The organism is Rathayibacter sp. AY1B6 (genome assembly GCF_002932755.1).
Classification (GTDB): domain Bacteria; phylum Actinomycetota; class Actinomycetes; order Actinomycetales; family Microbacteriaceae; genus Rathayibacter.
On record NZ_PSWL01000007.1, the window covers coordinates 1 to 112216 of the forward strand.

The following is a 112216-nucleotide window of genomic DNA, read 5'->3' on the forward strand; positions in this document are numbered from 1 at the left end:
ATCTGCGCATTCCACCGCTACACCAGGAATTCCATTCTCCCCTACCGCACTCTAGTCTGCCCGTACCCACTGCAGGCCCGAGGTTGAGCCTCGGGTTTTCACAGCAGACGCGACAAACCGCCTACGAGCTCTTTACGCCCAATAATTCCGGACAACGCTTGCACCCTACGTATTACCGCGGCTGCTGGCACGTAGTTAGCCGGTGCTTTTTCTGCAGGTACCGTCAAGCCGAAGCCCTTCTTCCCTACTAAAAGAGGTTTACAACCCGAAGGCCGTCATCCCCCACGCGGCGTTGCTGCATCAGGCTTTCGCCCATTGTGCAATATTCCCCACTGCTGCCTCCCGTAGGAGTCTGGGCCGTGTCTCAGTCCCAGTGTGGCCGGTCACCCTCTCAGGCCGGCTACCCGTCGTCGCCTTGGTGAGCCATTACCTCACCAACTAGCTGATAGGCCGCGAGTCCATCCTTGACCGAAAAACTTTCCACCCGCACCCGATGCCGGGGCAGGTCGTATCCGGTATTAGACGCCGTTTCCAGCGCTTATCCCAGAGTCAAGGGCAGGTTACTCACGTGTTACTCACCCGTTCGCCACTAATCCACCCAGCAAGCTGGGCTTCATCGTTCGACTTGCATGTGTTAAGCACGCCGCCAGCGTTCGTCCTGAGCCAGGATCAAACTCTCCGTAAAAAAATTACGACCTCCCACCCCGAAGAACAGGAGAGTCAAGTTTGACCTCTAGCAAATAAGACATCTCTCCGACCCGAAAGCCGGAAGCTGACATCAATTTCCAAAGGAATCCCAACCCGATCCGAAGATCAAGGCCGGGGTATAAAATTGGCATTGAACATAGTGCACGCTGTTGAGTTCTCAAGAATCGGACACATCCCGCCTCCACACCAGAACGGTGCTTCACAACGAAAGTGATCGAAGTTTGCTGTACGAGGGCCAGAGCACCCGATTTGTCTTGCTTGCCGAGACCGGTTAGGCTTGTCGGAACCGAAGTCCTGATCGCCTCCGTGGCAACTTGACTAACTTAGCACATCCGCAGGCCGTGTCAAGTCCGGCTTCTTCGTGGTGTTCGCGGCGTGATCGAGGATCGAACCGCTGCACCGACTCGGCCGTGAGGCCTTGCGACGAAGCCGGGACCGTGTCCCGTGGAGGCTTTGCATCTTACGCTCGCGATCCCGCAGTCTTCAAGAGACGAATCTCTAACAGGCCTGGGAGCGAGGGGATGGTCCCCGCTTGAGGTGGGCCAGCTGGTCTCGACGCTCTGCGCCTGACTCCCGCTTGCCGCTCCTTTGGGGTGACGAGGAGTTACATTACGTCGGGCCTCGGCCGAGCGGCAAATCGCCTGCGTCCCGGGCGTGTCGCGATCCGAGGTCCCCGCGGCGGGGGGCACCGGACGCCGGGTACCGGACACCGGCCACCGGACACCGGACACCGGCTACCGGCTACCGGCTACCGGCTACCGGCTACCGGCTACCGGCTACCGGCTACCGGCTACCGGCTACCGGCTACCGGCTACCGGCTACCGGCTACCGGACACTCAGTACCGAGCGCCTGCCACCGCCCGCACCGTCGCCGCCCGGCTCCGCCCGAGGAGAGCGGGCGCGCGATCAGCGGACGAAGGCCCCGGCGAAGCTCTTCTTGCCGCGGCGGAGCACGGCGATCCCGTCGATCAAGGGGAGCTCGCCGAGGGTGACGGTCTCGGACGGGAGGACGGTGTTGTTCACCGAGAGCCCGCCCTGGGCGAGCGCTCGCCGCGCCTCCCCCGTGCCGGCGACGAGTCCGGTCTCGACGAACGCCTGCAGCGCCGGCGTCTCCGGGGTCGCCTCCATCGAGGGCACCGCCTCCAGCGCGCCGCGGAGGATGACCGGGTCGATCCCCTCGAGCGAGCCCTTGCCGAAGAGCGCGGCGGACGCGTCGATCACCGAGCGCGTCGCCTCCGCTCCATGCACCAGCGACGTGACCTCCCAGGCGAGCGCGCGCTGCGCCTCCCGGCGGAACGGCTCGTCGGCGGCGGCCTTCTCGAGCCGCTCGATCTCCGTGCGCGGCAGGAAGGTGAAGATCCGCAGGCGGTCGGCGACGTCGCGGTCGTCCGTGTTGACCCAGAACTGGTAGAACGCGTAAGGGCTGGTGAGCTCGGGGTCGAGCCAGACGGCGTTGCCCTCGCTCTTGCCGAACTTGGTGCCGTCGGAGTTCATCACCAGGGGCGTGCCGATCGCGTGGACCGACACTCCCTCCGTGCGGTGGATCAGGTCGGTTCCGCTCGTCAGATTGCCCCACTGGTCGCTGCCGCCGGTCTGCAGGACGCACCCGTACTGCCGGTAGAGCTCCAGGTAGTCGAGTCCCTGCAGGATCTGGTAGCTGAACTCGGTGTAGCTGATCCCCGCGTCGGAGTTGAGGCGGGCGCTGACCGCGTCCTTCTTGAGCATCGTCCCCACGCGGAAGTGCTTCCCGATCTCTCGCAGGAAGTCGATCGCCGACAGGGGAGCGGTCCAGTCGAGGTTGTTGACCAGGCGCAGCCCGTTGTCGCCGCCCGCGGGGACGAACCGGGACACCTGCGCCTGGAGGCGCTCGACCCACGCGGTCACCGTCTCGCGCGAGTTCAGCGTCCGTTCGGCCGTCGGACGCGGATCCCCGATCAGCCCGGTCGAGCCGCCGACGAGCCCGAGCGGCCGGTGCCCGGCCAGCTGGAGCCGGCGCATGACGATCAGCTGCACCAGGTTCCCGAGGTGGAGGCTGGGCGCGGTCGGGTCGAAGCCGCAGTAGTAGGTGATCGGCTCCCCCGACAGCAGCTCTCGCAGCGCTCCCGCGTCGGTCGACACGTGCACCGAGCCTCGCCAGACCAGCTCGTCCCACACGGAGTCGAAGGCGGGGTCGAGCCGCGGGCTCATCGCGGACCCGGGGAGGTGCTGGTCGATCACCCGACCAGGCTACCGCGGCGCCGACCGGCCGGTCTTCACCAGTCAAGCATGCAGGCTTGATCCTGGGCTATCAAGCGCCGATACTTGATCAAGGAGGTCGAATGTTCGTCATCACCGCGGATCAGCGCGACAGCAGGCACGACCACGACCGCGTGGACCAGACGATCGCGAGCCTGGTCGACGACGGTCCGACGACGTTCGTCCTGCCCCCGGAGCGGACGGCCGGCGACGAGTTCCAGTGCGTGCTGGACCGGGCCGACGCCGTCGTCGCGCTCGTGCTCGAGCTGCACCGGACCGGCCACTGGAGCATCGGTCTCGGGATCGGCCCCGTCGACCGGCCGCTCCCCGCGACCACGAGAGCGGCTACCGGGGAGGCGTACTTCGCGGCGCGCCGGGCGGTCGAGGCGGCGAAGGGCCGGCCGACGCGCTTCTGTGTCGATCCGGACGCACCGGGATCGGCGGCCCCTGCACCGGCGGACGTCCAGGCGCTGATCGATCCGCTCCTCCTGCTGCGCGACGCGCGCTCCGAAGCCGGCTGGCAGATCGTCGACCTGCTCGAGAGCGGCCTCTCCCAGAAGGACGCGGCCGAGCACCTCGCCGTCAGCCCTCAGGCGGTCAGCCTCCGGGTCCGCGCGGCGAGCGCCCGAGTCGACGCTCCCGCCCGCGACGCGCTCGCACGCCTGCTGACAGTGGTCGACCGTACGCTCGACCCCACCGACGAGAGGACACCCCGATGACGGCACCCCCCGGATCCCCCGCCCTGCTCCTCGCCTCCGCGGTGCAGTCCGCCTCGTGGACGGCCGTGGTGCTCGTGCTGCTCGCCGGCCTCGCCGGTGCGGTGCTCGCCGTGCGCCTGCACCGTCCGCAGCTCGCCTGGATCTCCCTGGCGGCGACCGCCGCCGCCTTCCTCCTCACGGCGGTCGCCGGACCGTCCGCGCCCCCCATCCACTCCGTCCTGGTGGCCGTGCTGGCCTTCGCGCTGGCGGTCGTGGGCGGCGGGCCGGTCGTGCTGCTCACCCTCCGGCTCGCGACGGCCGACTCCCGCAGCGGCAGCCACGGCGGCATCATGGTCGCCGGCACCTCCCGCCCCGCCACCGGAGGAGCGCCCTCGGCGATCGGCCAGCCGATCGAGGTGCTGCGCGGCGGGACGACGATCGGGGTCCTCGAGCGGATCGCGACGGCCGGCGCACTGATGAGCGGTCTCCCCGAGGGGATCGCGGTCGTCGTAGCGATCAAGGGCGTCGGCCGCTTCAGCGAGCTCGCCTCCCCGGAGGCGCGCGAGCGGTTCATCATCGGAACGCTGGCGAGCCTCGCCTGGTCGGCGGCTCTCGGCGTGCTCGCCCGGCTCTACCTCGCGGGCTGAGCTCCGGGCCGCCGCCGGGGCACGGCTCTCCGGTAGGGCGAGACGGTGGGGTCGCCCGGGATGCTGAAGCGCCACGGGAAATCGTCCCCGCCACCCGGGCCCGAGACTCCGGTCCGCGGGCCCACCGCCACGGAGGACGGCCGCTCCCCCGGCAGCAGCTCGAACGACTCCTCGAGCGGGTCGCCCGACTCGGTGAGACGGACTCCGAGGGCCTTGGCCAGCCGTGCAGGTCCGCGGGCCAGGTCCCGGTGGCGCACGGGTCCGCGCCGGAGCATCGCGAGCTCCTCCCCCACGACGACCTCGCCGGCGCGCAGCAGCACGGCGGACGCCGTGCCCGCCGGCGAGCAGACGATGTTCACGCAGGTGTGCATCCCGTACGTGAAGTACGCGTACACGGACCCGGGCGGTCCGAACATGGGAGCCGTCCGGGGCGTCGGTCCGCGGTGCGCGTGCGAGCCCGGATCCTCACCCATGCCGAGGTACGCCTCGACCTCGGTCAGCCGGACGCCGACCACTCCCTCCGCCGTGCGGTGCAGGAGGACGCGGCCGAGCAGCTCCGGTGCCACCTCGAGGGCCGAGCGCGAGAGATCGGGGAGGTCCGCGCTCAGAAGAAGCTCTGGCCCGACACGAGGGTGATCACGATCACCGCGACGATGACGACTGCGGCGACGATCACGAGCGTCCGCTGCTGCCAGGGGCGCAGCGGCGGACGGCCGTCGTCGCCCGGGTCTCCTCGAAGGGTCACGGGCGCTCCCCCCGGAGGGAGCCGCGCACGACCCGGACGCGCTCGGTCAGCCGGGCGAGCTGCTCCGCGACGCGGTCGGGAGCAGTGCCGCCGACGCCGTCTCGGCTCGCCACCGATCCCTCGATGCTGAGGACCGAGCGGACGTCGGGCGTGAGGAGCGGCGACACCGAGGCGAGCGCGGCGTCGTCGAGATCCTCGAGCCCCCTCCCCTGCGACTCCGCCAGCTTGACCAGCTCGCCGGTGATCTCGTGGGCGTCCCGGAAGGGCACGTGCTTCTTCACGAGCCACTCGGCCACGTCGGTCGCGAGCGAGAAGCCCTGGGGCGCGAGCTCCGCCATCCGGTCGGTGTGGAAGGTGAGGGTCGCGATCATGCCGCTGAACGCGGGCAGCAGGACCTCGAGGGTCGTCACCGAGTCGAAGACCGGCTCCTTGTCCTCCTGCAGGTCGCGGTTGTAGGCCAGCGGGAGCGCCTTGAGGGTCGCGAGCAGCCCGGTGAGGTTGCCGATCAGCCGGCCGGACTTCCCCCGGGCGAGCTCGGCGATGTCCGGGTTCTTCTTCTGCGGCATGATCGAGGACCCGGTCGAGTAGCCGTCGTCGAGCGTGACGAAGGCGAACTCCCGCGTGTTCCAGAGGACGACCTCCTCCGCGATGCGCGAGACGTCGATCCCGATCATGGCGCTGACGAAGGCGAACTCGGCGACGAGGTCGCGGCTGGCCGTCCCGTCGATCGAGTTCGGCACGCTCGATGCGAAGCCGAGATCGCGGGCGACCGCCTCGGCGTCCAGGCCGAGGGTCGAGCCGGCGAGGGCGCCCGAGCCGTAGGGCGAGACGTCCGCCCGGACGGCCCAGTCCCGCAGGCGCTCCAGATCGCGCAGCAGCGCCCAGCCGTGGGCGAGCAGGTGGTGCGCGAGGAGCACGGGCTGAGCGTGCTGGAGATGAGTGCGCCCGGGCATGATCGCCGACGGGTGCGCCGACGCCTGCGCGGCGAGGGCGTCGATGAGCTGCACCACCAGCTCCGAGACGAGCGCCGCGTGGTCGCGGAGGTACATCCGGACGAAGGTCGCGATCTGGTCGTTGCGCGAGCGCCCTGCCCGGAGCTTGCCGCCGAGCTCGGGACCGGCCTCGAGCATCAGGCCGCGCTCGAGGGCGCCGTGCACGTCCTCGTCGGACTCGTCGGCGGCGAAGCTCCCGTCGGCGACGGCCGCCTCGAGCCGGTCGAGGGCCGCGAGCATCGCGGTGAGCTCGGCGTCGTCGAGGTAGCCCGCTCCCGCGAGCGCCCGAGCGTGCGCGCGGGAGCCGGCGAGGTCGTAGGGGGCGAGCTGCCAGTCGAAGTGGGTCGACTTCGAGAGCGCGGCGAGCTCGGGCGAGGGACCGCCGGCGAAGCGGCCGCCCCACAGGGCTCCGGCCTCGCCCGCGCGGGCGGAGGGTCGTTCCGTCATGGTTCTCCTCGGGTTCGGCTGTCGAGTCTACTGAGCAGCGTCGGCGGTGCCGGCGCGCTCGAGGAGCCACACGAGCAGGGCCTTCTGCGCGTGCAGGCGGTTCTCCGCCTCGTCCCAGATCACGCTCTGCGGGCCGTCGATCACGTCGGCGGTCACCTCGTAGCCGCGGTCCGCGGGCAGGCAGTGCAGGAACAGCGCGTCGGGAGCGGCGGCGGCCATCGTGGCCGCGTCGACCCGGTAGGCGCCGAAGGTCGCGACGCGCGCCGCCTTCTCGTCCTCCTTGCCCATCGACACCCACGTGTCCGTGATCACGATGTCGGAGCCGGCCGCGCCCTCGTCGGGGTCGGTCGTGGTGATCGCCGATCCGCCGGTGGTCGCGGCGATGCGCTGCGCATCGGCCAGGACCGTCGCGTCCGGCGAGTACGACTCCGGGGAGACGATGCGGACGTGCATGCCGGCCGTGGCTCCCGCCAGGAGGTACGAGTGCGCCATGTTGCTCGCTCCGTCGCCGAAGAACGTGAGCGTGAGGCCGGCCAGGTGGCCGCGGTGCTCGCGGATGGTCAGCAGGTCGGCGAGGAGCTGGCACGGGTGGAACTCGTCCGAGAGCGCGTTGACGACCGGCACGCGCGTGCCGCGCGCCATCTCCTCCAGGCCGGACTGCGCGTAGGTGCGCCACACGATCGCGGCGACCTGGCGCTCGAGGACCCGTGCCGTGTCGGAGGCGGTCTCCTTGCCGCCGAGCTGGCTGCTCGCGGTGGAGATGATCAGGGGGCTGCCGCCGAGATCGGCGATGCCGACCGCGAAGGAGACGCGGGTGCGCGTGGAGGACTTGTCGAAGATCACGGCGACGGTCTGCGGCCCGGCGAGGGGCTTCCGGGAGAAGCGGTCGCGCTTGAGCTCGAGGGCGAGGTCGAGGATCTCGGCCTGCTCGGCGGGAGTGATGTCGTCGTCGCGGAGGAAGTGGCGGGTCACGGTGCTGGTCGCTTTCGGTGGAGGTACGGGGTCAGAGGGTCTGCAGTGCGCGGCCGAAGCGCTCGGCGAACTCGGCGACGTCGGCGGAGGTCACCACGAGCGGAGGCGCGAGCCGGATGCTCGAGTCGTTCGCCGCGTTCACGATCAGGCCGGCGTCGAGGCAGGCGGCGGCGAGCTCGGCGGCGACCGGCCTGGTCAGGGCGACGCCCAGGAGGAGGCCCGCGCCGCGGAGCCCTCCGATCAGGGGCGAGTCGAGAGCGGTCAGCGCGTCGACGATCTGCGCCCCGCGCTCTCGCGCGTTGCCGAGAAGGTCGGCGCGCTCGATCTCGGCGAGCACGGCTCCGGCCACGGCGGTCGCGAGCGGATTGCCGCCGAAGGTGCTGCCGTGGTGGCCCTTCTGCAGGAGGTCGGACGCCTCGCCGAAGGTCACCAGCGCTCCGACGGGGAAGCCTCCGCCGAGCCCCTTGGCCAGGGTGACGGCATCGGGCAGGATCCCCGCCTCCTGGTACGCGAACCAGCGTCCGGTCCGCCCCACCCCGGTCTGGATCTCGTCGACGATGAGCAGCGCGCCGTGCTCGCGGGTGAGCTCCCGCGCGCGCTCGAGGTAGCCGGCGGGCAGCGGGATGACGCCCGCCTCCCCCTGGATGGGCTCGACGACGACCGCGGCGACGGACTCGTCGAGAGCCGCCTCGAGGGCCTCGATGCTCGCCTCGAGGTGCTCGACCCCTCCCGGCATCGGCTCGAAAGGCGCGCGCATCGCGGCCTTGCCGGTCAGCGCGAGCGCGCCCATCGTCCGCCCGTGGAACGCGTTCTGCAGCGCCAGGATGCGGTGCCGCCCGCCGACCGCGTTCAGCCGTGCCAGCTTGAAGGCCGCCTCGTTGGCCTCGGTGCCCGAGTTGGCGAAGTAGACGCGGCCCGTGTCCCCGGCCCCGGTGAGGCGGCGCAGGGTCTCGGCCAGCTCGATCTGCGGGGCGGTCGCGAAGTAGTTGGAGACGTGGGCGAGCGCACCGGCCTGGCGCGTCACGGCCTCGACGAACACAGGATGCGCATGGCCGAGGGAGTTGACCGCGATGCCGCCGAGGAAGTCGAGGTACTCCCGCCCGTCGACGTCCCAGACCCGGCAGCCCTCGCCGCGCTCGAGCACGGCGAGCGGCGGCGCGAAGGTCTGCATCATCGCGGCGGAGTAGCGGTCGCGCGCCGAGCCGGTGCGGGACGCGGTCGTGGGGGTGGACATGGTGGCCTTTCGATCGGAGCGGTCCGGCCACGAGGGCCGACGGTGCGCGCGTCCCGGACGGGACGGGCGCTCGGAGCCGGGGCCGCTGAGGATCAGCGGCCCGACATTCGCTCCCGGTCGCGGGGGTCGAGCGAGGCGACGACCTCGGTGCCGATGCCCTCCGAGGTGAACACCTCGAGCAGGATCGAGTGCGGGATGCGGCCGTCGATGATGGCGGCCTTGGGCACTCCCCCGCGCACGGCGTCGAGGCAGGCGGTCATCTTGGGGATCATGCCCGATTCGAGCGAGGGCAGCAGAGCCGCCAGTTCGTCCGAGCGGAGGTGCGACACGAGCGACTCGCGGTCGGGCCAGTCGGAGTAGAGGCCGGCCACGTCGGTGAGGATGACGAGCTTCTCGGCGCCGAGCGCGACCGCCAGCGCGGCGGCGGCGGCGTCGGCGTTGACGTTCAGCGACTGCGTGGGGTCGTCGGAGTCGGGAGCGATCGAGGACACGACCGGGATCCGGCCGGCCTCGAGCTGGGCGAGGACGGCGGCGGGGTCCACGGCGATCACGTCTCCGACGAGTCCGAGATCGTGCTCCTCGCCGTCGATCACGACGCCGCGGCGGCGGCCGACGAAGAGGCCCGCGTCCTCACCGGAGATCCCGGCGGCGAGGGGGCCGTGCTCGTTGATCCGGCGGACGATGTCGCGGCTGATGCTGCCGGTGAGCACCATCCGCACGACCTCCATCGCCTCGGGGCTCGTGACCCGGTAGCCGCCCCGGAACTCGCTCTCGATCCCGAGCCGGTCGAGCATCCGCGAGATCTGAGGCCCGCCGCCGTGGACGACCACGGGGCGGATCCCGGCGTAGCGCAGGTAGACCATGTCCTGGGCGAAGGAGCGCTGCAGCTCCTCCGACACCATGGCGTTGCCGCCGAACTTGATCACCATCGTGCGCCCGTGGAAGCTCTGCAGCCAGGGCAGCGACTCGATGAGCGTCGCGGCCTTCCCGGGCGCGGCGTCGCGCTCGGCGCGGCTCTCGGCCGAGAGGGTGGTGTCGTCGCTCATGGCCGCCTCAGCTCGAGTACGCGGAGTTCTCGTGCACGTAGTCGTGCGTGAGGTCGTTGGTCCAGATCGTGGCCGTCGCGTCGCCGGCGTGCAGATCGATGTCGACCGCGACATCGCGAGGGGCGAGGTCGACGAGGTCGCGGCTCGCGTGCGGCTCGCCCGCGAGGCAGACCTGCACCCCGTTCATCGCGACGTCGATGCCGTACGGGTCGAACTGCGCGTCGGTGGTGCCCACGGCGGCGAGGACGCGGCCCCAGTTCGGGTCGTTGCCGAAGATCGCGGCCTTGAAGAGGTTGCTCCGGGACACGGCGCGGGCGACGACGACGGCCTCGTCCTCGGTCGCAGCGTTCAGCACGCGGATCGCGACGTCGTGGGCGGCACCCTCCGCGTCGGCCTGCAGCTGCAGGGTGAGGTCGCGGCAGACCGCCGTCAGGGCCCGGGCGAACTCGTCGGCCTCGGCCTCGACGCCGCTGGCGCCGCTCGCGAGCAGCGCCACGGTGTCGTTCGTCGACATGCAGCCGTCCGAGTCGAGGCGGTCGAAGGTGACCCGGGTCGCAGCGCGCAGGGCGGTGTCGAGAGCGGCGGAGTCGAGGGCCGCGTCGGTCGTGATCACGACCAGCATCGTCGCCAGGCCCGGTGCGAGCATCCCGGCGCCCTTGGCCATGCCGCCGATGCTCCAGCCCTGCTCGGAGCGCACGACCGCCTGCTTCGGGACCGTGTCGGTGGTCATGATCGCGCGGGCGGCCGACTCGCCCGCCTCGGGTCCGTCGGCCAGCTCGGCGGAGGCGCCGGTCACTCCGGTGGCGAGCTTCGCGAGGTCGAGCTGGTCGCCGATCAGCCCGGTGGAGCACACCAGCACGTCTCCGGCGGACACCTCGAGGCTCTCGCCCACGAGCTCCGCGGTGCGGTGGGTGACCTGGAAGCCCTGAGCGCCGGTGTAGCAGTTGGCACCGCCGGAGTTGAGGACGATCGCCGAGACGACGCCGTCGCGCATGACCTGCTCGCTCCAGAGGACGGGATTCGCCTTGCAGCGGTTGCTCGTGAAGACGGCGGCGGCGCTCTGCAGGGGGCCGAGGTTCTGCACGAGCGCGACGTCGCGCGCTCCGGTCGACTTCAGCCCGGCGACGACTCCTGCCGCCCGGAACCCTGCTGCTGCGGTGACGCTCACGGCGCGACTCCGTTCACGCTCAGGCCGAGGGACTCCGGGAGCCCCAGGGCGATGTTGGTGGACTGGAGGGCCGCGCCCGCGGTGCCCTTGACCAGGTTGTCGATGGCCGAGACGACCACGACGCGGCGGGCGCGCTCGTCCACGGCGAGGCCGATCAGTGCGGTGTTCGCCCCCACCACGTCCGCGGTGCGGGGGAAGGATCCCTCCGGGAGCAGCTGCACGAAGGTCTCGTCGCCGTAGGCGGTCTCCCAGGCGGCGCGCACGTCCTGCGCGGAGACGCCGGGGGCGAGGCGCGCGGTCGAGGTCGCCAGGATGCCCCGGGACATCGGCACGAGGACGGGGGTGAACGAGATCGAGACGGGTCCGGCTCCGGCGAGCAGGAGGTTCTGGCGGATCTCGGGATTGTGGCGGTGCGCTCCGCCGAGGCCGTAGGCGTGCGCGGAGCCGAGGAGCTCGCTGGCGAGCAGATCGGTCCGCAGGCTCTTGCCCGCACCCGAGGGGCCGACGGCGAGGACCGAGACGAGGTCCGACGGTTCGATCACTCCGGCATGCAGGCCGGGGGCCAGGCCGAGCGTGATCGCCGTGACGTTGCAGCCGGGGACGGCGATGCGCCGCACTCCGGCGAGCGCCTCGCGCTGCTTGCGTCCCCCGCCGCCGATCAGCAGCTCCGGGAGCCCGTAGGGCCAGGCCCCGGCGAAGTCGCCCCCGTAGTAGTCGGCCCAGTCCTGCGGATCGGTCAAGCGGTGGTCGGCGCCGCAGTCGACGACGAGCACGTCCTCGGGGAGGGTCGCCGTGATCTCGCCCGACTTCCCGTGCGGGAGGGCGAGGAAGACGACGTCGTGCCCGGCGAGGTTCCCGGTCGTCGTATCGACGAGGACGAGGTCGCGGAGCGAGCGCAGGTGCGGGTGCACGGCGATGAGAGGCTGTCCGGCGTTCGCGTGCGCCGTGACCGTGCGCACCTCGAACTCGGGGTGGTCGGCGAGCAGTCGCAGCAGCTCGCCGCCCGCGTAGCCGCTCGCACCGGCCACCGCCACGGAGAAAGTCATGCCCGAGAGCCTAGCCGGTGCGGGTGCGGGGCCCCGCCCGGCCGAACCGGTCGGGACCCCGAGCTCACTCGCGGAGACGGGCGCCGAAGCGCTCCGCCGCCACGGCCACGCCGTTCTCCTTCGCCGCCGTCGCCTCGGCCGCGGTGAGCGTGCGGTCCGGCGCGCGGAAGCGCAGCGCGAACGTCAGCGACTTCGTCCCCTCGGCGAGGCCGGTACCGCGGTAGTCGTCGACCAGGCGGATCGCCTCGAGCAGCTCACCCGCCCCCTCGGCGACGGCGGCGCGCACGTCGGCGGCCGCCGTGCCGACCGGCACGACGAGCGAGAGGTCCTGGGTCGCGGCGGGCAGCGCGCCCACCGGGCGGGCCACGACGACCCTCCCTGCCCGCGCGATCAGCGGTTCGAGGTCGAGCTCGACCACGGCGACGCGGCGCGGGAGGTCGAGCTCCTCGGCGAGCGCCGGGAGCAGCTCCCCCGCGTGGCCGATGACCGCGCCGTCGAGCACCACCTCGGCAGTGCGGCCCGGGTGCAGCGCGGCGTGAGCCCCCTGGCGCAGCTCCAGCTCGGTGCCGGTCGCCGCGGAGACCTCGCGGACCACGTCGAGGGCGTCGCGCCAGTCGACGTCGCGCCCGGCGACACCGGGCTGGCGCACGACGGCGGCACCCGTGAGCAGCGCCGCGAGGTGCCGGGGCTGCGGCGGGATGCCGGCGTTCAGCTCGGCCTCCACCTCCGCGGACGGACGCGCCCCGCCCGCGGGGAGCGCCCCCGAGCCGAACGGGCGGCCGGCGGCCGGGAGGAAGACGGAGCCGAGCTCGTAGACCGCGAGATCCGTCAGCCCGCGCGAGCGGTTGCGGGCCGCGACCTGCACGAGACCCGGCAGCAGCGAGATCCGCAGCTGGCCCGCGGTCGCGTCGAGCGGGTTCGCGAGCGTGATCTGCTCCTGCGGCGTCCCGTCGACCGAGCCGAGCCGGTCGTTGATCGAGCGGGAGAGGAACGGGTACGAGAGCACCTCGGTCAGACCCGCGGCGGCGAGCGCCTGGGCCAGGGTGCGGCGCATCCTCTGGCCCGGGGTCAGCCCGCGGCCGGGAGGTGCGACGGGCAGGATCGCCGGGATGCGGTCGTACCCGGTGATGCGGGCGACCTCCTCCGCGAGCGAGGCGCGGTCGACGAGGTCGGGCCGCCAGCTCGGCGGAGTCACCAGCAGGCCCGCTCCGCCGGCCTCGACGGAGGCTCCGATCTCGACGAGCGCGCCCCGGATCTCCTCCGGGGTGTACTCCACGCCGATGAGGCCTGCGACGTAGCCGTCCGGCAGCTCGACCGGCTCCGCCGTGCGCGGGTCGGCGAGGACCGAGCCGAGCTCGTCCGCCGTCCCGCCGGCGAGCTCCACCAGCAGCTGCACCGCGCGGGCCGCGGCGACCGAGGCCACCTCGGGGTCGACGCCGCGCTCGAACCGCCGCGACGCCTCGCTCGGCAGCTTGTGCCGGCGGGCCGTCCGGGCGATCGAGACCGGGTCGAAGTTGGCCGCCTCGAGCAGGACGTCGGAGGTGGCGTCCGAGATCTCGGTGCGCGCGCCCCCCATCACTCCGGCGAGGCCGATCGCCCCGCCGTCGTCGGCGATGACGAGGTCCTCCGCGTGGAGGCGCCGGGTCTGGCCGTCGAGCGTCTCGAGCGTCTCCCCCGGTGCGGCGCGGCGCACCACGATGCCGCCCTGCAGGGTCGCCAGGTCGTAGCCGTGCAGCGGCTGGCCGAGCTCGAACATCACGTAGTTGGTGATGTCCACGACGAGCGAGATCGAGCGGACACCGGCCAGGCGCAGTCGCGCGAGCATCCACGGCGGCGTCGGGCGCGAGACGTCGACGCCCCGGACGACGCGCGTGACGAACACGGAGGCGCCGACACGGCCGCGGATCGGCGCCTCGTCGGCCACGGACATGGGGAAGACGGGCGCCGTCTCCGTGCGCTCGTGCGGAGGGAGCGCCTGAGCGGGGTCGCGGAAGGCGGCTCCGGTGGCGTGGGCGTACTCGCGGGCGATGCCGCGGATCGAGAACGCGTAGCCGCGGTCGGGCGTCACGTTGACCTCGACCGCGGCGTCGTCGAGACCGAGGAGCGCGACGGCGTCCGTGCCCGGCTCCGGGTCGAGCCCGAGCGAGGCGAGCCGGAGGATGCCGTCGTGGTCGTCCCCGAGGCCGAGCTCGCGGCTCGAGGCGATCATCCCGTCGGACACGTGCCCGTAGGTCTTCCGCGCGGAGATCGGGAACGGCCCGGGCAGGACCGCGCCCGGCAGGGACACGACGACCTTGTCGCCGGCCGCGAAGTTGTGGGCTCCGCAGACGATGCCGCGGACGTCCTCTCCGCCGTCGGCGGCCCGCCCGCCCTCCGGGGCCACGCGGACGTGGCACCAGTTGATGGTCTTGCCGTTCTTCTGCGGCTCCGGAGCGAGGTCGAGCACCTCGCCGACGACGACGGGACCGGTCACCTCGAAGCGGTGGACGTCCTCCTCTTCCAGGCCGACCGACACCAGGGCCGCGTGCACGGACTCCGTCGTGACGTCCTGCTCGAGGTCGACGTACTCCCCCAGCCAGCTCAGCGGGATGCGCATCAGATCACCATCCCGTACTGCTCGCTGAAGCGGACGTCGCCCTCGACCATGTCGCGCATGTCCTTCACGTCGTTGCGGAACATCAGGGTCCGCTCGATCCCCATGCCGAAGGCGAACCCGGAGTACTCCTCCGGGTCGATGCCGGCCGCGCGCAGCACGTTCGGATTGACCATGCCGCAGCCGCCCCACTCGATCCAGCGGGCACCGCCGACGAAGGTCGGGTGCCAGACGTCCAGTTCGGCGCTGGGCTCGGTGAAGGGGAAGTAGTTCGGGCGCAGGCGGATGCGCGCGTCGTCGCCGAACAGGATCCGCGCGACGTGCTCGAGGGTGCCCCGCAGGTGCGCCATGGTCAGGCCGCGGTCGACGGCGAGGCCCTCGAACTGCGTGAACACGGGCGTGTGCGTCGCGTCGAGCTCGTCGGTGCGGTACACCCGGCCCGGAGCGATCACGTAGAGCGGCAGCGGGCGCTCGAGCATCGAGCGGATCTGCACCGGCGAGGTGTGCGTGCGCAGCACCAGATGCGAGTCGACGGGATCGACGAAGAAGGTGTCCTGCATGGCGCGGGCCGGGTGGTCCTCGTCGAAGTTCAGGGCGTCGAAGTTGAACCACTCGTTCTCGAGCTCCGGCCCCTCCGCGATCTCCCACCCCATCCCGACGAACACGTCGGCGATCGACTCCTGGAGCAGCGAGAGAGGGTGACGGGCGCCGCGGCGCACGAAGCTGGCGCCAGCGGTGACGTCCACGCGCTCGGCCTCGAGCGCGGCCGCGTCCTCGGCCTCGACGAGCTCGGCCTCGCGGGCGGCGTAGGCGTCGCCCACCTGCTTGCGGGCACCGCCGACGAGCTTGCCGGACGCCGCCTTGTGCTCGGGCGGGACGGAGCGCATCTGCGCGTTGAGGCGGGCGAGGGCGGACCCCTCGCCGAGGTGGGCGGCTCGGGCGGACTTCAGAGCGGCGGAGTCGCCCGCCGCGCCGATGGCGGCGAGGGCGTCGGCGACCGCCGCGGAGACGGCCTCATCGGTGATCGGGTTGCTGTCTGACACGATCCCCCAGTGTAGGCGAGGGCCTCCGCCCCCTCCCGCCGGCCGCGCGCGTGCTCGTCGCGCTCGCCCACGGCCGGGCTCCCGTCTGCGCCGACGGCTCTCGAAGCCCCGCCGCCCGGCGCTGCTCGATCAGCAGGGGCGGGGGTCTCGATGCGCCGCCGTCGGCGGCTGCTCCACCAGCATGAGGAGGGGCGACCGCCGCGCCCCAGGAACGGATCGATCGCGAGTGCCGTCATCGCTCCACGCCTCCGCCTCGACGAGACCAAAGCGGAGCACCTCCGCCACATGCGCTGAGCGATCGCAGGAACCCCGAGGCGAACAGGAGAACCGCGTGTCAGCGATTCTCCGTAGCCGGACGCAGGACGCTCTGCGGAACCCGACCCCGTCGGGAAGCCGACCGCGGTGAGGATCGCGCTCGGGCGATCCTCACCGTTCAATCCTGCACAGCGATCAGCTGCGTGTCCGTCTGCGCGCGGGCCGCGGGGTGGCCGCCGATGGTGCGGCCTCCGCGCCCGCCGCTCTTCGTGCGGATCTCGATCCACTTCGCCAGCCCCGAGAGGAGGAGGCAGATGCCGATGTAGATCGCCCCGATGACGATCGCGGCCGGGATGATCGGGCTGTCCAGGCTCGACTGGTTGCCCAGGTAGCGCGCGTAGTACAGCAGCTCGTTGTAGGTGATGATCGAGCCGAGCGCCGTGTCCTTGAGGGCGACGACGAGCTGGGCGATGATCACGGGCAGCATCGAGCGGATCGCCTGGGGGAACAGGATGAGCCGCATGACGCCGGACTTGCGCAGGCCGATCGCGTAGCCCGCCTCCTTCTGTCCTCGCGGGAGGGCCTCGATGCCGGCGCGGAAGATCTCGGAGAAGACGGAGCCGTTGTAGAGGGTCAGGGCGATGACCACGGCGAGGTAGGGGCTGAGCTTGAGGCCCGCGAACGGCAGGCCGTAGTACATCAGCATCATCAGGATCAGGACGGGGATCGCCCGGAACAGCTCGATGAAGAGCGTGACGGGGACGGTGATCCAGCGGCGGTCCGAGAGCCGGCCGATGGCCAGGAGGAGGCCGAGGACGAGGCTGGCGACGCCCGCCGTGGCGAAGGCCGCGAGCGTGCGGCCGAGGGCGGCGCCGATGCTCTGCCAGACCAGCGGGTAGCCGAACGCGCGCCACTTGGAGGCGTCGAACTGGCCCGACTCCGCGAAGCGCCAGACCACGAAGCCGAGGAACACCGCGATCAGCAGGACGACGACGACGCCGATGACGCGGTTGCGCACGATGGCCCGGGGGCCGGGGTTGTCGAAGAGGACGGAGCTCATCGGGCGACCCTCCACTTCTTCTCGAGCTGACGTTGGACGAGCGAGAGCAGGGTGACCAGGACCACGAAGACCAGGGCCACCCAGAGGACGACGATGAGGCTGTTCTCGCCGCGCTCGTTGAGCACGCGGACGATGGTGCCCGCCTCGGCGACCGAGAAGCCGGCGGCGACGGTGGTGTTCTTGAGCAGCGCGATCAGGACGCTCATGAGCGGCGGGATCACGGAGCGGAAGGCCTGGGGCAGGACGACCTGCGTCATGGTCAGGCCGAAGTCCAGGCCGATCGCGCGGGCCGCCTCGGCCTGGCCGATCGGCACGGTGTTGATGCCCGAGCGCAGCACCTCCGCGACGTAGGTCGCGGTGTAGAGGCTGAGGGCGCAGATCGCGAGGTTCGTGTATTCCACCTGCGGCAGATCGAGCTTGGGGTAGCCGAAGGCGAAGAAGAACATCACCAGCGTGAGCGGGGTGTTCCGGATGGTGTTCACGTACACCGTGCCGACCGCGCGGGCGATCGGGACGGGCGAGACGCGCATCGCGCCGACGACCGTTCCGATCAGCAGGGCGAACACGAGCGAGACGCTGAAGAGGATCAGGGTGTTGCCGAAGGCCGGGACGTAGACGTCGAGGTTGTTCAACAGGACATCCATGCGGCTGGCCCTTCTGTCGGAGCGGTGGGGGTGGGCGAGGAGGGGGTGGCCCCCGGGCGGCGCTGAGGCCGCCCGGGGCGCCTCCTAGTAGTCGTTCACCGCCGGCTGGGTGACGGTCGTGCCGGACTGGCCGAGCGTCTCGTCGTAGATGGCGCTCCAGGTCTCGCCGCCGTCGGTCAGCATGCCGTTGACGAAGTGGCGCAGGGCGTCGTCGTCCTTGGGCAGGCCGATGCCGTACAGCTCGGTGCTGAAGGGCTCGCCGACGACCTTGAGCTCGTCGGGCTTCTGCGCGGCGTAGCCGATCAGGATCGCGCCATCAGTGGTGACGGCGTCGACGGTGCCGTCGGAGAGGGCGTCCACGCACTGCGAGTACGTGTCGAACTCCTCGGTCTTCACCTCGGGGTAGTTGGTGCGGATGTTCTGGATCGGGGTGGAGCCGGTGGCCGAGCAGACGGTGGTGTCGGCGGTGAGGTCGTCCGGTCCGGTGATCGTGTCGTTGTCGGCGGCGACGAGCAGCTGCTGGCCGGTCTCGAAGTAGGGTCCGGCGAAGCCGACCTGCTCCTTGCGCTTGTCCGTGATCGAGTAGGTGCCGACGTAGTAGTCGATGTCGCCGTTCACGATCGACGCCTCGCGGTTGGCCGAGGGGATCGCCTTGAACTCGATGGCGTCTGCCGCGAAGCCGAGTGAGGCGGCGGTCCACTTCGCGATCTCGATGTCGAATCCGGAGCGCTCGCCGGTCGCCGCGTCGAGGTAGCCCAGCCCGGGCTGGTCCTCCTTGACGCCGATGACGACCTTGCCGTCCGCGGTCATCGCGTCGAAGGTCGGGCTGCCCTCGAGGGTGACGTCGGAGGCGACCTCGTACGCGGAGGTCCCTCCCTCGGAGCCTCCTCCGGCGCCGCCGCCGGCGGTTCCGGAGTCGCCGGAGCAGCCGGCGAGGGCGAGGGTCGCTGCTGCGAGTCCCGCGGTCATGAACATGAGCCTGATGCGCATGATCGTCCTTCCTGGGGTTCGGCCCGCCGGAGCGGGCGATGTCGGGTCGGATCCCGGATCACGGGTCCGACCTGCCTGGTGGCTGCTGATCGCGCTTCTAGTGCGTGATGAGCTTGGAGAGGAAGTCCTTGGCCCGGTCGGTGCGGGGCGCGGTGAAGAACGACTCCGGGTCGGTGTCCTCGAGGATCTCGCCGTCGGCCATGAACACGACGCGATCGGCGGCCTTCCGCGCGAAGCCCATCTCATGGGTGACGACGATCATCGTCATCCCCTCCTTGGCGAGCCCGACCATCACGTCGAGGACCTCGTTGATCATCTCGGGGTCCAGCGCCGAGGTGGGCTCGTCGAAGAGCATCACCTTGGGCTTCATCGCCAGCGCCCGCGCGATCGCGACGCGCTGCTGCTGCCCGCCCGAGAGCTGGGCCGGGGTCTTGGCGGCCTGGTGGCCGACGCCGACCCGGTCGAGCAGCGCCGTGGCCTGGGCCTCCGCGTCCTTGCGGGAGAGCCCGCGGACCTTGATCGGGCCGAGGGTGACGTTCTCGAGGATCGTCTTGTGCGCGAAGAGGTTGAACGACTGGAAGACCATCCCGACGTCGGCGCGGAGCGCGGCGAGGCCCTTGCCCTCCTCCGGGAGCTTCTGCCCGTCGATGGTGATGGTGCCGCCCGAGATCGTCTCGAGGCGGTTGACGGTGCGGCAGAGCGTCGACTTGCCGGATCCGGAAGGGCCGAGAACCACGACGACCTCGCCCCGGTGCACCGTCAGATCGATGTCCTTCAGTGCCTGGAAGTCGCCGTAGTGCTTCTGCACTCCGGAGAGGACGACGAGGGGTTCACCGGCGGGAGCGGCGGCGCGCTCGTCTTGCGGGGCTGTGACCATGCCGTCAGAGAATCACACGGGGATGGGCCGGTCAAATCATGAGGGAATTCTTAACCGAAGGGTAACAACGCGCCCTGTTCTCCAGCTTGGCGGCTCCCCCGCGCCGATTCCTCTCAGGAACGCAGCGCGAACGCGCTCTCGTAGAGGCAGACGGACGCCGCGGTCGCGAGGTTGAGCGACTCCGCCGCCCCGTAGATGGGCACCGCGACCACGCCGTCGACGAGGGCGAGCGACTCGTCCTCGAGGCCGCGCGCCTCGTTCCCGAAGACCCAGACGGTCGGCTGGGCGAGGTCCCCGCGTGCGCGGACCTCGAGCAGATCCTCCCCCTTCACGTCGGCCGCGACGGAGCGCAGGCCCACCCCGCGGAGCCGGCCCAGCACGTCCGCGAGGTCGGCGCCGACCGCGACCGGGAGGTGGAAGAGCGAGCCGGTCGTGGAGCGCACGACCTTGGGGTTGTAGAGGTCGACCGAGCGGCCGGAGAGCACGACCGCGTCGGCACCGGCGGCGTCGGCGGCACGGATGATCGTGCCGAGGTTGCCCGGATCGCGGACCTCCTCGAGCACTGCCACGAGGCGCGGCTCGGAGGCGACGACGTCCTTGAGCGAGGTGGGGAACTGGCGGCAGACCGCGACGAAGCCCTGCGGGGTGACGGTGTCGGCCATCGCGTCGAGGACGTCCTCGGTCACGTACTCGATCTCGACCTCCGCCTCGGCGGCGGCGGCGACGATCTCGGGGTGCCGCTCCAGAGCGGTCGGAGTCGCGAACGACTCGACGATCAGCTCCGGGCGGTACTGCAGCGCCTCGGACAGGGCCTGCGGGCCCTCGAGGAGGAAGAGCCCCGTCTCGAGCCGGGCCGGGCGGCGGGTGAGCTTCGCCACGGAGCGGACACGGGGAGAGCGGGGGTTGTCGAGCATGCGGCGAGCCTATCGGCGCGGTGATCGCCGCCCCCGCAGACACGGCGCGGGACGGCCCCGCGAACGACGGAGGGGGCCGCGACCTCTCGGTCGCGACCCCCTCCGGGAAGCCGTGCTGACTACGCTGCGGCCTTGGGCGCCGAGGTGTCGGCGGGCAGCGCGCTCTTCGCGGTCGCGACGAGCGAGGCGAACGTGGCCGGCTCGGTGATCGCGAGGTCCGCGAGGATGCGGCGGTCGACCTGGACGCCGGCCAGGGCGAGGCCCTGGATGAAGCGGTTGTAGGTCAGGCCGTTCGCGCGGGACGCGGCGTTGATGCGCTGGATCCAGAGACGACGGAACTCGCCCTTCTTGGCGCGGCGGTCGCGGTACGAGTAGACGAGGGAGTGGGTGACCTGCTCCTTCGCCTTGCGGTAGAGGCGCGACCGCTGGCCGCGGTAGCCCGAGGCGCGCTCGAGGATGACCCGACGCTTCTTGTGGGCGTTGACGGCCCTCTTCACTCTTGCCATTGCTGTTTCTTCCTATCGATCCGTGTCGGCTGAGTAGCGACCACGCGGCGCAGCGGGCTGCGCCGGCGGTGGGCTACAGACCGAGAAGCTTCTTGGCGACCTTGGCGTCCTGCGGGGCGAGGACCTGGTCCTGGTTGAGGCGGCGCGTGCGCACGCTGGACTTGGACTCCAGGTTGTGACGCATACCGGCCTGCTGCTTCATGAGCTTGCCGGAGCCGGTCACCTTGAAGCGCTTCTTGGCACCCGAGTGGGTCTTCATCTTGGGCATGTTCTCTCCTTGTGAACGTCACTCCGCACTCGGCGGGGCGAAACCGGTGCCCCGCGAGCGGGGCGTCCACCGGCCCCGAGGCCGGGGCGGCGAAGTACTAGACGGACTCGGCCTCGGCCGTGTCCTCGGGGGTGTTGGCCTCGCGACGAGCGGCGCGGACCGCATTGGCCTCGGCCTTCGCCTCGGACTTGTTCTTCAGCGGGCCGATGACCATCACCATGTTGCGACCGTCGATGGTCGGGGTGGACTCGACCTGGCCGAACTCGGCGACGTCCTCCGCGAAGCGCTGGAGCAGACGGACGCCCATCTCGGGGCGCGACTGCTCGCGACCGCGGAAGAGGATCATCGCCTTGACCTTGTCGCCGGCCTTCAGGAAGCCCTCGGCGCGCTTGCGCTTGGTCTCGTAGTCGTGCTTGTCGATCTTCAGGCGGAAACGGACCTCCTTGAGGATCGTGTTCGCCTGGTTGCGACGGGCTTCCTTGAGCTTCTGAGCCTGCTCGTACTTGAACTTCCCGTAGTCCATGATCTTGGCCACGGGCGGCTTGGAGTTGGGGGCGACCTCGACCAGGTCCAGGTCTGCGTCCTGCGCGAGTCGCAGGGCGACCTCGATCTTGACGACGCCGACCTGTTCTCCTGCGGGACCCACGAGGCGGACCTCGGGGACGCGGATACGGTCGTTGGTACGGGGATCGCTGATTGCGTTTCTCCTCTGATCTCGGTGAGTGCAGCTGCGCTGCCGGAGTCTTCTCCAGCGCACCCGAGAGAGGTGATCGTCCCGTCCACGTCGTGCCTGCAGCACGGCGCTCGCACCCTGTGACGCGGTTCCCGAGGCGGACCTCGAGAGCCGCAGCCCTGCCTCCGGTGGTCTGACGACCCTCGGGGGCGGAGTGCTTCTGACCCGGTAACCTTGTGAAGCGGTCAAGCGCGGGTGGGAGAATCTCCACTTTCGAACCGAGGACATGCCTCGGAGCCCGGACAACCATAGCAGACCGGCGGCCCGCCCGACAGAGCGGATCCGGCCGCCCCTCGCTCCGGCGGCCGCGCCCCTCCACCACGGACGACGAACGAAGGACCCATGGCCCAGTACGACGACGACTACACGCGACGATTCGGCGAGGACGGCGGAGCCTCCGACGTGGAGGCGGCCCGCGACATCGCGGAGGTCCCGGCGGTGGAGATCATCACCACCGCGGCCGTGCACCTGATGAGCGCGGCCGCCGTCAAGTGCGGGCTCGCCGACGAGCCCGGAGCGCAGGTCGACCTCGACGAGGCCCGCAAGCTCATCAACGCGCTCGCGGGCCTGGTCACGGCCGGCGCGCCCGACATCAGCGACATGCACGCCCGGAGCCTGCGCGACGGCCTCCGCACCCTCCAGCTCGCGTTCCGCGAGGCCTCCCCCATCGCCGACCCGATCGGCAAGGGCCCGGGCGAGAAGTGGACCGGCCCGGTCACCTGACCGGGAGTCAGCGGGCGGCGGCGAGCTGCAGCGTCATCGAGTCGACACGCTGCGCGACGGTCTCGTCGGCCGCCCACCGTGCCCCCAGTCGCGCGACCAGGGCTCCGAGCGCGTCCTGATCGAGCCCCGGGCGCAGGCTCAGCACCACCACGAGCTCGGGTCCCGCGAGGCGCTGCTCCGGGTCCCCTGCGCGCACCTCGAGCGAGGCGACCGCCCGCTCCCCCTCCGCAGCTGCGCGCAGAGCCCGGAGCACCTCCGCATCGGCGTGAGCGGGCCGCCAGTCGCCGCCCTCCGCGATCGCCCAGAGGGCCGGGCGCCGGACCGCGAACTCCCGCTCGGACGCGGGGTCGAGGACCATCACCTCGGTGCCCTCCGCGACGGCCGCCAGGGCCGCGCGGCGCCCGTCGACCGGGACGGGACGGGCCGCGGGGTCCCACCGGCGCATGCTCTCGACGCCGCTGAAGACGGGGAGCACCGTGCGGCCGTCGGGTCCGGCGACCGTCACGATCGCGAGCTCCTGCGTCTTGTCCGCCCGGAGTCCCCCGACGCCCTCGGCCTCCTCGCCGAGGCGGGCGACCAGGGGGATGAGCAGGCGGGACGTGCGGAGCGCGTCGACCACGGCCTCCGGGCCGCGCGCAGCACGGGCGAAGGACTCGAGCGCGGCGACCAGCGCCTCCGGAGCGCTCCCGTCGTCCTCGGGCGCGGCGCTCGGCTCGAAGTGCCGACCCGCCCAGGGGGTGCCGGCCGAGTCGGTCAGATGCGCCGGGAGCGGGCGGGGCTCACTCGGATGCGACATCCAGGGCCTCCGCGAGCGTGAACGCGCCCGCGTACAGCGCCTTGCCGACGATCGCGCCCTCGAGGCCCTGCGGCACGAGGTCGCGCAGAGCGGCGATGTCGTCGAGGTTCGAGATGCCGCCCGAGGCGATCACGGGCCGGTGGGTGCGGGCCATGACCTGCTCGAGGAGCTCGAGGTTCGGGCCCTTGAGCGTGCCGTCCTTGGTGACGTCGGTGACGACGTAGCGGGTGCAGCCGGCCTCCTCCAGGCGGTCGAGGACCTGCCAGAGGTCACCGCCCTCCTTGGTCCAGCCGCGCGCGGCGAGCGTGGTGCCCCGGACGTCGAGCCCGACGGCGATCTGGTCGCCGTACTGCGCGATGACGCTCGCGGCCCACTCGGGGTTCTCGAGCGCCGCGGTTCCGAGATTGATGCGCTTCGCGCCGGCGCTCAGCGCCGACTCGAGGCTCCGGTCGTCGCGGATCCCGCCGGAGAGCTCGACGTTGACGCCCTTCACCTGGCGGATGACCTTCTTCATGATGCCGTGGTTGTCGCCGCGGCCGAAGGCGGCGTCGAGGTCGACGAGATGGATCCACTCCGCGCCCTGGTCGGCCCAGTCGCCCGCGGCGTCGATGGGGTCGCCGTAGTTGGTCTCGGTCCCGGCCTCGCCCTGCGTGAGCCGCACGGCCTTGCCGCCCGCCACGTCGATCGCGGGCAGGAGGACCAGGCCCGGGGCCTTGGTGAACTCGCTCATCGTCATCCTCAGTCTCGGAGCCGGTGCCGGCCCCTGGAGGCGCCGACCACCGGCCGATCCTAGTTCGTGCGGAGGGTGCCCAGCCAATTGGCGAGGAGCCGGAGCCCGGCGGCGCCCGACTTCTCGGGGTGGAACTGGGTGGCCGAGAGCGGCCCGTTCTCGACCGCGGCGATGAAGGGGCCGCCGTGGTCGGCCCAGGTGACGGCGGGACGCGGGAACGGCGGCATCACGTCGAGCGACCACTCGCGGGCGCCGTAGGAGTGCACGAAGTAGAAGCGCTCCTCGGCGATGCCGTCGAACAGCACCGAGCCCTCGGGGGCGGAGACGGTGTTCCAGCCCATGTGCGGGACGACGTCGGCCGGGAGGAGGTCGACCGTCCCGGGCCACTCCCCGAGGCCCTCGCTCTCGACCCCCCGCTCGACGCCGCGTTCGAAGAGCACCTGCATCCCGACGCAGATGCCCAGGACGGGGCGCCCGCCGGCGAGGCGCTTCTCGATGATCTCGCCGCCGCGGGCGCGGGTCAGCGCCGACATCACGGCGTCGAACGCGCCGACGCCGGGGACGAGGAGGCCGTCCGCCTCCAGAGCCCGCTGCCGGTCCCCCGTCAGCTCGACGTCGGCACCGGCGAGCTCGAGCGCCTTGACGGCGGAGTGCACGTTCCCCGAGCCGTAGTCGTAGACCACGACGGAGGGACGTGCCGAGCTCACAGCGCGCCCTTCGTCGACGGCACGCCGGAGACCAGCGGGTCGAGGGCCTTCGCCTGGCGGAAGGCGCGCGCGAACGCCTTGAACTCCGCCTCGGCGATGTGGTGCGGGTCCCTGCCGCCGAGCACCGTGATGTGCACGGTGAGGCCGGCGTTGAAGGCGATCGCCTCGAAGACGTGGCGCACCATCGATCCGGTGAAGTGGCCGCCGATCAGGTGCAGCGCGAAGCCCTCCGGCTCGCCGGTGTGCACGAGGTAGGGGCGCCCCGAGATGTCGACGACCGCCTGCACGAGCGCCTCGTCGAGGGGCACGAGAGCGTCGCCGAAGCGGGAGATCCCGGCCTTGTCGCCGAGCGCCTGCCGGATGGCCGTGCCGAGCACGATGCCGATGTCCTCCGCCGTGTGGTGGATGTCGATCTCGATGTCGCCGCGGGCACGGACGCGCAGGTCCGTGAGCGAGTGCTTCGCGAACGCCGTCAGCAGGTGGTCGAAGAAGGGCACGCCGGTCTCGAGGTCGGCGACGCCCGTGCCGTCGAGGTCGAGGGAGAGCTCGATGCTCGACTCGCTGGTGGCACGGCTGAGGGAGGCGGTGCGCCCGGGTGCGGCGCTCGGGGAGGTCATGCCTCCCAGTCTATTCGCGCCGCGTCACCGCCCCCGGGCGGAGCTCACTCGCGCGAGAGCGCCACCGCGGGGTCGGCTGACGGGGCGGGGAGGGAGGCGAGCGCCTCGAGGAACGCGGTCGTCTCCTCCTCCGTGCCGGCGCTGACGCGGAGGTGGTTCGGGATGCCGACGTCGCGGATGAGGACGCCGCGGGCGAGCAGGCCCTCGAACACGGCGGCCGGATCCGCGACGCCGCCGAAGAGGACGAAGTTGCTGCCGGTCGCGTACGGACGGTAGCCGAGGGCGCGCAGGCCGTCGATCATCCGGTCGCGCTGCACGATGATCTCGCCGACCATCGCGAGCATCTCGTCGGCGTGAGCGAGAGCGGCGGTCGCGGCGGCCTGGGTGAGGGCCGACAGGTGGTACGGGAGGCGGACGAGGCGGAGCGCGTCGATCACCGCGGGGTCGGCGGCGAGGTAGCCCAGACGGACGCCGGCGAAGGCGAAGGCCTTGCTCATGGTGCGGGACACGAGCAGGCGCGGTCGGCCGGGGAGGAGGCTCAGCGCGGTCGGTGCGCCCCTGCCGGCGAACTCGGCGTACGCCTCGTCGACCACGACGACGCCGTCGGTCGCGTCGTAGACCGCCTCGATCACGGCGAGGTCGAGCGGCGTCCCGGTCGGGTTGTTCGGAGCGCAGAGGAAGACGATGTCGGGCCGGGCCCGGCGCACCTGCTCGGCGGCGTACTCGGCTCCGACCTCGAACTCCGCCTCGCGCGGAGCGGGGATCCACTCCGTTCCGCTCCCCGACGCGAGGATCGAGTACATCGAGTAGGTGGGCGCGAAGCCCAGAAGCGAGCGCCCGGGACCGCCGAACGCCTGCAGGACGTGCTGGAGCACCTCGTTCGATCCGTTCGCAGCCCACACTCCGTCCGCGGTGAGCCCGTGACCGAGGTAGCCCGCGAGGGAGTCACGCAGCTCCCGGAACTCGCGGTCGGGGTACCGGTTGACGGTCCGCAGCGCCTCGGAGACCCGCTCGACGATGTCGGCGATCACGTCGTCCGGAACGGGATGGGTGTTCTCGTTGACGTTGAGGGCCACAGGCACGATCGCCTGGGGCGCGCCGTACGGGTGCTTGCCCCGGAGGTCGTCGCGGAGGGGCAGATCGTCGAGAGTCGTCACCAGGGAATGGTAGCGAAGCGCCCGACCGGGCCGCCCGGCTCAGCGAGCGGTGTCGTACTCGGCCGGGACGGCGAGGCGCTGCCCGGGCTCGACGCCCGCGCTCGAGAGCTGGTTGAGGGAGAGGATGTCATCGACCACGTCGCGCGGGTCCGCCTGCGGGGCGAGCTCCTCGGCGAGCGACCAGAGCGACTCGCCCGCGTGGACGGTGACGTACTGGAACTCGACAGCCGCGGCATCGCTCGACGCGACCGCGCCGCCGCCGTTGAGCCCGAAGGCGAAGGCGCCCGCCACGATCGGCAGGGCACCCAGTGCGGCGACCACGACGCGGCCGCGACGGGTGAGGCGCAGGCGGGTGCGGACGACCCGCGGTCCGGAGGACGCGTTCATCGGCTCAGGAGCGGACGGCAGGGCCTCGACGGGCCGAGCCGCGGACGAGTGCTGCAGCGGGCGGGAGGTGAGCTGTGCGGTCATGGGATCGCTCCTTTCGACAGGGATTCGGGGAGGCCCTCGGCCGGGAGGGCCACCCCGAACGCCTGTACCGAACATATCTTCGAACGACGGGACGGTCAAGAGACCCACCCGGCCGATCCGCGCGCGGACTCGCGCGCGACACACTCGAACGAATGTTCCGAGTCGGGAGTTCCGGCGGATACAGTTTCGAGAGCCTGGTCGTAGTACAGCAGCGACCACCGACATTCCTTGTCGGGTCGCGACCGGGCGGGCGCGCACGCGGCGTGCGCACCGGGAAGAGGGAGCATCGTGAGCGACGCGCAGACGGCCGGGACGCCGGCCGCCAAGACGAAGGCGGCCGCCGGACGGCGCCGGAAGAGCCTGAGCGCCAAGCAGCTCGCGATCCTCGACGCGATCCAGCGCTCGGTGTCGAGCCGCGGCTACCCGCCGAGCATGCGCGAGATCGGCGACGCGGTCGGCCTCGCCTCGCTGTCGAGCGTCACCCACCAGCTCAACCAGCTCGAGCTCAGCGGCTACCTGCGCCGCGACCCCAACCGGCCCCGCGCCCTCGAGATCCTCATCGACGTCCCCAGCTCGACGGAGGACGACGGGTCGTTCGAGTCGACCGCGACGGTCGGCGACGCGGCGATGGTCCCCCTCGTCGGCCGGATCGCGGCGGGCGTGCCGATCATGGCCGACCAGCAGATCGACGAGGTGTTCCCGCTTCCCCGCCAGCTCGTCGGCAAGGGCGAGCTCTTCATGCTCAAGGTCGTCGGCGAGTCGATGATCGACGCCGCGATCTGCGACGGGGACTGGGTCGTGGTCCGCTCGCAGCGCACCGCCGAGAACGGCGAGATCGTGGCGGCCATGCTCGACGGCGAGGCCACCGTCAAGGTGCTGCGCCAGCGCGACGGCCACACCTGGCTGCTCCCCCGCAACTCCAACTTCGAGCCGATCCTCGGCGACGAGGCCGAGGTGCTCGGGAAGATCGTGGCGGTCCTCCGCTCGGTCTGACCCCGCGCAGCCAGGAGGGGCCCGACCGGCTGCATACCGGTCGGGCCCCTCCTGCGTTCGGCTGGCACCGGCTGATCGGGCCGCGTGCCCGCCGTCGCGGTCGCGGGAAGGCTGTGGAGGTCCGCCGCCGTTCCGTCTGCGTGTCCTCGGACCGCCGCCGCGGGTCGATGGCGCGGGACGCCGCACCTCCCCTCGGACGCACGGAGCGCCCGCCTCCCTGACGGGGAGACGGGCGCTCGGGTGGTGGCGATCAGGCCTGGACGGCCGCCCGTGGAACTGCGAACTCGGTGAGCGAGCCCGCCAGATCGGCGTGCACGAGGGCGACCACGTGGGTGCCGCCCTCGACGTACTGGGTCGACAGGATCCGGCCGCTGCGGTGCAGGTGAGAGATCACGTCGCCGCGGTCGTACGGCACGAGCAGGTCGATCTCGACGTCGGGCTCGGGCAGGATCTCGGCGATCCGCGCCTCCAGCTCGTCGATGCCCTCGCCGCTGCGCGCCGACACGAAGACCGCGTCCGGAGCGAGACCGCGCAGCACCAGCCGCGTGCCCTCGTCCACGAGATCGGCCTTGTTGAAGGCGATGATCTCGGGGATGCTCCGGGCGCCCACCTCGCCGATCACGTCGCGCACGGTGGCGATCTGCCCGGCGGGATCGGGGTGGGAGGCGTCCACGACGTGGACGATCACGTCGGAGTCCGCCACCTCCTCGAGCGTCGACCGGAAGGCCTCGACGAGCTGGTGCGGAAGCGCTCGCACGAAGCCGACGGTGTCGGCGAGCGTGTAGAGGCGCCCGTCCTTCGTCTGGGCCTTGCGGACAGTGGCGTCGAGGGTCGCGAAGAGCGAGTTCTCGACGAGGACGCCCGCGTGGGTCATCCGGTTCAGCAGGCTCGACTTGCCGGCGTTCGTGTAGCCCGCGATCGCCACCGAGGGAACGGAGTTGCGCTTGCGGTTCGCGCGCTTGGCCTCGCGAGCGGGCTTCATCGCCGTGATCTGCTTCCGCAGGCGTGCCATGCGGGTGTGGATGCGGCGGCGGTCGAGCTCGATCTTCGTCTCACCCGGACCGCGCGAGCCCATTCCGGCCCCCGCGCCCACCTGGCCTCCGGCCTGGCGGGACATCGACTCGCCCCAGCCGCGCAGTCGCGGGAGCAGGTACTCGAGCTGCGCGAGCTCGACCTGCGCCTTGCCCTCGCGGCTCTTCGCGTGCTGGCTGAAGATGTCGAGGATCACCGCGGTGCGGTCGATCACCTTGACCTTCACCACGTCCTCCAGCGCGCGGCGCTGGCTCGGAGCGAGCTCGGTGTCGGCGACGACCGTGTCGGCGCCGAGGGCCGCGACGAGCCCCGCGAGCTCCTGGGCCTTGCCCTTGCCGAGATAGGTGCTCGGGTCGGGATGCGGGCGGCGCTGGAGCAGGCCGTCGAGGACCGTCGCTCCCGCCGTCTCTGCGAGCGCGGCGAGCTCGTGCAGCGAGTTCTCCGCGTCCTCCAGCGAGTTCTGCGAGTACACGCCGATGAGCACGACGTTCTCCAGGCGCAACTGGCGGTACTCGACCTCCGTGACATCCTCGAGCTCGGTCGAGAGGCCGGCGACGCGTCGCAGCGCCTGCCGGTCGTCGCGGTCGAACTGCTCGCCGTCGCTGTTCTCGCCCTCGTGGCCGGCGCTCTGCAGCGCCTGGGCTCCACCCGCGACGAAGCGCGAGTACCCTGCCGAGCGCGACTGCGCGTTCGCCAGGACCCTCGAGACGACGTCCACGGCCTCGGTCGTGTCGGTCTCGTTCAGGTCTTCCGTCATCCGGATAACACTAACTCCTCAGGTGTTGATAGGTTCACTTCTCATGGCCGCCGAGCACTACTTCTCGAGTACTCCCGACGGCGACCTCCGGCCCCGCAGGATCCCGGTCCGCCTGGCCGGCCGCGACCTCGAGGTCACGACGGCAGGAGGGGTGTTCAGCCCCGGTCACGTCGATCTCGGCACGCGCGTCCTGCTGGACGCAGTGCCCGACGCCCCCGCTGACGGGGACCTGCTGGACCTCGGCTGCGGCTGGGGTCCGGTCGCCCTCGCGCTCGCCCTCGCCTCCCCCGACGCCCGGGTGTGGGCGGTCGACGTCAACCAGCGGGCGCTCGAGCTGGTCCGTCGCAACTGCGAGGAACTCGGCGTCCTCAATGTCAACGCCGTGCTGCCCGAGGATGTTCCCGACGACGTGCGCTTCCGCACCGTGTGGTCGAACCCGCCGATCCGCATCGGAAAGGAGGAGCTGCACCTCCTGCTCGAGCGCTGGCTGCCACGCCTCGAGGAGGGCGCGGACGCCTGGCTCGTCGTGCAGCGCAACCTCGGCTCCGACTCGCTGCAGTCCTGGCTCGCCACCGCGTTCGCCGGACGGCTCGACGTGCAGCGCGTCTCCTCGGCGAAGGGCTTCCGCGTGCTGCGGACGACCCGTCTGGGCTGACCCGGCCCTCAGTCGATCCGGATCGTCCCCGTGAAGACGAGGTCGGCCGGACCGGAGAGCCCGACGTGCTCGCCCTCCTCCGCCGCGAACATCGTCACGCCGAGCGTGCCGCCGGGGACCTCGACGCGCCAGGCCTGGGGAGCGCGGGCTCCCGCCCAGTAGCGCACGGCAAGCGCCGCCGCCGCGGCACCCGTGCCGCAGCTCAGGGTCTCGCCGCTGCCGCGCTCGTGCACCCGCATCCGGATCCGCCCGATGCCGTCGTGGACCAGAGGCTCGCCGGGGACGACGAACTCGACGTTCGCGCCGTCCTCGGGCTCCGGGTCGAGCTGCGGGATGTAGGAGAGGTCGGCGGAGTCGAGCTCCTCGTCGTTGCTGAGGGCGACGACCACGTGCGGATTGCCGAGGTCGATCCCGATGCCGGGGCGCGCGACCTTCAGCTCCTTCGCCCGCACCAGGGGCTCGCCGCCCGCCAGCTCCCAGCGGCCGAGGTCGACCTGGAATCCGGCTCCGCTGCGGGTCACGTCGCGGACGCCGGCGCGGGTGCCGATCGGCAGGGTGTCGCCGGGCTCGAGCGTCGCCAGGCCGCCCGCGAGCAGGAACGCGGCGTAGACGCGGATGCCGTTGCCGCACATCTCGGCGAGGGAGCCGTCGGCGTTGCGGTAGTCCATGAACCATTCCGCCTCGCTCTCCTCGGCCAGGGCCGCCGACCCCTCCGGGATCGCCCGGGAGCGGACGGCTCGGATCACGCCGTCGGCGCCGACGCCGAAGTGGCGGTCGCAGATCATCGCGATCTGCGCGGGCGAGAGGTCGACCTCACCGTCCGGGTCGCTGAAGAGCACGAAGTCGTTGCCGGTGCCCTGGCCCTTGGTGAAGTGCAGCTCGATCGTCATGGCGCACAGCCTAGCGAGGAGCGGGTGCGGCGGCCTGGGCGACGGCGTGCGCCCGCGACGCCAGGTCCGGCGCGTCGTACGGGAGCCGGTGGGCGCCGGCGTAGCGCCGGAACCAGCTGTTCTGCCGGCGGGCGTAGCGGCGCGTGAGGGCCTGCGTGGCCGCGATCGCCTCCTCCTCACGGAGGACGCCGGCACGCTGGGCGAGCGCCTGGGCGTACCCGATGGCGCGGCCGGCGGTGACGCCGCGCTCCAGGCCGAGAGGGACGAGCCGCTCGACCTCGTCGAGCATGCCGGCCGCCCACATCCTCTCCACCCGTCGGTCGAGGCGCTGCACCAGCTCCTCCCGCGGAGCCTCGAGGAACAGGATCGAGGCGGGACGCCACGGAACCGGCTCGTCGGACATCAGCGCGCTGTGCGTACTCCCGCCGGTCAGCTCCGCGATCTCGAGCGCGCGGACGATGCGCCGGGCGTTGTGCGGACCGATGCGCGCGGCCACTCCGGCGTCGATCCGGCGCAGCCGCTCGACGAGGACGCCCAGGCCCTCGCGCTCGGCGGTCTCCTCGAGGCGGCGCCGAACCTCCGGGTCCGTTCCCGCGAAGGAGAACTCGAAGACGACGCTGGAGACGTACAGGCCGGAGCCCCCGACCAGGATCGGCGTCGCTCCGCGCGCCAGCACGCTCTCGATCACCCGCCGCGCCTCGCTCTGGTATCGGGCGACCGACGCCTCCTCCGTCACGTCGAGGACGTCGAGCAGATGGTGCGGGACGCCCCGCCGCTCATCGACGGGGAGCTTCGCGGTGCCGATGTCCATCCCGCGGTAGAGCTGCATCGCGTCGGCGTTCACGATCTCGGCGGCGCCGCCGTCCTGCCGGATCGCCCCGGCGAGATCGAGCGAGAGGTCGGACTTGCCCGTGCCGGTCGCGCCGACGACCGCGATCAGCTCCGGCGCAGGATCGGGGGCTCCGGCCTCAGCGCTCGCCATCGAGGGCGTCGTAGATCGGCGTCGTCAGCGTGCCGGCGTCGCGCACGCGCAGAGACGGCAGCCCCAGGGAGACCCGGGGCGCACCGCTCGCACCCGGGGCGGCCGGAACCCCGCAGGACTCGGTCTGCGCCCGGTCCCAGGCGTCGCCCGCGCGGGTGCGGCGGATGCGGAGCGGCGCGCCGTCGGAGGAGTCCGCCAGGAGGTAGAAGGGCGCGGCGCGGGTGACCCGGACCGAGACCACGTCTCCGGGACGCGGCTGCTCGGAGCCCTCGGGCACGTCGAAGTGCACCAGGCGGCTGTCCTCGGCGCGTCCGCTCAGGCGGTGGGTCTCCGAGTCGCGGCGCCCCTCGCCGGTCGCGACCAGGACCTCGACCTCGCGGCCGACGACCGTGCGGTTCTCCTGCTCGCTGATCGCGTCCTGCAGGGCGACGAGCCGCTCGTAGCGCTCCTGGACGATCGCCTTGGGGATCTGGTCGGCCAGCGTCGCGGCCGGCGTGCCGGGCCGGATGGAGTACTGGAAGGTGAAGGCGGAGGCGAAGCGGGCCGCCTCGACCACCCGCAGGGTCTCCTGGAAGTCGGCCTCGGTCTCGCCGGGGAAGCCCACGATGATGTCGGTGCTGATGGCCGCGTGCGGGATGCGGTCGCGCACCCGGTCGAGGATGCCGAGGAACCTCTCGGAGCGGTACGAGCGGCGCATCGCTTTGAGGATGCGGTCGGAGCCGGACTGGAGCGGCATGTGCAGCTGCGGCATCACCGCCGGGGTCTCGGCCATGGCGTCGATCACGTCGTCGGTGAACGCGGCGGGATGGGGGCTCGTGAAGCGGATCCGCTCGAGTCCTCCGATGGTGCCCGCGGCGCGGAGCAGCTTCGAGAACGCCTGACGGTCGCCGAACTCGACGCCGTAGGAGTTCACGTTCTGACCGAGCAGCGTGACCTCGATGGCGCCGTCGTCGACGAGTGCCTGGATCTCGGCGAGCACGTCGCCGGGACGCCGGTCCTTCTCCTTGCCCCGCAGCGAGGGCACGATGCAGAAGGTGCAGGTGTTGTTGCAGCCGACCGAGATCGAGACCCAGCCGCTGTAGGTCGAGTCCCTCTTGGTGGGGAGCGTGGAGGGGAAGACGTCGAGCGACTCGAGGATCTCGAGCTGCGCCTCGTCGTTGTGGCGGGCCCGCTCGAGCAGGCTCGGGAGTGCGCCCATGTTGTGCGTGCCGAAGACGACGTCGACCCACGGGGCGCGGTCGAGGATGACGTTCTTGTCCTTCTGCGCGAGGCAGCCGCCGACCGCGATCTGCATCCCCTCGTGACGGCGCTTCACCGACGCGAGGTGGCCGAGGTTGCCGTAGAGCTTGTTGTCGGCGTTCTCGCGCACCGCGCAGGTGTTGATCACGACGACGTCGGCCTCGGCTCCGTCGGCGGACACGTAGCCCGCCGCCTCGAGCGAGCCGCTCAACCGCTCCGAGTCGTGCACGTTCATCTGGCACCCGAACGTGCGGACCTCGTAGGTCCTCGGCCGGGTCTCGACGACGGGCGACGGGGCGGTACCGAGCGTGCTCATGGTGTGGCATTCTACGCTCCGGTCGGACCGCTCCCGGCCCGCCGCGTCAGCGGAAGCGGACGCTGGACCCCGGCTTGCGGATCGTCTCGCGGACGACGCGCTGCACGAGCCCGCCGGCGTAGCCGCGCCGCGCGAGGAACCCCGTGAGGCGGCGCTCGGCGACCTCGTCGGACAGCGAGCGCAGGCTCGGCAGCCGCTTGCGCGCGAGCTCGAGAGCCGTGCGGTACTCGTCGTCGCCGTCCAGCTCGTCGAGCGCGGACGCGATCGCCTCGGGGTCGATCTTCCGCGCGCGCAGCTCCTGCTGGATCGAGGAGCGGCCGAGCTTCTTGCGGTCGCGCAGCGAGACGACCAGCTGCTCCGCCATGCGGAGGTCGTCGAGGTAGCCGAAGCGCGTGAAGCGCTCGAGGATCTCGAGCGCGTCCTTCTCGGCCACGCCCTCCGTGTAGAGGCGCGCCTCGACCTCGGCGACGGACAGGCTCTTGCGCGAGAGTCCGCGCACGATCCGATCCGCGACCTGCTCAGGGTCGATCTCCTCGGGGACCTCGATCGGCTCGCCGTCCTCCGTGTCGTCCGCGTCCTCGACGAACGCTGGTGCACGTCGGGCGACGTGGGCCGACAGCTCGGCGATCCGCTCGGAGGAGTGCGACGCACGTTCGTCAGGAGCAGTGGATTCCGACCCGGCGACCGCGGCCTTCCGGCCGGCAGGCCTCGGGGCCTCGGCGACCTGCGACGAGGCCTCGGGCGGTCGCCCCGCGGACTCGGGACCATCTGAGTCCGGAGCAGCCGGAGCCCAGCCCTCGTCGCCCGCCTCACCCCGGTCGACCCAGGGCAGGAAGGCCACGGGGCGGCCCTTCGCCCCCTCCGCGGCCTTCTCCGCCACGGGCTAGGCGCCCTTGCGCACGGGCTGCTTGGTCTCGATCGCGACCGGAGCGGCCTCGACGGCCGCGTTCGGGTCGACGATCACGCCGAGCTTGACCAGGATGCGCTTCTCGATCTCGGCGGCCACATCGGGGTTGTCGATGAGGAACTGGCGCGCCTTCTCCTTGCCCTGGCCGAGCTGGTCGCCGTCGTAGGTGTACCAGGCGCCCGACTTGCGGACGATCTCGTGCTCGACGCCGAAGTCGATCAGGCTGCCCTCGCGGGAGATCCCGACTCCGTAGAGGATGTCGAACTCGGCCTGCTTGAAGGGCGGGGCCATCTTGTTCTTCACGACCTTGACGCGGGTGCGGTTGCCGACCGCGTCGGTGCCGTCCTTCAGCGTCTCGATGCGGCGGATGTCGAGGCGGACCGACGCGTAGAACTTGAGCGCCTTGCCGCCCGCGGTGGTCTCGGGGCTTCCGAAGAAGACGCCGATCTTCTCGCGCAGCTGGTTGATGAAGATCATCGTGGTGTTGGTGGTGTTCAGTCCGCCGGTCAGCTTGCGCAGCGCCTGGGACATGAGGCGGGCCTGCAGGCCGACGTGGGAGTCGCCCATCTCGCCCTCGATCTCGGCTCGCGGCACGAGGGCCGCGACGGAGTCGATCACGATGAGGTCGATCGAGCCCGATCGCACGAGCATGTCGGCGATCTCGAGCGCCTGCTCTCCGGTGTCGGGCTGCGACACGAGGAGGGAGTCGATGTCGACGCCGAGCTTCTTGGCGTACTCGGGGTCGAGCGCGTGCTCCGCGTCGATGAAGGCGGCGATGCCGCCGTTCCGCTGGGCGTTCGCGATCGCGTGGAGCGTGAGAGTCGTCTTTCCGGAGGACTCGGGGCCGTAGATCTCGACGATGCGGCCGCGGGGAAGCCCGCCGATCCCGAGCGCGACGTCGAGCGCGATCGAACCGGTCTGGATCACCTCGACGGGGGCGCGGTCGTCGCTGCCGAGGCGCATGACGGCGCCCTTGCCGAACTGGCGGTCGATCTGGGCGAGTGCGGTCTCGAGGGACTTCTCGCGGTCGGAGGAACTGGGCATGGCCGTCTCGCTCTCGTGTTCGTGGTGGTGTCGCCTACAGGCTGTCGCGACATGCCGGTGGCTGTCGGAGTGACAGTGCCGGCCGGCTGCGACAAGGCGGTGAAGCAGGTCCGTTCAGGTGTCTCCGACGGTACGCCCGACCACCGACATCGGGGCCGAGCGAGAGCGACTCCGTGGAGACGGGGCCGTTCCTGCTTCTGTGGAGGAGCCTAGACCCGTTCGAACACGGATTCGAGCACGAGCCGTCGGCGTGTCGAACACGGCTTCGGCGGCGGGCACGTCAGCGGTGGCGTCTCCGCGGATCCACGCCGTGCCACCGCGCCTCGGGGACGTCGTTGGCGCGGCAGAGTGCGAGCCAGACCTCGCGCGGCTCCGCTCCGTCCGCGAGGGCGCGCTCGGCGGTACGGCCACCGAGCTCGGTCAGCACGAGGTCGGAGACCAGGACACGGGCGTAGGCGCCGCCGAACTCGTCGTCGACCAGCTGCCGGAACTCGCTCAAGCGCATGCGTCCACGGTAGCCGCTGCCCGGGAGCGGCACTCCCCCGGGAACGCCGAAGGGCGCCCGGCCGGAGCCTGGGCGCCCTTCGCGTGGAACGGGGTGCGGTGAGTGGAGGAGGACGGGAGCCGACTACTGCGTGACGAGGTCCGCGTCGAAGCCGGCGACCATGTCGGCCGGGATGGTGTCGGGGATGGTGTCGATGCCCTCGATGACGGCGAGACGATCGCCGACCTCGCGCATGATCACCGAGATGGGGGTGTCGAGGGCGTCGGCGACAGAGGCGAGGATCTCCGAGGAGGCCTCCTTCTGACCGCGTTCGACCTCGCTCAGGTAGCCGAGCGCAACGCTCGCCTTGCTCGCCACCTGACGGAGCGTACGACCTTTCTGCAGGCGAAAGTCCCTGAGGACATCGCCGATCTCCTGACGAACTAGAACCACTGGACCCTCCTTCTCCACGTCAACCGCATGTCGTGCACCTGCACCGCGAGCACGGGCGCCGGAGTACTCCGGAGCGGGTGATCGGGGGGCTGGGACGAGAGAACCGGATAGCTGTTCACTACCCGGTTCGTATGGAGTCGACTCTAATACCGGATGACTGGACTTTGCGTGTGAGCGACACCAGATGTAACCGGGCCGCAATGCGGCGCATTCCGATTCCCGGAAGGCTCCGGCTGGGTATCCGCCTCATGCCCCGCGGGCGAGCAGCTCCGCGCCGAGGGCGAGGGCCGCGTCGACCGAGGCGGCGCGGATCGCGGCGCGGTCGCCGTCGAACCGGTGCTCGCGGACGAGCTCGTCCTCGCCGAGGACGGCCGCCACGAAGACGGTGCCGACAGCGGCATCACCCTGCGGATCCGGACCGGCGACTCCCGTGGTCGCCAGGCCGAGCGTCGGCCGCCCGTCGGCTGCGAGCCGCGAGGACGCTCCGCGCGCCATCTGCACGGCGACTCCGGGATCGACGGGCCCCCGCTCGTCGAGGACCCGCGCATCGACCCCGAGGAGCCGGTCCTTGAGGTCGGTGGCGTAGCTCACCACTCCCCCGCGGTACACGGCGGAGGCGCCGGGCACCTCCACCAGGGCCGAGCTGAGCGCACCGCCGGTGAGGGACTCCGCGACGGCGAGGTCGACGCCCCGCCGCCGGAGCTCGGCGATCAGATGCGCAGCCGTCACCGCGTCGACCGGGCGGCCCGGCTCTGGCGGGCGGCGTCGGCGAGGTAGTCGATCCCGGTGGCGACGGTGAGGACCACGGCCGCGGTCATCGTGATGCCGTTGAGCCAGTGGACCCACTCGCCGAGGACGGCCCAGAGCGGCAGCAGAGCGAGGGAGATCGCGATCGACTGCACGATCGTCTTGAGCTTGCCGCCCCGCGACGCCGGGATCACCCGGTCCGAGAGCACGGCCATCCGGAACACCGTGATGCCGATCTCGCGCACCAGGATGACGATCGTCACCCACCACGGCAGTTCCGCGAGGATCGAGAGCCCGACCAGCGCCGCCCCGGTGAGTACCTTGTCGGCGATCGGGTCGAGGAGCTTGCCGAGATCGGTCACGAGGCCCCGGCTGCGGGCGATGTGCCCGTCGATCCCGTCCGTGGCGATGGCGACGATGAACAGCAGCGCCGCCGCGATCCGGATCCCGCCGTCCTGCCCCCCGTCGGCCAGCAGGAGCCAGAAGAAGACGGGCGCCAGCAGGATCCGGACGACCGTGATCGCGTTCGGCAGGTTCCAGTTGCCCGGCGCGGCCGGAGCCGGTGCGGTGGGGTCGGTCATCGTGCTCCGCCGTTCGTCGCAGTGCGGGCGACCGGGACGGTCACTCGCGTCCCGTCAGAGTCCAGGCGTCCTCGCCGGACCCCTCGTCGTCGTCGTGGTAGTCCGTGGCGGCGGGCCCCGTCGGCTCGGCCAGCGGATCCGCGTAGGGGTCCGGGGCGACCGAGGACGGCGCTGCAGGCCCGTCGCCCGGGTCCTCGCCGCGCATCCGCGCGAGGACGCCCGGCAGCTGCTCGGCGGTGACCAGCACGTCGCGGGCCTTCGACCCCTCGGAGGGACCGACGACCTCGCGCGACTCGAGCAGGTCCATCAGGCGGCCCGCCTTGGCGAAGCCGACGCGGAGCTTGCGCTGCAGCATCGAGGTCGAGCCGAACTGCGTGCTGACGACGAGCTCCGCCGCAGCGACCAGCAGCTCGAGGTCGTCCCCGATGTCGGAGTCGATCTCCTTGCGCTGCGCCTGGACGGTGATGTCCTGGCGGTACTCGGGCTGCGCCTGGCGGGTGACGTGCTCGACGACCTTCGCGATCTCGTCCTCGCGGACCCAGGCGCCCTGGACGCGCATCGGCTTGTTGGTGCCCATGGGGAGGAAGAGGCCGTCGCCCTGCCCGATGAGCTTGTCGGCTCCCGGCTGGTCGAGGATGACCCGCGAGTCGGTCACGCTGGTCACCGCGAAGGCGAGGCGGCTGGGCACGTTCGCCTTGATGAGGCCGGTCACCACGTCGACGCTCGGCCGCTGCGTGGCGAGCACGAGGTGGATGCCCGAGGCGCGCGCGAGCTGCGTGATCCGCACGATCGAGTCCTCGACGTCGCGCGGGGCGACCATCATGAGGTCGGCGAGCTCGTCGACCACCACGAGGAGGTAGGGGTACGGCTTGAGGACGCGGCTGCTGCCGGCGGGGAGCTTGATCTCGTCGGCGCGGACGGCCGCGTTGAAGTCGTCGATGTGGCGGAACCCGAACGACGCGAGGTCGTCGTAGCGCATGTCCATCTCCTTCACGACCCACTGCAGCGCCTCGGCGGCCTTCTTGGGGTTCGTGATGATCGGAGTGATCAGGTGCGGCACTCCGCCGTAGATGGTGAGCTCCACGCGCTTGGGGTCGATCAGGACCATCCGCACGTCCTGCGGGCGCGCGCGCATGAGCAGGCTCGTGATCATCGAGTTGACGAAGCTGGACTTGCCGGAGCCGGTGGAGCCGGCGACCAGGAGGTGCGGCATCTTGGCGAGGTTCGCCACGACGTAGCCGCCCTCGACGTCCTTGCCGACGCCGATGGTCATCGGGTGCGTGGACGTCGTCGACGCCGGCGAGCGGAGGACGTCGCCCAGCGAGACGATCTCGCGGTCGGTGTTGGGGATCTCGACGCCGATCGCGCTCTTGCCCGGGATCGGGGAGAGGATCCGGACCTCGTTGCTGGCGACCGCGTAGGAGAGGTTCTTGCTGAGCGCGGTGACGCGCTCGACCTTGACTCCCGGGCCGAGCTCGATCTCGTAGCGGGTGACGGTCGGGCCGCGGGAGAAGCCGGTGACGGTCGCGTCCACGTTGAACTGCTGCAGCACCTCGGTGATGGCGCGGACCATCTCGTCGTTGGCCGCCGAGCGCGCCTTGGAGGGCGTGCCCGTCGAGAGGGCGGCCGCCGAGGGGAGGCGGTACGGCGCGTCGTCCTCGAACGAGGAGTCGAAGCCGGCGGTCGGGTCCTCCTCGGCGAGAGGAGCGATCGGGCCGGTCTCGATGACGGGCGGGATCGGGACGGCGGGCGCCACGTCGAGGCGGTCGAGACGGATGACCTCGGTCGCGTCGTCGTCGACCACTCCGGTCGCGCCGCGGGACGCGCCCGTCTGCTCGAAGCGGGCGAGCGCCGCCTCGGCGGTCTCGGCCTCGGCCAGCACCTCGGTGGCGTAGGAGCGGGTCGGCGGGTGGGCCTCGTCGTCGCGCTCCTCGAGCGCGGAGTCGAAGCCCTTCGCGCGGCCGCGGGCGGGCGCGGTGCCCTCGATGACCTCGGTGAAGGAGTCGATCGGGAGCTCGGTCTGCACGGTCGGCTCGTCCTCGCGCCCGGACTCGGTGCGCCGCCACCAGGGCAGCTCTCCGCCGTCCTGCTGCGCGTCCTCCTGCTCGGCCTCCGCTTTCGCCGCGGCCTTGGCGGCGGCCCGCTCGGCCTTCAGGCGGGCGCGCTCCTCGTCGTCGAGCACGGGGGCGCCGAAGAGGTAGCCGTAGAGCTCCCGCGAGCGCGCGCCGATGCGGTTCGGCGGGGTCTTGGTGATGATGAACAGCGACAGCAGGATCACGAGCGACAGCAGCACGGTCGCGCCCGGGACGGTGGCGATCGCCGCGAGCGGGGCGCCCACGAGCCAGCCGAGCACGCCTCCCGCTGCCGCCATGGTCTCGATGCCCTGCCCCGGCTGCGGCAGGCCGAGGTGCGCGTGGCAGATGCCGGCGGAGGCGACGAGCAGCGTGATGACGCCCACGCCGATCCGCCCGTTGTCGTCGACGGACCGGGGGTGCCGGAAGAGCCAGAGGGAGAAGAGGAGCAGGACGACCGGCAGCACGTAGGCGACCCGGCCGAAGAAGCCGCCGAAGCTCCACGCGTCGAGAACCAGAGCGACCGGGTCGGTCGCGAGGAACCACTCGACGACCGCACCCGCGACGGCCAGCAGCAGCAGGAGGAAGGGGACGCCGTCGCGGCGCTCCTCCTTCGCCAGGCGCTCGGGACCGAGGGCGCGCGCCGCGCCGCCTGCGAGGTGGGCCAGCGCCATCCAGAGCCGCACGGCGGGGTTGGTGCGCGGGGCGGACTCGAAGGCCACCGTCTTCGTCTCGGCGGCCGCCTTGCCCGAGCCCCGGCCGGATCGCGGCGCGCCGGAGCGCGGAGTCGCGCTGCCGCGCCCGCGCGAGGTCGTCTTGGTACTGGTCGCCATGAGGCCACCGTACCCGCCGCCCCCGTCAGGGCCGGTGACCCGCGCCGGGACGGCCGACGCCGATCAGCCGCCGGCCCGGGAGGGTCAGGCCTCGATGACGAGCGGCACGATCATGGGCCGGCGGCGGTAGGAGGTGTTGACCCAGCGGCCGACGACACGACGGACGGCCTGCGAGAGCGCGTGCTGATCGCTCGCCCCGTTGCGCACCGCCTCCTCGAGCGCGGCGGCGATCCGCGGCTTGACCTCGTCGAAGACGCTGTCGTCCTCCGCGAAGCCCTTCGCGTGGATCTCGGGGCCGACGACGATCCGCCCCGTGCCCGCCTCGACCACCACGATGATCGAGATGAAGCCCTCCTCGCCGAGGATCCGCCGGTCCTTGAGGTCGGCGTCGGTGATCTCGCCCACCGACGATCCGTCGACGTAGACGAACCCCAGGTCGAGCCGTCCGACGACGGTCGCCCGCCCGTCGAGCAGGTCGATCACGGTGCCGTCCTCGGCGATGATCGTGTTCTCCTCCGCGATCCCGGTCTCGCGCGCGAGCTGCGCGTTCGCGACCAGGTGCCGGTACTCGCCGTGCACCGGCATCACGTTCAGCGGCTTGAGGATGTTGTAGCAGTAGAGGAGCTCGCCGGCCGCGGCGTGCCCGGACACGTGCACCTTCGCGTTGCCCTTGTGCACGACGGTCGCTCCGAGCCGGGTGAGCCCGTTGATGACCCGGTACACCGCGTTCTCGTTGCCGGGGATGAGGCTGGACGCGAGGATCACGGTGTCGCCCTCCCCCGGCTCGATCTGGTGGTCGAGGTTGGCCATCCGGCTGAGGACGGCCATCGGCTCGCCCTGCGACCCCGTGGACATATAGACGATCCTGTCCTCGGGGACGTCGCCCGACTTCTTCATGTCGACCAGGACGCCCGGGGGGACGTGGAGGTAGCCGAGGTCCGCCGCGATGCGCATGTTGCGGACCATGGAGCGGCCGAGCAGCGCCACGCGGCGGCCGGTGGCGTGGGCCGCGTCGAGCACCTGCTGCACCCGGTGGACGTGGCTCGAGAAGCTCGCGACGATGACGCGGCGGGTCGCCCTGGCCATGACGCTCTCGATGACCGGGCCGATGTCGCGCTCGCTCGGCGTGAAGCCGGGGACGTCGGCGTTGGTGGAGTCGACCATGAACAGGTCGACGCCCTCCTCACCGAGGCGGGCGAAGGCGCGCAGGTCGGTGATCCGGCCGTCGAGCGGCAGCTGGTCCATCTTGAAGTCGCCGGTGTGCAGCACCGAGCCCGCGTCGGTGACGATCGACACGGCCAGCGCGTCCGGGATCGAGTGGTTCACGGCGACGAATTCGAGCTCGAAGGGCCCGAGGTTCTCGACGTCCCCCTCCTTCACCGTGAGCGTGTAGGGCGTGATCCGGTGCTCCTTGAGCTTCGCCTCGACGAGGGCGAGCGTGAGGGTGGAGCCGATCAGCGGGATGTCGCGCTTCAGCCGGAGCAGGTAGGGGACGGCGCCGATGTGGTCCTCGTGACCGTGGGTGAGCACCACTCCGACGATGTCGTCGAGCCGGTCCCGGATGGGCGTGAAGTCCGGGAGGATCAGGTCGACGCCCGGCTGGTCCTCCTCCGGGAAGAGCACGCCGCAGTCGACGATCAGGAGCCTGCCGTCGATCTCGAAGACGGTCATGTTGCGGCCGATCTCGCCGAGACCGCCGAGAGGGATGATCCGCAGCGTTCCCGGCGCGAGCGGGGCGGGGATGATCACGGGACCGGGCATGCGCCCTCCTTCTCCAGCGGTGCTTTCTCGGGACGTGCCGCTCGGGCTCAGCGGGTGGTGCCGGCGACCTTCGGGAGGGCGCCGCCGGCCGCGGCGTTGCGGTCGGGCCGGAAGTTGCGGAAGTCGACGCCCGGGATGTCGCGGACCAGGCCGAGCTCGTCCTCGATGAGCGCCGCCTCCGACTCCTCCGGGCCGACCAGGGGCAGCCGCACGCGCGGAGAGGAGATGCGGCCGAGGCCGTGCAGGATGTACTTCGCGGCGACGGTCCCGGGGACGTGCGTCATCACGGCGCGCACGAGCGGCTCGAGCTGCTGGTGCGCGCGGGTGGCCGCGCGGAGGTCGCCCGCGTTCACGGCGTCGACGATGGTGCGGTACGGCGCGGCGGCGATGTTCGCCGTGACGCCGATGAGCCCCGTGGCGCCGATGGCGAGCTCGGGGAGCACGTTCGCGTCGTCGCCGCAGAAGTACATCAGGTCGGTCTGGTTGAGCACGCGGCTGACCTCGGAGAGATCGCCCTTCGCGTCCTTCACGGCCAGGATGTTCGGGTGCTTGGCCGCCCGCAGGATGGTCTCGTAGCGGATCGGCACGCCGGTGCGGCCGGGGATGTCGTAGAGGATGACCGGCAGGTCCGTCGCGTCCGCGATCATCCGGAAGTGCGTGAGCACGCCCGCCTGCGTCGGCTTGTTGTAGTACGGGGTGACGATCATGTTGCCGTCGGCGCCGGCCTTCTCGCTCTGACGGGCGAGCTGCATGGCGTGGGCGGTCTCGTTGGAGCCGCCTCCCGTGATGATCTTCGCGCGGCCCCCGGCGACCGAGCGGCCGACCTCGACCAGGCGGATCTTCTCCGGGTCGGTCAGGGTGCTGGTCTCGCCCGTGGTCCCGGTGACCACGATGCCGTCCGCGCCCGCTGCGATGCAGTCGTCGATGTGCTTCTCGACACCGGGCCAGTCGACCTCGCCGTCGGCGGTGAACGGGGTGACCAGGGCGACCAGGACCTGGCCGAAGGGATTCTCCGGAGTTGACACGCTGCCAGGGTAGCGGGTCGCCGCCGCGCCGCTCCGGTGGGTTCGGGTGTGCCGTCTGGGCGGTGCCGTCTGCAGGGGGCGGTGCGATCTGCAGGAGGCAGTGCGATCTGCAGGAGGCAGTGCGATCTGCAGGAGGCAGTGCGATCTGCAGGAGCTCTCCGCGATTAAGGGCGTTCTTCCGCCCAACGCCTCGGCCGCGCGGAGGATCCCCTGCAGATCGCACCTGCACACGGCATACCTCCCTGCAGACGGCACACCTCCCTGCAGACACACCTCCCTGCAGACGGCACACCTCCCTGCAGACGGCACCGCTGCGGGTCGCGCTGCGGTCCGGGGGCAGCCCCGATGACCCGATCCCCTACGAGCGGAGATGATCGCCGCGGGAGACGGCGGCGAGGACGTCCGCCTCCGCCGCTTCCCAGTGCGTGTCGACTGTCGCGGTCCGGAAGTGGTGGATCCGATAGCCCAGGCGGCCGAGCTCGATGTCGCGACGGTTGTCCCTGTCGGCCTCGTGGAACTCCGCACCGTCCACCTCCAGGATGAGGACCTCGCCGATGAGGAAGTCGACCCGGCGAGCGCCGATGCGCACCTGCTGGCGGAAGCGGACTCCGATCCTGCGCAGGCGGAACGCGACCATCGACTCGAGCCCGCTCTCCGACACCTTTCCCGCCCAGCTCAGCTGCACCGCGAGCCGGGTGGGCAGACGGGCGAGCAGGCGGTTCTTGGCCGCCGTGCCGAGGAGCCCCTGCCGGAGCGCCGACTCGAGGAGGACGAATCCGAACTCGGCGCCCTGACAGAGGGAGGCGATGACGATGCAGTCCTCCATGCTCTGCACGAGGGTGCAGGGCGGCGCAGCAGCGGCTGACCAGTGCACGACGACGTCGTCGGAGGTGCCGAGCCGCAGGTGGTACCGCTCGCGGTCGCGCAGACGCGAGGCCTGCTCCGGCACTCCGACGTGGAGACCGCGGAAAGCCGGGACCCAGAGCCCGTGGACGCGCGCTGCATCCGCGCAGGCGAGGACCCCTCCGACGCGGAAGGCCTGCTCGACCGCGGGAGCGAGGCCGGGCAGTGCGTACCAGCCCTTCCGGACGCGGACGAGCGACCCCGACACGACGGCGCGTGACAGCTCCCGCCGGGTCGTCCCCTCCCGGAGGAACTGCTCCGTCTTCACGACGCCGCCGGCGCGGAGGAGGGTGGTGGAGGACGCTCGCATCCGTCGAGGCTGGCCCGACCGGGACCGCCGTCGACGATGCGACCGACGGAACTGGGGAGAGCTCTTCCGACCGGCGCCTGGGGAGGACGCTCCGCCGCCCCGCCGGCGCGGGTGACCCGTGCGATCTGCAGGCTTCGCCGGTGCGATCTGCAGGCTGCGGCGGTGCGATCTGCAGGCTGCGGCGGTGCGATCTGCAGGCTGCGGCGGTGCGATCTGCAGGCCTGGCCGGTGCGATCTGCAGGAGATCCTGGCGTCGACCCGCTGTCCAGGCGGAGGAGAGCGCTCCCCTTCGACCATCCCCTGCAAACGGCGCAATCCCCTGCGGACGGAACTGGCGCCTGCAGACGGCACACCCCCCTGCGGACGGAACTGGCGCCTGCAGACGGCACACCCCCCTGCGGACCGCACTGGAGCCTGCAGACGGCACACCCCCCTGCGGACCGCACTGGAGCCTGCCGGCGGCACACTCGCCCGTCGGCGGCGACACTCGCGTGCAGACGGCACACCCTCCTGCGGACTGCGGTGCAGCCTGCGGAGGGCACGCCTCGGGCCCCGGCACGCCCACGCGCCCGGCGGCTCCCTACGGGGCGACGCGGCCGTTCGCCGTGAAGGCGGCGGCCGTGAGGGGCATCAGCTCCTGGAAGTGGGTCTCCATCTGCTCGGCGGCCATCTCGATCTCGCGCTGCGGGAAGGAGGGGAACGTCGAGTCCTCGCGCTTGGTGCGCAGGGAGAGGAAGTTCATCAGCGAGCGGGCGTTGAGCGTGACGTACATCGAGGAGTAGATGTTCAGCGGGAGGACGATCCTTGCGACCTCGCGGGCGACGCCCTCGCCGAGCATCCGCTGGTACGACTCGTAGGCCTGCGTGCTGACGCGGCGCGTCTCCTCGGCGACGAGGTCGGCCTGCTCCGGGGTGCCCGGCTCGAAGGAGTAGGCGCCGGGCTTGCCGACCTGCACGAGGTTGCGCCGGGGGCCGGGCACGTAGAAGACCGGTCGGAGCTCGCGGTAGCGGCCCGACTCCTCGTTGTAGGAGGCGATGCGGTGGCGCATGAACTCGCGGAAGACGAAGATCGGCGCCTGCACGTAGAAGGTCATCGAGTTGTGCTCGAACGGCGAGCCGTGGCGGTCGCGCATCAGGTAGTTGATCAGGCCGCGGTCGCGCTTGCGCTGCAGCTCGGCGTCGGACTCCTCGCCGTCGAGCGCCTCGGCGAGCGTCTTCTCGCCCTGGGTCGAGACGCGGGCCGCGAACAGCACGTCGGAGTCGTGGGCGCTCGCGCGGACGAGCTCGACGACGACATCGCTGCGGAAGACGGGACTGCTCGGGTCTGCGCTGGGGCTGCTCTGTTCGGTCACGGATCGAACCTAGACCACGCTCCGACCGAGACCGTCGTCACATCCCGACACAGTCGTCCGCGCAGCGTCCGCGCCGACCTACGCTTCCCGGATGGAGCCCGTGACGATCCTCGCCGCACTGCTCGGCCTCGTCGTGCTGGGCGTCGTCCTCGGGGCTGTCCACCGGACCCGCTCCGGGCGCGTCGCGAGCGTCCCCTCGGGCGAGGACCCCGCGATCGACCCCGGAGAGCTCGTCCCCGGCGCAGTGCTCGGGACCCGAGCCACAGTCGTGCAGTTCTCGACCGACGTCTGCACGCGGTGCCCAGCGGTGCGACGGATGCTCGGGGAGCTCGCCCAGCAACGGCCCGGGCTGGCGCACCTCGACGTCGATCTGACGCACCGCCCCGACCTCGCGGCGCGCTTCCGCGTCCGGCAGACGCCCACGCTCCTCCTGCTCGATCGAGACGGAGTGCCGCGGAGCCGCATCGGCGGCGCTCCGACCCGCGCCGCTCTGACCATCGAGCTCGACCGACTCCAGGAGACATGATGAGCACCCGCTCCCCCTCCACCACCGGCGCCACTCCCCCGTCCGGCACCGTCGATCCCCGCGGCCCGAGGGTCGCCGCCGGAATCACCGCCGCACTCCTCCTCACGGCCGTGGGCCTCGGGCTCGCGGCCCCGGCCCGGGCCGACCTCGACGGCCGGCTCTCCCAGCCCGGATTCCTCCTGCTGCTCGCGCTCGCCGCCCTCTTCGCCTGGTCGGCCGCGCGCGGCGTCGGGTCCGGCCCCTGGGCGGTGCTGTTCCGCCAGGTGGTCCGGCCGCACCTGACACCGCCGCGCGAGTGGGAGGACGCCCGCCCGCCGCGCTTCGCCCAGCTGATCGGCCTGGTGGTGACCGGCGCCGGCGTCCTCCTGCACGTCGCCGGTGTCCCGGGATCGGTTCCGGTCGCCGCGGCCGTCGCCTTCCTCGCCGCCTTCCTCAACGCCGTGTTCGGCCTCTGCCTGGGCTGCGAGCTCTACCTCGTGCTCGCGCGGGCCGGCCTGGTCGAGCGCTCGGCGGGCTCCCGGGCGTGAGGCTCTAGGCTGGGTCCGCTTCGCGGGCGGCCCGCGACCGGCTCCGGGAGGCACCATGAGCGACTCATCCGCACGGCACTCCGACCACGACGGGGCCACGGGCTCCGGCTCGCCGCGACGCGCCTCGCGCACGCCGGGCGAGCACGTGTCGACGCCGTCCGAGCAGCCCTCTGCGCGGCCGGACGCCTCCGCTCCCCGGCTCCGCGTCCTGATCTCCGGCGCCAGCGGGATGATCGGCTCGGAGCTGGCCCGCCAGCTGCGCGCCGAGGGGCACGAGATCCTGCGCCTGGTGCGCCACGCGCCGTCGAGCCCGGACGAGTTCCACTGGGCGCCCACCTCGCACATGCTCGACTTCAGCGTGCTCGACCGCGTCGACGCCGTGATCAACCTCTCCGGCGCCTCGATCAGCCGCCTGCCGTGGACCGCGTCCTACAAGCGGGAGATCCTCGACTCGCGGATCCAGTCCACGCAGACCCTCACCGACGCGATGCGGATGTCCTCGACCCCGCCGACGACGCTGATCAACGCCTCCGCGGTCGGCTACTACGGAGACCGCCCGGGCGAGGAGCTCACCGAGCAGTCCTCCCGCGGCGACGGGTTCCTCGCCGACGTCGTCGACCGCTGGGAGAAGGCCGCCCACCTCGCCCCCGAGGCCACGAGGGTGGTCACCGCTCGCACCGGGCTCGTCCTCGGCGACGGCGGCGCGCTCAAGCCGCTCCTGCCCCTGACCAGGCTCGGCCTCAGCGGGCCGCTCGGCAGCGGCAACCAGGCCTGGCCCTGGATCAGCCTCTACGACGAGGCCGCGGCGATCCGCCACCTGCTCACGTCCTCGCTCTCGGGCCCGGTGAACCTCGCCGGACCGGTGCCGGCGACCGCGAACGACGTGATGCGCACGCTCGCCGAGCAGCTGCACCGCCCGTTCAAGCTGGCCGTCCCCGAGAAGATCATCGAGCTCGCGCTGCGCGACGCCGGGCACGAGCTGCTGCTCTCGAGCCAGCGCCTGGTCCCCCAGCGGCTCCTCGACGACGGCTTCGAGTTCCGCCACCGCACGGTCGGCGAGGCGCTGGCGTGGGTGCTCGCCTGATCCGGGCCGCCTGAGCGCCCGGGCCGCCCGGTCGCGGCCGGACGGTCAGGCCGGAGCCTCGTGCTCCAGCGCGATGGCCCGGCGGATCGCGCCCCGGGCGCGCTTGCGGTCGCCGCTCGCGTCGTAGGCGAGGCCGAGGCGGTACCAGGCGCGCCAGCTCCCGGGCTGCGCGTCGACCTCCTCCGCGTACTGCGGGAACAGCGCGTCCGCCTCCTCCCGGAGCGGACGCCCGCTGGCCCGCGAGTCGAGGACCTCCTGCGGGAGCGCGTTCTCGCCCTCCAGCCGACGGGCCAGCTTCTCCGCGCGGAGCCCGAAAAGCAGCTCGCGCACGAGCCCCCAGACTCCCACCGCGCCGAGGATCAGCAGGCCGACGCCCATCACGATGCCCGGCACCGTCGCCGCGGCGAAGGCGACGACGGAGTACTGCAGGCAGACGAACAGGTAGAGGGCGAGCAGGACCGCCATCAGGACGACGCCGACGCGGGTCCTCACGGGATGCTCGTCGCTGCGGCGGCCTGGCCGGACGGTGCCCGGTCGACGACGGGCTGCTCGTCGCCCGGCCGCTCGGCCAGGGGCGCGGCGTCGAAGGCGGCGCGCAGGTCGAGGAGGGCGTCGAGGCCCACCACCACGCCCGTCGTCGTGCGGACCGCGTCGAGAGCGCGCAGGACGCCCTGCTCGTAGGACGCCTGCGACGTGGTGTCGTGGCGGATAGTGACCGTCTCGCCGGTGCCGCCGAAGACGACCTCCTGGCGCGCCTCCACTCCGGGCAGGCGGAGGCTGTGGACCGGGACGCTCGCGACCTGCTGGCCGCGGGCCCGCTGATCGGTGTGCGGAGCCTGCACCGGACCGAGCTCGGCCCGGGCGCGCAGCAGGAGCTCGGCCGTGCGGACCGCGGTCCCCGAGGGCGAGTCGACCTTGCGGGCGCCGTGGGTCTCGACGATCTCGGCCGCGTCGAAGAAGCGCGCAGCCACGGTGGCCAGAGCGGTCGCGAGCACCGAGCCCAGCGAGAAGTTCGGGATGATCACGACGCCGGCCTCGGGCTGCTCGGCGACGCTGCGCCGGAGGGCCGCGATGCGGTCGCCGGTCCAGCCGGAGGTGCCGACGAGCACCTTCCTCCCGTTCGCCACGGCGAAGTCGACGATCTGCTGGCTGACGGCCGGCACGGTCATGTCGACGACGACGTCGGCCTCGAGCATCTCGGCGGGATCGCTCCGCGAGCCGAGCCGCGCGACGAGCGAGAACTCGCTCGACGCCTCGATGAGCGAGCAGGTGAACGAGCCGAGTCGGCCGGACGCGCCGACCACGGCGACGGAGGTAGTCACCGACTCAGCGTAGCCCGCGGCTCAGTACGGCTGGGCCTCGGGCAGGCCGGTGCGCAGCTCCACGGGCAGGTGCGAGAGGTCGTTGTGCACCACGAGCACCGGCGGCTTGCGGGAGCGGACGCGGATGATCGTCAGCCCGCAGTTCGCCTGGTTGAGGCCCAGCCACCGCCAGTCGGGAGCGTCGAACACGTGGCGGACGAACCAGCCGATCACGAAGTTGTGGGTGATGAGGAGGTCGTGGCGGTCCTCGCGCGACGGCGCCAGGAACTCGGCCACCGCGTCCTGCATCTGCGCGTGCCCCGCCTCGATCTCGGCCGCGGTCACGCTGCCGAAGAACGGCTCGAACGCCTTGGGCATGTCCGGGGTCGGCCCCGAGGGGATGCAGTCGAACAGCAGCGAGGACGGCTGGAGCGGCAGGCTCGGCAGGAGCGTCTGGAAGCGCGCTGCCGTCTCCTCGGCCCGGCGCAGCGGCGAGTGCCACGCTCCGGTGAAGGGGACTCCGCCGAGCCGTTCGGCGATGAGCCTCGCCTGGCGCTCGCCTCGGGCCGAGAGCGGGCCGTCCGGCATGCCGTGCTCGGCGTCCTGCTGCTCGCCGTGGCGGACGAGGTAGATGTAGTGGGACACGGGGTCCTCCCTGGTGCGGCGCGGCGGTGCGCGATCAGCGGGCGTTCGACGATCGGATCAGATCGCGGAGGCGCTCTCGACCCCGGCGATCCCGGCGAAGGCCGACTCGTCGACCGCGCCGACGGCCGAGATCGACGACGGCCCCCGCGCCAAGTCTGCCGCGAGTGCCTGGACGTCCTCCGCGCCGACGAGGGCGAGTCGGCGCAGGCTCTCGTCGAGGTCGACGAACTCGCCGAAGGTCAGCTCGGCGCGGCCGAGGCGCGACATCCGGGTGTCGGAGTCCTCCAACGCGAGCGCCGCCGCTCCCGAGAGCTGGCCGCGGGCGCGGGCGAGCTCGTCATCGGTGACGCCGTCCTCGGCGAGGCGGTGGAACTCGGTGAGCAGGAGCTCGGCGACCGTCCCCGCCTTCGCCGGGGTGCATGCGGCGTACAGTCCGAAGAGGCCCGCGTCGGAGTAGGACGGGGCGAAGGAGTAGACGGAGTAGGCTAGGCCGCGCTTCTCGCGCACCTCCTGGAACAGGCGCGAGGACATACCGCCGCCGAGGATCGAGTTGAGGACGCCCATCGTCATCCGCCGCTCGTCGCCCGCGGCGAGGCCGGGGAAGCCGATCAGCAGGTTCGCCTGCTCGGTGGGGCGGTGCACGACCGACACGGCGCTGCCGCGGGTGTAGGTGGCGCGGCCGCCGACGCGCCGCTCGACGGGCGAGGCCGCGGTGCCGAGGTCCCAGCCGTCGGCGACGAGCACCCGCTGGAGCAGCGCGACGAGCGCCTCGTGGTCGACGGCGCCCGCGACCGTGATCACCACGTCGCGCGGGCGGTAGGCGGCGCGGTAGTGCGCCCAGACCGCATCCCGGGTGGCCTCGCCGATGGTCGCCGCGGTGCCCCCGATCGGGCGGCCCAGCGGGTGGTCGCCGAAGACGGCCTCGAACAGCTTCTCCCCCGCGACGTCGCCCGGATCGTCGTCCGCCATCGCGAGCTCCTCGAGGATGACCCCGCGCTCGGTCTCGAACTCGTCCGGGTCGATCAGGCTGGAGGTCACCATGTCGGCGATCACCTCGACCGCCATCGGGAGGTCGCGGTCCTGGATCTTGGCGTAGTAGCAGGTGTACTCCTTGGCGGTGAGAGCGTTGTGCTCCCCGCCGACGGAGTCGAAGGACACGGCGATGTCGAGGGCGGACCGCTTCTGCGTGCCCTTGAACAGCAGGTGCTCGAGGAAGTGCGTCGAGCCGACGTTGGAGGGCACGGCGGGCCCGCCCGCGGTCGCGGGACGGCCGGGCCGCTCGTCGCGCGATCCCGCGGCGACCCAGAAGCCGATCGTGGCGCTGCGGGCGCCGGGCACCGATTCGCTGAGGATGCGGACACCGCTCGGGAGGACGGAGCGGCGGACCGTGGATCCGCCTGCGGCCCGGACTGACGTCTCCGGCTGGTCGAGGGGCAGTGCGACTCCGTGGTTCATCGTGCCCACCCTAGGCCACCGGCGACGGCGGCCCGGCCGGGCTGTCGCGCCGTGGCGGGAGAGGTGCCCGGCTGGTCGCGGTCGGGCGCGGTCAGCGGCGCGCGCGCTCGAGCGCGGCCAGGTGTCCCGCGTCGAGGTCGAGCGAGACCGCGCGGACGAGCGCGTCCACGTCGGCGGGCGAGCGCGGGGCGACGGTCGCAGCGGTCAGGCGCGGCCGGCCGAGCAGCCAGGCCAGGGCGACGGCGGCGGGAGCGGCCGAGAGCTCGGCGCCGATCGCGTCGAGGACGGCGAGGACCCGGCGTCCGCGGCGCCCGAGGTGGGCGGCGGCGAGGGCTCCGTCGGGCAGGCGGCCGAGCTCGCGGCGGGTGCGCTCGGCGCCGCGGAGGAACCCGTGGGCGAGGGGGACGGTCGCGAGCAGGGCGAGTCCCTGGCCGGCGGCGACGAGGCCGAGATCGCCCTCCGAGCCGGGCCGCTCGAGCAGGTTCCAGCGGACCTCAGCGCCGGCGAGGCGGGGCAGTCCGTGTGCGGCCAGGACGCGCGCCTCGAAGAGCTCCTCCGGGGAGAAGCCGGAGGCGACGACCGAGCGCACCAGACCGCGTGTCAGCAGCACGTCGACCGCACTGAGGAGCTCGTCGAGGCGCCCGGCCCCGTCGGGTCGGACCGCCAGCACGTCGAGGCGGTCGGTGCGGAGGCGGCGCAGCACCCCCTCGACACGGTCCACCAGCGCGCGCGGCGTCGCGGGGGCCCCGGCCGGTGCGGCGAAGCGGCCGATCAGGAGGAAGCGGTCCCGGTCGCGGTGTCCGGCGGGCCAGCCGCCGACGCCGTCCGCGAGGCGCGAGTCGGTGACGACGACGCCGTTGCCGCCCCACGCCGCGTAGCGCTCGAGGAGCGCGGCACCGTCGTCGCGACCGAGTGCCGCCGCGTCGAGCACGAAGGGGAAGAGGTCGTGACCGGAGTCGCCCAGCGGCCGGCGGTGCGCGGGTGCGACGGCGGTCGGCTCGACCGGGCCGGTCTCGGCGAGGACGCCGCTCGAGGAGGCTCCGCGGGAGGCCGCGGGCGGGAGCGGGACGGCACTGTGACGGGGAGCCCGCACGGCGGCGCCGGTCCTGTCCCTGGGCACGCCACCACTCTCCCTGCGGCGGCTCGGGTCCCGCCAGGGGAGAGAGTATCCGAGCGCTCGAGCCGCCACTCCGCCGTGTCGCGCACGGTTCACCAGATCGTTACACGGGCGCTGCCGGCGGGGTCGACCCGCCGGCTCCCCCGAGCGGGAGACGTCCGCGCCCTGGTGGACGAGCGCCGTCGTCTACCAGATCTACCCGCGCTCTTTCGCCGACTCGAACGGCGACGGCATCGGCGACCTGGGCGGCATCCGCTCGAAGCTCGACCACCTCGCCGACCTGGGGGTCGACGTGATCTGGCTCTCGCCGGTCTACCCGTCGCCGCAGCACGACAACGGCTACGACATCTCGGACTACGAGGACATCGACCCGCGGTTCGGCACGCTGGAGGAGTTCGACCTGCTCCTCGCGGAGGCCCACGAGCGCGGGATCCGCATCGTCATGGACCTCGTGGTCAACCACACGAGCGACGAGCACGCCTGGTTCGTCGAGTCCCGCTCCTCGCAGGAGGACCCGAAGCGCGACTGGTACTGGTGGCGCCGCGGGCGCCGCTCGGCCGAGGCCGGCCGCGAGCTCGAGGCGGCCGCCGGCGCCGGCCTCGACGTCGCCGAGCCGAACGGCTGGCGCTCCTACTTCTCCGGCCCGGCCTGGACGCTCGACCCCGCGACCGACGAGTACTTCCTCCACCTCTTCGCGGTGCAGCAGCCGGACCTCAACTGGGAGAACCCCGAGGTGCGGCACGCGGTGCACGCGATGATGAACCGCTGGCTCGACCGCGGAGTGGACGGCTTCCGGATGGACGTGATCAACCTCGTCTCGAAGGACGTCGGAGCGATCGACGGCGAGCAGGGCGGCGCCGGCATCGTCGGAGGAGTGGGTCCGCGGCTCCACGAGTACCTCCGCGAGATGCACGAGGCCGTGTTCGCGCACCGCGAGGGCTCCTTCCTCACCGTCGGCGAGATGCCCGGGGTCACCCTCGAGGAGGCCGTGCTCGTGACGGATCCCGAGCGCCGCGAGCTCGACATGGTCTTCCAGTTCGAGCACGTCGGCATCGACCACGGGGTCGACAAGTTCCACCCGGTGCCGCTGGACCTGGTCAGTCTGAAGGCCAATCTCGCCCGCTGGCAGGACGGCCTGGCCGAGCGCGGCTGGAACAGCCTGTACCTCGGCAACCACGACCAGCCGCGGCTCGTCTCCCGCTTCGGGGACGACGGCGCCCACCGCTACGAGTCCGCCACCCTCTGGGCCACGCTCCTCCACCTCCAGCGCGGCACGCCGTACATCTACCAGGGCGACGAGATCGGGATGACGAACGTCCCGTTCGCCGGCATCGAGGACTTCCGCGACGTCGAGTCGCTGAACTACTGGGCCGAGGCGGTCGACGAGCGCGGCGAGGACCCGGAGACGGTGCTCGCCGGGCTGCGCGCGCAGAGCCGCGACAACGCCCGCACGCCGGTGCAGTGGGACGACGGCCCGCAGGCGGGCTTCACGACCGGCGAGCCGTGGATCGCGGTCAACCCGAACGCCGCCGAGGTGAACGTCGCCGCCGACCGGGCCGCCGAGCGGTCGGTCTTCGAGTACTACCGGGCGCTGATCGCCCTGCGGCACGCCGACGAGACGGTGCAGCTGGGCCGGTTCGCGCTCCTCGAGCCCGAGCACCCCGCGCTCTTCGCCTTCACCCGCACCGGGCCGGGCGAGCTGCTCGTCGTCGGGAACGTGTCCGGCGAGCCGATCGAGGTGCCGCTCCTCGAGGAGTGGGCGGAGGCCGAGACGGTCCTCGGCAACGTCGCCGGTGCGACCGGGTCGACGCTCGGCCCGTGGGAGGCGCGCATCCTGCGCCGCTGAGTCCCGCCGCGTCGTGCCCCCCGCTCCGTCGCGGGCCGGGGCGCGGGCCCCTCGCGAGGCGCCCGAGTCGAGCGGTTCCGCGAGGGCGGGGGGCCTCAGGCGGAGACGCGGTCCAGCTGAGCGATGTCGCTCCGGGTCAGCGGGAGGGCGGCCGCCGCGAACAGCGACTCGAGCTCCGCGGCGTTCCGGGCCCGGACGATCGCCGCTGAGACCTCCTGGTGCGAGAGCACCCAGGCGAGCGCGACCACGCCAGGCTCCGTGGCGTGGGCCTCGGCGATCTCGTCGAGGGCCGCGAGCACGCGGGAGCCGTGACGGCCGACGTAGTCCAGGCCCGCCTCGAACAGGGCCGACGCCGGCTCGTCCGTGCGGCTGCGCAGGGCGCCGGTGAGGTAGCCGCTCGCCAGGGGCAGCCGCGCGAGGGTGCCCAGCTCGAGCCGCACCACCTCGGGGGCGACGTCGGCCTCGTAGGTCCGGCGCTCCATCAGGCTGTACTCCGATACGACGGCCGAGAGCGACGGCAGCGCGAACGCGGTCGCCGTCTCGTGCAGCGCCGTGATCGCGGCTCCGCTGAAGTGCGCGGCGCCCAGCGCGCCGACCGAGCCGTCCGCGAGGAACGGCGCGACCGCCGCCAGGCTCTCGGCGATGGGGATCCCGGGGTCCTCGCTGTCGAACGAGAGCAGGTCGATCCGGGTGCCGAGCCGCTCGAGGCTCCCCTCGATCGCGATGCGGACGTCCTCCGGGGCCAGGCCCGGCGCGTCCGGGTGCCGGCCGACCTTCGTCGCGACCAGCATCCGCTCGCGCAGCCCGCTCTGCTCGAGCCAGCGGCCGATCATGTACTCGCTCCGGCCGGTCGCGTAGTGGTCCGCCGTCGAGATCACTGTGCCGCCGAGACGGCCGAACGCGTCGAGCACCTCGGTGGTGTCGTCGATCCCGGCGGCCCAGCCGAAGACGGAGCCGTCGAGGGCGAGCGGGTGCACGGGGAGGCCGGTCCGACCCAGGGTGCGTGAGAGGAGGGGCGTCTCCGGCTCGGTGGCCAGCGGCGTCGGGTCGGTCACGGAGTCCTCCGGTCGGGGCGGTGCGGCGCGGTCCCGCCACCGTACCCCATGCCCCCGCCGACGACGGACGCCCGCCCCACCGGAGTGGGACGGGCGTCACGGTCGTGCAGGAGGGGTCAGCTCTCGGCAGGAGCCTCGGCCTCGGCCTCCTCGGCCACGACGGGCGCGAGGGACAGCTTGCCGCGGTCGTCGATCTTGGTGATCTGGACGAGCAGCTTCTGGCCGACTCCGAGGACGTCCTCGACGTTCTCGACGCGCTTGCCGCCGGCGAGCTTGCGGACCTCGCTGATGTGCAGCAGTCCGTCCTTGCCGGGGAGGAGCGAGACGAACGCGCCGAAGGTCGCGAGCTTGACGACGGTTCCGAGGAACTGCTCGCCGACCTCGGGGTTGGTCGGGTTCGCGATGGCGTTGACCTGCGCACGCGCGGCCTCGGCCGACGGACCGTCGACGGCTCCGATGTAGACGGTGCCGTCCTCCTCGATGGAGATGTCGGCGCCGGTCTCGTCCTGGATCGCGTTGATCGTCTTGCCCTTGGGGCCGATCAGCTCGCCGATCTTGTCGACGGGGATCTGCACCGAGATCACGCGGGGCGCGGTCGGGGCCATCTCGTCGGGCTGGTCGATGGCCGCCGTGAGCACCGCGAGGATCGTGGTGCGGGCGTCCTTGGCCTGCTTGAGCGCGGCGTCGAGCACCGACGACGGGATGCCGTCGAGCTTCGTGTCGAGCTGGATGGCCGTGACGAACTCGGCGGTTCCGGCGACCTTGAAGTCCATGTCGCCGAGCGCGTCCTCGGCGCCCAGGATGTCGGTCAGCGCCGCGTAGCGGGTCTGACCGTCGACGACGTCGGACACGAGGCCCATCGCGATGCCCGCGACCGGGGCGCGCAGCGGCACACCGGCGTTGAGGAGCGACAGGGTCGACGCGCAGACCGAGCCCATCGAGGTCGAGCCGTTGGAGCTCAGCGCCTCGGAGACCTGGCGGATCGCGTAGGGGAACTCCTCGCGGCTCGGCAGCACCGGCACGAGGGCGCGCTCGGCGAGGAAGCCGTGCCCGATCTCGCGACGCTTCGGCGATCCGACGCGGCCGGTCTCACCGGTCGAGTAGGGCGGGAAGTTGTAGTGGTGCAGGTACCGCTTCTTGGTGACGGGCGACAGCGAGTCGATCTGCTGCTCCATCTTGAGCATGTTCAGCGTGGTGACGCCCAGGATCTGGGTCTCGCCGCGCTGGAAGATGGCCGAGCCGTGGACGCGCGGGATGACCTGCACCTCGGCGTCGAGCGGGCGGATGTCGGCCAGGCCGCGTCCGTCGATGCGCACGCCGTCGCGGAGGATGCGGCCGCGGACGACCACCTTCGTGACGGACTTGTACGCCGCTCCGACCTGGTTGTAGGCCTCGGCCGAGAGCTGGCCCGAGGCGATGCGCTCGGCGATCTGCTCCTTGACGCGCGCCTTGAGGGCGTCGTCGGCGTCCTGCCGCTCGACCTTGTCGGCGATCTGGTACACGCGGACGAGCTCGTCGTAGCTGAGCTCGGCGACGTTGTCGTAGGTCTCCTGCGCGTACGGCAGGAACACGGGGTAGTCCTTGACCGGCTTCGCGGTCTCGGCGGCGAGCTTCGCCTGCGCCTCGACGAGCGCGCGGAGGAAGGGCTTGGCGGCCTCGAGGCCCTCGGCGACGACGTCCTCGCTGGGCTTGGTCGCACCCGCCTTGATGAGGTTCCAGGAGGACTCCGTGGCCTCGGCCTCGACCATCATGATGGCGACGTCCGAGGAGCCGTCCTCGTTGGTGACGACGCGGCCCGCGACGGTGAGGTCGAAGACGGCGTTCTCCAGCTGGGAGGCCTTGGGGAAGGCGACCCACTGGTCGTTGCCGGAGCCGTCGGACATGAGCGCGAGGCGGACGCCGGCGACCGGGCCGGAGAACGGCAGGCCGGAGATCTGCGTGGAGGCGCTCGCGGCGTTGATCGCGAGGGCGTCGTAGAACTCGTCCGGCGCGATGCTGAGGACCGTGATGACGATCTGGACCTCGTTGCGCAGGCCCTCGACGAACGAGGGGCGCAGCGGCCGGTCGATCAGACGGCACACCAGGATCGCCTCGGTGGAGGGGCGGCCCTCCCGGCGGAAGAACGAGCCGGGGATCTTGCCGGCGGCGTAGGAGCGCTCCTCGACGTCGACGGTCAGCGGGAAGAAGTCGAAGTTGTCCTTCGGGTTCTTCGAGGCCGACGTGGCCGAGAGGAGCATGGTGTCCTCGTCGAGGTACGCGGCGACGGCGCCCTGAGCCTGCTGCGCGAGGCGGCCGGTCTCGAAGCGGACGGTGCGGGTGCCGTACGAGCCGTTGTCGAGAACGGCTTCGGCGAATGTGATTTCAGGACCTTCCAAGAGGTCTGTCTCCTTAACGTCTGCAGCGGCGCCCCTTCTGGGCGCCGGCGTTCGTCGGAGCAGCGGTCCGGTCAGGAATCGAGACGATCCCACGGCAGGGCTTCGCGCCGTGCCGTCGTGTGGAGGGCGTTCGTGCTGGCCACCAGTAGAAGAGCTCCGGGCTGTCGCGACCTGTGCCGCAAGCGGGACGTGCCGCCTGCGACTCGTGCCGAGGCGGTTCGTGCTCTGTCGCACGCTGCCGCTGTCCGGGACTCCACCACCGAGGACCAGCTTCCTGCCGGCCTGCTCCGTGGCTCGAACCCTGGGTCGACCGGCGGTCGCTTTCGGATTCGGAACCGGTTCATGCTATCAGCCGCGGTGCGGTTCCTCCATGGACCGCGCCGACCCGGCGGGCCTGCCGCCCGTCAGCCCCGCGTCTCGTGCATCAGCAGCTCGACGCGGAGCCCGCTCCTCGCCGTCACGATGCGGGCCGGGACGCGGGGCGACCTCCCCGCCTCCGAGAGCCGGGCGAGGGCGGCCTCGACCACGTTCTCGAGACCACGCGGCACCTGGCCGACGAGCCCCGAGGGACGCTGGGCCGCGAACAGGCGGACCGGCATCGGAGCGTCCACGCGCTCCTCCTCAGCGGTGCGGCGCGGGATCACGGCGGTGACCTCGTCCTCGCCGAGGGCGAGCACCCGCGCGATCTCGTCCTGGTGCGGGCGGGAGTCGGCGAGGCGGAGGAGAGTGTCGCCGCGCCGCGACTTCGGGCGCAGCTCGTAGTCGTAGTCGTCGAGCCTGCCCGAACCGCGGTCGTCGGAGGGGAGGGGGTTCGCGTCGCCGCGTCCGAACGAGAAGAGCTTCATGCCCCCATTGTCCAGCGCGCGGCCCCTCCCCCGCTCGCGTCAGGCGGTGCGCCGCATCCGGGCGATCGCCGCGAGCACCAGGACGAGCACGACGGCGACGAAGCCGAGCAGGACCGGGACGGCCGGCAGGAGCGCGAGCGCGGCTCCGATCGCCAGGACCGGTACCGCGAGGCCGAGGTAGGCGGCGAGGAACATGGCCGCGAGCACCTCGCCGCGGGTCTCGTCGGTGGCGAGCGAGCCGGCGACTCCGAGCGCCAGGCGGAAGAGCAGGCCCACGCCCGCTCCCGCGAGCACCCCGCCGACGATGAAGGCGGCCACCGAGACGATCACGGCACCGGTCGCGACCAGCAGCAGCCCGACCGTCAGCGCGACGGCCGCGAGGCGGAGCGCCGTCCGCGAGGACAGCCGGGTCGAGACCAGCTGCGCGAGGGCTCCTGCGGCGAAGACCCCGAAGGAGACCGCGCCGGCCTCGAGGTGGGAGGTCTCGCCGAAGCGGCCGGCGAGGAAGGTCGGCGCCAGTGAGGTGAAGAGGCCGAACACGGCGAACCCGGCGAACGCGCCGACCGCGGCCGAGAGGAAGACGCCGCGGGACGCGGCCGGGACGGCCAGGCGCTGCGGACGGTAGGCCGGGAGGGCCTCGCGCCGCTCGACCGTCTCGGGGACGAGCGCGACGCCGATCCCGAGGACGACCAGGAGGACGAGGAACACGGCGTAGGGAACGACCAGCGGCTCGCGCACCGTCACGGCGAACACCCCGCCGACGAGCGGGCCGAGCGCCAGCCCGCCCATGTTGACGAGGGTGGACACGGCGCGGGAGGTGCCCGGCCCCTCCTCCGGACGGGCGACGGCGCGCAGCTCCGAGAGGTGGGCGGTGGCCGTCGCGGTGAGCGCGCCGACGCCGAGCCCGGTGAGCAGGCGGGCGAGGACCAGCCCGGGCACGTCCGGCCAGAGCAGGAACACCGCGGCCGCCAGGACCTCGACGAGGATCGAGGCGAGCAGGATCCGGCGGCGGCCGAGCCAGTCGCTGACGTGTCCGGCGAGGAAGAGGCTCGCCACGACTCCGACCGCGTACGCGGCGAAGACCACGGTGACGACGAAAGCCGGGAAGCCGTCGCGCTGCTGGTAGATCGCGTAGAGCGGCGTCGGCACGGTGGAGAACGCCATCACCGCGAGGAAGGCGGCGGCGATCACCCAGAAGCCGTGCCGGTGCGGGAGCTCGCGGCGGTGGACGGAGGGGAGGGAGCGCTCGGTGGTGGTCACGGTGTCCACAGTGCTCCGACCCGTCATCCGTGTCCAACGGAGGATCTCGGATGGATTGATCGCTCTGGTCGGATAATGGACGCATGGACGACCGCCAGCTCGCCGCCTTCGTCGCCGTCGCCGAGGAGCTCAGCTTCACCCGGGCGGCCGCGCGCCTGTTCGTCGTGCAGTCGACCCTCTCGGCGAGCATCCGCTCGCTCGAGCAGGAGCTCGGCTCGCCGCTGTTCGCCCGCTCGACACGGCGGGTGGCGCTCACCGCGGTCGGCGAGGCGCTCCTGCCCTCCGCCCGGTCGGCGATCGACAGTCTCGACCGGATGCGCTCGCTCGCGGCCGACGACGCGGCGGGGCTCCGCGGGCGGGTGCGGGTGGGCACCTTCTCCGCCCTCGACCTCGTCGACCTGCCCGGGGCGCTCGGAGTCTTCCGCGCCCGGCACCCGCTGGTGGACCTGCTCCTGCGCACCTCGACCACCGGCTCGACCGGTCTCGCGGAGGACCTGCGCCGCGGTCTGCTCGACGCCGCCCTGCTGGCACTGCCTGCGGCGCAGCTGCGGGGCCTGGCGGTGACCCGGCTGGTGCGCAGCGACTACGTCCTGCTGGTGGAGAGCGCGCACCCGCTCGCCGCGGCGGGACCGCCCTCGCCGCAGGACCTCGACGGGCTCGCCTTCGTGGACACGCCCGCCGGCTTCGGCAACAGGGTCGCCGTCGACCTCGCCTTCCGCGAGGCCGGGGCGTCGCGCCGGGTGGCCACCGAGGTCGCCGATCTGCCGGGGATCCCCCGCTTCGTGCAGGCGGGGCTGGGTCCGGCGATCGTGCCCCGCGCGGGCGTCGAGCCGCTGGAGGGCGTCACGGCCCTCGCGCTCGACTGGCCGGGGCTCGTCTGGGAGCTCTCGGTCTGCACGGCGCCGCGTCCCTCCGCCGCGGAGCAGGCGCTCACGGCCGTGCTGGCGGAGCGCTCGGCCTAGGCCTCAGCCCTCGCGCAGGGAGCCGCGGACGATCGAGTCGCCGGAGTGCTCCGGGTCGTCGTCGAACGGCTCCTGGGAGACGTCCACGAGCGAGTACTCGTCGAGGTCGACGTCCTCGGGGACGGCGAAGACGCCGTCGGTCCCGTCGAGCACGCCGAGGCCGACCAGCCCGGAGGCGTCGGCGGCGAGGAGCCAGACCTCCCGGTACGAGTCGTCCGCGCCCTGCGCGTCGAGGTGCACGTGCAGGCGGCGGGCGCCGTCGGCGTCCTCCAGCTCGGCGGTCCCGCTCGCGCCCTGCCAGTCGGGGAACGCGGCGAGATCGGCGCGCGCCACCACCGCGGCGGTGTCGTCGCTCCGCGAGGCCTGCCACCAGGCTCCGCCCGCGACCCCGACGACGAGCGCGCCGAGAGCGGCCAGCACGGCGCTCAGAGCGCGGGGTCGGCGGCGGCGGGTGGGACGGTGCCGTCCCGGGGGAAGGGCGAGCGGGGGCGGCACGGCGGCGGCCGACGCGGGCAGGGCGCCGGGCCCGAGGTCGCCGAGAGCGAGCTCCTCGCGGATGCGGTCCCAGACCATCGCGGGCGGCGCTTCCAGCTCGACGGCGCGGCTCGCTCGACCCAGGCCCGCCGCGTGGCCGAGCTCGACCAGCTGCCGGGCGCAGTCGGGGCAGTCGCGCAGGTGGGCCTGCTCGGCGTCGCTCGAGTGCTCGCCGAGGGCGAGCAGGGCGAGCTCGTCGGGATCGAGGTGGGTCATGTGCTGCTCACCTCCAGGCGGGAGCGGAGCCGGTCGAGGCTGCGGCGGATGTGGCTCTTGACGGTACCGAGCGGCAGGCCGGTGCGCTCGGCGATCTCGGTGTGGGTGAGGTCCTCGTAGAAGGCGAGGCCGATGACGCGGCGGGGAACGGGGTCCAGGCGGGAGAGCTCGTCGGCGATCAGGATCCGCGCCTCGAGGTCGACCGGCGCCTCCCCCTCCTCGACCGGCGTCACGGCGACGAGGGCCTCGGTGAGACGCCGCTCGCGCGCCCGTGCCTCGTGCGCGTCGGCGATCCTCCTCCGGGAGATGCCGACCAGCCAGGCGCCGAGCGCGGCCCGACCGGGGTCGAAGCCCGAGCGGGACGTCCAGGCGGAGACGAACACCCGCTGCACGACGTCCTCGGCGTCGCCCCGATCGCCGAGCGAGCGCAGTGCCAGCGTGAACACGAGCGGTGACCAGCGCGAGTACGCCTCGGCGAGCGCCGCATCCTCCCCCGCGGCGAAGCGCAGGCCGAGCCGGGCCACGAGGGCGCTCTCGGCCTCGGCGCCGTCGGCGGGCTCGCTGGTCTCGATCAGGGGGTCCCTCCAGGGCTGCGGGGAGCGCCGGCGCCCGGGGGCGTGCGGCGCTGCGAGGCTCATCGTACGTCGGTGAGGCTCGGGCGGGCGGGTCAGCCGACCGGGACGGCCGTGACCACCACGTTGCTGAGGTAGTGGCGGGTGTCGTAGTCGAAGTCGCCGCCGCAGGTGATCAACACCAGGCGGGGCGGTCCGTCGGCGGCGAACACGGCGGAGAGGTCGACCGTGGTCTTCTCGGTGGTCTCGACGGTCGAGACGGTGTACGTGCGCTCCGCGCCGTCCTCGCCGGTCAGGGTGACGGTCTGGCCAGGGACCGCCTTCTTCAGCTCGACGAACGGACCGAGGCCGTAGGCGAGCGAGTCGACGTGCGCGGCGATCACGACGGTGCCCTCCGGCTCGTCGAGGCCGGCGCCGAAGCGGTACCAGCCCGCGACCTGCGTGTCGGGCACGAGCTCCATCGTGCCGTCCTCGGCGACTCCGACCGGCTCCACCGCCATGTCGACGGGGAGCTCGTCGACGACGAGCCGCTCGGGGGCGAGGACCGCGGGGGCGGGGGTCGCGCCGAGCCGGGCGTCCGCCACCGGGACGGACGGAACGGCGACGGGCGACGACGCGGGCGGAACGGGAGCGACCGTGGCCGGCACCGGCTGCTGGGGCGCCGAGGAGACGACGGCGGGAGCGGGCTCCACCCGGGACTCCTGCGCCGCGCATCCGGCGAGACCGGCACCGGCCACGATCAGCCCGACCACGGCGAGGACGCGCAGAGGGAAGGGGCTCCGGCTCATGGCGTCCTCCTGGGTCGTGGTCGGGGGGTGCCGGGACGGCCGCGCTCCAGCACGGCCGACCCGGCGGTCGGTTCCTCGGGTCAGCGACGCGAGGCGGCGGTGCGGCGGCCGATCAGCACGGCGCCGGCGGCGGCGAGGGCGGCGAGCAGTGCTCCGCCCCACCAGCCCGCGGCGGCGTCAGGACGGTTGTCCGCGGCGAGGCCGGCCTCACCGGCGGGGACGCCCGACGGCGAGGAGTGCAGTCCGTCGATGGTCTGCGTCGCGAGGGCGAGGTTGCCCTTCTCCAGGCTGCCCCACGCGTAGACGATCGTGTTGACGCCCTCCTGGACCTGCACGTCGGCCGGGCCGATGACCGGCGCGGTCGTGCCGGTCGCGGCGACCACGGTGGAGATCGTGGCGGGCGCGAGGTTCAGCACGCCCTCGTTCGGGTTGGTCACGTTCGTCAGGACGGGCGACCCTCCGGCGAGGATGTCGACGGCCGGAGCGGCGGCGATGTGGCGGACCGTGAGCCGGCCCTCTCCCGCGGCGGTCTTCGAGATGTCGTTGGTGAAGAGGGTGGCGGTGGGGGTGTTGTCCGGCTTCAGGTGCGCGGCGACGGTGTAGCTCTTGCCGGCCTCCAGGCTGATGTCGATCGGGCCGATCACGGGGGCGCCGGCGTCCGCGGCGGTGGAGGCCGTGATGGCGACCGTGTAGGTGCCGGTGGGCAGGTCGAGCGGGCCGGCGAGCGAGCCGGGAGTGAAGTCGTCGAGCGTGAGCTTCCCGTCGACGTAGACGTCGACCGGGGTGTCGGGGACGGCGTGCAGGACCGAGAGGTCGGCCGAGTCGGCGTCGGCGGCGGTGGCGGGCGTGGCGGCGATGCCGACGACGGCCAGGGTTCCGATGCAGGCACCGGCGAGCAGGCTGCGGGAGAAGCGGGAGGTGGTCACGGTGTTCCTCTTTCACGATGGGACCCGCGAGGGGTCGGGGGGTGGTCGAGAAGGGCCTTCACCACTACTTCCGGCCGAGACGCCTCCTCGGATGCACCCGATCTGAGATTCCTCGAGAGAATTCCTGTCCGGCGCTTCGCGAGCCCCTCGCGGCGCTGGCCCGAGCGCCCGCTCCGGGCTAGCCTCCGACCAGGAGGTGCGGAGGATGGGCAGGCGCGGCGTGGTCCTCCTCCTCGCCGCCGCGGCGCTCACCACGGCGGCGGTCGCGGGCGTGCAGGGCTCCCTCACCCCTCGGGCGCCGGTCGCCGACCAGGCCGCCGCCGCCTCCGACGCCCCCGCCCAGTGCGACGACGCCCGGGAGCTGCTGGCCGCCTCGTCCGCCTTCGAGGGCGGAGCGGGCGTGCCGGCGGGCCACCTCGTGGCCTGCCTCGACGAGGACCACCGGCGCCTCACGATCCACAACCGCACCCCCGTCGTCTGGAGTCTCGGCGATTCCTCCGTGCGCGGCGTCGCGAGCGGGACGGACGGAGTGACGGGGCTGCTGAGCCTGCACGCGTCGCAGTCCTCCTCCGGACTGCTGCTCGCTCCGGGATCGGCGGCCTCGGTCTCGGCCGGCGACGGGAGGATCCGTCCGCGGCCCGACGAGCCCTCGACCCGGCTGCAGCTCGCGCTCACCGCGGTGGTCGCGGCTCAGGATCAGGCGATCGGCCCCTCCGCCGGTCCCGACAGCATCATCCGCGGCGCCGCGCTCACCTGCGCGGTCGTGGTCGCGGAGTCCGACACCGGCTGGCGGGTCACCTCGGCGCAGGCTCTCGCCGCGGCGGCCGAGGATCCGGTGTGCGCCCGCGACTGGTCCCGCGCCCAGCGCAGCGCGGCGGCGTGGCGGATCGCCCTGCCCGGGCTCGTCGACGCCGTCGAGGCTCCCGGCCGCCCCGAGGAGGACTCGGCGCTCCAGCGGGCCGCGGCCGACTGGTTCTCGGCCTCGAGCGGCTTCTCGTGGGGCGGAGTCGACCGCCCCGCTCCCCTGCCCTGACCTGCACCGCCGGCCTCGTCCGCGCCGGGAACGCGGAACGGGCCGCCCTCCGCGAGGAGGACGGCCCGTTCGGCAAGAAGTTCGCGGTGTCATCAAGACCGCGCCCTGCTCCGGGAGGAGCTAGCGGCGCAGACCGAGACGCTCGATCAGCGAGCGGTAGCGGTTGATGTCCACATCCGACAGGTAGCCGAGGAGTCGACGACGCTGACCCACGAGCAGCAGCAGACCACGACGCGAGTGGTGGTCGTGCTTGTGCTCCTTGAGGTGCTCGGTGAGGTCCTTGATCCGCTTGGTCATGACCGCCACCTGGACCTCGGGGGATCCGGTGTCACCGGGGTGGGTCGCGTACTCTTCGATGATCGCCTTCTTGACATCTGCTTCGAGTGCCATATATGGGATCCCCTCTCTCTCGTTGCGCGGTGCCCGGCGCCTGGTGCGTGGGCTCTCTTGATCCGCGGCCGTCGAACGGCAGCCGGACGACTCTACCAGAGGCAGGGCCGTCTCAGGAGCCGGTGGCCCGGTTCCAGAGCACGACGAGCCACGGCGAGACCAGCAGCTGCCAGTAGACGAGCACGAGGACGTTGACGACCACGCCGATCCAGCCGGCGATCGGCGGTCGCTTCTCGCGGCGCCGGGCCCGGAGGGTGGAGACGGCGAGCAGGATCCCGGCGAGCAGGACCGCGTGCACGAGCGCGGTGTAGAGCACGCCGACCAGCAGGTCGCTGACGGCCTGGTCGCCCGGGTAAGCGCCGAGCGAGATCAGGGCGTACCAGACGAAGAACGACAGCGGGACGGCGAGGACGGCCAGGAGGACCGAGGCGATCCCTGCTCCGTAGCGGTGGAGGAGTCCGCGCGCGCCCGAGGCGGTGGCGCCGGTCCGCGGGGCTCCGGCGCGGACGCCGCCGGTGGAGCTGCGCCGACCACCCGTGGCGGCCGCGGCGCGACGCGCACCCGCCTCGGCGGCGGTGCGGATCGAGCGTCGCGAGGGGGCGGCTCCGGCTGCTCGCGGGACAGGAGGACCCTGACGCCCGGGCGCGCCGTCGGATGACGTGCTCATGCCTCTCACCCTAGGGGATGGCCCCCGAGCCCCGGATCGGCGCGACACGGCCCGTCGGGGCGGCGGAGTCAGCAGAATGGAGCGAGTGAGCCAGACCCCCCGCGCCCCCCGGCGCAGCCACGTCCTCGACGCCTCCCCCCTCCGCGAATCCCCCGCCTTCGCGCGGCTCTGGGCCGGCAACGTGATCTCGGGCATCGGCGGCCAGATGACGATCGTCGCGGTCGGCCTGCACATCTACGAGCTCACCGGCTCGACCCTCGCGGTCGCCCTGGTCGGCGTGGTGGCGCTGGTCCCGACCGTGATCGCCGGCCTCTACGGCGGAATGCTCGCCGACGCGTTCGACCGCCGCCTGGTGCTCCTGCTCGCCGCGATCGTGGCCTGGGGCTCGACTGCGGGGATCGCGGCCCTCGCCTGGCTCGGCGCCGAGACTCCGCTGTCCCTCTACGCGCTCACCGCCGTGAACGCGGTGGCGACGACGGTGATCGTGACCACCCGGATGACGCTGGCGCCGCGGCTGCTCCGCACCGAGCTGGTCCCCGCCGCCGCCGCGCTGGGCGGCATCGCGAGCGGTGTCGAGGTGACCGTCGGGCCCGCCCTCGCCGGGGTGCTGGTCGCCTCCTCCGGCTTCGCGATCACGTACACGATCGACGTCGTGCTGTTCCTCGCCGCGTTCCTCGGCATCGCGGGGCTGCCGGCGCTCGTGCCCGAGGGCGAGCGCCAGCGGCCGGGGCTGGAGTCCCTCCGCTACGGACTGGGCTTCCTGAAGGGCGCTCCGAACATCCGGATGTCCTTCCTGGTCGACATCGTGGCCATGACCTTCGGCCAGCCGCGCGTGGTCTTCCCGGCGGCCGCCGCCGTGCTGCTCGGCGGCGGCGCGGTGACGGTGGGCGCGCTCACCGCCGCCTTCGCGATCGGAGCGCTGCTCAGCGGCGTCTTCTCCGGCCGGCTCACCGGGGTCCGCCGGCAGGGCCTCGCGATCGGCCGCTCGATCCAGGTGTACGGAGCGTTCGTCGTCGCGTTCGGCGCGGTCCTGCTCGGCGCCGCGCTCGTGAAGCACGACGCGTCGGCGCCGAACGCTGTGCTCATCGCCCTCGCGGCGGTCGCCCTGGCGGGCGCGGGCGCCTCTGACAACATCAGCTCGATCTTCCGGCAGACGATGCTGCAGACCGCGGTCCCGGACAACATGAGGGGCCGGCTCCAGGGCGTGTTCATCGTCGTGGTGACGGGCGGCCCGCGGGTCGGCGACCTCTACACGGGGCTGCTCGCCTCGCTCGCGCTGCTCTGGCTGCCGCCGCTCGCGGGCGGGCTCGCGATCATCGCGATCCTCGCCGCGGTGCTGCGCCTGCGGCCGGGCTTCCGCGCGTACGACGCGCTGCACCCGACGGCCTGAGCCCGGGGGCGTCTCCTCCGGGGCGGACGGGACGGCGCGCCCGCCCGCTCGGCACCGGCCGGCGGACGGGCGCGCGGCGGATCAGTCGCCGGAGGCCGCGTCGGCGCCGCCGCCGTCGGTCAGCCGGTCGTCCGAGACCAGTCCGCTGTCGTCGTCGCGGCCCTCGACCCGCACCGGACGGTAGACGTGGAAGCCGTCGTCGTCGGGCTCGAGCTCCCAGACCACCTCGACCTCCTCGCCGTCGATGTCGGCCAGACGGGTGAAGGAGCGCTGCGGGGAGCCGTCGATCATCTCGAGGCGGATGCTCTCCTGCTCCGCTCCGCTGTCGAGGATGGCGGTGTACGTCGATTCGGTGTCCATGCCTCGACGCTAGACACGCGCGGGGAGGCGTCGCCACCCCTTGCGGCGGCGCCCGGTCCGCGTAGCGTCGGCACCATGACCGACACCGACATCACTCCCGCCGACTCCGACGACCGCGAGCAGATCACCGAGATGGTGAAGAGCGCCGGGATCGGGCTCCTCACCACCGTCAACGCCACCGGGCAGCTCGTCAGCCGTCCGCTCAAGGCCCAGGACATCGACTTCGACGGCGAGCTGTGGTTCTTCACGCAGGACCCGTCACCCAAGGTCGACGACATCCGCGCGAACCCGAGCGTCAACGTCGCGTTCGAGTCGAAGAAGGGCTACCTGTCGGTGGCCGGCTCGGCGACCGTCGTGCACGACCCTGCGAAGGTGGACGAGCTGTGGTCCCCGGCCGTCGCCGGCTGGTTCCCCGACGGCAGGGACGACCCGACCGTCGCGCTGATCCGCGTCGAGGCCGAGACCGTCGAGCTGTGGGCGACCGACGAGCCCCGTCCGGTCGTGCTGTTCAAGGTCCTGAAGGCCGCCGTCACCGGCGGGCAGCCCGACATCGGCGAGAACCGCACCGTCTCCTTCGAGTGACCCCTCCCTCCCCGCGGGACGCGCCGGGGCGGACGCGTGCGGCGCGTCCGCCCCGGGACGGCGCCTCGCGGGGAGGTGCGTCAGGCGCCGCCGAAGCGCTCGGTGCGGACCCGCTCGGGCGAGTGGCCCTGCTCGACCAGGGCGGTGGCGACGGCCTCGACGAACGAAGTCGGGCCGCACACGTAGACGGTCGGCTCGAGCGCGGCCGGCAGTGCCGCCTCGACGAGCAGCTCCGGAGTGACGCGGCCGGCCGGACGCGCCGCTCCCGCCGGTGCCACTCGGGTGAAGACGTGGTCCACCGCGACTCCGCCCGTCGCGGCAGGCCGCTCGGCGAGCGCCGCCAGCTCCTCGCGGTAGTAGGCGAAGACGGGCGAGCGGACCGAGTAGAGCAGCTGCATCCGCGCCGTGCTCCCGGACCGGGCGTGCTCGCGCGCCATCGCCATCAGCGGCACCACGCCGCTCCCGCCCGCGATCAGCTGCACCGGCTCCGCCTGCTCGGGACGCCAGACGAACCAGCCGCCGATCGGGCCGCGGATCTCGAGCCGGTCGCCCGCCTCGAGGCCGTCGACCAGGTACGGGGAGACCTCGCCGTCGTCCAGCCGCTCGACCGCGAGCTCGACCCGCTCCCCGTCGGCCGGCGCGCCGATCGAGTAGGAGCGGCTCGCCTGGTAGCCGTCGGGCGCGGTGAGCCGCACGTCGAGGTGCTGCCCCGCCAGATGGCCCGGCCACCCGGGCACGCGGAGCACCAGAAGGCGCGACGTGGGAGTGACCGGCGCGACCGATTCGGCCACCGCCTCCGTCCACATCACCAGTAGCGCTCCTCTTTCCAGGGGTCTCCGTGCATGTGGTAGCCGTTCTGCTCCCAGAAGCCGGGCTCGTCGCCGGGCATCAGGCGGAGCGTCCGCACCCACTTCGCGCTCTTCCAGAAGTAGAGGTGGGGCACCAGGAGCCGTGCGGGGCCGCCGTGCTCGGCTGCGAGGGGCTTCCCCTCGAACTCGGTGACGACCCAGGCCTTCCCGCCGCGGATCTCGGCGAGCGGGAGGTTCGTCGTGTAGCCGCCGAAGCTCTGCGCCATGACGAAGCCGGCGTCCGTCTCCAGGCCCTCCAGCAGCGTGTCGACCGAGACGCCGCGCCAGCTGGTGCCGAGCTTCGACCACCGGGTCACGCAGTGGATGTCGGTGTGCACGTCCTCGTGCGGGAGTGCGTCGAACTCCTCCCGGTTCCAGCGGCGGACGCCCGCAGGGCCGCCGTCGATGGAGAAGGCCCACTCGTGGATGTTCGGGGTGGGCCCGATCGAGAGGACGGGGAACCCGTTCTCGAGGTGCTGGCCCGGCGGGAGGTCCGGGTCCGCCTCCCTCTTGCCGAAGAAGCCCCGCGTGATGATGCCCATGTCCGCCCTCGTCGTCCTCGGGGCCTGGCCCCGGATCGCTGGAAACCGCTCGTCGCGCTCACGCTACCGCTCGGCGCTACCGCATGCGGGCCCGCCGGGCGAGCCCGGGACCGTGTCGGACGTCGGTGCCAGGATCGGGGCATGAGACGAACCGTCGTGCCGCCGTACCTCCTCGTCCGCATCGCCCGCCTCGACGATCCGGCCTTCGCCCGGGCCGCGCGGGCCGCGAGCCGCTCGCTCGAGCAGGACGTGCCGTTCCGGCGCGTCCGCCCCGGCGAGCCTTCGCCCGACCGCGGGGTGCCGACCGCCGCCGCGATGCCCTCTCCGCGCACCCGCGTGCAGTCGCTCCAGCGCACCATCGCGGACGCGCGGACGGAGGAGACCCTGCCCGGCACGGTCGTCCGCCGCGAGGGCGAGGCGGCCACGGGTGACGCGGCCGTCGACGAGGCGTACGACGGCCTCGGCGCGATGTCGGCCTTCCTGCAGGGGGCGTACGGCCGCGACTCCATCGACGACGCCTGGCTCCCGCTCGACGCGACCGTGCACTTCGGCGACGACTACGACAACGCCTTCTGGGACGGCTCGCGGATGGTCTTCGGCGACGGGGACGGCCAGGTGTTCCGCCGCTTCACCGTCTCGCAGAGCGTGATCGGCCACGAGCTCGCCCACGGCATCACCGAGTACACGGCGAACCTCGTCTACCGCGGCCAGTCCGGAGCGCTCAACGAGTCGGTCTCGGACGTGTTCGGAGCTCTGCTGGAGCAGTACGGCGCCGGCCAGAGCGCCGACGAGGCGAGCTGGCTGATCGGCGAGGGGCTCTTCACCGACGAGGTGCAGGGCACGGCCCTGCGGTCGATGATCGCTCCCGGCACCGCGTACGACGACGACGTCCTCGGCTCCGACCCGCAGCCGGGCTCGATGGCCGACTACGTCGAGACCGACGACGACAACGGCGGAGTGCACATCAACTCGGGGATCCCCAACCGCGCGTTCGCCGTGGCGGCGACGACCCTCGGCGGGAAGGCGTGGGAGCGAGCAGGGCAGGTCTGGTACGACGTGCTGACCGGGGGTGTCCTCACCGCGACGGCCGACTTCGAGGCGTTCGCAGCGCTCACCGTGCAGGCCGCCGCCGAGCGCTACGGATCCGGCTCCGAGGTCGAGGCCGCCGTGCGCACCGGCTGGACGACGGTCGGCGTGACGCTGGCCGCCTGAGCCGGTCCGCTCGCGGGCGGAGGCGGGTAGCATCGCGCGCATGGACGTCATCGTGTCGCGCAGCGGCGGCTTCGCCGGCCTCCGCCGGGTGTGGCGGGTCGACGTCGAGCAGCAGCCCGACGAGCGCGCCTGGCGCGACCTGCTCGGCTCGCTCCCCTGGGACAGCGCCGACGGCGAGTACCCCGGCCGGGCCGACCGCTTCGTCTACGAGATCCGCGTGCAGACGCACCGCGTCCGCCTCGGCGAGACCGAGCTCGACGGAGCCTGGCGCGAGCTGGTCGAGCGCGTGAAGAAGGCGCAGCCCCGCTAGGAGCTGCGCCTTCTTCGTGTGCCCGGAGCTACTTGGTGCCGAGCAGGTCGATCACGAAGATCAGGGTCTTGCCGGAGAGCGGGTGCCCTCCGCCGGCCGGGCCGTACGCCAGCGCGGGCGGGCAGATCAGCTTGCGCCGGCCGCCGACCTTCATCCCCGGGATGCCCTGCTGCCAGGCGCGGATGAGGTTGTTGAGGGGGAAGTTGATCGACTGGTCGCGGCTCCAGGAGGAGTCGAACTCCTCGCCGGTGTCGTACTCGACGCCGAGGTAGTGGACCTCGACGGTCGAGCCGGGCTGCGCCTCGGCGCCGTCGCCGACGACGATGTCCTCGACGACGAGGGTGTCGGGGGCCGGGCCCTCAGGGGCGTCGACCTCGGGCTTGGTCAGGTTCTCGCTGCTCATGCCTCGATCCTACGGCGCTCGGGAGCGCAGTCTGGGAGCGGGCTGCGAGCGCTCACTCGACCAGGGTGAGTCGCCGCGTCGGCCGGGTCATCGCGACGTAGAGCGACGCGGCGCCGCGCTCGCCCGTCTGAGCGATGAGACGCGGGCGGGCGATGATCACGGAGTCGAACTCGAGCCCCTTGGCGTCGTTCGTCGAGAGCACGGCGATCGCGCGGTCGAGCCCGGTCGCTCCGCGGCCCACCTCCCGGCCGAACCGCTCCTCGAGGCGCTCGGCGATCGCGGCGAGGTCGTGGTCGGGCGCGATGACCGCGAGGGTGCCCTCCGCCTCGATGTCCCGGTCCTCGACCACAGCCGCCAGTACGCGCTCCGAGAGGCCCGCGTCGCCGCGGTCGCGGATCGTCCGCACCGGCCACTCGGTGGAGCGCACGGCCTCCCCCGGCGTGATCTCCAGCCCGTTCTCGCGCGCCGTCCGCTCGGCGAAGGCGACGATCTGCGCGGGCGTGCGGTAGTTGACCGTCAGCTCCTCCAAGCGCCACGGCGCCGCCTCCACTCCCCGGCCCTGGCGGCCGAAGGTGTCGCGGAGCGCGGCGTCCCAGCTCGACGCGGCGGAGGCGCCGGACGCCTGCGCGACGTCGCCCACGATCGTGAACGAGCGCATCGGGCAGCGGCGCAGCAGCACCCGCCACTGCATCGGCGAGAGCTCCTGCGCCTCGTCGACCACGACGTGCCCGTAGGTCCAGGTGCGGTCGGCGGCGGCTCGCTCGGCGGTGGTGCCGAGCACCGAGCGCTCGGCGAAGCCGGCCGCGAGATCCTTCGCGTTGACGAGGCCGTCGACTCCCATGTTGCGGATGGCGGCCTCCGCGTTCTCGATGTCGCGCTTGCGCTGCTCCTTCTCGGCCTTCTTCGAGGCGTCGGCCTGGTCGTCGTAGGCGCCGAGCAGCTCCGCGGCCTCGTCGAGCAGCGGCACGTCGGAGACCGTGAACGGAGCGTCGCGGTCGCGGCGGAGGAGGGCGCGCTGCGCGGCGGTCCAGCGCGGCGTGAGCGTCGCGAACCAGTTGGGACGGGCGTAGAGGTCCTGCAGCAGCTTCTCGGGGGTCAGCGGGATCCAGGCGGTGTTGAGCGCGACGCGCACGTCGTGGGCGGTCCGCACGTCCTCGCGCAGCACCGCCTCGTCGGCCTCGTCGACCGTGCTGCCGTGGCTCCGCAGCTGATCGGCGAGCTGACGCGTGAGCTGGGAGAGCAGCGTCTTGACGAAGGAGACGCGCGCCTCGTTGTGCGGCTTGCGGCTGTCGCGCGCCCGGGTGATCGCTCGCTCCACGTCCTGCGGCTCCAGACGGAGCTTCTCGCCGTTGACGTCGAGCACCTGGGTCTCGGCCGGGACGATCTGGCGGGAGCGGACCGCGCGCTTGAGCAGCTCCGCCATCCGCGCCGAGCCCTTCACGCGGGCGACCGCGGGCACGTCCTCCTCGACGAGGTCGAGGCCCGGGTAGAGCTGGCCGAGCGTCGAGAGGACGACGCCCGTCTCGCCGAGCGAGGGCAGCACCGCCTCGATGTAGCGGAGGAAGGAGCGCGAGGGGCCGACCACGAGCACGCCGGAGGAGGCGATGCGGTCGCGGTACGAGTAGAGGAGGTAGGCGGCCCGGTGCAGGGCGACCGCGGTCTTGCCGGTGCCCGGCCCGCCCTGCACGACGAGCACGCCGCGCAGCTCGGACCGGATGATGCGGTCCTGCTCGCTCTGGATGGTCGCGACGATGTCGTGCATCCGGCCGGTGCGCTGCGCGCCGAGGGCCGCCATGAGCGCGCCCTCGCCCTGCAGCACGGTGCCCTCGCGCAGCAGCTCCTCGTCGAAGACCTCGTCCTCGAAGCGGAGGACCTCGCGGCCCCGAGTGGTGAGATGGCGCCGGGCGCGGGTCCCCATCGGCCGGGCGGCCGTGGCCTGGTAGAACGCGGCCGACTGCGGGGCGCGCCAGTCGAGCAGCAGCGTGTCCTGCTCCTCGTCGCGCAGGCCGATCCTGCCGATGTAGCGGTGCTCGGAGTCGGCGTCCGCGAGCGTGAGCCGGCCGAAGGCGAGCCGGTCGTCGGCGCCGGTGAGCGAGCGGATGCGGTCCTCGTAGAGGCGCGCGTACGCGTCGCGCTCGGAGCGGCTCTGGTGGTTGCCGCCGACGCTCTCGATGCGGACGGTGTCCAGAGCCTCGCGGGCCTGGTCGATCAGCTCGTCGAGGCGGGCGTAGAGCGCCGCCACGTAGTCGCGCTCCCGAGAGAGCTCGGTGGCCTGCACAGTGCTGCCGTCCGTCATCGTCCGCCTTCCGAGGGTCCGCCGCCGCGGGCCGGGAGGCGCGGGATGCGCTCCGGGGGCCGCGGGAAAACAGGCGATCCAGTCTACCGAGCGATCCGGAGAGGGCCGTGCCGTCAGCGGGATCCGGATGCCTCTTGCGCTCGGCGCCGCGGAGGAGCATCCTCTCTCCCACGAAGAGCTCGACGCCCCGTCCGAGCAGCCGGCCCTGCCGCTGCCGCAGGGCGTCGAGCTCTTTCTCCCGGGTGCCCGGCCGCCGTCCGATCATCGACCGGGAAGAGAACCGGACGGCCCCGCGTTGCACGCCCCATGGCCACTCCGAGCAGCAGCGTCACCGCCCCCTCCCGCGCCTCGATCGACCTCACGGAGTCGGCGCGCGCCGGCTGGGAGTCGTGGCTCGCCCGACGCGTCGAGCGCGTCACCGGACCGCGGGGCGATCTCGCCCTCGTCGAGACCCGCTGGCTCGAGTCCGGCGAATGCGTCGACGACGAGCAGGCGCTGGCCGGCTACGGCCGCTCCGCGACCCTGACGCGGATGCGTCGCGAGAACCTCGACACCGGCGAGCCCGAGTACGGCTACCGCGTCTGGGACGCGGCCTCCGACGGCATCCGCTCCTTCGACGCCATCGAGACCTTCCCCTTCGACGCCGCGTGGGTGCTCGAGGCCTGGTTCGAGCCGGTCGCCGAGGACCGCACCGTCCCGTTCGAGCACCTGCGCGACAACGGCGCCACCCGCGAGCTGGTCGTGCCCGGCGACATCACCTTCTCGCTCGTGGACGACGGCCGAGCCCGCGAGTACACGGTCGCCGCGTTCGACGACGGCGGCACGCTGCTCGTCCCGTTCGGCGACCCGACCAACCGCAGCGCCGACCCGGAGCTCGCGAGCTACCCCGTCGGCCGCTTCCTCGTCGTGCAGCGGATCGGCGGCGCGGCCGACGCGGGCACTCCCGGCCCGGTGCTCCTGGACTTCAACCGGGCCTACATCCCGCCGTGCGGCTTCTCGCCCCACTACAACTGCCCGCTGCCGCCCGCGCAGAACCGGCTCGGCGTGCCCGTGACGGCCGGCGAGCGCCGCGTGCGCAGCGCCTCCGCCTAGCCCGCCCCTCGCGGAGCGGGGGCGGCCCCGGCTCAGCGGGTGAGGACCGCCCGGCGGGCGACGAGCTCGTCGAGGAGGACGCGCTCGTCGACCGCACCGGTGCGTCCGCCGCGGCCGAGCAGGAGGTGCTGCCGGTGGTGCGCGAGACGCGTCGCCGAGCGGAGGAAGTCCCGCATCGCGCGCGGCCGGTCCCCTCCCGCGCTCCGGGCCCAGCGGGCGGCGGTGCGGCGCCCCTCCGCGGTGCCGATCATCCGCACCTCGGCCGGCGAGAGCCACCCGGCGACGGCGTAGTCGTCGAGCCGCTGGAGCGTCACGCGCCGCTCCTGCCGGCGCAGCAGGACCACGACGACCACGGCGACCGCGAACAGCGGCACCTGGACCACGCCGTAGAAGCCGAACCAGTCGGACACCAGGAACGACGAGCCGTTCCAGAGCGCGTGCAGGAATGCGGCGAGCGCCAGCCCGAGCAGGGCGATGGGCAGCCGCGCGACGGCGGGCCGGTTCGAGGCGACGCCGAGGGCCGCGCCCGTGCAGGCGGTGAAGAGCACGTGCGCGAACGGCGAGAGCACGCCGCGGAGGAAGAAGGTCACCGCGAGCGAGCCGAGACCGCCCTCCACCAGCGCGCTGCCGAAGTAGAGGATGTTCTCGACGAAGGCGAACCCGGAGGCGACGACGGCCGCGTAGACGATGCCGTCGACGGGTCCGTCGAAGGTCCGGCGCCAGATCAGCAGGACGAGGAGGACCCCGATCCCCTTGGCCGTCTCCTCGACCAGCGGCGCCTGGATCACGGCGCCGACGAAGTCGGATCCGCTCGGCTGCTGCCCGGAGGCGTAGACGGCGATCTGCACGCCGAGGTCGACCAGGAGCGCGATCGCGACGGAGCCGGCCGCGCCCCAGAGGAAGGCGAACCACAGGCCCAGCGCGGGCTCCGGCTCCCAGCGGTCGACCCAGCGGACGCCCAGCAGCACCACGGTGAGCGGCACGAGCGCGATGACCGCGCAGATCCCCGCGGCGCTGACGCCGAGTCCGAGCACGACGTAGGCGAGCACGAGCAGCAGCAGGATCCCGAGGAGCGCCACGCCGATCGAGCCGAGCACGGTCGGCACGACGGAGGGGCGGGCGGTGGCGGGCGGTGCGGGCGGCGGATAGGCGCTCATGGGGCCGACAGTAGGGCACCGGCGGGGTGTGCCGGCGGCGGTTGACAGGCGACAGGGCGCACGTGAGCGGGGACAGCTCTGCACAACGTCGGCTGAGAGGGGGTGGCCTGCCGTGTGGGGGCAGGGACTCCGCTCGCGGCCGACGTCGTGCAGCGACCCTCAGCGGCGACGCCGATGTCCGATTCCCGCTCCTGCTGGACGTCGCCGCGTGCGAGGCTCGAGGCGTGCCCGACTCCGATCCGCTCTTCGAGGAGCGCTACCGCGCCGTCGCCTCCCGCGATTCCCGGTTCGACGGGCGGTTCCTGACCGGCGTGCACTCCACGGGCGTCTACTGCCGTCCGAGCTGCCCCGCCATCACTCCGCGGCGCGCGAACGTGCGCTTCTACCCGACGGCCGCCGCCGCGCACGAGGCGGGGCTGCGCGCCTGCAAGCGCTGCCTGCCGGACGCCGTGCCCGGCTCCCCCGAGTGGAACCTGCGCGACGACACGGCGGCGCGCGCCATGCGGCTGATCGCGGACGGAGTCGTCGACCGCGAGGGGGTCGAGGGACTGGCTGCCCGGCTCGGCTACGGCGCGCGCCACCTCGGCCGCATCCTGCGCGAGGAGCTGGGAGCCCCTCCGCTGGCCCTCGCGCGCGCCCAGCGCGCCCAGACCGCCCGGCTCCTGCTCACGAGCACCGACCTCCCCGTGTCCGATGTCGCCTTCGCCGCCGGGTTCACGAGCATCAGGCAGTTCAACGCGACCCTGGCGGAGGTGTACGAGCGGACGCCGACGGCACTGCGCGCCTCCGCCCGGGGCACGCGCTCCGAGGCGAGCGTCCACGACGGCGCGACCACGCTGGAGCTGCGGCTGGCGGTGCGCGCTCCGTTCGATCCCGGGGTGCTCGACGTGCTCGGCGCCGACGCGCTCCCGGGGCTCGAGGAGGCGTCCCCCGGCGGCTACGCGCGCTCGCTCGTCCTGCCCGGGGGCGCGGCGCTGATCCGGCTGGAGGCGGACGAGGCGACCGTCCGCTGCAGCGCGACCCTCGTCTCCGTCGCCGACATCGGGCCCCTGGTCGCCCGGGTGAGGCGGCTGCTCGACCTCGACGCGGACGCCCGGGCCGTCGACGAGGCCCTCGCGGCCGATCCCGCGCTCGCTCCGAGCGTCGCCGCCCGCCCCGGCGTCCGCGTGCCCGGCTCCGTCGATCCGGTCGAGACGCTGGTGCGCGCGCTGCTCGGCCGGCGGGAGGCCGCACGGCTGGTCGCGGCGCTGGGCGCGATGCTGCCGGAGTCCGTGGCGAGCGGATCGATCGCGCGCTCCTTCCCCTCCCCCGCGGTGATCGCCGAGTACGCCGCCGACGTGCTCGGCCGATCCGCCGACGTGCTGGTGCGGACCTGCACGCTGCTCGCCGAGGGAGCGCTGCGGCTCGACGCCGACCGGGAGGAGCTCGCCGAGCAGCTGCTCGCGGTCCTCGGGATCGGCCGGGCCACGGCGGCCGCGGTGGCGCAGCGGGCGACCGGGGATCCCGACGTCCTGCTCGCGGGAGATCCGGCGCTCCGACGGGGCGCGGCGTCGCTCGGCCTGCCCGCCGGTGAGCGCGCGCTGGCCGAGGCCGGACGACGCTGGGCGCCCTGGCGCAGCTACGCCGGGGCGCGCCTCGCGGCCTCGGTCACGCCTCCGGCGCGGGGTCGATGATCGGGAGCGCCGCGGTCATCGCCTCGATGCCCGAGAGCCGGGCCGGCGAGATGAGCCGCATGACCTCCTCGCGGGACATCAGCCCCGCCTCGACCACCAGGTCGGCGATGTTGCGGCCGGTGGCGAGGGCGGCCTTGGCGAGTGCCGCGGACGCGGTGTAGCCGATGCTCGGGGTGAGCGCCGTCACGACGCCGACCGAGGAGGCGACCATGGCCTCGAGCCGGTCGACGTTCGCGGTGATGCCGTCGATGCAGTTCTCGCGGAGCGTCCTGCAGGCCTGCGTCATCCAGGTGATGCTCTGCAGCAGCGAGTGCGCGATCACCGGCTCGAAGGCGTTGAGCTGGAGCTGACCCGCCTCGGCCGCCATCGTGACCGTGACGTCGGCGCCGGCCACCGAGTAGGCGACCTGGTTGACCACCTCGGGGATGACCGGGTTCACCTTGCCGGGCATGATGCTCGATCCCGCCTGGCGCGGCGGCAGGTTGATCTCGCCGAAGCCGGCCTGCGGGCCCGAGGAGAGGAGCCTCAGGTCGTTGCAGATCTTGGACAGCTTGATCGCGGAGCGCTTGAGCGCGCTCGAGAACGACATGAACACGCCGGTGTCGCTCGTCGCCTCGACGAGGTCCTGCGCCATCTCGAGGTCGAGGTCGGTGATCCCGTTGAGGTGGCGGACCGCGGCCGCTCCGTAGCGCGGATCGGCGGTGATGCCGGTGCCGATCGCGGTCGCTCCGATATTGACCTCGGCGAGCAGCCAGATGGTCTCGGAGAGCCGGGCGTGGTCCTCGCCGAGGGTCGTCGCGAAGCCGTGGAACTCCTGGCCGAGCGTCATCGGCACCGCGTCCTGCAGCTGCGTGCGGCCGACCTTCAGGACGCTGCCGAACTCGACCGCCTTGCGGGAGAACGACTCGCGCAGCAGTGCCAGCTCGTCGAGCAGGCGGCGCAGCGACCACGTCATCGCGATCTTGATCGCGGTCGGGTAGACGTCGTTGGTGGACTGGCTGCGGTTGACGTCGTCGAGCGGGTGCAGGTGGGCGTAGTCGCCCCGCTCGAAGCCGCCGATCTCGAGCGCGACGTTGGCGACGACCTCGTTCGCGTTCATGTTCGTCGAGGTGCCGGCGCCGCCCTGGATCACCCCGACCACGAACTGGTCGTGGAACTCGCCGTCGATGATGCGGCGGCACGCGGTCTCGATCAGCTCGGCCTTGGCGGGGGCGAGGCTGCCGAGCTCGGTGTTGGCCCGGGCGGCCGCGAGCTTGACCGTGGCGAGGGACCGGACGAGATCGGGGTAGATCGAGATGGGGCGCTTGGAGATCGGGAAGTTGTCGAGGGCCCGCGCCGTGTGGATGCCCCAGTAGGCCTCGGCGGGGATCTCCATCGAGCCGAGGGAGTCGCTCTCGGTGCGCGTGGCGGGGGTCTCGGTGTCGTCCAGGGCTCTGCCTTCCGGGTCGCGGTCGGGGAGGGTGCTCGGTGCGAGGGTCACGTCCAGCTCCGTTGCTGTCGTCGTGCGGCCCCGGAGGGTGCAGGGGGCTCGCGAACTGCGCGGCCAGCCTATCGCCGGGGCGCGGGGCGGCGGCGGACGCAGGCGCGGAGCGGGCGCTCGACGGGCGCGGAACGACCGCGCCTCCCGCCGCCGGGGCGGACAGGAGGCGCGGGACGCAGGACGCGGCGGGTCAGCGGTAGTCGCTCCCCGACGCCAGGGCCGCCAGCGGCACGAGCACGACCACGACGAGCACCGCGATCGCGAACAGCAGGACCAGGCCGAGCATGACGGAGTTGAGCACGATGCCCCAGATCGAGAGCGTGCGGCCGGTCGGCTCCCTCCTCAGGCCCAGGACGCCGAAGACGAGGCCCGCGGCCGGAGCGATCACGGTCAGTCCGAAGAAGACGGACGTGACGCCGAGGATCAGGCTGGTGAGCGAGAACGGGGTCGACGGAGCCGGGGCGAGCGCCGCGGGCGGGACGGCCGGGGTGCCGTAGGGGGCGCGGGCCTGCTGCGACGAGGCGGGCTCCTCGGCGGCGGGGCGCTCCCCGGCGGTCGGCCGCTTCTCGGTGAGGACGGCGGTCGCGCCCAGGTCCACGGTCGGCTGCTCGTCGGCGGGGGTGGAGAGGCGGGCGGTGCGGTCGTCGGTGGTCACGGTGTGCTCCTTCTCGGGTGCCGGTCGCCCGGCGGGATGCGGTGCCGCCGGTGTGCTCCGGCGATGCCTCCACGCTACGGACGCACCCGGGCCCGCCCCATCCGGGGAACCCCCGGAACTCGGGGGCGATCCCCCGCCTCGAGGAGGGGGCGGGTGCGAGACTGGGTCGGGCGCGAGGAGGCGGCGAGATGGACGACGACGAGCTGCGGCACCGCACACGGGACCGCACGGGCGCCCGCGCCGTCTGGTTCGCCGGGCTCTCGGCGCTCGCCGGCTTCGTGGTGATCTCCCCCGTGATCTCCCTCACGGCGACCGTGATGGTGTGGGGGTCGCGGCGGCGGATCGGCACCCTCAGCGACCGGAACGGCCTGGTGGCCGTCAACTGGCAGCTCACCTACCTCGCGCTCCAGCTGATGCTGGTCCCGCTGCATCTCGCGCTGGTGTCGGTGCGCGACTCGCTCGGCGCCGAGTGGCCGCTCGCGACGATCTCGGCGATCCTTGCGCTGGCCGTGCTCAACCTCGTGCTGTGCGTGGTCCTCGGGATCCGGTCCGGCCAGGGACGCACCGTGCGCCTCTGGATCGCCGTGCCCTTCGCCCGCTCCACCCGCCCGCCGCGCTGATCGTCCTGGCACCCCGGCCCGCACGGCGCCCCGCGCCTGAGGCTCCGCTCGGCGTGTCCGCAGCACGGTGCCCCCTCGACGCCGCGGCGGCGGGCAGGGTGGTGGAGTGATCGCCTTCCCCCCGCCCGTGTACGTCGTGGCCGACGACGGAGTGCGGCTGGCCACCTACTCCGTCGGCGAGGAGAGCGCCCCGACCGTCCTCGCCGTGCACGGCTTCGCCTCCCACGCCGTGCTCAACTGGGAGACGTCGGGCTGGCTCCGGACGCTGCACCGCGCCGGGTACCGCGTCGTGGCGCTCGACCAGCGCGGGCACGGCGCGAGCGAGAAGCCGCACCACTCCGACTCCTACAGCGTGAGCGCCATGGTGGCCGACCTGGTGCGGGTGCTCGACTCCTACGACCTCGACGCGCCCCACGTGCTCGGCTACTCCCTCGGCGCCCGGATGAGCTGGGTGCTGGGGCTCGAGCACCCGGAGCGCCTCGCCTCGCTGAGCCTCGGCGGGCTGACCGTGGGCGAGCCCCTCCGCTCCTTCGACGCGGAGGCGGCCCGGGCGCGTGTCGCCTCCGGCGGCGAGATCGACAACGGCTTCACCCGCGCCTTCATCGGCATGGCGGAGGGGGTGCAGGGCAACGACCTCGCGGCGCTGGTGGCGGTGGCCGACGGCGTCCGCGGCGGGGCGCACCCGGAGCACGGGCGGCACCCCGGCCTGCCGACGCTGCTCGTGACCGGAGGCGCGGATCCGATCGCTCCCGGCGGCGAGCTGCTGGCGGCGGAGGCGGGGGCGCGGTTCGTGAGCGTCCCCGGCCGCGACCACACCAGCACCGTGCCCGCGCGGGGCTTCAAGGACGCGGTGCTGGCGTTCCTGGCGGAGCAGGGCTAGCCGGGCGATCTGCAGGGTACGGGCGATCTGCAGGGGACGGTGCGGTTCGCAGGGGATGCGGGCGGGAGAGCGTTCTCCTCCGCCTGAACCGCGAGGCGACGTCCGGATCCCCTGCAGATCGCACGCCGGGGGTACAGGAACGGAGGCAGGCGCGGAGGCGGCGTAGCATCCCCCTCATGCAGGCGATCCGCATCGAGAACCCCGGCCCCGACTCCCGACTCGTGCTGGAGGAGGTGCCGACCCCCTCCCCCGGACCGGGCGAGGTCCTCGTGCGCGTCGCGGCCGCCGGCGTGAACCGCGCCGACCTCGGCCAGCGCGGCGGGGTCTACCCGCCGCCGCCCGGCGCCTCCGAGATCCTCGGGATGGAGGTGTCCGGCACGGTCGTCGCGCTCGGCGAGGACGCGACCGGGTTCGCGGAGGGCGACGAGGTCTGCGCGCTGCTCTCCGGCGGCGGCTACGCCGAGTACGTCGCGGTCGACGCGGGCCTGGTGCTGCCGGTCCCGGACGGGATCGGCCTCGTCTCGGCCGCCGCCCTCCCGGAGACGACGTCCACCGTCTGGTCGAACCTCGTGATGGTGGCCGGGCTCGGATCCGGCGACACCGTCCTCCTCCACGGCGGCGGGAGCGGGATCGGGACCACGGGCATCCAGATCGCCGTCGCCCTCGGAGCCCGCGTCGCCGTCACGGCCGGCAGCCCCCGCAAGCTCGAGGCGTGCCGCGCGCTCGGCGCCGACGTCCTGATCGACTACCGCGAGGAGGACTTCGTCGAGCGGGTCCGCGAGGCGACCGGCGGGCGCGGCGTCGACGTGATCCTCGACCCCGTCGGCGGCGACTACCTGGCCCGCGACCTCGAGGCGCTGGCCGTGGGCGGACGCGTGGTGTTCATCGGCAACCAGTCCGGCGCGCTCGGGTCGCTCGACCTCGGGGTGCTGATGCGCAAGCGCGGCGCGGTGCACGCCACGACCCTCCGCGCCCGGCCGCTGGAGGAGCGGCGCGCGATCGTGGCACAGGTGCGCGCGGAGGTCTGGCCGCTGGTCGCCGCCGGGACGGTGCGCCCGGTGGTGGACGAGGTGGTCCCCCTCGCCGAGGCCGAGCGGGCGCACGACGTGATGCGCTCCTCCGGCCACATCGGCAAGCTGCTGCTCACCCCGTGACGTGCGCCACCGGAGGAGGCTCCCGCCGCCCGCGGTGAGCGGGAGCGGGGACCTCCTCCGGCGATGCGGTCCTGCGGGGCGTCAGACGGCGGAGCGCAGGAGTCCGAGCGAGCGGTTGATGCCGTCGACATCGACCGCGGCCGGATCGAACGAGGCGCCCGCGGCGAGGCCGAGAGCCTCGAGCGCCTCGGCGTGGTCGGCCGAGGACGGGTCCGTCGCCGCCCGTACCGTGTCGGCCCAGGCCGCGGGGCCTCCCGGGATGTCGAGCGGAGCCGCGCCGCGCGCGCCGGTGCAGCGCGGCAGAGCCGTCGACAGCGGCGCGATCGCCTCCAGGCGGATCACGTGGCGCCACTCGTCCTCGAGGTCGTAGACGTAGAAGAGCTCGTCCTGCTCCTGCTCGAGGACCTCGGCGAGCGCGACGCCCGCCTCGTCCACGAGGTCGGCGCCGAACTCCTCCGCGTCGGACGGCGAGCCGATCGGAGCCTGCTCCTCGTCGGGCACGCCCACGCTGAAGTAGTGCGGCTGCGCGTCGGTCCAGCCCAGCGAGAGCTGGAGCGCGAGGTGCAGATCGCGCAGCGACGACTCGGAGGAGAGCTCGAGACGCCGCCAGACGACGGGCTTGGTCCCGAGCAGGGCGACGTGGAGGGCGTAGGCGGTCGCCATGTCCTGGGTCGCCTCGTCGAGGATCTCGAGGCGGGTGGCCTCGCGCTCGCCGAGGAGGACGACCGTCGCGCGGACGACGGAGGCGAGGACGGGCGCCAGGCCCTCCGGCACCGCGTACCCGAACTCGGGCGAGTGCAGCAGCAGGCCGAGCTCGGCGGTGTCGTCGAGCATGCGCTCGGCCGTCCCGACCATGCGCTCGCGCTCGTCGAGGGCCTCGTCGAGCGAGACTCCGGAGTCGGCGGCCAGCTCGTCGACCAGCTCGCCGACGACCAGGCCCGGGTGGATCTCGGCCTGGCAGGCGACGGCGATGCGGACCAGCACGGCGTCGGTGGTGGTGACCGCGCGCTCCTCCGGGGAGAAGGCGCCGTCCTCGGTGTCGGCGGCCGTCAGCGCGGTCTGGGCGCTGAGGATCCACTGCTCGAGGAAGCGGGCGACGTAGGCGATGCGCTCGGCGGCGGCCTCGTGCGCGTCGGAGCTGCGCCAGAGCACGGCCGCCTCGCCGAGGCCGGCGGCGGACCCCTCCTGCTCGAGCACGGCCGAGCCGACCAGCGCGTCCCACCAGGCCGAGACCGGGATGCGGACGGAGTCGTCGCTCGGGGTCGATCCCGCGGAGGAGATGCCCGCCTCGACCGCGATCTCGCGGGCGGCGCGCTCGGTGAGGGTCGCGCCGTCGGCGGCGGCGAGGTGCTCGACCACGACGTCGGCGGCGTGCACGAGAGCGGTGGCGCGGACGGCGGAGAGCTGCTCCTCGGCCGGGACCTCGTCGAGCTCCGCGAGGTCGTCGAGCACGGCCTCGACGAACGAGCCGGCGAGGTCGAGGACCTCGTCGAGGACGGCCTGGCACTCGTCCAGCTCCTCGTCGGTGCCGGTCCAGAGGTCCTCGTCGGTGAGGAAGTCGAGGAAGTGCTCGACGACCTCGGCGACGGTGAAGAGGGTGTCGTCGAGGTCGGCCTCGCTCTCCTCTCCCGACAGGTCGGCCTCGATCTGGTCGAAGACGGCCTCGAGCAGCTCGGCGTCGGGCTGGGCGAAGGAGCCGCGCGGACGCAGGTCCCGGGTCATCGCGAAGAGGTCGGTCAGCACCTCGACGGCCTCGTCGGCCTCGAGGTGCTCGTGCTGCAGGCCGACCTCGGCGAGGTGCGAGCGGTACCAGCTGCGGAACCGCACCATCAGCGCGGTCTCGGCCGTGCGGCCGCCGCCCTGACCGCCGGACCCGCCCTGACCGCCTCCGGATCGTCCCTGGTTGCGCTTCTTGCCCATGATTCCTCCGCGACCGCTCCACTCACGACGAAGCGCTCCAGCCTACCCAGTGCGGGCGCGCGGCGGCACGCGCGGACGCCCCCTGTTCACCCTGTGCGCACGGAGTCCCCTCCCGCTGATGCGGCGGATCACCCGAGACCCGGGACGGGCGCGCTGTGGGAGGCCCCGCCGCCCACGGCCCCTGCCACACGGGTCACGATCATGAGAAATCTCGCAGCGATCGGGCGGCGAGGCTTGCGCTCGGACCCCTCGCTTCGGTGGAGTGTGCGGATGACCGACACGACGGACACCGCCGAGACCGCTCCCGGGAAGGCGTCGCTCAAGCGGGTGATCACCGGACCGCTGCTGTTCGCCTTCATCGTGGGCGACACGCTCGGCGCCGGCATCTACACCCTGGTCGGCACGATGGCGGAGGACGTCGGCGGCGTGATCTGGCTGCCGCTGCTGATCGCGCTGGTCGTCGCCCTGCTCACCGCGGGCACGTACGCGGAGCTGATCACCAAGTACCCGCACGCCGGAGGGGCGGCGCGCTACGTGGACCGCGCGTTCGGGAAGCCGTACCTCTCGTTCCTGATCGGCTTCCTGATGATGGCGTCCGGCATCACGACGGCGGCCTCGCTGGCGAACGCGTTCGCGGGCGACTACCTCGGCGCGCTGCTGGACGTCCCGCCGATCCCGACCGCGCTCGTCTTCATCGCGATCCTCACCCTGGTGAATCTGCGCGGCGTGAAGGAGTCGCTGACCGCGAACCTGGTCGCCTCGGTGATCGAGGTGAGCGGACTGGTGATCGTCATCGTCTGCGCCGCGGTCTTCTTCGGCTCCGGCGACGGCGACGCCTCCCGCGTGCTCGAGTTCAACCCCGACGTCGCTCCGCTGCAGGGCGCGTTCGCCGCCTCGATCGTCGCCTTCTTCTCGTTCCTCGGCTTCGAGGCCGCGGCGAACATGGCCGAAGAGGTGCGGAACCCCTCGAAGGTGTACCCGCGGGCCCTCTTCGGCGCGCTGATCACCGCCGCCGTGGTCTACCTCCTGATCGCGCTCGGCGCCGTGATCGTGCTGCCGAACGACGAGCTCGCGGCGTCGAGCGGCCCCCTGCTGGACGTGGTCGCGGCGAGCGGAGTGGCCGTGCCGCCGTGGCTGTTCGGCCTGATCGCGCTGGTCGCCATCGCGAACGGCGCTCTGCTGTTCATGGTCATGGCGAGCCGCGTCGGCTTCGGGCTGGCCACGTCGGGTCTGCTGCCGAGCGCCTTCGGCAAGGTGCTCCCGGGCCGCCGCACGCCGTGGGTGTCGATCGTGGTCGTCGGCGGAGTCACGATGCTGCTCAGCCTCATCGGCGACGTCGGCACTCTCGCCGAGACGACGGTGCTGCTGCTCCTGCTGGTGTTCATCGCGGCGAACGTCTCGGTGCTGGTGCTGAAGAAGGACCGCGTCGACCACGCCCACTACTCCGTGCCGCGCGTGGTGCCGGTGCTCGCGACCATCGCGAGCGTGGTGCTCCTGACGCAGCAGACGGGGGTGGTCTGGCTGGCGACGGCGGGCTACGTGGTCGTGGGGACGCTGCTGTTCCTCGCCACCCGCCTGGGGAAGCGGAAGCACGCGGAGCGGACCCCGGACTGACCCGGGCCGGCGATGATCCGTCGCGAGCGGCCCGTCCCCGGATCCCCTGCGGGCCGTCCGCGACGGATCGTTCGCGGGAGGCGGGCCCGGAGTGGGATCGTGAGGGGATGACCGTCACGCTCGAGCCGATGCCCGCCGCCGCTCTCGCCCGGTGGATGCGAGTGCAGCGCTCGGCGTACATCGAGGACCGGATGCGGGCGGGCGACGACGAGGCGGCCGCGACGCGCAACGCCGACACCTCGGACGAGACGTACTTCCCGGGAGGCTCCCCCGCCGCCGGGCACGACGTGCTGCTCGTCTCCGAGGACGGCCGCGCGGTCGGGTCGCTGTGGCTCGGCCCGCACCCGAGCGGACTCGAGGGCGTCGGGTACGTCTGGGACGTGCAGATCGACGCCGCCGAGCGCGGTCGCGGCCTCGGCCGGGCGGCGATGCTGCTCGCAGAGTCGCACGTCCGCTCCCGCGGCGGCGCCTCCCTCGCGCTGAACGTGTTCGGCTTCAACAGCGCCGCGCGGGCGCTGTACGAGTCGCTCGGCTACGAGACGACGTCCCTGCAGATGCGCAAGCCGCTCGCCTGAGCGGGGGCTGCACGATGCCGGGCGGCGGCACGGTCCGGTCGCGCAGAACGCGGCACGCCGTGCTCGAGGGCGGACGCCCGCGGGCGTCCACCGACGAGCACGGCGGCGGTGGTGGAGCCGCCGAGGATCGGCGGGACCCTCCGGTCAGCTCGTGGAGGCGACGGCGGTCGGGTCGCCGGAGCCGGACGGACGAGCCGTGTCCCCCGATCCGGTCGACACCGACGCGCCGGTCGGCACGACGGAGCCGCCCGTGGCCATCCCGCGGCCGAAGGCCTGGCCCTGGAGGATCGCCCCGAGGTCGACGCCGGTCGCCGACTTGACGCTGTCGAACGTGGCGGCGAGGCCGGCCGCCTGCTCGCGGGCGATGTGGGTGCCGGCGGTGTCGCCGCCGATCAGCGTCACCGAGCCGACGTTCTGGTAGCCCTTGGCGAACTCGGCCATGAGCGAGGGCAGCTGCCCGATGAGCTCGCGACCCAGGATCGCCTCCTGGTTCTCGCGGAGCGCCTCCGCCTCGGCCGCGATGGCCGCCGCGCTCGCCTCGCCCTTCGCACGGATGGCCTCCGCCTCGGCGGTCGCGTTCGCGCGCAGCGCCTCGGCCTCGGCGCCCGCCTTGGCCCGCAGTGCGTGGGCCTCGGCCTCGGCGCGGGCGCTCACGGCGGCGGCCTCGGCGGCGGCGGACGCCTGGCGCGCCTCCGCCTGGCGCTGGACGGCGTACGCCTCGGCGTCCGAGACCTGCTGCGCGACCTGGCGGTCCGTCTCGGCCTTCTTCTCGCGTCCGTACGCGTCGGCGTCGGCCTCGGTCTGACGGCGGTACTTCTCGGCGTCCGCGACGCGCTTGACGTCGGCGTCGAGCTCCGCCTGCCGGTTCTCGGCGCGCTGCACGAGAACGGCCTGCTCGCGCTCGGCGCGGGCCAGGTTCTCGGCCTGCTCGGCCTCGGCGTTGGCGCGGCCGACCTCGGACTTCGCGGCGGCGGTGTTCTTGTCGTAGGCGGTCTGCTCGATCAGGTTCGCCTCGTCCGTGGCGAGCTGGCGGGCCTTGACCTCGCGGGCGGCGTTGATCCGCGCGACGTCGGCCTCGCGGCGGACGCGCTCGATCTCCTGCGCTCCGAGCGCCTCGATGTAGCCGTTGCGGTCGGTGACGCCCTGGATCGCGAAGGAGTCGAGGACGAGGCCCTGGGCGAGCAGGTCGCCCTTGATGCCCTCGGCGATCTCGTCTCCCAGCTTCTGCCGGTCCTGCATGACCTCCTCGACGCTGAGCTTCGCGACGACGCCGCGGAGGGCGCCCTCGAGCTGCTCGGTGGTGAAGACGTCGATCGACTGGTCCTGCGACGCGAAGCGCTCGGCGGCGGCGCGGACCTGGTCGGCCGTGGAGCCGATCTTGACCAGGGCGACGCCCGCGAGGTGGATGGTGACGCCGTTCTTCGTCTGCGCGACCGGCTCCATCTTGATCTGGCGGGAGCGCAGCGAGATGCGGTCGGAGCGCTGGGTCAGCTTGTTCACGAACGCGCCGCCGCCGGTGATGACGGTCATGTTCGAGGTGAGGCCGTCCTCGCCCTTCTGCTTCTTCCCGACGATCACGATCGCCTCGTCGGCCTGCGGCACCTGGTACCAGGCGCGGAAGAGGAAGAAGCCGATGAGGGCGATCAGCAGGAGTGCGCCGACGGCGACTCCGGCGAGGACGATCCAGAGGAGATCCGGTTCCATGGGCGGGCGACCTTTCGTCCGACCCGCGCGACGCGGGTACCTGAGAGACGTACAGGTTCCATCGTGTCACAGGGCCTCGGACGGCCGCGTCGGCCGGAGGGGGGATACTGCGGACTCCGCCGAGAGCGGCTCGCGAGTGTCGGCCCGGGGGACGCCCGGAAGGGGGTGTCGGGCGGAGTGCCGCAGAGGAGATCAGTGCTGGGGTACCTGGACTCGAACCAAGAACAACTGAACCAGAATCAGCCGTGTTGCCAATTACACCATACCCCAATGGTCATCCGGAAGTGATCCCGAGACCAGGCGGCGATCGGATCGAGACCCGAGCGCCGAGAGACGACAGTACCCTACGCGGGCATCCGGCTCAAATCGAGCCGCGGACGACGCTGCCCTCGGACTCCGGGGCGGCCTCGCCGAGGCGGGCGCGCACGAGGTCGCGGTTGATCGCCGAGGCGACCTGGGCTCCCGATCCGGCGGCCACGATCAGCTGCTGCGGGCCGGGAGGGGTGACCTCGCCGGCGGCGTAGAGGCCGGGGACGGAGGTGCGACCGCCGGCGTCGACGCGGAGGAAGCCGTCGGCGTCGCGGTCGGGGCCGGCCGCGTCCAGGTAGTCCAGCGCGGGGGTCCAGACGGGGCGGACGAACGCTCCGGTGCGCGGGACGACGTCACCGTCGACCAGGCGGACGCCGGTCATCTCGGCGCGCTCCCCGGCGAGGTCGGCGACCGGGCGCCGGTCGACCCGGATGCCGATCGAGGCGAGGAGCGACTCGTCGGCGTCGCTCACCGTCCCGACGCCGTTGGTGAAGACGATCAGGTCGGTCGACCACTGCGAGAGGAGCATGGCCCGCTCCGCGAGGTCGTCGGTCTCGCCGATCAGGGCGAGCGCCTCCCCCGCCTTCTCGTAGCCGTCGCACTCCATGCAGCTGTGCACGGCGGTGCCGTAGTAGGCGCGGAGGCTCGGCAGCGCGGGCGGCGTCTCGAGGAGCCCCGCGGCGACCACGACGGCGGTGGCGACGACGGAGCGGTCCGCACTGCCGCGCACGCCCCGCGCGCCGACGACGAACTCGCCGCCGGAGCGCTCGACCGAGGTGACGAGAGCGTTGTGCACCTCGGCGGCCTCGTAGCGCTCGAACTCCTCGCGGCCGAGGCGGCGCAGCTCGAGCGGCGAGATCCCGTCGCGGGTGAGGAACCCGTGCGAGTGCAGGGTCGCAGCGTTCCGCGGGCGGTTGCTGTCGAGCAGCAGCACGCTGCGGCGCGCGCGGACCAGGTTGAGCGCCGTCGAGAGCCCCGCGGGGCCCCCGCCGATCACGACGACGTCGTAGCGTCCGCCGACCGTCTCCGCCACGGGTCAGGCCTGCCGGGAGAGGTGCGCGCCGAGGCGGTCGAGGCGGGCGATCGACTCCTGCTTGCCGAGGATCTCCATCGACTCGAACAGCGGCGGCGAGACCCGGCGTCCGGAGACCGCGGTGCGCAGCGGCCCGTAGGCGATGCGGGGCTTGAGGCCGAGGCCCTCGATCAGCGCGGAGGCGAGCGCCTCCTGGATCGAGGCCGTCAGCCACTCGGACGCGGGGACGAGCTCGAGGGCGCCGATCGAGGCGGCGAGCACCTCGCCGGCGTTCGCGGGCAGGCCCTTCAGCGCGTCCTCGTCGTACTCGAGCGCATCGGACGCGGTGAAGAGGAACCCGAGCATGCCGGGGGCCTCCCCCAGCAGGCCGATCCGCTCCTGCACGAGGGGCGCGGCGGCGTCGAGCACGGCGCGCTGCTCGGCGGTCGGCTCGCCCGCGAGCACTCCGGCCGCCACGAGGTACGGGATCGTCCGCTCGGTGAAGTCGTCGACGGCCAGGAGGCGGATGTGGTCGCCGTTGATCGACTCCGCCTTCTTGAGGTCGAAGCGGGCCGGGTTGGGGTTCACGTCGGACACGTCGAAGGCGGCGACCATCTCGTCGATCGAGAAGACGTCGCGGTCGTGCGTGAGCGACCAGCCGAGCAGGGCGAGGTAGTTGACCAGGCCCTCCGGGATGAAGCCCCGGTCGCGGTGGTGGAAGAGGTTCGAGGACGGGTCGCGCTTGGAGAGCTTCTTGCTGCCGTCGCCCATCACGTACGGGAGGTGGCCGAAGCGCGGGACGAAGGTCGTCACTCCGATGTCGATCAGCGCGTGGTACAGCGCGATCTGGCGGGCGGTCGAGGGCAGGATGTCCTCGCCGCGGAGCACGTGGGTGATCTGCATGATCGCGTCGTCGACCGGGTTCACGAGCGTGTAGAGCGGCTGGCCGTTGGGGCGCACCACGACGAAGTCGCTGAAGGAGCCCGCGGGGAACGTGATCGGGCCGCGGACGAGGTCGTCGAAGGACAGGTCGGCGTCCGGCACGCGCAGGCGCAGCGCCGGGGCGCGGCCCTCGGCGCGGAAGGCGGCGCGCTGCTCCTCGGTGAGGTCGCGGTCGACGTTGTCGTACCCGTGCTGCTTCGCACGGCCGGCTGCCTCGTTGCGCGCGTCGATCTCCTCCGCGGTGGAGTAGCTCTCGTAGAGGTGGCCCGAGGCGGTTAGTCGCGCGATCACGTCGAGGTAGACGCCGGTGCGCTCGGACTGGCGGTACGGACCGTGCGGGCCGCCGACGCCGACGCCCTCGTCCCAGTCGAGCTTCAGCCAGCGCAGCGCGTCGAGGATCTGCTCGACGCTCTCCTCGCTGTCGCGCGCGGCGTCCGTGTCCTCGATGCGGAAGACGAACGTGCCGCCGGTGTGGCGCGCGTACGCCCAGTTGAACAGGGCGGTGCGGATGAGGCCGACGTGCGGGGTCCCGGTCGGCGACGGGCAGAAGCGGACGCGGACGTCGCTCCCGGTCGCAGTCGTGAACGGGTGCGCGTCCGGCGCGCTTTCCAGGGGCGGGGTGAGCTCAGACATACGAGCCCGATCCTACCGGCGGGAGCCGGTGCGGCGCCCGGGATCACGGGGGCCGCGGCGCCTCCGCCCCGGGCACGGTGCGCGCCTCGCGGCCACTGCTTCTACCGGACAGCACTGCTCCGAGTCAACGGACTCCCCGAGCGAGCAGGAGCAGTGGTGCGCTGACCCCGGGCCTCTCGTCGAGAGGGCCCGAGCGCCGCACCGCAGGCCGCGCCGGGCCTCCGCGCGAGCGTGCCCGGAAGGAGCACTGATGAGCACGATCGATCTCGACACCCGCACCGACCGCCCGAGCGTCCTCACCGAGGCGGCGCGGGAGGAGAAGGACGCCCGCACGCTCTCGCTCTTCCAGGCCGCGGTGAGCGCGGAGGGCCCGGAGGGCGAGCGGATCCGCGAGCGCATCGTGCTCGACCACCTCGGACTGGCCGAGGCGATGGCCCGCCGGGTCTCCCGCGGCAGCAGCGACTGGGCGGATCTGCGCCAGGTCGCCTACGTGGGCCTGGTCAAGGCAGCCCGCCGGTTCACGCCGGAGCGCGGCGACAGCTTCGCCGCCTTCGCCGTCCCGACGATCACCGGAGAGCTCAAGCGCCACCTCCGTGACCTCGGCTGGATGATCCGCCCGCCGCGCGGCGTGCAGGAGCTGCACCGCCGCTCCGCCGTCGTCGCCGACGAGCTCGCGCAGGAGCTCGGCCGCCACCCCACCGACCACGAGATCGCGCGCCGCCTCGGCGTGGACGCGGCGGAGGTCGCCGACGCGCGTCTCGCGGGGCATCCGCTCTCGCTCGACGAGACCGTGGGCGAGGGCGGCGTCGGCCTGGGCGACACCCTCGGCGGCGAGGACGAGAGGCTGCTCGGCATCGACCGGCGGCACGGACTCGCCGAGGCCCTCGCCGAGCTCGAGGAGGGGCAGCGCGAGCTCCTGCGGATGCGCTTCGTCGAGGAGCGCACCCAGCAGCAGATCGCCGATGCGCTGGGGACGACGCAGATGCAGGTCTCGCGCCTGCAGCGGCGGATCCTCGCGCAGCTCGCCGACAGGCTCGGCGCCCCCTCGCGCAGCCATCAGCCGCGCGCGCCCCGGGCCCGGGTGGCCACGGTCACTCCGGTGCGCCCGACGACGCGGCTGAAGTCCGCCTGAGGTGGGTCTCGGCACGCGTCGGGAGCGACGCGAGAGCGGCGAGGACGTCGTCGACCTGGACCGCGAGCAGAGCCGGGTCCGGCTCGGCGGAGAAGACGTCGCCGCGGCGGAGCGAGGCATCGGTCAGCACGCGGTGCGGCCCCGAGGCGGGAGGCCCCCAGGCCTCGGGCGGCGCCGGTCCGAAGATCACCACCGAGGGGATGCCGTACGCGGAGGCGAGATGCGCCGCTCCGGTGTCGACGGTGACCACGACCTCGGCGGCCGCGACGACCGCGGCGAACTCGCTGAGCGCCAGCACCCCCGCGAGCACCTCGCCCGTACCGGCCAGCTCGGCGACGCGGCGGGCGCGGTCGGCCTCGTTCGCGCCTCCGGTGTAGACGACGCGGTGCCCCTCGGCGGCGAGGGAGCGCGCCACCGCGGCGAAGCGCTCCTCCGGCCACTCGCGCGAGCCGTAGAAGGCCCCGATGTGCACGACGGCGGCTCCGGGGGCCGAGGCGGGCTCCTCGGGGGCGGCGATCGCGACGTCCTCGGGGTCGGCGTCGAGCCCGATCGAGTTCACCAGGCGGGCCCAGCGCGCGCGCTCGAGCTCGCCGTCGAGCCAGAGCGGACGCGGGTCGCCGGGTCCCGCGCCCGGGTCCAGCGCCGGAACGCGGAACTCGAGCGTGCGCTCCGGAGCCACCTCGCGCAGGCGCAGCCGCGACTCCGGGCCGTTGCCGTGGAGGTTCACGCCGAGCTCGATCCGGCCGGCGGCCATCGGCAGCGGGTCGTCGAGGCCGTGGAGAGTGGGCACGAGCGCGTCCAGGCCCTCGACCAGGTCGACGATCGGCTCGAGCCAGGGGGTCGTGGCCATGATCACCCGGTGCTCGGGGAAGCCGCGGCGCAGCGCCTTCAGCGCCGGGACCGCGACGAGCAGGTCGCCGAGCTTGAGAGCGCGCAGCGCGAGGATCTCCGGAGTCCCGTCCGGGGCGGTGAGAGCGCGCACGGCGCCTCCTTCCTGTCGGAGTCCCCGTACCCCGCTGCGCGCGCCTCAGACGCGGCGTCCTCGGATGCGAGCGACGCGCCCGGCGGGACCGACTTCTCCCGGAGGGGGTTTACATCCCCGGTCGAGGGGTACGAGGAGGAGGTGAACGACTCCTCCTCCCGGAGCGCCGACGAGCGCACGAAGGCCCCCCGGCTGCGGGGGATCCTCTTCGACCGCGATGCGACGCTCGTGGTCGACGTCCCGTACAACGGCGACCCGGCGCAGGTCTCGCCGATGCCCACCGCCCTCGCCGCGGTCGAGCGGGCGCGCGAGGCGGGACTGGCCGTGGGCGTGGTCACCAACCAGTCCGGGATCGCCCGCGGGATCATCGATCGCGGCCAGGCCGACGCGGTGAACCGGCGCGTGGACGAGCTCTTCGGCGGCTTCGACGTGTGGATGCTCTGCCCGCACGGCCCCGAGGACGGCTGCTCCTGCCGGAAGCCCCGGCCCGGCATGGTGCTCGGCGCCGCCGAGCGGCTGGGACTGCCGGCCCGCTCCCTCGCCGTGATCGGCGACATCGGCGCCGACGTCGGCGCCGCCGCGGCGGCGGGCGCCCGCGGTGTGCTGGTGCCGACTCCGATCACCCGCGCCGAGGAGGTGGACGCCGCCCCCCTGCAGGCGGCGACGCTCCTCGAGGCGGTCGAGCTCCTGCTCGCGATGCAGCCCGACGAGGACGCCGAGTGAGGCGCCGCGTGCTCGTCGCCCGCCTGGACAGCGCGGGAGACGTCCTGCTGTGCGGACCGGCCGTCCGCGCGATCGCGGCCGACGCCGAGGTGCTGCTGCTGAGCGGTCCGCAGGGCGCGCCGGCCGCCGCACTGCTGCCGGGTCCCTCCTCCGTCCGCACCTGGTGGTGCCCGTGGATCGGCGACGCCTCCCGCCCCGTCGACGCCGAGCTCGTCGACGAGCTGCGCGCGATCGTCGAGGAGTTCGCGCCGGACGAGGCCGTGATCCTCACCTCCTTCCACCAGTCGCCGCTGCCGCTGGCCCTGCTGCTCCGGCTCGCCGGCGTCGAGCGCATCTCGGGCGCCTCGGTCGACTTCGCGGGCGCCCTGCTGGACGTGCGCCTCGTCCCGGGCGAGACCCTCGAGGAGGACCAGCCGGAGCCGGAGCGCGCGCTCGCGATCGCCGCGGCGGCCGGCTTCGCTCTGCCCCCCGGCGACGACGGACGGCTCCGCGTGCGCCGCGAGGGCGCGCTGCCGACCGCTCTGGAGGGGGTCGGTCCGTACGCGGTCGTGCACCCCGGAGCCGCCGTCCCCGCCCGCGCCTGGCCCGCGGCGAACGCGGCCCGCGCCGTCGAGCTGCTGGCGGACGCCGGCCTCGCGGTCGTCGTCACGGGCGGACCGGGCGAGCGCGCCCTCACGGCCGAGGTCGCGGGCACCCGCGGCATCGACCTCGGCGGGGCCACCGACTTCGCCGGCGCCGCCGAGGTGCTGGCCGGCGCCGACGTCGTGATCTGCGGCAACACCGGTCCGGCGCACCTCGCCGCCGCGGTCGGCACCCCCGTGGTGAGCCTCTTCGCCCCGGTCGTCCCGGCGGTGCGCTGGGCACCTCACGGCGTCCCGGTGGCACTGCTGGGCGATCAGGAGTCGCCGTGCGCCGGCTCGCGCGCCCGCGTCTGCCCCGTCCCCGGCCATCCGTGCCTCGCGGGGGTGAGCGCCGAGGAGGCGGTCGCCGCCGCCCTCCGACTCCGACCCACGACTTCCCCGAGAGAGGCCATCGCATGAGGATCCTGCTCTGGCACGTGCACGGCGGCTGGGCGGACGCCTTCGTCCGCGGCGCCCACACCTACCTGCTCCCCACGACTCCGGCCCGCGACGCCTGGGGCCTGGGCACCGGCGGCCGCGACTGGCCCCGCGCCGCCGAGATCGCGCCCGAGGAGCTGCACGACGCCGACGTCGACGCGGTCCTCCTCCAGCGTCCCGAGGAGCTCGCCGAGGCCGAGCGCCTGCTCGGGCGACGCCTCGGCCGCGATGTGCCCGCCGTCTACGTCGAGCACAACACCCCGCGTGGGAACGTGCCGGACAACCGCCACCCGCTCGCCGACCGCGACGACCTGCTGATCGTCCACGTCACCCACTTCAACGCCCTGATGTGGGACACCGGATCGACCCGGACCACGGTGATCGAGCACGGGATCCACGACCCGGGCCCCCTCTACACCGGCGAGCTGCCGCACTTCGGCGTGGTCGTCAACGAGCCCGTCCGCCGCGGCCGGGTCGCCGGCACCGACCTGCTCCCCCGCTTCGGCGCCGTCGCTCCGCTGGACGTCTTCGGGATGAAGACCGACCGGCTCGCCGAGCTGCCGGGCCTGGAGGACGTCACGGTCCTCGGCGACGTCCGCACGGAGAAGATGCACGCCGCGCTGGCCCGACGCCGGGTCTACCTGCACCCGTTCCGCTGGACCTCCCTCGGCCTCGCGCTGCTCGAGGCGATGCACCTCGGGATGCCCGTCGTCGCGCTCGACGTGACGGAGGCGGGGCGCGCCGTCCCGCCCGAGGCCGGAGCGGTCTCGAACGACCTCGACTCCCTCGTCGCCACGGCCCGGGCGCTCGTCGAGGACCCGGACCGCGCCGCCCGCGCCGGCGCCGTCGCCCGCGAGGCCGCGCTCGCGCGCTACGGCCTCGCCCGGTTCCACCGCGACTGGGACGAGGTCCTCGCCGACCTCCCCGGACGCCGGCCGCCGGAGCCCGCTCTGGAAGGGAGCACCCGATGAAGCAGCACCTCTCCGCCGCGCCCGCGCTCACGATCGCCATGGTCTCGGAGCACGCGAGCCCGCTGGCGACCCTCGGCGGCGTCGACGCCGGCGGCCAGAACGTCCACGTGGCGGCCCTCGCCGACGCTCTCGCGCGCCGCGGCCACCGCGTCGTCGTCTACACCCGCCGCGACGACCCCTCCCTCCCCCGGCGTGTGCCCTTCACCTCGGGCGTCGAGGTGGTGCACATCGACGCAGGCCCGCCGAGCCGCGTCTCCAAGGACGAGCTGCTGCCCTTCATGGGCGACTTCGCCGTCGACCTCGCCGAGGAGTGGCTGCAGGAGCGGCCGGACCTCGTGCACAGCCACTTCTGGATGTCCGGAGTCGCCGCGCTCGACGCCTCCGAGCGGGTGGAGCGCGCCACAGGGCGGCGCGTACCGGTCTTCCACACCTTCCACGCGCTGGGCGTCGTCAAGCGCCGCCAGCAGGGCGCGCTCGACACCAGCCCCGAGGAGCGCGCCTGGCTCGAGCCCGGCGTGGGCCAGAAGGCCGACGGCGTCGTCGCCACCTGCTCGGACGAGGCCTTCGAGCTCAAAGGGCTCGGCGTGCCGACCTCGCGCATCTCGGTGGTGCCCTGCGGAGTCGACATCGACCGGTTCTCCGTCGAGGGCCCTGTCGCGCCGCGCGGCGAGCGCTCGCGGCTGATGACCATCGGCCGGCTGGTGCCGCGCAAGGGAATGGGCATCGCGATCGAGGCGCTCGCGCGCCTGGTCGCGGCCGGCCACGACGCCGAGCTCGTCGTCGTCGGGGGCTCCGGCTCCGGCGACGCGCTGACGGCGGACCCCGAGTACCAGCGGCTGCACGGCGTGGCCGAGAGCCTCGGAGTCGCCGACCGCGTCGACTTCGTCGGCCAGCTCTCGCAGACCGAGATGCCCGCGATGCTCCGCTCGGCCGACGTCGTGGTCTGCGCGCCCTGGTACGAGCCGTTCGGCATCACTCCGCTCGAGGCGATGGCCTGCGGTGTACCGGTCGTCGCCTCCTCCGTGGGCGGCCTGATCGACACCGTGGTCGAGGACGTCACCGGCGTGCACGTGCCCCCGCGCGACCCGGTCGCCCTGGCCGCCGCCCTCGGCTCGCTGCTGGAGGACCCCGACCGCGCCCGCGCCTACGGAGCCGCCGGCCGCGAGCGCGTCGAGTCCCGCTACTCCTGGGACCGCGTCGCCGCCGACACCGAGCGCGCCTACGTCACGACCCTCGCCGGCCTCGGCGACGAGTCGCTCCTCACCGGCGCCACGAGCGCACCCTCATCCCCCACCACCCGGAAGGCGGCTCCGCGACGATGACCATCGACACCGCGACCATCGACACCGTTCTGGACACCCCGGCCGACGCCGCCCGGCGCCTCGTCGACGACCACGTCGCGCGCGCGCTCGACGCGGTCGCGCAGCTGGAGCGCCACTCCGACAGGATCGCCGCCTGGGGCGTCGAGCTCGCCGACCGCCTCCACTCCGGCGCGCGCCTGCTCGCCGCGGGCAACGGCGGGTCCGCGGCCGAGGCGCAGCACCTCACCGCCGAGCTGGTCGGCCGCTTCGACGGCGACCGGGTCCCCTTCTCCGCCATCTCGCTGCACGCCGAGACGTCGAGCCTGACCGCGATCGGCAACGACTACGGCTTCGACCACGTGTTCTCGCGCCAGGTCACCGCGCACGCGCGCGCGGGCGACGTCGTGGTGCTGCTGTCCACCAGCGGACGCAGCGCGAACCTCCTCCACGCCGCGGAGGCCGCCCGTGCGGCGGGCGCCCGTTCGTGGGCGCTGACCGGCGAGGGGCCCAACCCGCTCACCGAGCTCTGCGACGAGGCGATCGCCCTCGAGGGCCACGGCTCCAACGTGCAGGAGGCGCAGCTGGTGCTCGTGCACGCGCTCTGCCGGGCCTTCGAGCACCGGATCCGCGCGCGGACGGCGGCCGCCTCGTGAGCCGCCTGCACCTCGTCGTCGTCGGCGACGTGATGCTCGACGTCGACCTCTCCGGACCCGCCGAGCGGCTGAGCCCGGACGCCCCCGTCCCCGTGGTCGACGTGTCGGCCCGCAGCGCCCGCGCCGGCGGAGCCGGGCTCGTCGCCCGGATGCTCGCCCGCGACGGGCACGAGGTGACGCTCGTGACCGCGCTCGCCGAGGACTCGGATCCGGACGTGGCGGAGCTGCGCGCCGAGCTGTCCGGCGTCCGCCTGGTCGCCGGGCCCTCGGGTGCGCCGACGCCGGTGAAGACCCGCGTGGCCGCCTCCGGCCAGGCCGTCGTGCGGATCGACCGCGGCTGCGAGACGCCCCCCGTCCCCGGCGTGACCGACGCGATGCTCGCCGCGCTCGGCGACGCCGACGCCGTGATCGTCGCCGACTACGGCCGTCGGCTGACAGAGGACGCGTCGCTCCGCGCGGCTCTCGACGCGCTCACCGTGCCGCTGGTGTGGGATCCGCACCCGCGCGGCTCGCAGCCGGTCGCCGCCACCGCGCTCGCCACTCCGAACCTGGCCGAGGCCACGGCCTTCTCGGGGGCCGTCGGCCGCGGAGTGACGCGCGCAGAATCCGCCGCGACCACCCTCCTCGAGCGCTGGGGCTGCGGCGCCGTCACCGTGACGATGGGATCCTCCGGCGCCCTGCTGCGCTCCCGCGGCGCCGGGGTCCCGGTCGTCGCACCGGCCGTGACCGTGCCGCCCACCGATCCGTGCGGAGCCGGCGACCGGTTCGCCGCCTCCGCCGCCGTCGCCCTCGCCGAGGGCGCGAGCACGTCGGAGGCGGTGCAGGCGGCGGTCGCCGCGGCAGGCGCCTACCTGCTCGCGGGAGGGGTCGCCTCCCTGTCCGCTCCCGCCGACCCCGCTCCCCTCCACGGCGGCGGTGTCGACGCCCTGCGCGTCGCCGAGTCCGTCCGCGCGGCAGGAGGCACCGTGGTCGCGACCGGCGGCTGCTTCGACCTGCTCCACGCCGGCCACGCCCGCACCCTCTCGGCCGCGCGCGCGCTCGGCGACTGCCTGATCGTCTGCCTCAACTCGGACGACTCCGTCCGCCGCCTCAAGGGCGCGGCGCGGCCGATCATCCCCGAGGACGACCGCGTCGACCTGCTGCTCGCGCTCGAGTGCGTCGACGCCGTCCTGGTCTTCGGCGAGGACACGCCGGACGAGGCGCTGCGCCGCATCCGCCCCGACGTCTGGGTGAAGGGCGGCGACTACTCCGCCGAGTCCCTCCCCGAGACGGCGACGGTGGCGGAGTGGGGCGGCCGGGTCCTGACCGTGCCGTACCACCCGGGCCGCTCGACCACCCATCTCGCCGCCGCGCTCGCGCGCGTCGGCTGACCCGCGGCCCACGAGGCCCGCAGACCACCCCCGGAAGGAAACCATGAGCACCACTCCCACCCCCATCGGCCGCGTCCTGATCACCGGAGGAGCCTCCGGGCTCGGTGCGGCCGTCGCCGCCGCGGTCACCGCCGCCGGCGGCACCCCGATCGTGCTCGACCGCGACGTGTCGTCGGTGAAGGAGGGCGTCGCCGCCTACCAGGTCGACGTCGCGAAGACCCGCGAGGCCGAGAAGGCGGTCGTCGAGATCGCCCGCGAGCACGGCGGACTCGACGCCGTCGTCACCGCGGCCGGCATCGACCGCTGCGGCCGCCTCGTCGACGTGGAGCCGGAGGAGTGGGAGCGGGTCATCTCCGTGAACCTCCTCGGCACCGCGGCCGTCGTCCGCGCGGCGCTGCCCTTCCTCACCGAGACCCACGGCCGCGTCGTCACCGTCGCCTCCTCGCTGGCGATCAAGGCCGTCTCGGACGCGACCGCGTACTGCGCCTCGAAGTTCGGCGTGCTCGGCTTCACCCGCGCGCTCGCGGCCGAGACCAAGGGCGAGATCGGCGTGACCACGCTGATCCCGTCGGGCATGAAGACGCGCTTCTTCGACGACCGCGACGAGCAGTACAAGCCCGGTCCGGACGCGCTGCTGAACGACCCGGAGAACGTGGCGAACGCCGTCATGTTCGTCCTCGGCCAGCCGCGCGGCTGCGAGGTCCGCGAGCTCGTCATCACGCACGAGGAGGAGCCGTCCTGGCCGTGATCCGCTGATCCGGGCGCTCCCCGGATCTCTCTCCGCGAGATGCCACCTGTGCCGCCGACACGCCGACGCCGAGCACCACAGGTGGCATCTCGCGGTTCAGCGCGTGGAGGCGAGCACCCCGCGGACGTCCTCGAGCACGGCCTCGACGCGCACGTCGCCGACGAACGTGACGTCGTGCTCGCAGCGCGGAGCGGTCCAGCCGACCTGCGTGGCGTCGCGCCCGCAGACCGGGCAGCGGGTGGTCCAGCTCAGCTGCACCCGGTGGCGCTGCCGCCCGAGGGCCGCGGCGTTGATCGCGTTGCCCACCCAGAAGACCCCGACCGTCGGGGCGCCGACCGCGGCGGCGAGGTGGCGGGGTCCGGAGTCGTTGCCGAGCACGAGGTCGGCGAGCGAGAGCAGCGGAGCGAGGTCCGGGAGGTCCACGACGCCTGCCCAGGAGACCGCTCCCGGCGCTCCGGCGACGATCTCGTCGGCGGCGGGCACGTCCGAGGCGTCGCCCACCACCAGCACGCGGGCGCCGTCGGCCAGCAGCTCCGTCGCCACAGCGGCGAAGGAGGAGGCGGGCCAGCGCCGGCGGGGGTCGGTCGCGCCCGGGTGGATCAGCACCAGCGGGCCACCCGCGGGCAGCGCCGCGGCGAGGCGGTCCCGCCGCTCCGGATCTACGGCGAGCGCCGGCTCGAGGCGGGTCGCAGGCGCTCCGGCCAGCCCGACGATCTCGAGCGCCCGCAGCATCTCGTGCTGGTAGTAGACGTAGGGGATCGTGCGCTCGAGCTCCGCGGCGTCGTCCGTGCGCGAGCCGATCGTGTGGCGCGCGCCGAGGCGCTGGAGGAACGGGTTGGAGTAGCGCCCGCCGCCGTGCAGCTGCACGGCCAGGTCGAACCGGCGCGCGCGCATCCGCTCGGTGAAGTCCTCGACGACCCGGAGGTCCTCCCCCTCTCCGTCGCGGACGCCCTGCGCCACCGGCAGGATCTCGACGTCGTTGATCGGCGACTCGACGCCCGACAGCAGGACCCGGTGCGCGGGCGTCCCGAGCAGGGTGATCTCGGCTCCCGGGTAGGCGGCCGCGAGAGCGTCGACGGCGGGCAGCGCGAACAGCAGGTCGCCGAGTCCGCCGCCGCGCAGGACGGCGATCCTCTCGACTCCGGCGAAGGGCTCTCGGAGGGGGGCGATGGCGACCACGACGGGTTCCTCTCAGGTGCGGAGGGCGCGCTGGCGCCGCTCCGGGGACGGTGCACTCCATCCACTTCCCCGCCGAGGCCGATCCGAAACGGATCGACGGCGAGCCGGCGCCGCCGATCCCGCGGCGGATTCCGGACGCGACGTGTCTAGGCGCGCACCACCCGGGTACCGGACGGATGCGTCCGCCACTCCGCGGGCGCCCCCGACCGAGAGGTGACCGTGACCATCGACATCACGACCCCCGCCACGACCGCCGCCGACGCCGTCCGCCGAGCGCGGACCGCGTTCTCCGCGTGGGCCGCCACCGCGCCCGCCGAGCGCGGCGCCCTCCTCCGTGCCGCCGCCCACCGCGTGGCCGAGCGCGAGCAGGAGCTCGCCGACCTCAACACTCGGGAGACCGGCAAGCCCGCCGGCGACGCCCTGGGCGGCGTCCGCGCCGGTGTCGACACGCTGCTCCAGTACGCCGAGCTCGGCCCGCTGCACCGGGGGAAGAGCCTGCGCGGAGGTGCCCTCAACGTCGATCTGGCCCTGCCGCACCCGCGCGGCGTCGTGCTCGCCCTCACTCCGTGGAACGACCCGGTCGCCGTCGCCGCGGGCCTCCTGGGCGCCGCGATCGTCTCCGGGGACGTCGTCGTGCACAAGCCGAGCGAGCGCAGCCCGGGCACGGGCGCCCTCTTCACGAGCATCCTCGCCGAGGCGCTGCCCGACGGGGTGCTGACCCTGGTCGAGGGCGACGGGGCGGTCGGCGACGAGCTGGCGCGCACGGAGGGCGTCGATGTCCTCGCCCACGTCGGCTCGACCGCCACCGGCCGCGCGCTCGCCCGGGTCGCCGCCGTCACCGGCGCGCACGTGATCCTCGAGAACGGCGGCAACGACGCGCTCGTCGTCGACCGCGACGTCGACCCGGTCTGGGCCGCCGAGCAGGCCGCGCTCGGCGCCTTCGCCAACGCCGGACAGATCTGCACCTCCGTCGAGCGGATCTACGTGCACCGCGACATCGCCGAGGCGTTCACGGCGGCGCTCGTCGCCGAGGCCGACCGCTGGAGCGCCGGCCCGCTCCCCCGCCTCGTCGACGCCCGCATGCGCGACGCCGTCCACGAGCACGTCACGGAGGCGCTCGGCAGCGGCGCGCGCGCCCTCACCGGCGGCACCCCCGGGGACGGTACCTTCTACCCCGCGACCGTCCTGGCCGACTGCACCGAATCGATGCTGGTGATGACGGAGGAGACCTTCGGGCCCGTCGCGCCGATCCGCGTCGTCGACTCCTTCGACGAGGGCCTGGACCTGGCCGCCGCGAGCCCCTACGGCCTGGCCGCCTCGATCCTCACCGCCGACATGGAGCACGCCCACCGCGCCGCGGCGACGCTGCCGGTCGGCACCGTCAAGGTCAACGGCGTCTTCGGAGGAGCGCCGGGCGGCAGCGCCCAGCCCCGCGGCGCCTCGGGCTCCGGCTTCGGCTACGGCCCGGAGCTGCTCGACGAGATGACCACCACCACGGTCGTCCACTTCGGCCTCCCGGTGCTGCCCAGCGGTGCCCGATGAGCCTCGAGGGCTCGGCGCTCCAGCGGGCGAGCGCGCTCCTGGCGCACGTCCGGGAGCGCCCGCCGGTGGTCGCCGTGATCGGGGACCTCATCCTCGACTCCTGGTGGCTCGGCGAGGCGGAGCGCGTCACGCGGGAGGCGCCGGCGCCGGTTCTGCGGCTCGAGGACGTCGTCGACGTCGCGGGCGGGGCCGCCAACACCGCCGCCAACCTGCGCGCGCTGGGCGCCGTCGTCCGCACCGTCGGCGTGGCCGGACGCGACTCCGAGGGCGATCGACTGCTGCGCGCCCTCGAGCGGGCCGGCCTGGACATCTCCCGGGTCGTCCGCACCGGCGCCGCGACGACGATCAAGACCCGCGTGGTGGGTGGCGACAGCGTGATGCTGCGCGTCGACTCCGGCCCGCACCGCCCGGCCGACGACGAGCTGGCCCTGCTCGCCGGTGCCGCCGCCGAGGCCGCCGCGGGCGCCGACGCCGTCCTGGTCTGCGACTACGGCTCGGGGATCCTCCGCGAGGCCGTCGAGCGCCTGCTCGCCGTCGAGCGCCCGGGCCTCCTCGTGATCGATGCGCACGAGCTCGCCGACTGGGCCTCCGCCCGGCCGGACCTCGTCACCCCGAACGCCAAGGAGGCGGAGCGGCTGCTCGGCGCCTCCCTCGGCCGCGGGACGGAGCGGGCCGCCGCCGTGCGCGACGCCGCCGAGGAGCTGCGCGCGCGCTCGGGCGCCCGGCACGTCGTGGTCACCCTCGACCGGGACGGCTCCACCGCCCTCGACGCCGACGGCACGGTCAGCCGCACCTTCGCGCAGCCCGCGGAGGAAAAGCAGGCGTCGGGCGCCGGCGACACCTTCGCCGCGACCGCCACCCTGGCCCTCGCGGCCGGCCGCTCCCTGGCCACCGCCGTCGATCTGGCGCAGGCCGCCGCCGACGTGGTCGTGCAGCGCCCCGGCACCTCCGTCTGCTCGGGCGACGACCTGCTCGCCTCCCTCGCCGCTCCCGGCGCCGTCGTGCTCGGCGAGGACGCCCTCGTCGAGGTCCTCGCGGAGCAGTCGCGCCGCGGACGCCGCGTGGTCTTCACGAACGGCTGCTTCGACGTCCTGCACCGCGGCCACACGGCGTATCTCCGCCAGGCCCGCGAGCTCGGCGACGTGCTCGTGGTCGCGGTGAACGACGACGACTCCGTCCGGCGGCTCAAGGGCGAGGGACGGCCGATCAACCCGGAGGGCGACCGCGCCGGCGTGATCGCCGAGCTGGGCTGCGTCGACTACGTGACCCTCTTCGGCGGAGACACCCCCATCCCGCTGCTCGAGCGCGTGCAGCCCGACGTCTACGTGAAGGGCGGAGACTACAACCCCGACATGCTCGCGGAGGCCGCCGTCGTCCGATCCTACGGAGGCGTCGTCACCACCGTCGGCTACGTCTCGGAGCACTCCACGACCGAGATGGTGCAGCGCATCCGATCGGCCGCGCCGTGACCAGCCGCCGGTGGTCCGGGCGCTGGGGGGTCCCCGAGGCTCCCCGGCAGCCGCTGATCGACGTGCTGGTGCCGACGGTCGGCCGCCGTGCCGAGCTCGCCGCCACGCTCGCCGGACTCGCCGCCCAGGACGAACCGCCCTTCCGCGTGATCGTCAGCGACCAGTCCGACGACGCGGTCGCCGAGAGCGACCCGACGATCCTCGCGATGCTGCGTGTGCTGGAGGCGCAGGGCCGGGCTCCGGTGGTGCGCCGCCACCTGCCCCGGCGCGGGCTCGCGGAGCAGAGGCACTACCTCCTCTCCCTCGCCACCGCCCCCGCCGTCCTCTTCCTCGACGACGACGTGTGGCTCGAGCCGGGCACGCTCTCGCGGCTGCACGAGGCTCTCGAGCGCCTCGACTGCGGCTTCGTCGGCTCCGCGGTGCAGGGCCTGTCCTACCTCGAGGACGTGCGCCCGCACGAGACCGAGTCGTTCGAGACCTGGGAGGAGCGCGTCGAGCCCGAGCGGGTGCGGCGCGGAACCCCTGAGTTCGAGCGCTGGCCGCTCCACAACGCGGCCAACCTCACCCACGTCGCCGCCCGCCTCGACGTCCCGGAGGGCGCCTGGCGCGCGTACCGGGTCGCCTGGCTGGGCGCCTGCGTCCTCTACCGCCGCGACGCCCTCCTGGCCGTCGGCGGCTTCGACTTCTGGGAGCAGCTGCCCCCGGAGCACAGCGGTGAGGACGTCGCCGCGCAGTGGCGCGTCATGGAGCGCTTCGGCGGCGCGGGCCTCGTGCCCAGCGGTGCCGTGCACCTCGAGACGCCCACGACGGTCACCGACCGGCGCGTCGACGCCTTCGACCGGCTCTTCGCCGAAGAGCACTCGTAACACTCAGCAAGGCGACGAAAGGACAGCACGATGGACGCACCTAACCCGATCCAGATCCAGAAGTACCTCTCGGGCATCGACTACCCCGCCTCGAAGGACACGATCGTCGAGACCGCCGAGAAGGAGGGCGCGGACGGCGACGTCCTCGAGGCCCTCCGTGCGATCCCGGACGGAGACTACGAGAAGCCCACCGACGTGAGCTCGGCCGTCTCGAAGGTCTGACACCCTCCGCGAGACGCCTCTCCGGTACGCGGCAGGCCGTGCCGGCCGTACCGGAGGGGCGTCTCGCGAGCGGCGACCGGCCGACGCGGAGAGCAGGGGTCAGGCGGAGGCGTGCTCGCGCAGGACGCCGGACTCGAGCGCCTGGAACGAGAGCACCTTGTAGCCCTCGGACTCGAAGAAGATCGTCGCCCGGTCGGCCTCCACGCTCATCACGGTGCCGGCGCCCCACTCGCGGTGCTCCACCGACTCGTCGACGCTCAGAGGGGCGTCCACAGGCGCCTCCTCGGTCCCGCCGCTCGCCTCGTGCCGCTCGCAGCCGTCGCAGTTGCCGCACCACTCGGCCGACTCCACGCCGAAGTAGTCCAGCAGGACCCGGCGGCGGCACTGGCTGGTCTCCGCGTACGCGCGCATCATCGACAGGCGCGACTCCGCGATCCGCTCACGGGAGGCCAGAGCCTCCTTCACCGCGTGCACGGCCTCGTCGCCGGAGGCCTCGCGCGTCGCGCGCAGTCCGGAGCCGGTCTCCACCAGCCCCGCGTCCGCGAGGTCGTTGACGATCCGGGCGATCGTGCGGGCCGGCTTCCCCAGCTCCTTCGCGAGCGCCGCGGAGTCGAGCCCCGGCTGCTCCGAGACGGCCGCCCAGATCACGCGCAGCGCGGCCTTGTCGACCGAGCGCTTGGCGAAGAAGCGGCGGAGCCCCAGGTCCTCCGCACGGTAGTGCAGCGCGCCCGTGGCGGGCTCGCCGTCGCGGCCCGCGCGGCCGATCTCCTGGTAGTAGGCGTCGAGCGACTCGGTGGTCGTGGCGTGCAGCACGAAGCGCACGTCGGCCCGGTCGATGCCCATCCCGAACGCCGAGGTCGCGACGACGACGTCGAGCTCGCCCGCGCGCCACTGCTCGTGCACGACCTTCCGCTCGGACACCTTGAGCCCGGCGTGGTACGCCGCGACCCGGCGCCCCTCCGCCGCGATGTCGGCCGCGTAGGCCTCCGTCTCCTTGCGGGTGGCCACGTAGACCAGGCCCGGAGCGGTCCAGCTGCGCGCCTCCTCGACCACGGCGGCACGCTTCTCGCTCTCGCTCTCGTGGCGGTGCACCACCAGCCGGATCTCCGGACGGTCGACGCCGTGCACCTGGATCTCGGGGTCGGTCATCCGGAGGCGCTCGATGATCTCGTCGCGCACCGGCCCGGAGGCGGTGGCGGTCATCGCGAGCACCGGCGGGTCTCCGAGCTCGCCGCGCACATCGGCCAGGCGGAGGTAGTCGGGGCGGAAGTCGTGACCCCAGGAGGAGACGCAGTGCGCCTCGTCGACGACCAGCAGCGACACTCCCGCGGCCGCCAGCCGCGCCACGTTCTCGGGCTTGGCGAGCTGCTCGGGTGCCAGGAGCACGTAGAGCGGGCCGCCCTCGTCGATCCGGTCCCAGGCACGGGCGACGGCCGCGGCGCCCTGGGAGGAGTTGATCGCGACCGCGGGAGGCGCCGCCGGAGCCGCCTCGATCGCGGCGAGCTGGTCGGCCTGCAGGGCGACGAGCGGGGAGACGACCAGGACGACGCCGCCGCGCTCGGCTCCGGCGATCTGGTAGACCGCGGACTTGCCGCCGCCCGTCGCCAGCACCAGCAGCGTGTCGCGCCCGGAGGCCGCCGACTCGATCGCCTCGCGCTGACCGGGGAGCAGCGACGACCAGCCGAAGTCCTCCCGGGCGATGCGGCTGACGGAGTCGGTGCGGGAGGAGTTCATAGCTCGACGCTACGACCAGACCGCCCCGGAGGCAGTCCGCTTGACAGCGCCGGGGAGCACGGTGAAGGAGCGTCGTCCGCCCTCGCGGCCCGCCTCTGCCCGCCCGTGGCCGCGCTGTCAACGTCCTGCGGAGGGACTCGTCGCGTGCTGGGCTGGAGCACCGACGAGAGGAGCCGACATGGCCGACCAGAACGTGAACAAGGACCTTCCCGGATCCGGCGGCGACGCCGTCCCGAACACCGGCGGCGCGCAGACGGTGCTGCCCGGCGAGGACGCGGCCGACGCCTCCGCCGCGGGGGCCGCTCCCGGGGGCACCGCGATCGACCGCGGCGTCACCGACGCCGTGACCGACGGCGACAGCGGAGGAGACACCGTCTCCGGCGACGCCGACCTGCCCGACGAGACCGAGGGCGCCGTCGGCAGCGACCCGGCGAGCACCGACTGACGTCCCGCTCGGACGCGTCCGGCCCGCGGGATCCGAGGATCCGCGCGGGCCGGCGACGTCGCTGCGCCGAGGAGGACCCGGGCTCAGCGCCGGACGACCACCGGGTTGAACAGCGTGCCGATGCCCTCGACGTCCACCGCGACGGTGTCCCCGTTCGCGATCGGCCCGACGCCGGCGGGCGTCCCGGTGAGGATCACGTCCCCGGGGAGCAGCGTGAAGATGCGCGAGACGTAGGCCACGAGCTCGGGCACCCCGTGGATCATGTCGCCGGTGCTGCCCGACTGCTGCACGCGCCCGTTGACGCGCGTCTCGATGGCGCTCTCGTTCCAGACGAACTCGGTCTCGATGACCGGGCCGAGCGGGCAGAAGGTGTCGTAGCCCTTCGCCCGCGCCCACTGGCCGTCGGAGCGCTGGAGGTCGCGCGCGGTGACGTCGTTGGCGATCGTGTACCCGAAGACCACGTCCTCGTAGTCCTCCGCGCGGACGTTGCGGGCCACGGCGCCGATCACGATCGCCAGCTCGCCCTCGAACTCCACCTGCTGGCTGTCCTCGGGGAGGACGATCGCCTCGTCCGGTCCGATGACCGACGTGTTCGGCTTGAGGAACACCAGCGGCTCCGCCGGGGCGTCGCCGCCCATCTCTGCCGCGTGGTCGGCGTAGTTCTTGCCGATGCCGACGACCTTGGAGCGCGGGATCACCGGCGCGAGGAGCTTCGCCTCCGCGATCGGGATGCGCTCCCCCGTGGTGTCGAACCCGGCGAACATCGGGTCGCCGGCGAGCACGACCAGGTCGTCCTCGTCCACGATCCCGAAGTGGATCGCTCCCCCGTTGTCCCCGTCGCGCTGCGTGGCGAATCGTGCGATCTTCATGCGTCCAGCCTCGTCATCCATCCGTGCGTGTCCTCGCGGCGTCCGTACTGGATGCCGGTCAGCTCCTCGCGGAGCGACATCGTGAGCTCCCCTGCGGGCGCGCCTTCGCGGCCGACGGAGAAGCCCTCGCCCTTGAGCTCGGCGATCGGGGTGATCACGGCGGCGGTCCCGCAGGCGAACACCTCGACCACGTCGCCGGAGGCCACTCCGTCCCGCCACTCGTCGATGCTCACGCGGCGCCGCTCGACGCGGTGGCCGCGGTCCTCGGCGAGCTGCAGGACGCTGTCGCGCGTGATGCCCTCGAGGATCGAGTCCGACTCCGGGGTCACCAGCGTGCCGTCCTTCTTGACCAGGACCACGTTCATGCCGCCGAGCTCCTCGATCCACTGCGACTCCTGCGAGTCGAGGAAGAGGACCTGCGCGCAGCCGTGGCTGTAGGCCTCCTGCTGCGGGAGGAGGGAGGAGGCGTAGTTGCCACCCGTCTTCGCCGCCCCGGTGCCGCCCTTGCCCGCCCGGGCGTAGGAGGTGGAGAGCCAGATCGACACGGGGGCGACGCCGCCGGAGAAGTAGGCGCCGGCGGGGCTGGCGATCACGTAGTAGCCGACGTCCTCGGCCGCGCGCACGCCGAGGAACGCCTCCTGCGCGAACATGAACGGGCGCAGGTACAGGCTGGTCTCCGGCTCCGAGGGGACCCAGTCGCCGTCGACGGCGATCAGCTGCCGCAGCGACTCGACGAAGAGGTCCGTGGGGAGCTCCGGCAGCGCGAGGCGGCGGGCCGAGCGCTGCAGGCGCCGCGCGTTCGCCTCGGGGCGGAAGGTCCAGACGGAGCCGTCCTCGTGGCGGTAGGCCTTCATGCCCTCGAAGATCTCCTGCGCGTAGTGCAGGACGGCGGCGGCGGGGTCGAGCGCGAGCGGACCGTAGGGCTCGACGCGGGCGTCGTGCCAGCCGTCCGCGCGGGTCCAGCGGAGGCCGACCATGTGGTCGGTGAAGTGCATGCCGAAGCCCGGGTTCGCGAGGATCCGGGCGCGCTCCTCCTCGGAGCGGGGCGCGGGAGCGGCGGTCACCTCGAAGGCGAGGTCGGCGGGGGCGGAGTCGGTGCTCATCGTGGTGGTGTCCTTCTGCGGGGGATCAGCGGAGGCGGGCGACGACGGAGTCGCCGATCGCGGCCGTGGAGCGCGGGGTGCCGTCGCGCGACTCGATGTCGGCGGTCACGGCCGCGGTGACGCGGGCGGCCTCGTCGCTCCGGCCGAGGTGGTCCAGCAGCATCGCCGCCGAGAGGATCGCGGCGGTCGGGTCGGCGAGCTGCCGTCCGGCGATGTCGGGCGCGGATCCGTGGACCGGCTCGAACATGCTGGGGAACGCGCCGTCGGGGTTGATGTTGCCCGAGGCCGCGAGTCCGATGCCGCCGCTGATCGCGCCGGCCAGATCGGTCAGGATGTCGCCGAAGAGGTTGTCGGTGACGATGACGTCGAACCTAGCAGGGTCGGTCACGAGGAAGATCGTAGCGGCGTCCACGTGGAGGTAGTCGACGGCCACGTCCTCGAAGGCGGCCCCCACCTCGTCGACGATCCGCTTCCAGAGCGAGCCGGAGAAGACGAGGACGTTCGTCTTGTGAACGAGGGTCAGCCGGGAGCGGCGGGCGCGGGCGAGCTCGAACGCGTGGCGGACGACGCGCTCGACCCCGTAGGCGGTGTTGACCGACACCTCGTTGGCGACCTCGTGCGGAGTGCCCTGCCGGATCGAGCCGCCGGTGCCGACGTAGGGCCCCTCCGTGCCCTCGCGGACGACCACGAAGTCGACCTCGCCGGGAGCCGCGAGCGGCGAGGGGACGCCCGCGTAGAGACGGGTGGGCCGCAGGTTGACGTAGTGGTCGAGCTCGAAGCGCAGCCGCAGCAGCAGCCCGCGCTCGATGTTCGCGTCCCGGAGGCGGGGGTCGCCCGGTGCTCCGCCGACGGCGCCGAGGAGGATCGCGTCGTGCCCCGCGATCGCCGCGAGGTCCTCGTCGGTGAGGACGTCGCCGGTCTCGAGGTAGCGGGCGGCCCCGAGCGAGAAGGTGGTCGTCTCGAGCACAAAGTCGGAGTCGGCGGTGACGGCGTCGAGGACCTTGACGGCCTCGGCGGTCACCTCGGGCCCGATCCCGTCTCCGGGGATGACGGCGAGCTTCACGGTGCGGGGCATGGCGGTCCTCAGGCGTACGGGGTCGGAGTCCCCTCAGCGTACTCGCGGCCCGCCCGCGCCGCGGTCCGGGGCACGCGCCCCCCGCCGGGCGGCCTCCCGCGGGAGGAGCGGAGGAGCGTCAGCTCCGGCGGAGGCGCCAGGCGCCGACCGCGGCGGCGGCCAGCACGAGGACGACGCCCAGCCAGGCCGACCAGCCGACGCCCGAGTCGAACGCCGCGCTCGCCGACGCGACGAGGCTCGCGGCGGAGTCGGCGGGCAGCTCGACGGCGACCGAGACGGCGCCGCCGAGGGTCTCTCCGGCCCGCTGCGCCTGCGCGGCGTCGAGGCCCTCGGGCAGCACGACTCCCCCGCGGTACACGGCGGTGAGGACGGTCCCGAGCGTCGCGGTGCCGAGGACGGCGCCGAGCTCGTAGGCGGTCTCGGAGACTGCGGAGGCGGCGCCGGCCTTGTCGGCGGGCGCGTTGGCCAGGATCAGCTCGTTCGACACCGTCTCGGCCGCGCCGATGCCCAGGCCGAGGAACGCGAAGGCGACCGCGACGGTGAGCGCCGACGCTCCTCCGGGCGCCCCGCTGCCGAGGGCCAGCAGGATGTAGCCGACGGCCGAGACCAGCAGTCCGGCCGGCACGACGAGGCGCGGAGCGACGCGGCGCGCGATCGGCACCACGCCCAGCCCGGCCAGGATCATCACGGCGAGGCCCGGCACGAGCACGAGGCCCGCCTCCAGGGGCGAGAGCCCGACCACGAGCTGCAGGTGCTGCGACAGGAAGAAGAGCCCGCCGACCAGCGCGGTCACGCTGAGCAGGTTGACCACGATCGCTGCGCTGAACGAGCCGCGGCGGAAGAGCGAGAGGTCGAGCATCGGCGAGACCCGGCGCTGCTGGCGGCGGACGAACAGCACTCCCGAGACGACGCCCACGACGAGCGCCGCGA

At 73.1% G+C, this 112216-nt stretch carries 109 protein-coding genes, 1 tRNA gene and 1 rRNA gene (1 of these 111 cut by a window edge); 35 read left to right on the forward strand and 76 right to left on the reverse strand.

The features are described from left to right. Positions 1–685, reverse strand: a 16S ribosomal RNA gene (locus tag C5D08_RS04935); the annotation flags it as partial. 929 nt (positions 686–1614) lie between these two features. Continuing rightward, the gene (gene tyrS, locus C5D08_RS04945) at positions 1615–2895 is read right to left on the reverse strand and encodes a tyrosine--tRNA ligase (RefSeq protein WP_104276195.1); all 1281 of its coding nucleotides are present in this window, start codon (positions 2893–2895) and stop codon (positions 1615–1617) included. 131 nt (positions 2896–3026) lie between these two features. On the opposite strand from tyrS, the gene C5D08_RS04950 reads away from it, so the two are divergent. Together C5D08_RS04950 and C5D08_RS04955 are read left to right on the forward strand one after the other, a co-directional pair. Further along, positions 3027–3662, forward strand: a complete 636-nt coding sequence (locus C5D08_RS04950) for a DNA-binding protein (RefSeq protein ID WP_104276087.1) — start codon at positions 3027–3029, stop codon at positions 3660–3662. Beyond that, on the forward strand, positions 3659–4288 hold the full coding sequence (locus C5D08_RS04955; RefSeq protein ID WP_258067322.1) for a hypothetical protein: 630 nt from the start codon (positions 3659–3661) through the stop codon (positions 4286–4288). Before C5D08_RS04950 ends, C5D08_RS04955 begins: the two co-directional genes overlap by 4 nt. Here C5D08_RS04955 and C5D08_RS04960 read toward each other — a convergent pair. The 18 genes from C5D08_RS04960 to infC form a co-directional block, all read right to left on the reverse strand. Next, complete coding sequence (locus tag C5D08_RS04960) at positions 4273–4896, reverse strand: DNA-3-methyladenine glycosylase (protein WP_104276088.1); 624 nt, start codon at positions 4894–4896, stop codon at positions 4273–4275. The two genes, C5D08_RS04955 and C5D08_RS04960, sit on opposite strands and share 16 nt — an antisense overlap. After that, positions 4893–5033: a hypothetical protein gene (locus tag C5D08_RS16915; RefSeq protein ID WP_181110170.1), complete on the reverse strand. Its 141-nt coding sequence runs from the start codon at positions 5031–5033 to the stop codon at positions 4893–4895. Before C5D08_RS16915 ends, C5D08_RS04960 begins: the two co-directional genes overlap by 4 nt. Further along, positions 5030–6472, reverse strand: coding sequence for an argininosuccinate lyase (gene argH, locus C5D08_RS04965; RefSeq protein ID WP_104276089.1), 1443 nt, complete (start codon positions 6470–6472; stop codon positions 5030–5032). The genes C5D08_RS16915 and argH overlap by 4 nt, the downstream gene beginning before the upstream one ends. A gap of 27 nt (positions 6473–6499) precedes the next feature. Next, entirely contained in the window at positions 6500–7444 is a 945-nt protein-coding gene (gene argF / locus C5D08_RS04970; protein WP_104276090.1) for an ornithine carbamoyltransferase, read from the reverse strand. A gap of 31 nt (positions 7445–7475) precedes the next feature. After that, positions 7476–8678, reverse strand: coding sequence for an acetylornithine transaminase (locus C5D08_RS04975; RefSeq protein ID WP_104276091.1), 1203 nt, complete (start codon positions 8676–8678; stop codon positions 7476–7478). 92 nt (positions 8679–8770) lie between these two features. Continuing rightward, positions 8771–9724, reverse strand: a complete 954-nt coding sequence (gene argB / locus C5D08_RS04980; RefSeq protein ID WP_104276092.1) for an acetylglutamate kinase — start codon at positions 9722–9724, stop codon at positions 8771–8773. A 7-nt stretch (positions 9725–9731) separates the two neighbouring features. Beyond that, positions 9732–10892 carry a bifunctional glutamate N-acetyltransferase/amino-acid acetyltransferase ArgJ gene (gene argJ, locus C5D08_RS04985; protein WP_104276093.1) on the reverse strand — a complete coding sequence of 387 codons (1161 nt, stop codon included), beginning with the start codon at positions 10890–10892 and terminating at the stop codon, positions 9732–9734. Next, entirely contained in the window at positions 10889–11938 is a 1050-nt protein-coding gene (gene argC, locus C5D08_RS04990; RefSeq protein ID WP_104276094.1) for an N-acetyl-gamma-glutamyl-phosphate reductase, read from the reverse strand. Before argC ends, argJ begins: the two co-directional genes overlap by 4 nt. Positions 11939–12002: 64 nt before the next feature. Continuing rightward, positions 12003–14534 carry a phenylalanine--tRNA ligase subunit beta gene (gene pheT, locus C5D08_RS04995; RefSeq protein WP_104276095.1) on the reverse strand — a complete coding sequence of 844 codons (2532 nt, stop codon included), beginning with the start codon at positions 14532–14534 and terminating at the stop codon, positions 12003–12005. Next, complete coding sequence (pheS, locus tag C5D08_RS05000; RefSeq protein WP_104226313.1) at positions 14534–15574, reverse strand: phenylalanine--tRNA ligase subunit alpha; 1041 nt, start codon at positions 15572–15574, stop codon at positions 14534–14536. Before pheS ends, pheT begins: the two co-directional genes overlap by 1 nt. A gap of 433 nt (positions 15575–16007) precedes the next feature. Continuing rightward, positions 16008–16889, reverse strand: coding sequence for an amino acid ABC transporter permease (locus tag C5D08_RS05005; protein ID WP_104276096.1), 882 nt, complete (start codon positions 16887–16889; stop codon positions 16008–16010). Next, complete coding sequence (locus C5D08_RS05010) at positions 16886–17533, reverse strand: amino acid ABC transporter permease (protein ID WP_104276097.1); 648 nt, start codon at positions 17531–17533, stop codon at positions 16886–16888. Before C5D08_RS05010 ends, C5D08_RS05005 begins: the two co-directional genes overlap by 4 nt. An 84-nt stretch (positions 17534–17617) precedes the next feature. Next, complete coding sequence (locus C5D08_RS05015) at positions 17618–18523, reverse strand: glutamate ABC transporter substrate-binding protein (RefSeq protein WP_104276098.1); 906 nt, start codon at positions 18521–18523, stop codon at positions 17618–17620. Positions 18524–18620: 97 nt separating this feature from the next. Beyond that, entirely contained in the window at positions 18621–19400 is a 780-nt protein-coding gene (locus C5D08_RS05020; RefSeq protein WP_104276099.1) for an amino acid ABC transporter ATP-binding protein, read from the reverse strand. A 113-nt stretch (positions 19401–19513) separates the two neighbouring features. Further along, positions 19514–20314, reverse strand: coding sequence for an RNA methyltransferase (locus C5D08_RS05025; protein WP_104276100.1), 801 nt, complete (start codon positions 20312–20314; stop codon positions 19514–19516). Positions 20315–20433: 119 nt separating this feature from the next. After that, positions 20434–20820 (reverse strand): 50S ribosomal protein L20, encoded by a 387-nt coding sequence (rplT, locus tag C5D08_RS05030; protein ID WP_104224487.1) that lies wholly within the window; start codon positions 20818–20820, stop codon positions 20434–20436. Positions 20821–20893: 73 nt separating this feature from the next. Beyond that, positions 20894–21088: a 50S ribosomal protein L35 gene (rpmI, locus tag C5D08_RS05035; protein WP_056042364.1), complete on the reverse strand. Its 195-nt coding sequence runs from the start codon at positions 21086–21088 to the stop codon at positions 20894–20896. Positions 21089–21185: 97 nt separating this feature from the next. Further along, positions 21186–21734: a translation initiation factor IF-3 gene (gene infC, locus C5D08_RS05040; protein WP_374952931.1), complete on the reverse strand. Its 549-nt coding sequence runs from the start codon at positions 21732–21734 to the stop codon at positions 21186–21188. Between the two features lie 429 nt (positions 21735–22163). Between infC and C5D08_RS05045 the strand changes: the two genes are divergently transcribed. Continuing rightward, positions 22164–22544: a DUF1844 domain-containing protein gene (locus C5D08_RS05045; RefSeq protein ID WP_104313470.1), complete on the forward strand. Its 381-nt coding sequence runs from the start codon at positions 22164–22166 to the stop codon at positions 22542–22544. Positions 22545–22551: 7 nt separating this feature from the next. Here the strand turns inward: C5D08_RS05045 and C5D08_RS05050 are convergent, their stop codons facing one another. From C5D08_RS05050 to C5D08_RS05075, 6 genes are read right to left on the reverse strand one after another with little or no spacing between them, the layout of a single operon-like run. Beyond that, entirely contained in the window at positions 22552–23340 is a 789-nt protein-coding gene (locus C5D08_RS05050; protein WP_104276101.1) for an SseB family protein, read from the reverse strand. Further along, positions 23324–24070, reverse strand: a complete 747-nt coding sequence (gene priA, locus C5D08_RS05055) for a bifunctional 1-(5-phosphoribosyl)-5-((5-phosphoribosylamino)methylideneamino)imidazole-4-carboxamide isomerase/phosphoribosylanthranilate isomerase PriA (RefSeq protein WP_104276102.1) — start codon at positions 24068–24070, stop codon at positions 23324–23326. Before priA ends, C5D08_RS05050 begins: the two co-directional genes overlap by 17 nt. A 59-nt stretch (positions 24071–24129) precedes the next feature. Further along, positions 24130–24777: an imidazole glycerol phosphate synthase subunit HisH gene (hisH, locus tag C5D08_RS05060; RefSeq protein WP_104276103.1), complete on the reverse strand. Its 648-nt coding sequence runs from the start codon at positions 24775–24777 to the stop codon at positions 24130–24132. Further along, positions 24774–25394 carry an imidazoleglycerol-phosphate dehydratase HisB gene (hisB, locus tag C5D08_RS05065; RefSeq protein ID WP_104276104.1) on the reverse strand — a complete coding sequence of 207 codons (621 nt, stop codon included), beginning with the start codon at positions 25392–25394 and terminating at the stop codon, positions 24774–24776. Before hisB ends, hisH begins: the two co-directional genes overlap by 4 nt. 44 nt (positions 25395–25438) lie before the next feature. Continuing rightward, positions 25439–26554 carry a histidinol-phosphate transaminase gene (locus C5D08_RS05070; RefSeq protein WP_104276105.1) on the reverse strand — a complete coding sequence of 372 codons (1116 nt, stop codon included), beginning with the start codon at positions 26552–26554 and terminating at the stop codon, positions 25439–25441. Between the two features lie 36 nt (positions 26555–26590). Continuing rightward, positions 26591–27022, reverse strand: a complete 432-nt coding sequence (locus tag C5D08_RS05075; protein WP_374953952.1) for a LysM peptidoglycan-binding domain-containing protein — start codon at positions 27020–27022, stop codon at positions 26591–26593. A 288-nt stretch (positions 27023–27310) separates the two neighbouring features. On the opposite strand from C5D08_RS05075, the gene lexA reads away from it, so the two are divergent. Further along, complete coding sequence (gene lexA, locus C5D08_RS05080; protein ID WP_104276106.1) at positions 27311–28015, forward strand: transcriptional repressor LexA; 705 nt, start codon at positions 27311–27313, stop codon at positions 28013–28015. Positions 28016–28265: 250 nt separating this feature from the next. On the opposite strand, the gene hflX is transcribed toward lexA, so the two are convergent. Beyond that, the gene (gene hflX, locus C5D08_RS05085; protein ID WP_104276107.1) at positions 28266–29804 is read right to left on the reverse strand and encodes a GTPase HflX; all 1539 of its coding nucleotides are present in this window, start codon (positions 29802–29804) and stop codon (positions 28266–28268) included. A gap of 43 nt (positions 29805–29847) precedes the next feature. Between hflX and C5D08_RS05090 the strand changes: the two genes are divergently transcribed. Further along, positions 29848–30459 (forward strand): class I SAM-dependent methyltransferase, encoded by a 612-nt coding sequence (locus C5D08_RS05090; protein WP_104276108.1) that lies wholly within the window; start codon positions 29848–29850, stop codon positions 30457–30459. Positions 30460–30467: 8 nt separating this feature from the next. On the opposite strand, the gene dapF is transcribed toward C5D08_RS05090, so the two are convergent. The 14 genes from dapF to thyX all read right to left on the reverse strand — a co-directional run bounded on the left by dapF (position 30468) and on the right by thyX (position 46357). Beyond that, entirely contained in the window at positions 30468–31349 is an 882-nt protein-coding gene (dapF, locus tag C5D08_RS05095) for a diaminopimelate epimerase (protein ID WP_104276109.1), read from the reverse strand. 10 nt (positions 31350–31359) lie between these two features. After that, positions 31360–32331: a tRNA (adenosine(37)-N6)-dimethylallyltransferase MiaA gene (miaA, locus tag C5D08_RS05100; protein WP_104276110.1), complete on the reverse strand. Its 972-nt coding sequence runs from the start codon at positions 32329–32331 to the stop codon at positions 31360–31362. Beyond that, entirely contained in the window at positions 32318–33886 is a 1569-nt protein-coding gene (gene miaB / locus C5D08_RS05105; protein WP_104276111.1) for a tRNA (N6-isopentenyl adenosine(37)-C2)-methylthiotransferase MiaB, read from the reverse strand. The genes miaA and miaB overlap by 14 nt, the downstream gene beginning before the upstream one ends. Positions 33887–33932: 46 nt before the next feature. Beyond that, positions 33933–34766: a regulatory protein RecX gene (locus C5D08_RS05110; protein ID WP_104276112.1), complete on the reverse strand. Its 834-nt coding sequence runs from the start codon at positions 34764–34766 to the stop codon at positions 33933–33935. A gap of 3 nt (positions 34767–34769) precedes the next feature. Then, complete coding sequence (recA, locus tag C5D08_RS05115) at positions 34770–35837, reverse strand: recombinase RecA (RefSeq protein ID WP_104224475.1); 1068 nt, start codon at positions 35835–35837, stop codon at positions 34770–34772. A 280-nt stretch (positions 35838–36117) separates the two neighbouring features. Next, positions 36118–36342: a DUF3046 domain-containing protein gene (locus C5D08_RS05120; protein ID WP_104276113.1), complete on the reverse strand. Its 225-nt coding sequence runs from the start codon at positions 36340–36342 to the stop codon at positions 36118–36120. Between the two features lie 123 nt (positions 36343–36465). Further along, positions 36466–36774: a helix-turn-helix domain-containing protein gene (locus tag C5D08_RS05125; RefSeq protein WP_068207524.1), complete on the reverse strand. Its 309-nt coding sequence runs from the start codon at positions 36772–36774 to the stop codon at positions 36466–36468. A 246-nt stretch (positions 36775–37020) separates the two neighbouring features. Beyond that, positions 37021–37503 (reverse strand): CinA family protein, encoded by a 483-nt coding sequence (locus C5D08_RS05130; RefSeq protein WP_104276114.1) that lies wholly within the window; start codon positions 37501–37503, stop codon positions 37021–37023. Continuing rightward, the gene (gene pgsA / locus C5D08_RS05135) at positions 37500–38102 is read right to left on the reverse strand and encodes a CDP-diacylglycerol--glycerol-3-phosphate 3-phosphatidyltransferase (protein ID WP_104276115.1); all 603 of its coding nucleotides are present in this window, start codon (positions 38100–38102) and stop codon (positions 37500–37502) included. Before pgsA ends, C5D08_RS05130 begins: the two co-directional genes overlap by 4 nt. A 40-nt stretch (positions 38103–38142) precedes the next feature. Continuing rightward, the gene (locus tag C5D08_RS05140) at positions 38143–41007 is read right to left on the reverse strand and encodes a DNA translocase FtsK (RefSeq protein WP_104276116.1); all 2865 of its coding nucleotides are present in this window, start codon (positions 41005–41007) and stop codon (positions 38143–38145) included. 84 nt (positions 41008–41091) lie between these two features. Next, positions 41092–42768, reverse strand: coding sequence for a ribonuclease J (locus tag C5D08_RS05145; RefSeq protein ID WP_104276117.1), 1677 nt, complete (start codon positions 42766–42768; stop codon positions 41092–41094). Positions 42769–42815: 47 nt separating this feature from the next. After that, complete coding sequence (dapA, locus tag C5D08_RS05150; protein ID WP_104276118.1) at positions 42816–43793, reverse strand: 4-hydroxy-tetrahydrodipicolinate synthase; 978 nt, start codon at positions 43791–43793, stop codon at positions 42816–42818. Positions 43794–44151: 358 nt separating this feature from the next. After that, positions 44152–45006 (reverse strand): type IV toxin-antitoxin system AbiEi family antitoxin domain-containing protein, encoded by an 855-nt coding sequence (locus C5D08_RS05155; RefSeq protein ID WP_104276119.1) that lies wholly within the window; start codon positions 45004–45006, stop codon positions 44152–44154. Positions 45007–45586: 580 nt separating this feature from the next. Further along, positions 45587–46357, reverse strand: a complete 771-nt coding sequence (thyX, locus tag C5D08_RS05160; protein ID WP_104276120.1) for an FAD-dependent thymidylate synthase — start codon at positions 46355–46357, stop codon at positions 45587–45589. Positions 46358–46448: 91 nt separating this feature from the next. Here thyX and C5D08_RS05165 point away from each other — a divergent pair, with 91 nt between their 5' ends. The 3 genes from C5D08_RS05165 to C5D08_RS05175 are packed head-to-tail and all read left to right on the forward strand — an operon-like array spanning position 46449 to position 48494. Further along, the gene (locus tag C5D08_RS05165; RefSeq protein ID WP_104276121.1) at positions 46449–46883 is read left to right on the forward strand and encodes a thioredoxin family protein; all 435 of its coding nucleotides are present in this window, start codon (positions 46449–46451) and stop codon (positions 46881–46883) included. Continuing rightward, entirely contained in the window at positions 46883–47410 is a 528-nt protein-coding gene (locus tag C5D08_RS05170; protein WP_104276122.1) for a DUF4395 domain-containing protein, read from the forward strand. The genes C5D08_RS05165 and C5D08_RS05170 overlap by 1 nt, the downstream gene beginning before the upstream one ends. 55 nt (positions 47411–47465) lie before the next feature. Beyond that, a complete protein-coding gene (locus tag C5D08_RS05175; protein ID WP_104276123.1) occupies positions 47466–48494 on the forward strand; it encodes a TIGR01777 family oxidoreductase in 1029 nt (342 codons plus the stop codon). Between the two features lie 45 nt (positions 48495–48539). On the opposite strand, the gene C5D08_RS05180 is transcribed toward C5D08_RS05175, so the two are convergent. The 5 genes from C5D08_RS05180 to C5D08_RS05200 form a co-directional block, all read right to left on the reverse strand. Next, positions 48540–48986 (reverse strand): tetratricopeptide repeat protein, encoded by a 447-nt coding sequence (locus tag C5D08_RS05180; RefSeq protein ID WP_104233263.1) that lies wholly within the window; start codon positions 48984–48986, stop codon positions 48540–48542. After that, positions 48983–49816, reverse strand: a complete 834-nt coding sequence (dapB, locus tag C5D08_RS05185; protein ID WP_104276124.1) for a 4-hydroxy-tetrahydrodipicolinate reductase — start codon at positions 49814–49816, stop codon at positions 48983–48985. Before dapB ends, C5D08_RS05180 begins: the two co-directional genes overlap by 4 nt. Positions 49817–49837: 21 nt before the next feature. Then, entirely contained in the window at positions 49838–50440 is a 603-nt protein-coding gene (locus C5D08_RS05190) for a histidine phosphatase family protein (RefSeq protein ID WP_104224462.1), read from the reverse strand. A gap of 57 nt (positions 50441–50497) precedes the next feature. Next, a complete protein-coding gene (locus tag C5D08_RS05195; protein WP_104276198.1) occupies positions 50498–51895 on the reverse strand; it encodes a pitrilysin family protein in 1398 nt (465 codons plus the stop codon). A 91-nt stretch (positions 51896–51986) separates the two neighbouring features. Continuing rightward, the gene (locus tag C5D08_RS05200; RefSeq protein ID WP_181110166.1) at positions 51987–53015 is read right to left on the reverse strand and encodes an aldo/keto reductase; all 1029 of its coding nucleotides are present in this window, start codon (positions 53013–53015) and stop codon (positions 51987–51989) included. A 190-nt stretch (positions 53016–53205) separates the two neighbouring features. On the opposite strand from C5D08_RS05200, the gene C5D08_RS05205 reads away from it, so the two are divergent. After that, positions 53206–54858, forward strand: a complete 1653-nt coding sequence (locus tag C5D08_RS05205) for an alpha-glucosidase (RefSeq protein ID WP_104282369.1) — start codon at positions 53206–53208, stop codon at positions 54856–54858. 95 nt (positions 54859–54953) lie between these two features. Here the strand turns inward: C5D08_RS05205 and C5D08_RS05210 are convergent, their stop codons facing one another. The 4 genes from C5D08_RS05210 to C5D08_RS05225 all read right to left on the reverse strand — a co-directional run bounded on the left by C5D08_RS05210 (position 54954) and on the right by C5D08_RS05225 (position 60393). Further along, a complete protein-coding gene (locus tag C5D08_RS05210) occupies positions 54954–55913 on the reverse strand; it encodes an aldo/keto reductase (protein ID WP_104276127.1) in 960 nt (319 codons plus the stop codon). A gap of 116 nt (positions 55914–56029) precedes the next feature. Beyond that, positions 56030–58288 carry a polyribonucleotide nucleotidyltransferase gene (locus C5D08_RS05215; RefSeq protein WP_104226293.1) on the reverse strand — a complete coding sequence of 753 codons (2259 nt, stop codon included), beginning with the start codon at positions 58286–58288 and terminating at the stop codon, positions 56030–56032. A 404-nt stretch (positions 58289–58692) separates the two neighbouring features. Continuing rightward, positions 58693–59133, reverse strand: a complete 441-nt coding sequence (locus tag C5D08_RS05220) for a hypothetical protein (protein ID WP_104276128.1) — start codon at positions 59131–59133, stop codon at positions 58693–58695. A 39-nt stretch (positions 59134–59172) separates the two neighbouring features. Next, entirely contained in the window at positions 59173–60393 is a 1221-nt protein-coding gene (locus C5D08_RS05225; RefSeq protein WP_258067324.1) for an MFS transporter, read from the reverse strand. Positions 60394–60476: 83 nt separating this feature from the next. Between C5D08_RS05225 and C5D08_RS05230 the strand changes: the two genes are divergently transcribed. Beyond that, complete coding sequence (locus C5D08_RS05230) at positions 60477–61355, forward strand: LysR family transcriptional regulator (RefSeq protein WP_104276130.1); 879 nt, start codon at positions 60477–60479, stop codon at positions 61353–61355. A gap of 3 nt (positions 61356–61358) precedes the next feature. On the opposite strand, the gene C5D08_RS05235 is transcribed toward C5D08_RS05230, so the two are convergent. The 4 genes from C5D08_RS05235 to C5D08_RS05250 form a co-directional block, all read right to left on the reverse strand. Next, positions 61359–62105 (reverse strand): anti-sigma factor, encoded by a 747-nt coding sequence (locus C5D08_RS05235; RefSeq protein WP_104276131.1) that lies wholly within the window; start codon positions 62103–62105, stop codon positions 61359–61361. Beyond that, positions 62102–62743, reverse strand: a complete 642-nt coding sequence (locus C5D08_RS05240; RefSeq protein WP_104276132.1) for an RNA polymerase sigma factor — start codon at positions 62741–62743, stop codon at positions 62102–62104. Before C5D08_RS05240 ends, C5D08_RS05235 begins: the two co-directional genes overlap by 4 nt. 29 nt (positions 62744–62772) lie before the next feature. Then, positions 62773–63465 (reverse strand): class F sortase, encoded by a 693-nt coding sequence (locus C5D08_RS05245; protein WP_104276133.1) that lies wholly within the window; start codon positions 63463–63465, stop codon positions 62773–62775. Between the two features lie 80 nt (positions 63466–63545). Continuing rightward, positions 63546–64391 carry a DUF4397 domain-containing protein gene (locus C5D08_RS05250; RefSeq protein ID WP_104276134.1) on the reverse strand — a complete coding sequence of 282 codons (846 nt, stop codon included), beginning with the start codon at positions 64389–64391 and terminating at the stop codon, positions 63546–63548. A gap of 205 nt (positions 64392–64596) precedes the next feature. Here C5D08_RS05250 and C5D08_RS05255 point away from each other — a divergent pair, with 205 nt between their 5' ends. Beyond that, positions 64597–65424, forward strand: a complete 828-nt coding sequence (locus C5D08_RS05255) for a hypothetical protein (protein ID WP_146082637.1) — start codon at positions 64597–64599, stop codon at positions 65422–65424. A gap of 120 nt (positions 65425–65544) precedes the next feature. Here C5D08_RS05255 and rpsO read toward each other — a convergent pair whose 3' ends face one another. Then, positions 65545–65814, reverse strand: coding sequence for a 30S ribosomal protein S15 (gene rpsO / locus C5D08_RS05260; protein WP_104276136.1), 270 nt, complete (start codon positions 65812–65814; stop codon positions 65545–65547). A gap of 112 nt (positions 65815–65926) precedes the next feature. Continuing rightward, positions 65927–66481, reverse strand: a complete 555-nt coding sequence (locus tag C5D08_RS05265; RefSeq protein WP_104276137.1) for a hypothetical protein — start codon at positions 66479–66481, stop codon at positions 65927–65929. A 76-nt stretch (positions 66482–66557) separates the two neighbouring features. On the opposite strand from C5D08_RS05265, the gene C5D08_RS05270 reads away from it, so the two are divergent. Further along, a complete protein-coding gene (locus tag C5D08_RS05270; protein ID WP_104276138.1) occupies positions 66558–67871 on the forward strand; it encodes an MFS transporter in 1314 nt (437 codons plus the stop codon). A gap of 81 nt (positions 67872–67952) precedes the next feature. Here the strand turns inward: C5D08_RS05270 and C5D08_RS05275 are convergent, their stop codons facing one another. After that, positions 67953–68231: a hypothetical protein gene (locus C5D08_RS05275; protein ID WP_104224817.1), complete on the reverse strand. Its 279-nt coding sequence runs from the start codon at positions 68229–68231 to the stop codon at positions 67953–67955. Positions 68232–68306: 75 nt separating this feature from the next. On the opposite strand from C5D08_RS05275, the gene C5D08_RS05280 reads away from it, so the two are divergent. Continuing rightward, a complete protein-coding gene (locus C5D08_RS05280) occupies positions 68307–68813 on the forward strand; it encodes a pyridoxamine 5'-phosphate oxidase family protein (protein WP_104276139.1) in 507 nt (168 codons plus the stop codon). Positions 68814–68893: 80 nt separating this feature from the next. Here C5D08_RS05280 and C5D08_RS05285 read toward each other — a convergent pair whose 3' ends face one another. Beyond that, positions 68894–69619, reverse strand: a complete 726-nt coding sequence (locus C5D08_RS05285; RefSeq protein ID WP_104276140.1) for a ferredoxin reductase — start codon at positions 69617–69619, stop codon at positions 68894–68896. Continuing rightward, entirely contained in the window at positions 69619–70203 is a 585-nt protein-coding gene (locus tag C5D08_RS05290; protein WP_104276141.1) for a molybdopterin-dependent oxidoreductase, read from the reverse strand. The genes C5D08_RS05285 and C5D08_RS05290 overlap by 1 nt, the downstream gene beginning before the upstream one ends. A 141-nt stretch (positions 70204–70344) precedes the next feature. Here C5D08_RS05290 and C5D08_RS05295 point away from each other — a divergent pair, with 141 nt between their 5' ends. Both C5D08_RS05295 and C5D08_RS05300 read left to right on the forward strand, forming a co-directional pair. Next, positions 70345–71415, forward strand: coding sequence for a M4 family metallopeptidase (locus C5D08_RS05295; RefSeq protein WP_104276142.1), 1071 nt, complete (start codon positions 70345–70347; stop codon positions 71413–71415). A gap of 40 nt (positions 71416–71455) precedes the next feature. Then, positions 71456–71725 carry a protealysin inhibitor emfourin gene (locus C5D08_RS05300; RefSeq protein ID WP_104276143.1) on the forward strand — a complete coding sequence of 90 codons (270 nt, stop codon included), beginning with the start codon at positions 71456–71458 and terminating at the stop codon, positions 71723–71725. 28 nt (positions 71726–71753) lie between these two features. Here the strand turns inward: C5D08_RS05300 and C5D08_RS05305 are convergent, their stop codons facing one another. Both C5D08_RS05305 and C5D08_RS05310 read right to left on the reverse strand, forming a co-directional pair. Further along, on the reverse strand, positions 71754–72128 hold the full coding sequence (locus C5D08_RS05305) for an FKBP-type peptidyl-prolyl cis-trans isomerase (RefSeq protein WP_104226280.1): 375 nt from the start codon (positions 72126–72128) through the stop codon (positions 71754–71756). 52 nt (positions 72129–72180) lie between these two features. Beyond that, positions 72181–74424 carry a UvrD-helicase domain-containing protein gene (locus C5D08_RS05310; protein ID WP_104276144.1) on the reverse strand — a complete coding sequence of 748 codons (2244 nt, stop codon included), beginning with the start codon at positions 74422–74424 and terminating at the stop codon, positions 72181–72183. 306 nt (positions 74425–74730) lie between these two features. On the opposite strand from C5D08_RS05310, the gene C5D08_RS05315 reads away from it, so the two are divergent. Next, positions 74731–75516, forward strand: a complete 786-nt coding sequence (locus tag C5D08_RS05315; RefSeq protein ID WP_104276145.1) for a DUF1684 domain-containing protein — start codon at positions 74731–74733, stop codon at positions 75514–75516. 32 nt (positions 75517–75548) lie between these two features. Here the strand turns inward: C5D08_RS05315 and C5D08_RS05320 are convergent, their stop codons facing one another. Beyond that, positions 75549–76673 carry a PrsW family intramembrane metalloprotease gene (locus tag C5D08_RS05320; protein WP_104276146.1) on the reverse strand — a complete coding sequence of 375 codons (1125 nt, stop codon included), beginning with the start codon at positions 76671–76673 and terminating at the stop codon, positions 75549–75551. 224 nt (positions 76674–76897) lie between these two features. On the opposite strand from C5D08_RS05320, the gene C5D08_RS05325 reads away from it, so the two are divergent. After that, positions 76898–78346: a DNA-3-methyladenine glycosylase 2 family protein gene (locus C5D08_RS05325; RefSeq protein ID WP_104276147.1), complete on the forward strand. Its 1449-nt coding sequence runs from the start codon at positions 76898–76900 to the stop codon at positions 78344–78346. Here C5D08_RS05325 and C5D08_RS05330 read toward each other — a convergent pair. After that, positions 78321–79775 (reverse strand): aspartate ammonia-lyase, encoded by a 1455-nt coding sequence (locus tag C5D08_RS05330; RefSeq protein WP_258067329.1) that lies wholly within the window; start codon positions 79773–79775, stop codon positions 78321–78323. The two genes, C5D08_RS05325 and C5D08_RS05330, sit on opposite strands and share 26 nt — an antisense overlap. A 241-nt stretch (positions 79776–80016) precedes the next feature. Continuing rightward, positions 80017–80481, reverse strand: a complete 465-nt coding sequence (locus C5D08_RS05335) for a DUF4190 domain-containing protein (protein ID WP_104276148.1) — start codon at positions 80479–80481, stop codon at positions 80017–80019. A 188-nt stretch (positions 80482–80669) separates the two neighbouring features. On the opposite strand from C5D08_RS05335, the gene C5D08_RS05340 reads away from it, so the two are divergent. The 3 genes from C5D08_RS05340 (at position 80670) to C5D08_RS05350 (ending at position 83135) form a co-directional block, all read left to right on the forward strand. Then, positions 80670–81101, forward strand: coding sequence for a DUF4870 domain-containing protein (locus tag C5D08_RS05340; RefSeq protein WP_104276149.1), 432 nt, complete (start codon positions 80670–80672; stop codon positions 81099–81101). 106 nt (positions 81102–81207) lie between these two features. Continuing rightward, a complete protein-coding gene (locus tag C5D08_RS05345; protein ID WP_181110052.1) occupies positions 81208–81981 on the forward strand; it encodes an alpha/beta fold hydrolase in 774 nt (257 codons plus the stop codon). A 176-nt stretch (positions 81982–82157) separates the two neighbouring features. After that, positions 82158–83135, forward strand: coding sequence for an NAD(P)H-quinone oxidoreductase (locus tag C5D08_RS05350; protein ID WP_104276151.1), 978 nt, complete (start codon positions 82158–82160; stop codon positions 83133–83135). Positions 83136–83216: 81 nt separating this feature from the next. On the opposite strand, the gene C5D08_RS05355 is transcribed toward C5D08_RS05350, so the two are convergent. Next, complete coding sequence (locus C5D08_RS05355) at positions 83217–85055, reverse strand: plasmid pRiA4b ORF-3 family protein (RefSeq protein WP_104276152.1); 1839 nt, start codon at positions 85053–85055, stop codon at positions 83217–83219. A 270-nt stretch (positions 85056–85325) separates the two neighbouring features. Here C5D08_RS05355 and C5D08_RS05360 point away from each other — a divergent pair, with 270 nt between their 5' ends. Together C5D08_RS05360 and C5D08_RS05365 are read left to right on the forward strand one after the other, a co-directional pair. Then, positions 85326–86669 carry an APC family permease gene (locus tag C5D08_RS05360; RefSeq protein ID WP_104276153.1) on the forward strand — a complete coding sequence of 448 codons (1344 nt, stop codon included), beginning with the start codon at positions 85326–85328 and terminating at the stop codon, positions 86667–86669. A 107-nt stretch (positions 86670–86776) separates the two neighbouring features. Continuing rightward, positions 86777–87244 carry an N-acetyltransferase gene (locus C5D08_RS05365; RefSeq protein ID WP_104276154.1) on the forward strand — a complete coding sequence of 156 codons (468 nt, stop codon included), beginning with the start codon at positions 86777–86779 and terminating at the stop codon, positions 87242–87244. Between the two features lie 144 nt (positions 87245–87388). Here C5D08_RS05365 and C5D08_RS05370 read toward each other — a convergent pair whose 3' ends face one another. The 4 genes from C5D08_RS05370 to gltX all read right to left on the reverse strand — a co-directional run bounded on the left by C5D08_RS05370 (position 87389) and on the right by gltX (position 91844). Further along, the gene (locus C5D08_RS05370; RefSeq protein WP_104276155.1) at positions 87389–88948 is read right to left on the reverse strand and encodes an SPFH domain-containing protein; all 1560 of its coding nucleotides are present in this window, start codon (positions 88946–88948) and stop codon (positions 87389–87391) included. 198 nt (positions 88949–89146) lie between these two features. Beyond that, positions 89147–89218 (reverse strand) — tRNA-Gln (locus C5D08_RS05375). A gap of 91 nt (positions 89219–89309) precedes the next feature. Then, positions 89310–90290 carry an NAD(P)/FAD-dependent oxidoreductase gene (locus C5D08_RS05380; RefSeq protein WP_104276156.1) on the reverse strand — a complete coding sequence of 327 codons (981 nt, stop codon included), beginning with the start codon at positions 90288–90290 and terminating at the stop codon, positions 89310–89312. A gap of 3 nt (positions 90291–90293) precedes the next feature. Continuing rightward, positions 90294–91844 (reverse strand): glutamate--tRNA ligase, encoded by a 1551-nt coding sequence (gltX, locus tag C5D08_RS05385; RefSeq protein ID WP_104276157.1) that lies wholly within the window; start codon positions 91842–91844, stop codon positions 90294–90296. 250 nt (positions 91845–92094) lie between these two features. Between gltX and C5D08_RS05390 the strand changes: the two genes are divergently transcribed. Next, positions 92095–92976, forward strand: coding sequence for a sigma-70 family RNA polymerase sigma factor (locus C5D08_RS05390; RefSeq protein WP_104276158.1), 882 nt, complete (start codon positions 92095–92097; stop codon positions 92974–92976). Here C5D08_RS05390 and C5D08_RS05395 read toward each other — a convergent pair. Next, positions 92936–93958 (reverse strand): glycosyltransferase family 9 protein, encoded by a 1023-nt coding sequence (locus tag C5D08_RS05395; RefSeq protein ID WP_104276159.1) that lies wholly within the window; start codon positions 93956–93958, stop codon positions 92936–92938. The genes C5D08_RS05390 and C5D08_RS05395 overlap by 41 nt on opposite strands. 141 nt (positions 93959–94099) lie before the next feature. Here C5D08_RS05395 and C5D08_RS16920 point away from each other — a divergent pair, with 141 nt between their 5' ends. The 7 genes from C5D08_RS16920 to C5D08_RS05425 are packed head-to-tail and all read left to right on the forward strand — an operon-like array spanning position 94100 to position 100782. After that, complete coding sequence (locus tag C5D08_RS16920; protein WP_181110051.1) at positions 94100–94681, forward strand: HAD family hydrolase; 582 nt, start codon at positions 94100–94102, stop codon at positions 94679–94681. Next, complete coding sequence (locus C5D08_RS05400; RefSeq protein ID WP_219815151.1) at positions 94678–95721, forward strand: glycosyltransferase family 9 protein; 1044 nt, start codon at positions 94678–94680, stop codon at positions 95719–95721. The genes C5D08_RS16920 and C5D08_RS05400 overlap by 4 nt, the downstream gene beginning before the upstream one ends. Then, the gene (locus C5D08_RS05405; protein WP_104276160.1) at positions 95718–96710 is read left to right on the forward strand and encodes a glycosyltransferase; all 993 of its coding nucleotides are present in this window, start codon (positions 95718–95720) and stop codon (positions 96708–96710) included. The genes C5D08_RS05400 and C5D08_RS05405 overlap by 4 nt, the downstream gene beginning before the upstream one ends. Beyond that, positions 96707–98032, forward strand: a complete 1326-nt coding sequence (locus C5D08_RS05410; RefSeq protein ID WP_104276161.1) for a glycosyltransferase — start codon at positions 96707–96709, stop codon at positions 98030–98032. The genes C5D08_RS05405 and C5D08_RS05410 overlap by 4 nt, the downstream gene beginning before the upstream one ends. Then, positions 98029–98664 carry an SIS domain-containing protein gene (locus C5D08_RS05415; protein WP_104223523.1) on the forward strand — a complete coding sequence of 212 codons (636 nt, stop codon included), beginning with the start codon at positions 98029–98031 and terminating at the stop codon, positions 98662–98664. The genes C5D08_RS05410 and C5D08_RS05415 overlap by 4 nt, the downstream gene beginning before the upstream one ends. 5 nt (positions 98665–98669) lie before the next feature. Continuing rightward, a complete protein-coding gene (locus tag C5D08_RS05420; protein ID WP_104276200.1) occupies positions 98670–100034 on the forward strand; it encodes a PfkB family carbohydrate kinase in 1365 nt (454 codons plus the stop codon). Between the two features lie 43 nt (positions 100035–100077). Then, positions 100078–100782 carry an SDR family oxidoreductase gene (locus tag C5D08_RS05425; protein ID WP_104250150.1) on the forward strand — a complete coding sequence of 235 codons (705 nt, stop codon included), beginning with the start codon at positions 100078–100080 and terminating at the stop codon, positions 100780–100782. Between the two features lie 96 nt (positions 100783–100878). Here the strand turns inward: C5D08_RS05425 and C5D08_RS05430 are convergent, their stop codons facing one another. After that, positions 100879–101961 carry a glycosyltransferase family 9 protein gene (locus C5D08_RS05430; protein ID WP_104276162.1) on the reverse strand — a complete coding sequence of 361 codons (1083 nt, stop codon included), beginning with the start codon at positions 101959–101961 and terminating at the stop codon, positions 100879–100881. Positions 101962–102180: 219 nt separating this feature from the next. On the opposite strand from C5D08_RS05430, the gene C5D08_RS05435 reads away from it, so the two are divergent. The 4 genes from C5D08_RS05435 to C5D08_RS05450 are packed head-to-tail and all read left to right on the forward strand — an operon-like array spanning position 102181 to position 106060. Next, positions 102181–103503, forward strand: a complete 1323-nt coding sequence (locus tag C5D08_RS05435) for an aldehyde dehydrogenase (protein WP_258067326.1) — start codon at positions 102181–102183, stop codon at positions 103501–103503. Continuing rightward, entirely contained in the window at positions 103500–104972 is a 1473-nt protein-coding gene (rfaE2, locus tag C5D08_RS05440) for a D-glycero-beta-D-manno-heptose 1-phosphate adenylyltransferase (protein WP_104276164.1), read from the forward strand. Before C5D08_RS05435 ends, rfaE2 begins: the two co-directional genes overlap by 4 nt. Beyond that, positions 104969–105838 carry a glycosyltransferase family A protein gene (locus C5D08_RS05445; protein WP_219815152.1) on the forward strand — a complete coding sequence of 290 codons (870 nt, stop codon included), beginning with the start codon at positions 104969–104971 and terminating at the stop codon, positions 105836–105838. Before rfaE2 ends, C5D08_RS05445 begins: the two co-directional genes overlap by 4 nt. 30 nt (positions 105839–105868) lie before the next feature. Further along, complete coding sequence (locus tag C5D08_RS05450) at positions 105869–106060, forward strand: DUF2795 domain-containing protein (RefSeq protein ID WP_104223528.1); 192 nt, start codon at positions 105869–105871, stop codon at positions 106058–106060. A 99-nt stretch (positions 106061–106159) separates the two neighbouring features. On the opposite strand, the gene C5D08_RS05455 is transcribed toward C5D08_RS05450, so the two are convergent. Continuing rightward, complete coding sequence (locus C5D08_RS05455; RefSeq protein WP_104276165.1) at positions 106160–107794, reverse strand: RecQ family ATP-dependent DNA helicase; 1635 nt, start codon at positions 107792–107794, stop codon at positions 106160–106162. 178 nt (positions 107795–107972) lie between these two features. Here C5D08_RS05455 and C5D08_RS05460 point away from each other — a divergent pair, with 178 nt between their 5' ends. Then, positions 107973–108239, forward strand: coding sequence for a hypothetical protein (locus C5D08_RS05460; protein WP_104276166.1), 267 nt, complete (start codon positions 107973–107975; stop codon positions 108237–108239). Positions 108240–108322: 83 nt separating this feature from the next. Here C5D08_RS05460 and C5D08_RS05465 read toward each other — a convergent pair whose 3' ends face one another. The 4 genes from C5D08_RS05465 to C5D08_RS05480 all read right to left on the reverse strand — a co-directional run. Further along, on the reverse strand, positions 108323–109108 hold the full coding sequence (locus C5D08_RS05465) for a fumarylacetoacetate hydrolase family protein (protein ID WP_104233223.1): 786 nt from the start codon (positions 109106–109108) through the stop codon (positions 108323–108325). Continuing rightward, complete coding sequence (locus C5D08_RS05470) at positions 109105–110211, reverse strand: branched-chain amino acid aminotransferase (RefSeq protein ID WP_104276167.1); 1107 nt, start codon at positions 110209–110211, stop codon at positions 109105–109107. Before C5D08_RS05470 ends, C5D08_RS05465 begins: the two co-directional genes overlap by 4 nt. Before the next feature lie 25 nt (positions 110212–110236). Then, complete coding sequence (locus C5D08_RS05475) at positions 110237–111286, reverse strand: 3-isopropylmalate dehydrogenase (protein ID WP_104276168.1); 1050 nt, start codon at positions 111284–111286, stop codon at positions 110237–110239. Between the two features lie 118 nt (positions 111287–111404). After that, positions 111405–112216: the 3' portion of an MFS transporter gene (locus C5D08_RS05480; protein WP_258067327.1), read on the reverse strand. Its footprint extends 733 nt past the window's final position; 812 of the gene's 1545 nt are visible here — the last part of the coding sequence; its start codon lies off the right edge, out of view — the gene reads right to left on this strand; it ends in the stop codon at positions 111405–111407.

Coding starts and splice junctions, on each gene's coding strand:
- tyrS (WP_104276195.1), bottom strand. CDS start 2,895: ATGAGCCCGCGGCTCGACCCCGCCTTCGACTCCGTGTGGGACGAGCTG.
- C5D08_RS04950 (WP_104276087.1), top strand. CDS start 3,027: ATGTTCGTCATCACCGCGGATCAGCGCGACAGCAGGCACGACCACGAC.
- C5D08_RS04955 (WP_258067322.1), top strand. CDS start 3,659: ATGACGGCACCCCCCGGATCCCCCGCCCTGCTCCTCGCCTCCGCGGTG.
- argH (WP_104276089.1), bottom strand. CDS start 6,472: ATGACGGAACGACCCTCCGCCCGCGCGGGCGAGGCCGGAGCCCTGTGG.
- C5D08_RS04975 (WP_104276091.1), bottom strand. CDS start 8,678: ATGTCCACCCCCACGACCGCGTCCCGCACCGGCTCGGCGCGCGACCGC.
- argB (WP_104276092.1), bottom strand. CDS start 9,724: ATGAGCGACGACACCACCCTCTCGGCCGAGAGCCGCGCCGAGCGCGAC.
- argC (WP_104276094.1), bottom strand. CDS start 11,938: ATGACTTTCTCCGTGGCGGTGGCCGGTGCGAGCGGCTACGCGGGCGGC.
- pheT (WP_104276095.1), bottom strand. CDS start 14,534: ATGCGCATCCCGCTGAGCTGGCTGGGGGAGTACGTCGACCTCGAGCAG.
- C5D08_RS05005 (WP_104276096.1), bottom strand. CDS start 16,889: ATGAGCTCCGTCCTCTTCGACAACCCCGGCCCCCGGGCCATCGTGCGC.
- C5D08_RS05010 (WP_104276097.1), bottom strand. CDS start 17,533: ATGGATGTCCTGTTGAACAACCTCGACGTCTACGTCCCGGCCTTCGGC.
- C5D08_RS05015 (WP_104276098.1), bottom strand. CDS start 18,523: ATGCGCATCAGGCTCATGTTCATGACCGCGGGACTCGCAGCAGCGACC.
- C5D08_RS05020 (WP_104276099.1), bottom strand. CDS start 19,400: ATGGTCACAGCCCCGCAAGACGAGCGCGCCGCCGCTCCCGCCGGTGAA.
- C5D08_RS05025 (WP_104276100.1), bottom strand. CDS start 20,314: ATGCTCGACAACCCCCGCTCTCCCCGTGTCCGCTCCGTGGCGAAGCTC.
- rplT (WP_104224487.1), bottom strand. CDS start 20,820: ATGGCAAGAGTGAAGAGGGCCGTCAACGCCCACAAGAAGCGTCGGGTC.
- rpmI (WP_056042364.1), bottom strand. CDS start 21,088: ATGCCCAAGATGAAGACCCACTCGGGTGCCAAGAAGCGCTTCAAGGTG.
- C5D08_RS05045 (WP_104313470.1), top strand. CDS start 22,164: ATGGCCCAGTACGACGACGACTACACGCGACGATTCGGCGAGGACGGC.
- C5D08_RS05050 (WP_104276101.1), bottom strand. CDS start 23,340: ATGTCGCATCCGAGTGAGCCCCGCCCGCTCCCGGCGCATCTGACCGAC.
- priA (WP_104276102.1), bottom strand. CDS start 24,070: ATGAGCGAGTTCACCAAGGCCCCGGGCCTGGTCCTCCTGCCCGCGATC.
- hisB (WP_104276104.1), bottom strand. CDS start 25,394: ATGACCTCCCCGAGCGCCGCACCCGGGCGCACCGCCTCCCTCAGCCGT.
- C5D08_RS05075 (WP_374953952.1), bottom strand. CDS start 27,022: ATGACCGCACAGCTCACCTCCCGCCCGCTGCAGCACTCGTCCGCGGCT.
- hflX (WP_104276107.1), bottom strand. CDS start 29,804: ATGACGGAAGACCTGAACGAGACCGACACGACCGAGGCCGTGGACGTC.
- C5D08_RS05090 (WP_104276108.1), top strand. CDS start 29,848: ATGGCCGCCGAGCACTACTTCTCGAGTACTCCCGACGGCGACCTCCGG.
- dapF (WP_104276109.1), bottom strand. CDS start 31,349: ATGACGATCGAGCTGCACTTCACCAAGGGCCAGGGCACCGGCAACGAC.
- miaA (WP_104276110.1), bottom strand. CDS start 32,331: ATGGCGAGCGCTGAGGCCGGAGCCCCCGATCCTGCGCCGGAGCTGATC.
- miaB (WP_104276111.1), bottom strand. CDS start 33,886: ATGAGCACGCTCGGTACCGCCCCGTCGCCCGTCGTCGAGACCCGGCCG.
- recA (WP_104224475.1), bottom strand. CDS start 35,837: ATGCCCAGTTCCTCCGACCGCGAGAAGTCCCTCGAGACCGCACTCGCC.
- C5D08_RS05120 (WP_104276113.1), bottom strand. CDS start 36,342: ATGCGCTTGAGCGAGTTCCGGCAGCTGGTCGACGACGAGTTCGGCGGC.
- pgsA (WP_104276115.1), bottom strand. CDS start 38,102: ATGACCGACCCCACCGCACCGGCTCCGGCCGCGCCGGGCAACTGGAAC.
- C5D08_RS05140 (WP_104276116.1), bottom strand. CDS start 41,007: ATGGCGACCAGTACCAAGACGACCTCGCGCGGGCGCGGCAGCGCGACT.
- C5D08_RS05145 (WP_104276117.1), bottom strand. CDS start 42,768: ATGCCCGGTCCCGTGATCATCCCCGCCCCGCTCGCGCCGGGAACGCTG.
- C5D08_RS05155 (WP_104276119.1), bottom strand. CDS start 45,006: ATGCGAGCGTCCTCCACCACCCTCCTCCGCGCCGGCGGCGTCGTGAAG.
- C5D08_RS05165 (WP_104276121.1), top strand. CDS start 46,449: ATGGAGCCCGTGACGATCCTCGCCGCACTGCTCGGCCTCGTCGTGCTG.
- C5D08_RS05170 (WP_104276122.1), top strand. CDS start 46,883: ATGAGCACCCGCTCCCCCTCCACCACCGGCGCCACTCCCCCGTCCGGC.
- C5D08_RS05175 (WP_104276123.1), top strand. CDS start 47,466: ATGAGCGACTCATCCGCACGGCACTCCGACCACGACGGGGCCACGGGC.
- C5D08_RS05195 (WP_104276198.1), bottom strand. CDS start 51,895: ATGAACCACGGAGTCGCACTGCCCCTCGACCAGCCGGAGACGTCAGTC.
- C5D08_RS05220 (WP_104276128.1), bottom strand. CDS start 59,133: ATGAAGCTCTTCTCGTTCGGACGCGGCGACGCGAACCCCCTCCCCTCC.
- C5D08_RS05230 (WP_104276130.1), top strand. CDS start 60,477: ATGGACGACCGCCAGCTCGCCGCCTTCGTCGCCGTCGCCGAGGAGCTC.
- C5D08_RS05235 (WP_104276131.1), bottom strand. CDS start 62,105: ATGACCCACCTCGATCCCGACGAGCTCGCCCTGCTCGCCCTCGGCGAG.
- C5D08_RS05240 (WP_104276132.1), bottom strand. CDS start 62,743: ATGAGCCTCGCAGCGCCGCACGCCCCCGGGCGCCGGCGCTCCCCGCAG.
- C5D08_RS05245 (WP_104276133.1), bottom strand. CDS start 63,465: ATGAGCCGGAGCCCCTTCCCTCTGCGCGTCCTCGCCGTGGTCGGGCTG.
- C5D08_RS05255 (WP_146082637.1), top strand. CDS start 64,597: ATGGGCAGGCGCGGCGTGGTCCTCCTCCTCGCCGCCGCGGCGCTCACC.
- rpsO (WP_104276136.1), bottom strand. CDS start 65,814: ATGGCACTCGAAGCAGATGTCAAGAAGGCGATCATCGAAGAGTACGCG.
- C5D08_RS05265 (WP_104276137.1), bottom strand. CDS start 66,481: ATGAGCACGTCATCCGACGGCGCGCCCGGGCGTCAGGGTCCTCCTGTC.
- C5D08_RS05270 (WP_104276138.1), top strand. CDS start 66,558: ATGGAGCGAGTGAGCCAGACCCCCCGCGCCCCCCGGCGCAGCCACGTC.
- C5D08_RS05275 (WP_104224817.1), bottom strand. CDS start 68,231: ATGGACACCGAATCGACGTACACCGCCATCCTCGACAGCGGAGCGGAG.
- C5D08_RS05280 (WP_104276139.1), top strand. CDS start 68,307: ATGACCGACACCGACATCACTCCCGCCGACTCCGACGACCGCGAGCAG.
- C5D08_RS05285 (WP_104276140.1), bottom strand. CDS start 69,619: ATGTGGACGGAGGCGGTGGCCGAATCGGTCGCGCCGGTCACTCCCACG.
- C5D08_RS05290 (WP_104276141.1), bottom strand. CDS start 70,203: ATGGGCATCATCACGCGGGGCTTCTTCGGCAAGAGGGAGGCGGACCCG.
- C5D08_RS05295 (WP_104276142.1), top strand. CDS start 70,345: ATGAGACGAACCGTCGTGCCGCCGTACCTCCTCGTCCGCATCGCCCGC.
- C5D08_RS05300 (WP_104276143.1), top strand. CDS start 71,456: ATGGACGTCATCGTGTCGCGCAGCGGCGGCTTCGCCGGCCTCCGCCGG.
- C5D08_RS05305 (WP_104226280.1), bottom strand. CDS start 72,128: ATGAGCAGCGAGAACCTGACCAAGCCCGAGGTCGACGCCCCTGAGGGC.
- C5D08_RS05310 (WP_104276144.1), bottom strand. CDS start 74,424: ATGACGGACGGCAGCACTGTGCAGGCCACCGAGCTCTCTCGGGAGCGC.
- C5D08_RS05315 (WP_104276145.1), top strand. CDS start 74,731: ATGGCCACTCCGAGCAGCAGCGTCACCGCCCCCTCCCGCGCCTCGATC.
- C5D08_RS05320 (WP_104276146.1), bottom strand. CDS start 76,673: ATGAGCGCCTATCCGCCGCCCGCACCGCCCGCCACCGCCCGCCCCTCC.
- C5D08_RS05340 (WP_104276149.1), top strand. CDS start 80,670: ATGGACGACGACGAGCTGCGGCACCGCACACGGGACCGCACGGGCGCC.
- C5D08_RS05350 (WP_104276151.1), top strand. CDS start 82,158: ATGCAGGCGATCCGCATCGAGAACCCCGGCCCCGACTCCCGACTCGTG.
- C5D08_RS05355 (WP_104276152.1), bottom strand. CDS start 85,055: ATGGGCAAGAAGCGCAACCAGGGACGATCCGGAGGCGGTCAGGGCGGG.
- C5D08_RS05360 (WP_104276153.1), top strand. CDS start 85,326: ATGACCGACACGACGGACACCGCCGAGACCGCTCCCGGGAAGGCGTCG.
- C5D08_RS05365 (WP_104276154.1), top strand. CDS start 86,777: ATGACCGTCACGCTCGAGCCGATGCCCGCCGCCGCTCTCGCCCGGTGG.
- C5D08_RS05370 (WP_104276155.1), bottom strand. CDS start 88,948: ATGGAACCGGATCTCCTCTGGATCGTCCTCGCCGGAGTCGCCGTCGGC.
- gltX (WP_104276157.1), bottom strand. CDS start 91,844: ATGTCTGAGCTCACCCCGCCCCTGGAAAGCGCGCCGGACGCGCACCCG.
- C5D08_RS05390 (WP_104276158.1), top strand. CDS start 92,095: ATGAGCACGATCGATCTCGACACCCGCACCGACCGCCCGAGCGTCCTC.
- C5D08_RS05405 (WP_104276160.1), top strand. CDS start 95,718: ATGAGGATCCTGCTCTGGCACGTGCACGGCGGCTGGGCGGACGCCTTC.
- C5D08_RS05410 (WP_104276161.1), top strand. CDS start 96,707: ATGAAGCAGCACCTCTCCGCCGCGCCCGCGCTCACGATCGCCATGGTC.
- C5D08_RS05415 (WP_104223523.1), top strand. CDS start 98,029: ATGACCATCGACACCGCGACCATCGACACCGTTCTGGACACCCCGGCC.
- C5D08_RS05425 (WP_104250150.1), top strand. CDS start 100,078: ATGAGCACCACTCCCACCCCCATCGGCCGCGTCCTGATCACCGGAGGA.
- rfaE2 (WP_104276164.1), top strand. CDS start 103,500: ATGAGCCTCGAGGGCTCGGCGCTCCAGCGGGCGAGCGCGCTCCTGGCG.
- C5D08_RS05450 (WP_104223528.1), top strand. CDS start 105,869: ATGGACGCACCTAACCCGATCCAGATCCAGAAGTACCTCTCGGGCATC.
- C5D08_RS05455 (WP_104276165.1), bottom strand. CDS start 107,794: ATGAACTCCTCCCGCACCGACTCCGTCAGCCGCATCGCCCGGGAGGAC.
- C5D08_RS05460 (WP_104276166.1), top strand. CDS start 107,973: ATGGCCGACCAGAACGTGAACAAGGACCTTCCCGGATCCGGCGGCGAC.
- C5D08_RS05465 (WP_104233223.1), bottom strand. CDS start 109,108: ATGAAGATCGCACGATTCGCCACGCAGCGCGACGGGGACAACGGGGGA.
- C5D08_RS05470 (WP_104276167.1), bottom strand. CDS start 110,211: ATGAGCACCGACTCCGCCCCCGCCGACCTCGCCTTCGAGGTGACCGCC.
- C5D08_RS05475 (WP_104276168.1), bottom strand. CDS start 111,286: ATGCCCCGCACCGTGAAGCTCGCCGTCATCCCCGGAGACGGGATCGGG.